This is a genomic window from Alcanivorax sp. S6407 (assembly GCF_023016115.1).
In the GTDB taxonomy this organism is placed as follows: Bacteria; Pseudomonadota; Gammaproteobacteria; order Pseudomonadales; family Alcanivoracaceae; genus Alcanivorax.
Map to the genome: position 1 here is coordinate 1 of NZ_JALKBH010000008.1, position 115,343 is coordinate 115,343.

Sequence of the window (115,343 nt, forward strand, 5' to 3'; positions counted from 1 at the left end):
AGGGAAATCAAGGATGGCCATCGTAGTGGCTGCCATGAGAAAGCTGGTGCAGATTGCCTACGGGGTGATCAAACACCAGAAGGAATATACCCCGCAAGTCGCCTAGAGAAGGCTTGCAGGGTATGGAGAGAGACGGTATCTACAGGTTTATTCCCGTGTACGAGGGTTTGTCTGCCCGGTGGGCAAAGCGTGAAGCAAAAAAAACCGCACCCAGGGTGCGGTTTGATATTGGCTGGCAGCGCGAGGCGAGGCGTCAGAATTCTGCACGGCCTGACCCGCGTTGCAGCTTGAAGCTTGTCGCTTGTAGCTACTTCACTCCACCGGCATCCATCCCTGCTCGCTATCCCGGAAGGTCAGCACCCGTTGCTCATCGAACGTGTCGCCCTTGGCGAAGTTGCCGTATTCCACCCGCAAGGCGCTGAGAGCCATGATCATGGCGAAGCGGTCCATGCCGCCCAGGGATTCATCCCCTTTGATCTGGGCCGCATAATCCGACAGGGATTCTGCCGCCTTAAGCTGGTAGCTGACCTCGATGGTGTAGCGCCCATCGTTATCCTGGTAACCATTGTGTTTCTCGACGCTGTTGATCTTCAGCAGCTCGGCCAGGTGGGCGCTTTCCAGCTCCGCCTGGAGCACCTTGCGGGCGTCGCTCTCGCCGGGAGTCTGGCTACAGGCTGCCATGAACAGGGTGACAGCAAGAAGGAAGGCAACACGAGCATACTGGGTCATGGCAGGTATCCACAGATGAAAGTGACTTCACTCTATCACTGCTTGCCTGGCCTCCCAATGTACAGTGTGTAAAAGCTGGACAGCCATGGGTAAATTTCCAACCATAGGGCTCTCAATGGAATGACTGAGGTCCAATGATGTCTGAATCCCTGTTTCGTCGTTTGCTGGTGCTGGTGGCACTGATCTTCTGTGTTGCCCTGGTGGTGCTGGCCGGCCCGCCCATGTTGGAGAATCCGGACATCATCGGGGCCTTCGCGGCCGGTTTCGTCAATCCCTATGCGGCCGGTTACTCCACGGATGTGATCCTGTGCTGGGTGATCCTGGCCATCTGGGTGCTGTTCGAGCGCCAGCATTATCAGATCCGTGGCGGTTGGCTGGCACTGCTGCTGGGCATTGTCCCTGGCGTGGCCGTGGGCTTTGCCCTCTACCTGCTGATGCGCCAGCGGCAGCTCAAGGGCTCCGGTCTGGTCTGACCGGAGTGGGGTCAAAGCCGTCGCCAACACTGCTATACTCGCGCCCTCGAAATTCCCAGTCAGAGAACCTGTTCCATGAGTCTGCAAGACCTGGTGGCCAAGCGCCGCACTTTTGCGATTATCTCGCACCCGGATGCCGGTAAGACCACCATTACCGAGAAACTGCTGCTGTACGGAAACCTGATTCAGAGCGCGGGTACCGTGAAGGGCAAGAAATCCGGCAAGCACGCCACCTCTGACTGGATGGAAATGGAGAAGGAACGGGGTATCTCCGTGACCACCTCGGTGATGCAGTTCCCCTACAAGGGCTCCACGGTCAACCTGCTGGACACCCCCGGTCACGCGGACTTCTCCGAGGATACCTATCGCACCCTGACGGCGGTGGATTCTGCCCTGATGGTGATTGATGCGGCCAAGGGTGTGGAAGAGCGGACCGTGAAGCTGATGGAGGTCTGTCGCCTGCGTGACACGCCCATTCTGACCTTCATCAACAAGCTCGACCGTGACGTGCGTGAAGGCATTGAGGTGCTCGACGAGATCGAGGATGTGCTCAACATCGAGTGTGCGCCGATCACCTGGCCCATCGGTATGGGCAAGAGCTTCAAGGGCGTCTACAACCTGCTGCGCGATACCACCGTGCTGTACCAGACCGGTCAGGGCCATACCGTGCAGGATGTGCGCGAAATCAAGGGCCTGAATAACCCGGAGCTGGATGAAGCGGTGGGTGCCGATTACGCCGAAGAGCTGCGTGACACCCTGGAACTGGTGCAGGGCGCCAGCCATGAGTTCGATCTGGAGCGGTTCCTGGCCGGTAAGCTGACCCCGGTATTCTTCGGTACTGCCCTGGGTAACTTCGGTGTCGACCACATGCTGGATGGTCTGGTGGAGTGGGCGCCGCCGCCCCAGTCCCGTGATGCGACAGTGCGTACGGTTGAGGCTGACGAGCCCAAGATGACCGGCTTCGTGTTCAAGATCCAGGCGAACATGGATCCCAAGCACCGTGACCGGGTGGCGTTCATGCGCATCTGTTCCGGCAAGTACCAGAAAGGCATCAAGCTCAAGCAGGTGCGTACCGGCAAGGATATTCGTATTGCCGATGCACTGACCTTCCTGGCCGGTGAACGTGACAATGTGGAAGAGGCCTATTCCGGTGACATCATCGGCCTGCACAACCACGGCACCATCCAGATCGGTGATACCTTCACCGAAGGCGAAGAGCTGAACTTTACCGGTATCCCGCACTTCGCCCCGGAGCTGTTCCAGCGTGTGGTGCTGAACGATCCGCTGAAGAGCAAGCAGCTGCACAAGGGGCTGACCCAGCTGGCAGAAGAGGGCGCCACCCAGGTGTTCTTCCCGTTGCGCAACAATGATGTGATTCTGGGTGCGGTGGGTACCCTGCAGTTTGACGTGGTAGCCGCACGACTGAAGGGCGAATACGGTGTGGATTGCCGCTACGAGCCGGTCAGCGTGGCGACTGCCCGGTGGGTGGAAGCAGAGAATGAGCGTGAGCTGGCGGCGTTTGAACGCAAGGCCCATGACAATCTGGCTCGTGACGGTGCCGGTCATCTGACCTATCTGGCGCCCACGCGGGTGAATCTGCAGTTGGCGGAAGAGCGTCATCCGGATATCCGGTTCCGGGAGACGCGGGAAATCTGACACTGCAGCTAATAGTTAATATTTAATAGTTAACAGCGAAAACCGGTGCTTCGCCGGTTGCCATCTGTGTATGGCGATGATGTCAGTTGCGAGTAGCGAGTTTCGAGGAGCGAAAGTCAAAACACCTTGTCCCGCTAATTGGGGTCGGTTTTGCTCTTCGAAACTCGAAACTCGAAACTCGTGACTGATTTTCTCAACGGAGCCCTTGTTCGTTTTGGAGGTAGACATGGACGTCGATACCGCCCGCCAGTATCTCCTCGGGAAACCCGAGGCTAGCGAAGATTTCCCCTTCGGCCCTGATGTGGCCGTCATGAAAGTGCGGGGCAAGATGTTTGCCACCTTGTCTGAATCAGACGGGCAGGGGCGCATGAACCTCAAGTGCGACCCGGACCAGGCTCTTGCTCTGCGCGATATCTTCCCCGCCGTCCTGCCCGGCTACCACATGAACAAGAAGCACTGGAACACGGTCTGCCTTGATGGCTCGATCCCGCTTGGTGAGTTGCAGCGGATGATGGATCACTCCTATGCGTTGGTGGTGAAAGGGCTGCCCAGAGCGGTCTGTGAAGGCATGCTTGTGCGTCATGGGCGTGAAATAATCAGTCACTGAAACGCCGGGTTTTGTCTGGCTATCACGAATAATTTTTCCTGCTTTCTTGACTTGTCGGTCACCGAGGTATAACCCATATACAAGAAAGCGCATCGTTTCCAGGGATTGGAACGCAGTGATGCCACTTGGTAGCCGGTCACTCTTTCCGGCTTCCTCTTTGATGCATTACCGCGCGCAAGCGTCAGGCCAGGATTGGCGGAGACACGAAGTGGCGGAAAAGAATATTAACAAGTTGCCCCTGCAGGGGTTGCTCCTGGTGGCAGGCTTGTTGCTGTTCGGGGGGCTTGCAGCACAACAGAACGGCAGCGACCCGATTCGCTTCGCCGGCGATGACAACTACCCACCGTTCCAGTGGCAACAGACCGAGACCGGGCAGGCCCTAGGGTTTGTCGTGGACCTGGAAAAGGCCATGGTGAGCCAGGGTGGGCGAAGCGCCAGGCATCGTCTGATGGACTGGCCTGATGCACTGTCCGGGCTACGCAATGGTGACGTGGATGTGGTGGCCATGTTCGCCTCTCCCGAGCGGGGCCAGGATTTCCTTTTCACCACCCCGTTTTATTTTGTCACCCACGGTATTTATGGCCTGGAGGAGCGCGAGGGGATCCCTGAGCTGGCAGCGCTCAGTGGCCAGCGGGTGGCACTGGAGGACGGCGGCTACGCGGCCGCTGCCTTGCTCAAACAGGGTATCGATGTGGTGCCGGTGATTCGCGAAGATTATCGTGCGGCCCTGCAGGCAGTGATCAATGGCGAGGCGGAGTATGCGCTGCTCCCCCAGCCGGTCAGCAATCGTTCCATATCCCGGGAATCGCTACCGTTACAGTTACTGGGGCCGCCGCTGTGGCCGCGCCCCTATGTGTTTGCGGTGTCGCGTCAACAGCCGCAACTGCATGCCTGGCTGCAACAACAGCTTGGGCTGGTGGTCTCCTCGGGTCACTACTATGACATCTATGCCAAGTGGCGCCAGGAACTGGAGTGGAACCGGCCCGGATACTGGGAGTATTACGCGGGCTGGATGATCCTGGGCGGCGCCTTGCTGGGCCTGCTGCTGTTGATGATCTATGCCTATTCCTGGCGTCTCCGATCCGTGGTGCGGCGGCTTTCCTGGCAGCTGGAAAACGCTCGCCTGCGCAAATCCCGGGCCGAGAAGGAAATGCTGCACTGGGAATATCACGATCGACTTACCGGCCTGCCGACCCGCCCGGAATTCGTTTCCCGTGTCCGCGCTCATCTGATGCGGGCTGAGCGCAAGGGCACGGCCCATGTGCTCATGGTCGCCAAGCTGTCGGAGATCGATGATTTCATTTGCTCGCTGGGCTTCAACACCGGTGAGAGCCTGGTCTCCGAGGTGGCGCGACGGCTCAAGCGCAAGGGGTTCGCTGCCCTGTGTTACATGGGGCGGGGGGTATTCGCCTTGCTCGCCCAGGACAAGAAGGCTCTGGCTGAAGGTCTGCTGGATGATCAGTCTATCGTTTTTGATGGCCTGGAGCTGGAACCGCGTTTCACCATCGGCTTGGCCCAGTGCCCTCTGCGGGGAGCGGATGTGGCGGAAATACTGCGCCAGGCGGAAACCGCCATGGCCTTCGCCAGCCGCTCCGGACGCAGCTGGATGGAATACAAGCAAAGCATGGATCCGGATCCGCAGAACCTGTTCATCATCCGGGATTTCCGTCGCAATGGCCGGGAAGGTCTGCGGGTCATGTTGCAACCGCAGGTAGATCTGGACTCCGGTAAAGTGGTGGGTGCAGAAGTGCTGGTACGCTGGCGACACCCTGAACTGGGCGAGTTGTCCCCGGCGCTGTTTGTGCCCTTGCTGGAGCAGGCCGGGCTGGTGGTCACGCTTACTGAATTCGTGCTGGAAGAAGCGGTTCGTCTGGCCGCCGAGTTCCGCCGTCAGGGGCTCCCTACCTGCCTTAGCGTGAATGTCTCGGCGGTGGATCTTCTGGAAACCGATCTCTGTGCCAAGGTGGCCTGGGCATTGGCTTCCCATGGTGGTTTGGCGGAAGACCTGCGCCTTGAAATGACCGAGACCAGCATGATCAGCGAGCCCGAGCGTGTCAGCATGGTAATCGACAGGCTGGTCGCCATGGGCGTTACCTGCAGCATCGATGATTTCGGCATGGGCTACTCCTCCATGTCTCATCTGCGCCAGTTCGCGGTCAGCGAGGTGAAGATCGACCGCAGCTTTGTCTATGACATGCTAAGCCAGGAAGCCCATCACGCTATTGTTAATGCGGTGATTGCGCTCTGCCATGAGCTCAAGCTGACGGTAGTGGCAGAGGGACCGGAAGATTGGCAGACGGTGCGGGCGCTGCAAGGGCTCAACTGTGACCGGGCGCAGGGGTACGTATTCTCCCGACCGGTCGAGGTGGCCGACTTTGTCTCCGTGCGAAACCAGTTATTCAGTTTCTCTGTCGATCAGGAACGAGCCTGAACGCTGGCGTTTGCGTGCAGAGCTGCCTACCATGCCGGTGACGTGAACGGAGTGGATGCAAAATGGCAGTTATCATTGGTGCTTTGATCGTAATCTGGCTTGGCCTGAGCATGTCGGCAGCCATGCTGCGCTGGTTGGGCGTCGAACTGCATCACCTGGCCCGGATCATTGCCCCTTTGCTGCTGGCGGTACTGGAAACGGTACTGTTTCTGCTTGCCATTCCGGGCACGGAACTTTTACCTGAGAGCTGGCATTGGCCCATCACCGGAAGCCTGATCGCGGCGGCCTGGTTGATTAATGGTGGTGTGAGCGGATGGTATTGGTACCAGCATCGTCCGCCAAAGGAAGCGCCGCAAGCAGAGCTGTAGCGAGTGACGAGTTGCGAGAAGCGTAAGTCAAAAGCACCTGGCCCTGCTGCTCGGTATCGGTTTTGCATTTCGAAACTCGAAACTCGAAACTCATAGCTCATAGCTCATGGCTCATGGCTCATGGCTAGAAACTACTCCAACCACTGAACTCCATCACCTGATACAGCCCCTTCTTCCAAACAGATTCATCCGCATAGGCGTCATAATCGAGGCTGTGCTTCTCCCCGTCACGGTTTTCCCAGCGACGCAGAAAGGTCTCTGTGGCTTGCAGCATCACAGGGTGCTCAGCCGGTGCCACAAGGCGGACGCTGGTTTCCAGATTCAGGTTGTCCAGATTACGGCGAGTAAAGTTGGCGGAGCCAAGAATCAACTCTGACTGCAAGCCATGAGTCAGCATCAGCATCTTGGTATGGCATTGCTCCCCCCGGGTGTTGCACCAGCGAACCTCGATACCGCTTTGGTGGAATTCACTGCCCACCTGCCGATTGGGGATACCGTTCTTTTCCCTGCCGAAGGCATCCTTGTTGGGGTCCAGTAAGGCGCGCACCGTAACGCCGCGCCGGTGTGCCTGTTTGATAGCGTCGATCAGCGGCCGGTGAGAGAGATAGAACACCGACACATCCAGCGTATCGCCTGCCTTGCTGCGGGCCACGGTATCAAGCAGGGCATCACGGATGGCCGCTTCTGTGAGGATCTCAAGGTGGCCGCCATTATCGTTTTTCGTGGTTGCCATGTCCGGGAGCGTTGGGCGTGGCATGGCTGCCATATCCAGCAGGACCAGTTCGGATTCCAGCAGGGCCCGTGCGGCGGGCCCACTGAAGCGCAGGCCGATATTACTGTGTGCACTACTGCCATCGTGGGGGTTGGCACTGGTCACCACCCCGGTCCACTGGCCGCCCTCGTCCACGATCAGGGTCTTGCGATGGTTGGCCTTGAAGTTGAGCAGGGACAGGTAGCTGCGCAGCGGTACCTTGCCTGGCCCCATGGGGTTGGGGAGCCAGCCCGCGCTGCTATCGTTGCCTGCCCACTGGCAGCACAGCCGCCAGAAACCGGACCAGCCCGGATTGGAATCGCGCAGTGGGCTCAGTGGTGTCTCGACCACGCTGATACCGGCATCGCGCAATCGTTCGAGATGGTCGCTTTTCAGGCCACCATAGAGGGTATTGATGGGGTCGGTGATCAGCACAATCTGCAAGTCCGGCTGCTGCCCATGCCGGTTGATCAGTGCTTCCGTCAGTTGCTCCGCCAGTGGCCGATATGCCTGGCTCCCGGCGCCGAGAAAATCATTGAACAGAAACATGTCCAGCAGGATCAGCTGGCGGGCCTGGCCGATCAGGCGAAAGACCTCATCGAAGATTTCCTGGCGAATTCCGCGTGTCCCCTCCGCGGTTTCCCAGGTGTCATCTACCAACAGTCTCAGATTAATGGCGGGATGTTTGGGCGAGTGGACGGCCAGCCCGGAGGGCAATGGCTTGTAGCGGTGCCACAGGGCGTTGCTGACAATGATCGTCAACAGGAGAAGCAGGGCGAGTTTGAACTGGGTCATGGGGCTAGCTTAGCAGGTTCGGGCTGAGCTACGAGCTACAAGCTACAAGCTACAAGCTACAAGCTACAAGCTACAAGCTACAAGCTACAAGCTACAAGCTACAAGCTACGCTTGATTGGATGGAGGAAGGCCGAAAAGTTCCCGGGTTTCTGCATTTCTACGAAGCCGCTGTAGGAGCGAGCCTGTTCGCGATCCGAGCCTAAGCGAGGTAAGGATTCCAGAGACGTATTTTGCCGGGCCTCACGGTGACGCCCGCAGGCAAGCGTCAGCCAGGAAGCCGGTTGAAGAAAGAAAGCGCTATCCTCAATCCTGCTTAAGCTGGAATTCCTTCAGGGTGGTGTCGTCATCGAAGGGCATTTCGATACCGCCGTTGAGACTCACAGACTGGCCACTGAGAGTGACGTGCTCATCACCCAGCACCCCTTCGTTAAAGCGGTACACCGGTTTGGGAGCCTCGCTGATGCAGTGCTCGCCATAGCGTGCCTTGCTGGCCAGGGTGGCCTCACGGGCATGCTGCCAGGCGGTCATGGCTTTCTCGCCGTGGCGCTGGCGCAACATGGCTTCGGCGATACTGCCAGACAGGGCAACAGCAGTAGCGTTGTTGCCGCCAAAGCCTTTGGAGTTGATCAGGCTGGCCTGCAGGTTGTCCTGCTGTTGATGCTGCAGGCAAATATTCAGGTGGCTGCGGTGCACGTCACCGGCAATGTGATCGATGGTGCGGATGCCCGGCAGGATGCCCTGGGTAAAGCTGCCGAGAGCGGCGGCCAGCTGGTCGCCACCGGCGCTGCCCAGAGAGTGCCCCACGTAGGACTTGATGCCGACTACCGGCCACTGCTGGATACCGAAGGCTTCTGCTGTGCGATTCAGGATCACCGATTCGGTGACCCGGTTCTGCGGGGTGCCGGTACCGTGGGCGTGAACAAAACTGTGCTGCTGTAGCCCCTTCTCGCCGATCAACTGGCGGGTGAGGGCTGCGGCCTTGCCCATGGTCAGGTAGTTACCGACGCCCGGAGCAGAGATGGATTTCTTGGCGCCATCGGCGTGAATAAATACGTCAGGTACGGCACCAAGGATATCGGCACCCAGTTCGAGGGCGAGGGCGTCGTCCATGAGAATGGTGAACTGGGCAGATTCGGCCATGGTGAAGCCGCAGTTATCGGAGAACGGGCGGCAGGCGCGGCGTACATCCGGATGCGGGCTGTCGTCCAGCGCTGCCAGCTCCTGGTCCTCTGCCAGGGCGCCCATGGCGCGGTAGCCTTCCATCACTTCCGGTATCAGCGGGGCCTCACTGGTGCCGACGATGGCCACTCGTACCTTGCCACTGCGAATGGCCTGTACACCTTTTTCCAGGTTGTACAGGAAGGTGGCACAGGCGCCCAGCATGCCGCCGGTGGTGCCCACAGAATGCAACACATAGGCGTTCAGGAAGTCGGCGGTCATTTCACCGAGACCCAGCGGTACCTGCTTGGAGGTGATGCGCTGACCATTGGGCGGGAAGCGCATTACGCCACCCAGGCCGTGGTCATCCAGCTGTGACATGGCATTACTGGCGTACACGGCGACCTGGTCAGGGCGTACCTTGCCTGCCACCTGGGCCCAGTCCAGTCCCAGATCCCCCAGCGCATCGCTGATGGCAAAGATCGCCATTTGCAGGGCGCGGGGGTGGTTGCGGGAGGCATAAAGATCACCGGGATCGAACCCGTCCGGCAGTTGGCCGGCGGCGCTGACCCGGCGTGCGGCGTCCAGCGGCACGTTCATGCCCAGCCCGGCGGGCAGGGTAACGCGGCTGCGACGCTTGTCGACGGGGGTGACCTGCCAGCCAGCGGGTAGCGGGTCAGGCAGATCCATGTTGCGCATTTCCAGGGTAACGGGAATGTCGCTAGTGCCACTGATGGCGGCATGCAGGCGGTACTCTGCAGGCAGAGCCCGAATCAGGGTGCCGTCCAGCAGGGAATCCTCAGGACGGCCAGTGAGCTGGGCCAGGGCGCGCAGGGTAGCCTGGCGCTGAATCTCCGGGAGAGAGTCAAAAATCAGACGCTGAAAACCGAAATGCAGGGCGCTACGGCCTGCCGCATTGATGCCGCCCATGGCGGTGATAACGGGTAATGCTGTCATGATGCTCCCGGGAGTGGTCCAGACCCAACGTGGTGACTAGCCGGTCAGGGTACAGGTGAATGTGGTTCTTGCGTATACACCACACGGCCAATTTGGCGTTTAAAGTGCAACAGAGTTTTAAGCGGGGGGTGTTTGGGGGGGCAGAAAGGCTTTCAGATCAATGGGTTGAGGGTGATTAGCCATGAGCCATGAGCCATGAGCTACAAGCTACAAGCTACAAGCTACAAGCTACAAGCTACGCTTGGATTGGGAAAACCCCGAAAGTTCCCGGGGTTCTGTGTTTCTGCGAAGCTGCTGTAGGAACGTAGCGTAGCGGAGTAACGCACGAAGTGCGGCCCGAAGGGTGAGCGAAGCGAATAGCGAGCCTGCAGGCGATCCGAGCCTCTGCGAGGTAAGGATTCCAGAGGCGAGTTTCGAGAAATGAGTTTCGAAGATCAAAATCCAAACCTGGTTTAAGGCGGAGAGTTTTGCCTTTCGAAACCCAATATTTTTTCAGCTTTTCTACGAAGCTGCTGTGGGAACGTAGCGCAGCGGAGTAACGCACGGAGTGCGGCCCGAAGGGTGAGCGAAGCGAATAACCTGCCTGCAAGCGATCCGAGGCTTGGTGAGGTAAAGATTCCAGAATCGCTGTTCGGAGGTGAGGAGGCACCGCGCAGCGGCATAAAAAACGGGGCCCGAAGGCCCCGTTCTCGTCTGGCATCAAGCGTCCAGCGTGTGGCGTCTTACACCAGCTCTACCGCCACCGCAGTCGCTTCACCGCCGCCGATACACAGGCTGGCTACACCGCGCTTGCCGCCGGTGCGCTTGAGCGCGTGGATCAGGGTGAGGATGATGCGTGAGCCAGTGGAACCCACCGGGTGACCCAGGGCACAGGCGCCACCGTGGATGTTCACTTTCTCGTGGGGGATGCCCAGATCGATCATCGGCATCATGGCAACCATGGCGAAGGCTTCGTTGATCTCGAACAGATCCACATCGTCCACGGTCCAGCCCACTTTCTGCATCACAGCTTCAGTAGCACCGATGGGGGCGATGGTGAACTCGCTGGGGTGCTTGCTGTTGGTGGCGTGGGCGAGGATGCGTGCCAGCGGCTGCAGACCACGTTCGCTGGCCACGGATTCACGGGCCAGTACCAGCGCAGAGGCGCCATCGGAGATGGAGCTGGCGTTGGCGGCAGTCACGGTGCCGTCTTTGGCGAAAGCCGGACGCAGGGTCGGGATCTTGTCGATGTTGGCGTTGCCGGGCTGCTCGTCGGTGTCGACGACCACTTCGCCCTTGCGGGTTTTCACGGTTACAGGAACGATTTCGTCCTTGAACCAGCCATTTTCGATAGCGGCCTGGGCGCGCTTCAGGGACTCGATGGCATAGTTATCCATGTCTTCGCGGGTAATGCTGCGCTTGTCAGCCACTTCCTGGGCGAAGGAGCCCATCAGACGGCCGGTTTCGGCATCTTCCAGGCCGTCCAGGAACATGTGGTCGTAGACCTGACCGTGGCCCATGCGCATGCCGCCACGGGCCTTGTCCAGCACGTAAGGGGCGTTGGTCATGGATTCCATGCCGCCGGATACCACGATGTCATTGGTGCCAGCCTTGATGGAATCGTAGGCAAACATGGTGGCTTTCATGCCGGAGCCACACAGCTTGTTGATGGTGGTGGCGCCTACGTTATCGGGCAGGCCAGCCTTGCGCATGGCCTGACGGGCCGGGCCCTGCTTGAGGCCAGCGGGCAGTACACAACCCATGATGACTTCCTGCACGTCTTCCGGCTTCAGGCCGGCGCGGGATACTGCTTCGCGGATGGAGGCCGCGCCCAGTTCGGTGGCGCTGGCGCCAGACAATGAACCCTGGAAGCCGCCCATGGCGGTACGGGCGCCGTTTACAATAACGATGGCATCATCAGACATGTTTTTCTCCTGCCGAGGTTGACTGGCTTCATGATCATGAAAGCGTGAATCATGAAAAATTGGGGCGCATTGTACTTGAAACAAGGGCACAGCGCCCCAAGTCTCATGGACCTGCCGGTCACGCCTGGTGATTTGCATATAGCGTCAGCCTATGACGCCGAAAGGCCCGGCCTCTGCAAGGTGGAGATTGTTGCCGGTAGCTTGTTATTATCGTTCACCCGCCGACCGTTGCCATGCGTCGTCGACGGAGAAATTCTCACCTGCTGCGTGGGCAGCAGGACACACAATGTCAGGGGAAATGACTATGGCTTTCGAACTTCCGCCGCTTCCGTATGAAAAGAATGCTCTGGAACCGCACATCTCTGCGGAGACTCTGGAGTTTCACCACGGCAAGCATCACAACGCCTATGTGACCAAGCTGAACGAACTGACAGCGGGCACCGAGAACGAGAGCAAGTCTCTGGAAGAGATCATTGCCAGCGCTGAAGGCGGTCTGTTCAACCAGGCAGCCCAGGTGTGGAACCACACTTTCTACTGGAACAGCCTGACCCCGAACGGTGCCGGTGCACCTTCCGGTGACCTGGCCGCTGCCATCGACAGCGCCTTTGGTTCCTTCGACGAGTTCAAGAGCCAGTTCAACGCCAAGGCGACCGGTAACTTCGGTTCCGGCTGGACCTGGCTGGTGAAGAACAGCGATGGCTCCCTGGAAATCGTCAACACTGACGACGCTGACACCCCGATTGCCCACGGCAAGGGTCAGACTCCGCTGTTCACTGTGGACGTGTGGGAGCACGCCTACTACGTGGACTACCGCAATGCCCGTCCCAAGTATCTGGAATCCATCTGGAACCTGATCAACTGGGACTTCGCTGCCGCCAACTTCGCAGCGTAATGAACTGGCTCCCCGCCCCGGGGAGCCGTTCAGACCATAAAAAAGGCCGCTTTGCGGCCTTTTTTATGGCGTTATGGCAGCATTCTGGTAACTCTGATAGCGTGCCGTTTCGGGATATAAATGCCCCCAAGGCTGTCCATACAAGGGTCAGCACATAACAAAAAAGGTGAAATATGCGTTTCCCGGCATGGGTTCTGGTGCTTCTGGCCTGTCTTTTTCAGCCGGTTCTGGCTGAATCCCCCAAGGCCCCGGCAGCAGAAGTCGATCAGGCAAAGACAACCGAACAGCAGGACATGGACACCCTGGCGCAGGCAGGTATTCGACAGGCCCTGCAGGCCATCGCCAAATCCGGTGGCATGTACCCGTTTGGTTTGATGAGTATTGACGGCGACGTAAAAGCGGTGGGTTACTCCGGTGATCCCGCGGATGCAGCGCCGGCGGAAGAGTGGGCTGGTGCCCTGTTCATGAAATTGCGCCAGATAGGGAAGGAGCAACCCGAAGTGGATATGCTTTCCCTGTTCAAGCTGCACACCATCACCAACGACGCAGGTGAAGAGATTGTGGGTGTTTGGGCACAGGTGGATCATCGCCAGGTTCGCCCCTGGGTCATCTTTGTGCCGTTGGTCAAGAATGCAGAAGGCAAACATGAGATCGGTGAGCCGATCTACTACGCCACCGAGCAACCGCTGTTCGAGTCTCATCAGGCTCAACAGGAGTAGGAGGTCACGGTTACTGAACCGTGAATTCCGGTAGTATTGGCGTTTGCACACAGGTAAGGCAGCAGTAATGACAAGAGATCGTGAAGTCAATCTGGGTGATCTGGATGACGTGTCGGTGGATGACCACCGCAAACCGGCCCCCAAAGCGGCCCAGCCCGCCCCGCGAAAACCGGCGCCGGCCAAACCAGGGGGCAAACCGCCGGGCAAGCCCTCCCGGCCCGCGGCAGCAAAGCCTTCCAGTGGTGGCGGAAACGGAGGCTGGATGGCTGCCTGCCTGGTACTTGTGGTGCTTATCGCCGTGCTGGGTGTGTGGTTTCACAAGCAGGTTGGAGGGTTGCAGGCCCAGCTGGATAACCGTTTGAGTGAATCTACCCAGAAGCTGGGTAACCTGGAATCACAGCTGTCGGCCACGGATGAAACCCTGAATCAGTCTTCTGGCAAGCTGCAGGATATCGTCGCGAGTCATGGCAAGGCACTGGACAAGAATGGTGATGAGATCCGCAAACTCTGGGATCTGGCCAACAAACGCAACCGGGCAGACATTGCCGAACAGGGCAAAAAGCTTACCGCACTGTCTTCTTCTGTGGCTGGAGTCAAAAAGGCCCAGGCCGGTGTCGATGGCAAGATTACGGATATCAACAAAGAGGCAGCGTCACTCAAGAAACAGGTGGAAAGTGCAGTCTCTGCGGTGAACAAGAGCAGTCAGCAATGGCAGACCCAGATCAGCCAGATGCAGACGCAGCTGGATGTGCTGGTAGAGAACTTGAACCAGGTAGAAAAACAGCAGAAAAGCCTGGATGCTGCGATGAACAAGATCAGCAAGGCGCAAGCATCACTGTCTTCACTGGAGGGGCGTGTTGACGATGCGGAAGCCGCCGTCGCGGCGTTTGATGCCTACCGTCTGCAGGTCAACAATCGCCTGGATCAGCTGGAAAGTCGCTGAGCCGATCGATCGGGGTCGGGGAGTCACAGGCTCCCCCTAAACAATAATGACAAAGAGCAATTTGTCATGGCCAAGTTGCCGGAAAATAAAGAACGACGTTTGCAGGGCCTGAACCAGGATGTGCTGGCAGTTCAGACCCCCGTAGAACCTGTTGCCAACGAGCCAGTACCGCTGCGCAAGGCAAGCCGCCGGCAGCAGCCGGTGAGTGTGTCCGAGAGCGGGCGCTCCGGCACCGTGTGGCTGGCATTGGGCATCGCCATCGTTGCCCTGCTGCTGGCGGTGTGGCAGTGGATGAGCAACATGCAGCTCAGTGGCGAGCTGAGTGATCTCAAGGCGCAGTATTACCGGCTGGCGTCTACCGTCGAGAATGCGGCAGAGCAGGCACCTCGTGCGGCTGCTCGAGAGCCTGCGCCCGGCGGATCTGTGGATGCCTCGGCACTGACCAACCTGCGTGATGACCTGCGTGAGCTCAGCTCCCGGGTGCGTGCTTTGAGCGTCTCTGTAGCCAAGGCCGGCCAGGACGATGGTGAAACCGCCAAACTGGAACAGCGCATTGCCGATCTGGAATCCAGCCTTAAATCTGTTTCGGGCCGGGTAACGACGCTGGCCAATCGTCCGGCACCCACTGCAGCTCCGGCGCCGGCACCGACCACCGTCAAGGCAGCACCGGATCCGAGAGTGGATGCCCTGCAAACCAAGGTCACCAAAATCGACAAGGATCTGCAAGCGCTGTACCGCATTCTCCAGGGCGGCTGATTCCCGCCCGCAAAGCGGTGGTAATTGCAGAATTCCCTGCTAGAATAGCCGCCCATTGCGCCAGTGGTGGAATTGGTAGACACGCCAGATTTAGGTTCTGGTGCCGAGAGGTGTGGGGGTTCAACTCCCTCCTGGCGCACCATCTCAAGAGAAAGGCCGTAGCAGCTCGCTGTTACGGCCTTTTTTTATGCCGCTCCGCGGCTGCAACACGCTTCATGCAACATGCAACCCGCATCGGGGTGGGGGGTGTTTTGTTGGGATGGCGCATGCTGCGGTGATGGTAGGTTCTGCCTGGATGGCATATTCGGTGCGGATACTCTATCTCACCAACATAGCTGTGTCCTCGCCGCAACGTACGAGGTTTCTGTAGGAGCACCTCTCGAGGTGCGAACCTGCGGTGGTGGTGGCTCCCTCCTGGCTGGGATGGCTCCTGCTGATATTTCATCTCACTATGATACGTGCTTGTCCTCGCCGGACGGGCCCAAAGGGGTGTAACGCGACACCCCTCTGGACTCCCCCGCGCCCCGACTCCGTTCGACCCGCTCCGCGGGCACACTCCGGTACTCAGGATCTGGCGGACGCAAAAAAGACTCGCTCCGCTCAGACAGGTTTTTTGCTCTACGCCGCCAGATCCTTCCGTTCCTCGACTCACTCTAACGGGGAAGATGCCGTGCTGATGGAATTGGTGCGTTTTCATAGCACAAACGCAGAAGATGGCTGTAGGAGCACCACTTGAGGTGCGAATCTGCGGTGAAAGTGGCACATGCCCGGCTGGCTAATGCTGGCCTGCAGTTTCATCGCACCGATAAAGGTGTGTGTCCTCGCCGGACGGGCTGAGGTACTGGCGCGATCGTGCCGAAAAAATTGGGCGTGAAGCGGTTGCTGGTTTTTGTAGGAGTCCATGCTTGCATGACGATCCGGCGTGGGGGAGGGCTGTGTGCCTGTGTGGTGACTCTGATGTGCTAGTCTTCGCTGTTCGCAAACCCTCCCGTTAATGGAAGCACCATGCCTCGTATCGCCGTCTTTGCAGACGTACAGAATATCTACTACACCACTCGCCAGGCGTTTGGGCGTCAGTTCAACTACCGGGCCTTGTGGGACCGGCTTTCGGCTCAGGGGGAGATTCAGGTTGCCATGGCCTATGCCACTCATCGTGGCGATGACGGGCAGACCCGATTTCAGGATGCCCTTCGGCACATGGGGTTTACCGTCAAACTCAAACCTTATATCCAGCGTAGCGACGGCTCTGCCAAGGGCGATTGGGATGTGGGGATTGCGGTGGATGTGATGACCCATGCGCCGCAGGTGGATAGGGTGGTGCTGCTGTCCGGGGATGGGGATTTCGATGTGTTGCTGTCGGCCATCAAGGTGAATCCCGGAGTGCGCACCGAGGTCTATGGGGTGGAACCGTTAACCGCCCGATCCTTGATTGAGAGTACCGATGTGTATCACCCGATAGATACAGATTTGTTGCTGCCTTGATACAGACGGCGGATTCCCTTCCGCTTTTCTGGAACTCAGTCATTTCAAAACCGCTGGCGTTTACCGAAATAACGGAGAAGCTCCTCTCGCAGGGCTGTTTTGCAGGCAGGAGCCCATGCTTGCATGACGATCCTGAGCCAACGAGCGATCACACCGGCTGCAGTTGCCATTCCTTCTCTGTCACCGTCAGGTGATGGCTCAATGCCAGATTGTTTAGAAATACCCTGTCGTGAGACACCACTATGAGTGTTCCGCGGTACTGCCGCAGCATGCTTTCCAGTGCTTTGATTGAGGCCAGGTCCAGATGGTTGCCCGGTTCGTCCAGCAGTAACAGGGAAGGGGGTGATGCAGCGTAGAGCAGGCAGGCGAGTGTACCTTTCAATTTTTCGCCGCCACTGAGTTCAGTGAAGCGGCAACGGATTTTTTCCTCACCAAGACCAAGCTGAGCAAGGAGCATCCGCAGTTGTCCCTCGGGCGCCACGGGGTTCGCTCCCTTGAGTTGATCGAGCAAAGTGTATTGTGGGTTGAGATACTCCAGATGCTGGTCCAGATAACGGCTGTGTTCCGGTATCAGGCATTCACCCGCCCGGGCAGCCTGCCTGCCGGCCATTACTTTGAGCAATGTGGATTTTCCACAGCCGTTTGGTCCTGTCACGGCGACGCGCTGTCCTTGCCGGACTGACAGGTCGATGGGCTGTCGGGATGTACAGTCGAAAGGCAGAAGTAGTTGATTCAACTGCACGGCAATGCCGCCTTTCATGCTGGGCAAAAGGTCGGAATGCAGATAGATCGAGGTATCACTTTTGAGGGCCGCTGCCGCCGTGCCCACGGCCTTCTGATGTTTGTCCCTGATAGTTGCCTGTTGTCGTTTCAGCGCGCCATGACTGGCTTCGCAGCGTTCTTTCTGCTTGTCCAGCAGCACCTTTGCCTGGTTTCCCTGTCTGGCTTGTTGTCTGCCTCGTGCCTGGCGATGGGCCTGTCTGTCCTGTTGCTGACGCAGGGTTCGCTCAGCCCGCTGGCGAGCCAGCCTGGTCTGATCGAGATGCTGTTGTGCATTTTGAGTTTCACGGGTCCTGGCTTCTGCATAGAACGCATAATTGCCACCATAACGTTTCAATCCGTGGCTGGTTAGCTCTACCGTATGTGTCATGGTCTCCAGCAGCTCCCGGTCATGGCTGATGACAATCAGACCGCGTTGCCATTGGCTAAGCAGACTCATCAGCGTCTCTCTTCCTTCCCTGTCCAGATGATTGCTGGGTTCATCCAGAATCAGGAAGTCGGCGTCGGACAGCTGGGCGCCAGCCAGCGCGGCCCGCATGCCTTGACCACCACTGAGTTGCTCGGCCGGTGCATGCAATGGGATATCGCCGAGCCCGAACTGATCAAGCTGAAAACGGAAGCGCTCTGGGAGATCCCAGCCGTCGCCCACCAGGTCAAAGTCTTCAGGCTCACAGCTGCCCGTTTCAATCCTTGATAGTGCCTGCAAGGCAGAGGCCAGACCGGCCAGACCCGCCACAGAGATACCCTGAGCGGAGGTGATCTGCTGTGCGAGGTAATGAACGTTGCCGGAGGCAAGGCATTGGCCCTCGGAAGGGGCAAGCTGTCCGGCCAGAATGCTGGCCAGCAGGGTCTTGCCCACACCGTTACGACCTACCAGTCCGGTGGGGGTGTGGTCGAAGGTATGGTTCAGGCCGGAGAACAGCGGATTGCCGTCCGGCAAGGTGAGAGATACGTCTCTCAGCGTGATAAAAGGATTTGTCATGCTTGATACCATGGATGCCATGTACTCCCCCTGCATTTGGGGGCTGGTGGAGACTGGCCGTTGTTATAACGGCGGCATCAATGGCGCATTGGACAAATACCTGTGTTGGCGGGCGGACGCCCGTGTTACCTAATAGAGTAGCCCATGCAGAATAAGTTCCTCAATCAACGCGGCGCTAATACCTGTTCCCGGTTATCGATTTAGCCCGTTCATCGCCTTGCAGCCTGTCTTTCAGCGGCGTAGAACAGGAAGTGTCTCTGGAGGTTTCCATGCCGGATAACAGGCCGCACAATCACAATGATCACCATGATGATGTCGATGAGAGCACCGCTGATGGCGGGCGAAAGATCGAAAGAGAAAAGTGGGCGCTACTGGGGCTGGCGCTGCTGGTGGCCGGTGCGGTGGTGCTCGGCATGCTCACTCACGCGGAAAGTCTCGAGGTTCGCAACGCCATGAAAGACATCAGGATCATGATTGATGACGGGCTGAGTGAATCCGGGGAGAGCTAGGTATCCGCGGCATTGCGCTTCGCGCTCGTATTATGACGGAACATATCCCTCGACCTGGCCCGCAATCGTTGTTGCGCGTTTTGAATGCAGGGCATGCATCGTCAAAACATGGCTGGAATGCGAGCCAGCCTGACCAGCCGCGCAGGGAGCAAGGGGATGGCGAGGTGCCGAGGCGCCTCGCCCTTTCTTGTTACTTGCAGGAGGCCAGTGCGGAATTGACGCTGGCTTCGGTCGTCTTCAGCGCGGTTTTGAGCACGTGCTGCCGTCTTCCCGGATCCATCATGTTGTAGCCAAAGGCTTTCAGGTCATCGGCCACAGGTTCGATACGAATCACTTTCTTGCCGGCGTTTTCCAGTGCGGCCACTTCCTTGTCCACGATACTTGTCATGTAACGCCGTACGCGCCGTTCAATGCGCTCGAACGGGTGCCAGGGCTTGTCCGGCTGACGAGAGGCCATGGGCGCTAGCACGATGACCTCGTCCACGGCGCTGTCCACCAGCATGTCGGCAGATACTGGTGAGGCCACGCCGCCGTCTATATAGGTGTGGTCGTTGACGGTCACAGGTGGGCACCAGAAGGGGACGCCATAGGAAGCGCATACGGCATCGGCAATGGTGGCTTTGGGCGCGCCGCCCTTGCCGAAGGGAACGCGCTTTCCGGTTTCCGTATCCACCGCCATGATCCAGGTGGCAGGATGCTTTACCCACTCCTTACCCTGGGCCGCATCGTTAACCAGTTTTCTGAAGGCGCTCATGTCGAACTGGCCGGCGGGCAGGGCGCCACAGATGGCGGTCAGTGCAGACACTTCGCCGCGCAGGCCTTTCATCACCAGTGACTTGCCGGTGAAGCGCGCGCCCGGCAGTGGGGGAAGGGCGCCGCCCGTGTCGGTGTCATGATTCCATTGGCAGCTGTCGCTGGTGCCTTGCTGGCAGGCCAGCAGTTGATCGACGCTGATACCGCTGCCGATAAGTGCAGCCAGTACGGCTCCGGCGGAGGTGCCGATGAGAACATCCGCATCACGGCAATCCCACCCCAGTTGTTGTTCCAGCTGGTGCAGAGCCGCAATCGTCCAGGCGCCGCCGGCGACGCCGCCACAGCCGAGGACCAGGGCGCGTTTGGGAGCTGAAGGTGTGTTGTCTTTTGGCATCTATGTTCTCTGAATAGGTTGTTGTGTGGTTGGGCGGCCGGACGTCTGAGGTTGGACGCCAAATTCAAAACCGTAAATCTGCATTTTTTGAGTTCATCGCGGATTTACGTGAATGTGCTGCTGCAGAGGCCTTCCCGCAGGAAAACCGGTGGCGGCGCGATTCCGGCCAGGATCAAAAGCAGTCTCACCACAGAGGGCACAGAGGTCACCGAGAATAAGAAATTTTTCACTCTGTGTGCTCTGTGATCTCTGTGGTAAATCCGCTTTTGCTCTTTGCGTGACGCATGTTGCCGCCGCGAAGCGGGTTAAAAGATCGGTTGGCTTGCCGGTGTCAGGGTGTAGTTGTCGCTGTCGAACTGTTTCAGCAAACGCTGCATCTCCAGGGTGCTCCACGGGAAGCCGACGCTGTTGAAGCCGTTCTTGTCCAGGTAGTAGCTGGAACAGCCGCCGGTATTCCAGACAGTGCCTTGCAGATCTTTCTGCACTTTGCGGTTGTAGTCCCGCTGTACTTCGGCTTTCACCTCGATACGTTGCAGTTGCTGGTCGCGCATGGTGGTGAGGGTGCTGACGATATAGTTGATCTGCGCCTCGATGACGATGAAGGCAGAGTTATGGCCGATACCAAGATTCGGGCCGAGCACCATGAAGGCATTGGGCAGACCGGCGATGGTGGTGCCACGGTAGGCCTGCATGCCGTCTTTCCACATCTCGCTCAGTGACTGGCCGGCATGATTGAATATGTGATTGGCAATGGGCGGCTCGGTAACGAAGAAGCCGGTGCCGAGGATGATGGTATCCACCTCGCATTCGCTGCCGTCCTGGCCTACCAGGGTGTTGCCTCGGACTGCTTTCAGTCCGGTGTGGAAGACATCCACGTTGGGCTGGTTCAGGGCCGGGTAGTAGTTGTTGCTCATCAATACCCGCTTGCAGCCCAGGGTGTAATCCGGGGTCAGTTTGGCGCGCAGTTCCGGGTCCTTGATGGCCACTTTCAGGTGGGCCAGCCCCAGCTTCTGAATCTGTCTGAGAATGGCCGGGCGGCGGAAGCCGATACCGAAGGTCTCGAACCCGCCATAGAGCATCTTGCGCCAGGTGTTCAGGGTGAAGGGCAGGCGGAAAAAGTTTTCTTCCACTTTGGGAATGCTGTGATCCGGTTTCGGTAGCACCCACTGAGGAGTGCGCTGGAACAGGGTCAGGTGCCGGGTCCTGGGCTGAATTTCCGGCACGAACTGGATAGCTGAGGCACCGGTGCCGATTACCGCTACACGCTCGCCAGTCAGATCATGATCATGATCCCAGCGGGAAGAATGGAACAGCTTGCCGCTGAAATCCTTCAGCCCGGGGATCGCCGGAATAATCGGTTCATGCAGATACCCCGAGCAGGCTACGACAGTGCGGGCCAGATAGAGTTGGTCAGCCGTCTGCACTTCCCAGAGGTTTTTTTCTTCCCGCCACTGGGCTCGCTCGACACCTTGATTGAAGTGGATGCTTTGCACAATCCGGTGCTGCTCTGCGACCTCCCGAACATAGTCGAGAATTTCTGCCTGGCCCGCAAAAGCGCGAGTCCAGTCGGGTTTCTGGGCGAAGGAATAGGAATAAAGTGCTGAGGGCACGTCACAGGCACAGCCCGGATAGGTGTTGTCCCGCCAGGTGCCGCCCAGGTCCGCGGCTTTTTCCAGAATCACGAAGTTGTGGATGCCGGCTTCTTTCAACTTGATACCAAGGCCGATACCGCTGATCCCTGCGCCCACGATCAGGACATCGTGAATGGGCTGGTTTTGCTGTTGAGTCATCACGGGTTCCATTACTTGTTGGGCTGGGGACTAAAGAAGTCCATGGCCTTGTTAGTGAGATTGAGGTTGGCGACCTGTTTGGCGAGGCTGTAGATGTCCGGATAGATCACCCGTGCTCCGCCCTTGTGGAAGGTGCGATAGATGCGCTCGGCAAGCACTTCAGGCTGGCCGGTGGGGATGTAACGGGAGACGGCACCACGCTTTATCTGGTTGCGTGCATGGCTCTCCAGCCCGGAGTAAACCGGACCGGGGTACACAGTAACCACGTTGACGCCGTCCTTCTTCAGGTCAAGCCGGGCAATTTCGGAAGCCATGCCGAGACCCGCCTTGGCGCCGCCGTAATAGCTGCAGCCACGAATGGGTACCCGTCCGGCCATGCTGGAAATATTGATCACGCAACCACGGCGCTGTTCGATCATGTCGGGCAGCGCCAGATCCATCAGTCGCATGGGGGCAATGTAATTAATGTCCATGCTGCGTTTGCCTCGCTCCCAGCCGGTGCCGGCCAGGGTCATGATGTCCATGATCCCGGCACAGTTGATCAATACATCCACCGGGCCATGGCGATTGACCAGCGCATCCCACCAGGCGGGCAGTGCATCGATATCGGTCAGGTCACAGACTTCAGCATTGGCGTTGTGCTCGTTTGCCACCGTTTCCAGGGCTTCCGGGTTGAGATCCACCAGGGTCAGGATGGCGTCCGGGTGATGGCTGCGAAACTGATCGGCAAGCGCGCTGCCGATGGCGCCGGCAGCACCGGTAATGAGAATGTGCCGGGGTTTCATGATGGCTGTGCGGGTGAGGGTCATTGGCTTGCTCCTTCGGTGCGGTTGGCCGCCACTGCGAGCCAGCAGGCGTCGCGGGCTCGTTTCAGGTCGTCATCGGTGAGAGTCAGGTAGTTGAGTCGCTCGGCCTTGAAGATGCCGACAAAGGCGCCCCAGAACAGCGCGATGGCCAGATCCGGCTTGATCCGGTCGCTGAGCAGGCCATTGCGCTGGCCAATGATCACCATCATTCCCAGGGGGATAAGCAGGGCCTGTTCCTGGCTGCGGCTTTCCGCGGTGAGGTAGCTGTGGTGATCCTGCATCTCCAGAAACTGGAAGGTCTCCGGTTCCTTGCGGGCAAAGGAGGTCAGCCTGGCCCAGAGGGTATCGAACAGGGCTCGGCTGGGATTGAGCAGATCCAGGTCGGCCAGCAGGTGATCCTGCAGGCGCTGTTTGGCGTCACAGAAGGCCGCATTAATAAGTGCTTCCTTACTGTCAAAGTACCGGTATAGCGTACCCACGCCTACGCCAGCCTTGTCGGCGATGGGCGGAACCGGAGTGCCATGCAGGCCGTGTTCGGCGAATACCTGCAAGGCAGCCTTGATGATCTGTTCCCGTTTTCCCCCTTCCTTGCCGGGTCGGAAAGCGGTGTTGGCGATGGATGTGGCTGTGGCCATGACTCACCTGCGAAATGAATAATGAATGTTCATTCCGTTAATGTGCCATTGGTTGATGTATCGGTGGAAGGGGGGTGTGGGTCAGATTGGGACAAATGAAAGGGGCAAGCTTCAAGCTACAAGCTGCAACGCGAGTTGGGCGTCAGCTAACCATTAATGCCTTGCCCGCGATTAGGGGCCGAGTTAGTTCAGCAAGCTGAATCACTCACAGGCATGGAGCTGGCCAGTGCGCGAGGAATTGAATTTCCAGGTTCTGCTCTCGGTAAAGCGCGGCGAATGAACGCGGGCAGGGCTTAGCAGTGTCGCTGAGCCTGGCCCGCGTTGCAGCTTGACGCTTGCCGCTTGCTCCTAGATCAGCCCTTTCTCCCGCGCCGCATACTCGGTGAGTTCCGCGACAAGGGTGACCGGGCGGGCGTAGGAGCGGTCATAGTGGGCCTGGGACAGGGCGTGGCATTCCGCGCTGATCTGTTCGTACAGTTCACGCGGGGTCAGGCCATGGCTGGGGGCCAGGGGGGTGAGACCGAAACGATCGTAGGGGATCGCCTGCTTGCCGGCGGCCTTTAACAGCTCCGGTACCCAGCCCTGTGGGGATAGCTGGGTCTGGTAGCGCAGGTTCTGAAAGGTTAGCTGCTCGGCAAACAGGGCGGCATCGGCCACAAGGAAGTAATTGTCCACCACCTGACAGAGCAGCAGGTCCAGACGCTTCCAGACGATGCTCTTCTGCTCATTGGTGTAGGCATTCCAGTTCACCACCTCATGGCTGAAACGGCGACAGCCGCGGCACACGGTGTCACCAAACACAGTGGAGCAGACGCCAATACAGGGGGTGCGGATACGATTTACGGACATGGCCGAAGATTACCAGAAATCCCGGTGCCACGGGGAGCCCAAATGGACTGATGAAGGGCGGTGGGGCGGAGTTGCTGCTATCTTGAGCAACGCGGTCAAATCGGCCATAGTTAGGGCCAAATAAAGGCACTATATTTCATAAAGTCCTGCCATTCCTCTGTCTGCCGGTTAGCCGGAGCTGGCCGGAAGTGCGCAATAATAACAGGCCCGGACCGCCCCTGTGTCACGGTGCCAATGGAGAATAACAATGCGATTGGTTGTGTGGCTGGCACTGTTCAGCCTGATGCTTTCCGGGTGTGCCAGGCTGGGGATTCCTGCTACGCCGGGCGCGTTTCTGGATGCCCCGGATGGCAAGACCTTCGATCCTATCGAAACGCTGGATCCGCGTAACTCCATGGTCTATATCTACCGGCCGATTACCCGTTGGGGATATGAAGAGGTTCAGGCGCCGGTGTTCTTCCTGGATGCTTCCCAGCTGTTCGGCCTGAAGGCCGGAGCTTACACCTGGCTGGAATTGCCTGCCGGAACCCATGATTTCTATGCCCGCCGCCCATTCAGTGTGCTGTACCTGAAAATGGTGTTCGAGATGGACCTGAAGATTGAGGGTGGTCAGGATTACTACTTCCGCTATTCAGAACTGAATCCGCTGGATCTGACAGAAATCGTCGCCAACCCGGAAGACTATCAACAGGCCGGCCCGCTGCAGCAGGTGCCCAAGGCCGTCGCCCTGCGGGAAATCGCCGACCTGCGTCTGGACGAACCCGGTGTCTACTATGCAGACCGCATGAAGAAAGAACCGCGCTGGGCGCCGTTTTATACGTATTCGGTTGATTAGACGCACCACGCTTCACGCAACAGGCAACACGCAAAAAGCCCCGGGATTCCGGGGCTTTTGGGTTAAGGGGGGCTGAGTAGCGAGTTGCGGGAAACGAGTTTCGAAAGGCTAAACCCTTGCCAGACATCCTGATTTCGGATTTTGATATTCGAAACTCGAAACTCGAAACTCGAAACTCGAAACTCGAAACTCGCTCTTAATCCGTTTCCGTCAGCCGTTTCTTCGACTTCAGCAAGCGCTTCCACTGCTCCACATACTCTGGCAGCGGCGGGGATTCCAGGTGCATGCCGGTGATGTCCTGGGCGGTTTGCGGGCTGATTGATTTGCCGCCGTACACGTTGACCACGCGAACCAGGGCATGGGTGTGCAGTTTACGCTGGGATTCGAAGCGCTGATCGTAATAGACGTACTTGTCGTCCCAGCCGAGGATGCGGGTGTGTACCTGGAACTGCTGATAGGGGCGCAGTTCGCGGATATAGGCGATCTCGGTGTTGGCCACCACCACGTTGCATCGGGCCTCGATCATGCGGTTGAGACTGCCAGTGACAACCGCATGTTCCAACCGGCTGCGGTCCATGAACTTCAGGTATTTGGCATTGTTCAGATGCATGTTCAAGTCAATATCCAGCAGGCCCACCCTGAATTCCAGAGTGACCACATCAAACAGCTGGTGTGTAGGCGGGCGTTTGCGTCTGCGCGCCGCGCTGATCAGTTCAAGCATCCGAACTCCCTTGGCCACGCCCCGTTCGCGGCACTGGTATCATTCTTGATATTGAGGGGAAAGAACCGGGTTCATTATAGCGTTACCGGTGACAGTTCACACTATCGGCTCTAACCAAAGAGCGCGATCAGACGATTGGATGAGTCATATGGGCTGAGCCGAGCGGACCGGGCCGTCAGGTTGGCACGCTGGAGATGCAGGGTGGCAGGGGCCGAAAAACGGCTCAATAGCTCGCCAGATGCAGGCTGAAGAGATTATCAGGGTCTGTCCAGCAGCTCCGGGGGGTAAAGCCGGCATTGATCAGCTCACGGGTAAAGCCTTCCACGGTGAACTTGTAGGAATTCTCGGTGTGAATTCGGGTGCCCGCGGGCAGTGTCAGCCGGTTCTCTCCCAGTTGCAGCTGTTGATCACACAGGCATTCGAGATGCATTTCAATGCGTCGGGCTTGCTCATTATAGAAGGCCAGGTGACGCATCTGCTCCACCTGGAAATGACAATCCAGCTCATGATTGATGTGGTGCAGGGCATTCAGGTTGAAGGCGGCGGTGAGCCCTTCGGCATCATTATAGGCCGCGTGAAGCGTGGCACAGTCCTTGTGCAGGTCGGCGCCGATCAGCAGGCTGCCTCCGGGGCCTGCCAGCTGATGCAGGCCACGCAGGAACTGCTGGCGCTCGGCCGGTTCGAAATTGCCAATGGTAGAACCGGGAAAGAACACTACCCGGCCGTTGGGGTCTTTATCCGCAGGTAGCGAGAGGGCCTGGCAGTAATCCGCACAGACGGCGCTGATCTGTACGCCGGGAAAGTCCCGGGACAACTCCCGGGTGGCCTGCAACAGGCAGTCGCGGGAAATCTCCAGGGGCATGTAGCACTCCGGCGACCAGCGCTCCAGCAACAAGCGCACCTTCTGGCAGCTGCCCGCTCCGGGCTCGGCAATGGTGGAGGCTCCCCCAAGCTGATCTTGTATCTCATCGCTGTACCGTGTCAGCAGGGCCGACTCGGTGCGGGTGGGGTAATACTCCGGTGTGGCGGTAATGGCATCGAACAGTCGGGAACCGGTTTCGTTGTAGAAATACTTGGGATGCAGGTGTGGGCGGGGCGCACTCAGGGAGCGGGTGACTTCCTCAAGCATGTCCGTGGCGGGCGGGTGCAGATCGTAAAAGGTCAGGTTGGGGCCCAGTTGCTGTTGGTTCACCGGCATTGCCTTTTTCATGATCCCCTCCGGGGGGTTGTTGTTATCGGGGTTAACCGTCCGCGGCCAGGCGGATGCCGCTGAACTGCCAGCGGTGATGGGGGTAGAAGAAGTTGCGGTAAGTGGTGCGGATATGGTCCTGGCGGGTCACACAGGAGCCGCCGCGCAGCACCATCTGGTTGCACATGAATTTGCCGTTGTACTCCCCCACCGCGCCGTCAGCGGTGCGGAAGCCCGGGTAAGGAAGATAGGCGCTGGCGGTCCATTCCCAGACATCGCCAAGTAACTGAGTCAGAGTGCCTTCCTGCACAGCCCCGGGCTGGAAACGGCCTGTATCGGCAAACTGCCCGGGTTGCCCGCTGTGGTGGGCGGCGTGCTCCCACTCCTGCTCTGTGGGCAGGCGATATCCTGCCCAGCGGGCATAGGCATCGGCTTCGTAGTAATTCACATGGGTAAGGGTGTGGCCGGGGAGCAATGGCTGAATACCGGCCAGGGTCCAGTGGTGGGTCAGGTCCTCATGCCAGTACAGCGGGCGCCGGATTTGCTGCTCCTGCACCCAGGCCCAGCCATCGGACAACCACAGCTCCGGTCGCTGGTATCCGCCGTCGTCGATGAAAGCACGGTATTCCCCCTGGCTGACCGGACGGTTAGCGATCCGGAACGGGGCCAGCCAGACCGGGTGGCGGGGTGTCTCATTATCGAATACAAAGCCGTCGCCCGGGTCGGCGCCATGCAGCACCTTGCCGCCGGTAAACGCCTGAAAGGTGAGGACCGGGGCGGGTTGCTGGCCGCCAGCCTCGGGTTCGGCCAGCGTCGGGGACAGCGGGTTGAAGGACAGGCTGTACTTGATGTCGGTGAGCAGCAGCTCCTGATGTTGCTGCTCATGATTCAGGCCCAGTGCCACCAGGTTGGTGAGCTGCGGAGCCGTCTCCAGCAGCTGCAGCATGGCCTGATCGACCTGCCGGCGCCACGCCAGCACCTCGTCCATCGTCGGGCGCGACAGCAAGTGCCGTTGGGGGCGGGGGTACTGTTCACCAATGCCGTTGTAGTAGCTGTTGAACAGGTATTCGAAAGCGGGATTAAAGGGCTGGTAACCGGGCAGATGGGGGAGCAGCAGAAAGGTTTCGAAGAACCAGGTGGTGTGCGCGAGATGCCAGCGTGGCGGGCTCACGTCCGGGCAGGCCTGCAGGCCCATGTCCTCGGGTTGCAGTGGCGCACACAGCTGCTCGCTGAACTGGCGAATGCGCACGTAGTCGCGGGCCAGCCCCGCGGGATCTTCCTGTCGGGCGATCTCAGGCAAGGTTCTCCCTCCCGTGCCGTTGCAATCTTCCATTGACGCAATCTCACCTTAATCCACTGGCGGATTGAGCGAAAGCAACAATGAGGGCCATGGAGCAGGTGGGTATACTCCGGGCATTGTTTCGGCGTCATTGGAATACGTGGCTCGTGTCTCAGTGACTCCTCATGGCCCCATACCCAAGGAGAGCATATGAACATTACCGATAAAGTTGCCGTTATCACCGGTGGTGCATCCGGTCTTGGTCACGCCACTGCCCAGGCTATCGTAGCCAAAGGCGGCAAAGTGATGATTCTGGACCTGAACGAAGAGCAGGGGCTGGCTGTCGCTGCTGAGCTGGGCGACAACGCCGCTTTCGTCAAGACTGACGTGACCGACGAAGCTTCTGTACAGGCTGCCATCGCGGCGACCCTGGACAAGTTCGGTGCTGTCCACGTGGCCGTGAACTGTGCCGGTGTCGGCTCTGCCATGAAGACCGTTGGCCGCGAGAACAAGCCCCATGATCTGGGTGTGTTCAGCAAGGTCGTACAGATCAACCTGATCGGTACCTTCAACGTGACCCGTCTTGCCGCTGCCGCCATGGCCGAGAACGAGCCGGGTGAAGACAACGAGCGTGGTCTGGTCGTGAACACCGCTTCCGTCGCCGCCTTTGACGGTCAGGTTGGCCAGGTTGCCTACTCCGCCACCAAGGGTGCGGTTGTTGGCATGACCCTGCCGATCGCCCGTGACCTGGCGCCGCTGGGCATCCGTTGCAACACCATCGCCCCGGGTATCTTCAACACCCCGCTGATGAACGCGGCCCCGGACAAGGTCAAGCAGCCTCTGATCGAAATGACCCAGTTCCCCAAGCGTCTGGGTAACCCGGAAGAATACGGTCAGCTGGTTTGCCACATGATCGAGAACAAGTTCCTCAACGGCGAAACCATCCGTATCGATGGCGGTATCCGTATGCAGCCGCGGTAAACGAGACGCACCACGCGTCACGCTACACGCAGCATGCAAAAAGCCCCGGTTTTCCGGGGCTTTTTTGTGGCCGCTCAGCGGCTGCGTCACGCTTCATGCATCACGCAACAGGCTAAGGTCACCGCAGAGAACACGGGGGAGAGTCTATCTTGCCCGGCAACGAGAGCTCATGTCCCTGCGGGCGGATCGCCTTGCGAGCAAGGCTCCTACAAGGGGGCGCTCCCTGTTTTGTAGGAGCGGTGGTTCCACCGCGATTTTCGGATTTGTGTCAATTCTCGGTCGCATCCAGAGGGTTTAGCAAACAAGGGCTCCCTCAGTGGGCGCGGTGAAGGGTTAACGGACCTCGCTGTGGGAGCGTGCCTGCACGCGAATAGCCAAAATCTTCGTCTGAAAGCAGACTCCCACAAAAAGCCAACCCCTCGCCTGCACCCCTGGTCTGGCTTTTGTCTTTCCTTTTCAACTTTAAACTTTCAACTCGCTCCTGCCTTTCCATCGCGTGCAGGCACGCTCCCACAGGTACAGCCAGGCTCAAGGTAGGTGATGAGTCGCGAGTCACGAGAAGCGAGTTTCGAAAGGCAAAAACCTCAAAAAACGCTTTCATTCAAGGTTTTCGCAACTCGAAACTCGTTACTCGCTATTGCCTAATCGCGCCGCCAGCGACGCTCCTGCAGGCTGGGTTTTCCTCGCAGCTCACAGCTCATAGCTAGAAGCTGCCTTTCACCCCACCAACTCATAACACGGCTTGTAAGTAGTGCCCGGCAACTTCATCCGGTGCTGGGTGACAAACGCCTTGAGCAGGCTGTCCAGCTGGGTCATCAGTTCGCCCGGGGCATGCAGCTGATAGGGACCATGCTGCTCGATGGCATGGATGCCCTGTTCTTTCACATTCCCGGCGACGATGCCGGAGAAGGCGCGGCGCAGGTTGGCGGCCAGCTGGTGCACCGGCTGCTCCAGGCTCAGGTCGAGCCCTCCCATGGCGTCATGGGTGGGGATGAACGGCTGCTGGAATTCCAGCGGCACGGTCAGGCGCCAGTTGAAGTAGAAGGCATCATCATTGTCGCGGCGGAACAGGGTCAGCCGGTCGATACCGTGGCACATGGCCATGGCCACTGCAGTCGGGTCGTCGATGATGATCTGGTAGCGATTGGCCGCCTGTGGGCCCAGGGTCGAGCGGATGAAAGCATCCACCTGCTCGAAGTAGGGGGCGCTGCTGGCCGGGCCGGTAAACACCACCGGCAATGGCATGTCGGCATTGTTGGGGTGCATCAGCACGCCCAGCAGGTAGAGAATTTCTTCCGTGGTACCGACGCCGCCGGGGAATACGATGATGCCGTGACCCACACGCAGAAAGGCTTCCAGCCGTTTCTCGATATCCGGCATGATCACCAGTTCGTTGACGATGGGGTTGGGGGCCTCGGCGGCGATGATGCCAGGCTCGGAAATCCCCAGATAGCGACCGCCCTCAAAGCGCTGCTTGGCGTGGGCCACGTGGGCGCCCTTCATGGGGCCCTTCATGGCGCCGGGGCCGCAGCCGGTGCAGATGTCCTTGTGACGCAGGCCCAGCTGGTAGCCCACACTCTTGCTGTAGTCATACTCTTCGCGGGAAATACTGTGCCCGCCCCAGCACACCACCATGTTCGGGGAATAACCGGATTTCAGCGCGCCGGCATTACGCAGGATATGAAATACCGCGTTGGTAATGCCCTGGCTGTTGTTCAGGTCAAAGCTGTCGTTGTTCTGGATTTCGTTGGAGACATAGACAATGTCCCGCAGCACCGCAGACAGGTGCTCACGAATCCCGCGAATCATGCGCCCATCCACAAAGGCGCCAGCCGGGGCGTTTTCCAGCTTGAGCCGCAGGCCGCGGTCTTCCTGGATCACCTCGATGTCGAAATCCTTGTAGGTCTCCAGCACCTCACGGCTGTCGTCGGTGGGGGTGCCGCTGTTCAGTACCGCCAGGGCGCAGCGCCGCAGCAGGTCATGCAGGCCGCTGCCGGAGGTGTCCCGCAGGCGCTCCACCTCGTGCTGGCTGAGCACTTCCAGGGTGCCTTCCGGGGCGACAATCGTCGTTACTGTCTTGGTCATAAAGGGCTTTTCCTCGCAATCAGCCTTTAGGGTAACTGAAAGGCTGGCGGGGTGCTTGTGAAGAAAAGCCGGGGGTGGCTACCGGCTTTTTTACAATCCGGCGGGAACGGTGCTACCCGGTTCGCGTCACAGAAATATCTGCATTGGCACACTGGCTGCATGACCTGTGTCATGAGGCTGACTTGAAAGTGTCTTATTGTGGATGGGTTGCCGATCACGGCATGTAGTCTTTAGTGAGGGAGCAAACCATGTTGCTCAAGTATCTCAATGAACTGGAAATGGCGGTGCAGGCCCTGGCCGACCACCCCGATAGCGACACCATGACCCGCTGCGCGGATTGTGTCGCCACCCTGGATTCTTATCTGGACAGCCAGATGGAGCCGGTGAAGCAGCGCGGACGCGAATTGATGGATGGCCTGATGCCGGCGGAATTGCTGGAGCGGGTGGGGCACTCGGTTCACTGAAAGCCTCAAGCTTCAAGCTGCAACACGAAGCGGAGGTTTGGAGTGGCGGAAACCCTGTGGCTCCGCGCTGCCCGTCAGGGTGGGCCCAGAGCAAAAGCGTTCATTCCTGACCTGGAAGCACCCTGTGTCTGACGGCTCCCGCCTATCAGCGCGTAGCGAGAACCTTTCAGCAACGATCGCCTTTCCCCGTGTTGTAGCTTGTAGCTTGAAGCTTGAAGCTTGCGCCCCTAGCTCTTCCCGCGCCGCTGTCGTAGCGCCTTGTCCCATTCCTCGGGAAACAGGTCTGGCTGCTGGGGCGCTTTCATGTCCCGAAGTCGGGCGCCGATGCCGAGTAACCTTGCCGGCCCCTGGCGGCGTTCCCAGAGCTGCTCGAATAACGCCTCGAAATGCTCCCGGTCCAGGTCTGTGCCGGCCTTGTCGCAGCTCAGGCTGACGAAATCCTGGTATTTCACCTTGGCGGTGAGGCCGCTGATCAGGTAATTCTGGTCCAGTTTGGCAAACCGCTCCTTGAGCTTGTCCAGCAGGGTATCCAGTTCCCGCAGCCACTCTTTCAGAGTGGGCTGATCCTTGTCATAGGTGCGCTCCACGGAGACGGATTTACGCCGTCGGCCGGTCTGCACCGGTCGGTTATCTTCCCCCCGCGAGAGGTGATACAGGCGCTCGCCAAAGCTGCCGAAGGTCTGGGCCAGTTCCAGCCGGCTCAAACCTTGCAGGTCTCCACAGGTGTGCAGTTTGAGGCTGGCCATCTTCTCGGCGGTAACCCTGCCCACCCCGGAGATCTTCTTGACCGGCAGAGTGGCGACAAAGTCCTCCACCTGGGCGGGGGTGATCACGAACAGGCCATCGGGCTTGCGCCAGTCGCTGGCCACCTTGGCGAGAAACTTGTTGGGAGCCACCCCGGCCGAGACGGTAATCCCCAGCTGCTGGCGCACTTCGTTGCGAATCGCCTCGGCAATGCGGGTTGCGCTATTCTCATACTGTTCACTTTGCGAGACATCCAGATACGCTTCGTCCAGTGACAGCGGTTCAATGAGCGCGGTATAACGTTTGAAGATATCGTGGATCTGGGCGGATACCTTGCGATACTTGTCGAAGTTGGGTGGCACGATGATCAGGTCCGGGCACAGTCTCAGGGCCTGGGATGAGGCCATGGCCGAGTGCACACCAAAGTGCCGGGCAGGGTAATTACAGGTGGCAATGACGCCACGTCGGTGGGGATCGCCGCCCACGGCAACCGGCCTGCCGCGCAGGCTCTTGTCATCACGGGTTTCTACGGCGGCATAGAAGCAGTCGCAGTCCACGTGGATGATTTTGCGGGTAGGCGGGGTCATGGTCACCGGGTGTTGGCCAGATTGCAGCAATAAGGAGATTGTACCATCGCCATTACGGAGAACAGCACGCCCCAGGCATTGATTGTCGGGGCCGGGCCCACCGGCCTGACGCTCGGCATCGGGCTGCGCCGGCAGGGCATTGCCTGCACCATTATTGATCGTCTGGAAGCGCCTTCACCCTGGTCCAAGGCGCTGGGGCTGCATTCACGTAGTCTTGAAGTGTTTGCCGCCATGGATGTGCTGGGGCCGGTTCGCAAGGCGTCCCGGGTGCTCAAGGCGGTATCCGTCTACGGTGACAACGGTTTCCTGTTCGAACTGGATCTGACGTCCCTTGATGCCCCTTATCCGTGGGTGCTCAGCTGCCCCCAGTCCCAGGTAGAAGAGATTCTGATCCAGCGCTTCAAGGCCCTGGGTGGCGAGTTGGTGCGCGAGGTAGAACTGCTGGATTTCACCCAGGATGGTTCCGGCGTTACCGCCAGGATCCGCCAGGGTACCGAGACGCAGACCCTGCAGAGTGACGTCATGATTGGCGCCGATGGCGTGGGCTCCACCGTGCGCCAGCAGCTGGGTATCGGCTTCCACGGCGTGGAATACAGCGAGCACTTTCTGCTGGCCGATGTGGACTGGGAAAGCCCCTGGCGCAGCGACAGCTCCCACGGCTTTCTTCAGGAAGAAGGGCTGCTGATTGCCTTGCCCCTGCCGTCGGGCTGGCGTCTGATCATGGCCACCGATACGCCACCGGAAGCACCGCTGGACGTGTCCATCTTTGAGGAGCGGCTGGCGCTGATTCTGGGCGAGAAACCGGATCTGGGCGAGCCGCGCTGGATCAGTGAATTTTCCGTGCAGCGCCGGCTGGCGCAGCATTACCGTCGCAACCGGGTCTATCTGGCCGGCGATGCCGCCCATGTGCAAAGCCCGCTGGGCGCCCAGGGCATGAACACGGGCCTGGCCGATGCCTTCAACCTGAGCTGGAAGCTGGGCTACTACCTGAACGGCTTTGGCAGTGGCGAACTGCTCGACAGCTACGAGCAGGAGCGGCGTCCGGTGGCGGAAAAGATGATCTACGGGGTGGATATGCTGTCCCGGGCGTCGCTGGTGAAGCTGCCGCTGCTGCGCCGCAGCCGTGATTCCCTGCTCAAGCTGGCAGGTGGGCGAAACCGGCTGTCCAGCCGCATCCTGCGCACCGCCAGCCAGCTGGACGTGCACTATCGGCATTCTCCCATCGTCACCAGTGGCCCGGAATCGGAACTGGGCTGGCGCCGGGAAGGGCCGTTGCCGGGGGACCGTCTGCCGGATGCGCCCCTCAAGTCGGTACGAACCGGCCATCTACACCAGCTGCATGACCTGCTGCGAAAGCCGGTGCATCACCTGATTCTGCAATTAAGCGATAACCCGGAACACAACGAGAAGCTGGTGCTCTATGCCTTCAGTGATCGTCTGGGTCAGGACTACCGGGACCGCGCTCACCTCACCGTCGTAGCAGCGCAAGCGACCCCCCATGCTGAAGTCCCCCGTGAAGGTACCACCCGCATCTGGCAGGACCACGAAGGCCACTTCGCCGCCGCCTTCGGCCACGGCCCGCGCCTGTGGCTAATGCGCCCGGACGGACACCTGGCGTATCGGGCGCCGGTGAGCAATGCGGATCACCTTTTGGAGTATCTGGATACGGTGTTGAAAAAAGTTAACAGTGAATAGTGAACAGTTAACAGCGATACCCCAAACCGCCCTGACGAAGCCGCTGTAGGAGCCTATGCTTGCATGGCGATCCGAGCGACAGCGAGGGGGAATAAAGTTTCGAGTTACGAGAAGCGAGTTTCGAAAGGCAGAGTAAAGAAACGCGTCATGTTAGTTGAAATCCATGAGACCGCGCCCGGATTTCGGGCGCGGTCTCATGCGTTTAAAATCAAAAAAAGATAAGAAAAATCTTGACAGAATATGCCGGTCGGGCAGCCTTCACTGTTCACTGTTCACTGTTCACTGTTCACTGTTCACTGTTCACTGTTCACTGTTCACTGTTCACTGTTCACTGTTCACTGTTCACTGTTCACTGTTCACTGTTTTCGATAACGCTGAACAATAAAGTGCGCCGGCATCACCTTGCCCGCCAACTTGCCGATGTCGGCCTTGGCAGACGGTTTGGCGCGCCAGTGGTGGGGGGTCATGGTGAGCAGGTTTTGCAGTTCCTGTTCATCTTCCGGGGTCCATTCGAACTGCACCTCTTCGCTATCGATGAGCGCAAAGCGATCATCAAGGAACTTGCCGGCATCGAAGCCCGACTGACGCACATCCTCGTAAAGCGCCTCTCGCAGCGGCATCAGGTGGTTTTCTCCGGTACCAACGACAATCAGTTCTCCGCCAGGTTTCAGTACCCGGGCAATATCATCCGTGAACAGGCGGGTGAACAGCACCAGCACCCGCGCCATGCTCTCATCAAACAGGGGCAGGCGGGCGCCGCTGGCCACCAGCCAGGTCAGTTGCTTGTTGCGCTTGGCGGCGGCATCGATGGCGAACTTGGAAATATCCACGCCGACCCCGCGCTCCGCACCAAGTTGGCTGGCGAACTGTTCGCTGTACCAACCCTCGCCACAGCCCAGATCCAGCCAGTCGCCGTCCGGTTTAGCGGGCAGCGCTTTCAGCAGCACATCCGCCAGCGGTTGATAGCGCCCGAGATCCAGAAAGGCGGTACGCGCCTGCACCATGGCCTTGTCGTCACCGGGAGAACGGGAACGGCGATGCTGGGCCAGCAACAGGTTGGTGTAGCCGCGCCGGGCGCGGTCGAAGCGATGACCGGCTTCACACTGCCAAGTGTTGTCAGTGAGGGAGAGAGGCAGGTCGCAGCTGGGGCACTTGAGGTTCGGCATGGTCGTGTCAGGTGGCATTGGCAGGCAGAGTGAAACACAGACGTGGGAGGAAGGGTAGGGAGGGGCAAATGACGGGCCTCAAATTCTTGTCAGGAAGGAGGGTTTGGTTTTGAAGTGGGTGAGGCTTATGCTCATCTCACCGTTTTCTTGCCGGAGTTGCATTATGAGTTTGGCCATCGCCCTGCATGTTCTGTCCGTCGTCATCTGGGTGGGCGGCATGTTTTTCGCCTATATGGCCATGCGGCCAGCGGTCGTTGAGGCCATTGATGCGTCGCAGCGAGGCGCGCTCTGGTGTCATACCCTGTCCCGGTTTTTCCGTTGGGTGTGGGTAGCCGTGGTGCTGTTGCTGGCAACCGGGTACTGGATGATCTTCAGCGTATTCGGCGGCATGGCGGGAGCCGGTTGGCATATTCATGCCATGCAAGGCCTGGGGCTGGTGATGATGTTGATCTATTTTCACGTTTATTTTGCCCCTTTCCGGCGTTTGAAGCAGGCCGTGGCCAATCAGGATCCCGAGGAAGCCGGGCGCAGGGTGGGGCAGATCCGCATGTTGGTGGGTACGAACCTCATTCTTGGGCTGATCGTTGTACTGATCGGAGCCGGTGGTCGGTATATGTAGGGAGCCTTCGTCGCAGTCATTTGCTTAGGCTATGCGCCATCAGCAAGTTGGTATCGCCACGCCGGGCGCGGTTGAAGCGATAGCCAGCTTCACACTGCCAGGTGTTGTCAGTGTGAGCCAGCGGTTGATTACAGCTTGGGCACTTGAGGGGAGAAATGAAAACCCGGGGGTAAGTTGAGATCTGAGCCTCTTTTGAAAAACCGCCCACTATATCAACCAAAAGCGTGGCTCGTATGTAGGAATACCGCTCTTTGATCTTTGCCTGACAAGATTGTGGGCAGCCGTTCCCAAAAAACCTTGCTACGCCTTTAACTTTATATCGTTGGTCGTATCTTGCTCCCTTTTACGTCTTGACCAAGGATCACTATGTATAAGAAGGGAATGCAATTATTACTGGGGATGCTGTTTGTATGCGGAGGAGGCGCGCATGCGGGCGATGCGCCGAAATCACCGGCAACGGCTGTAGGAGAGTTGTTAACTGCTCTGAACGCTAAGGTAAATGTTCCATCTCTCTATGGACGCTTGGAAGCTGAGGGTGATGGCTATCACTACGCAGAATATCGTTCCGCGTCTGTTCCAGAAGAACCCTGGGTCGATATTTTTAACAGTAAGCCTGCATGGGATTCCAAAGGCCGCCACTGTGTAAAGCGTTTGATAGGAAAGGATACTTGTCCTGAAAGTCGTCCAGACTTGTTTAGAAAATCCAGCCCGGATGTTTTGAATAGCATCACCGGGACCGTGCTGACTCTGGGGTTAAAGCCTCTATTTGGAAAGATGCCATGGGATGTGCAGGTTGCCTGGGATGAGCTCAATGATGCCCGGCGTGATGCTGAGTCCCGCCTGGATCATGATGCTTTCAAAGCACTGGTTGAGCGCTATCAGGCTGCATGGAAGGACATTATCCGGTTTGAGAATGATGTAAAGTCAGCGATTACCGGCAAGACCAGTGAGGTGTCTCTTGCAATGATGGGGTTTGATGGGGGCGAGGGTGTCCGCGATGACTTCTTTTATGATGTGATGCCGAGCTTCCCTTGGAGAGTAGAGCCTTTGCAGGCAGGGAGTCTTGAAGAACTGGTGCTTGGGCTGGAAATTCTGAGTCGTCGCCTTGCTGATAAAAGCCAGGTGAATGACATAGAGCTTGGTGTGATATGTCCGGGCAGCAGGCTTCAGCATCTTATCAAGGCATCGTCTTGCGATATTTCAGCTGAATGGGATGACGGGCAGGTAGTTAGCCGAGGTCATATGGAGGTCACCCAGTGGAAAATACCCGAGACCATTGTCCTCGAGTATTCCACCAAGGGCGAGGTTCTGGCGGCAGAATTTGAAAACGGACTGTTGTCCATCGTAAATGTTTCAGATAGCGAAGTGAGCGTTCGTCGTGTTGATTTCATGAATGCTGGTGGTGTTAGAAGGCAGCCCATGGCGCAGAATTCCATTAAGCCCGGCAAGCGCCTTTATTATTCGGACATGATTACCAATGGTACTTTTGCTCGGGCTCTGGAAGAAGGGCGAGTACTGAAAGAGCGGCACATGGATGATGAGGAGCAGTTTGGCGTCAGGGTGTTTTATACCCGAGCAGGTGGATCTGCCACTGTCTATTTGACTGAAAAGATGACCGTCAAAGACATCGTGTCAAAGAACATTCAATCGCTGCAGGAGCGAGGTTCGGTTCTAGAGGATGTGGAGCTGTATCAGATGGGTATATATCTCATGCGGTATATGGGAAATCGTTCCGCAAGAGACAAGTTGATTGAGTTGGTCATGAGTAAACAAGACCGGCAGATAGCTGAAGCTGATGAGTGACGTCTCCGGTGTCGACAGGTAGTTAAAAAAGGCCAGCAGTTTGCTGGCCTTTTTTTAGATTGGACTCGTTGTTTTCTTCAGTCTTTGCGGCGCAGCCCCAAGAGCGTCATCAGCCCGAGTAGTGCCATCGGCAGGCTTCCTCCACCACTACTGCTGCTCACCAACGACGTTGAAGGTGATGGAATTGTCGGGCAGGTGGGCAGGTCTTCGCGGCTGAAGTCCAGCGCTACTGTGGTAGACAGGGTGGAACCGACGGTAAAACCATTATCGTTCTCCACTGCAACCTGCAGACTTTCCTGAGTGTCCGATGCGGCGGTGACGGCGATGACGGCTGATAGCTCCGTGTCTGCCTCCAGCTGCCCCACGGTACAGGTGAACTGGTTAAGTTCGTCGACGCTGCAGTTGGGCGAGGCCTTGCCAAGCAGTGTCAGGCTTTCCGGCAGGGTGCCGGTGACCACGCTGCCTTCAGAGTGAATTGTCATACTGCTGTTGGACAGGGTGGCTTCCACGCGCATTTGCACGCTACTGTCACCTGGATTGAGACAGAAGGGCTCGGCGGCAATGCTGACAGTGGGATAGCCGAAGAACAGCGATACCTGGCCGCTATCGTTGAGGCGGTGGTAGTCACGGTACTCGTCCAGGGTAACCTCTACAGTCAAGGTTTCAGATCCCGTTTCCCGGCTCAAGTCATCCAGCGCGGAAAAGGCCAAGGCCTTGCTGCTGTTACCAGGAATGGCATCCCCTGAGTAGAAGCATGACAGCTTTGTGGAGCCCTCAGTGGCGCAGCTCAGGTCGTCTTCCAGCTCGGTGAGAGTCAGTGACTTGCTATGCTCAATGGTGATGGCAAAGCCGGTGGCTGCGCTGTTGCCATTGTTGGTGATGGTCACGGCAAAGGGGATGGTTGAGACTCCCTGATAGTGCAGGGTGTCTTCGGGGATGGTCAGATCCCGCAGCGGACGCTGAATGGAGCTGACTTGTTCGATCCAGCCCAGGAAGCTGGAAACCCGGGAATAGCCTCCAGGTACTTCGGCATCGCCACAGGTGCCGCCAAAACTGGTGATGCCCACTTGAGGGTGATCATTGGACGGTGTGGTGCCGAAGAACAGGGGGCCACCGCTATCACCTTGACAGGAATCCTCACCAAAGGGGTCTTGTTCTACAGGATCCGGATCAGGCTCATTGGCACAGATCATGGAGCTGAAGATGGTGCCGCCGCCGGCCAGGTTATACAGATTCTGGCAAATGGGATTGGGAACAAAATCCAGCGCTACTTCCTGTAATTCGGTGGGGTATTGTGGGGTGTCATCCTCGCTATATGTGATCACTCCCCAGCCCAGAGCGGCGAGAATGTCGTCGTAGTCTGGTGAGTCAGACACCAGAGCATCGGTGCTATCCAGAGCTAGCACCCCGGTGCCTACACTGGAAAGACCGGGGTCTGCGAATTCGCCCAGTCGAATCAGGGCAATGTCATTGCGGGTCGTGGGCGGGATGTAATCGGGGTGGATGTAAACCTGGGCGGCATCCTTGAGTTGCGAACTGTTCTCCGGGATGTCCAGAGTCTGGCTGCCCACCAGGATTTCCAGATCATGCACTGGCATGCCGTCGACGCAGTGAGCGGCAGTCAGCACCCAGTCTTTTGACAGTAGAGTGCCGCCACAGAATTGGGCCTGGAAGACGGGGTCTGCAGAGGCTTGCTGTTTTCGGCTTTTGCTGATCAAGGCAACCAGCGTTTTCCAGGCGGGGGCCGCTTTCTCGCCACCGACAATACGCGGTGTGGCCGTATTGGCTATCAATGGCTGGCAGACAAGCAGTGACGCCAGTGCGAAGCCTGTTTTTCGGATCATTGATTTCCCCCGTTACATCCTTGATAAGACGATTATTATGTTCTTGCGTAATGGTTTATACAGGAACGAGCCTACACTTTAACGCAGCCATTGAGCCGGGTTGTCATCGGCTTTTCTGCCCCCATTACCCTGTAGCGCCCATCTCCATATTATCTGCTGCTCTGATTGTCTCACGTACTGCTCCCGGGAGTCTTTTATGGCCACATCTATTCCCTTTTCCCTGCTGGAACTGGCGTCCGTCCGCGAGGGCGACACTATCGGGCAGACGCTGGAGAACAGTGTGGCTTATGCCCGGCATGCGGAGTCTCTGGGGTTCCGGCGTTTCTGGCTGGCTGAGCATCACAACATGCAGGGCATCAGCAGTGCTGCTACCTCGGTGTTGATCGGGCATATTGCTGGTCAGACCGAGTCTATCCGGGTGGGCTCCGGCGGGGTGATGCTGCCCAATCATCCACCACTGGTAATTGCCGAGCAGTACGGCACCCTGGAAATTCTTTACCCGGGCCGGATTGATCTGGGCCTGGGGCGGGCGCCGGGCACGGACCCGTTGACCAGCCGGGCGTTGCGACGGGATGGCATTGGTGCTGAGCAATTCCCGCAGGATGTGGCAGAGCTGCAGCGCTTGCTCGGCCCGTTGGATGCCTCCCAGGGGGTCAACGCCATTCCCGGGGCGGGCACCGAGGTGCCGATCTGGTTGCTGGGGTCCAGCCTGTACAGCGCCCAGCTGGCCGCGCAGCTGGGGCTGGCCTATGCCTTTGCCGGCCATTTTGCGCCGCGTCTGTACCGTGAGGCCTTGCGTATTTACCGGGAGCAGTTCCAGCCGTCGGCGAAGCTGAACAAGCCCCATGCCATGCTGGCGGTACCTGCGGTGCCGGCGGACTCTGTTGAGGAAGCCCGTTTCCTCAGTACCACCAGCTATCAGCGCATCCTTGCCCTGTTTCGCGGCCAGCCCCTGTGGATGCGTCCGCCGGTACAAAGCATGGCCGGGCTGTGGAGTCCCCAGGAGGAGGCCGGGGTGAAAGGCTTCCTGGGCCTACAGCTGCTCGGCGATGCCGCAGTCATCGAAGAGCAGTTGGCGCAGCTGCTGGAGACAGTGGAAGTGGATGAGTTGATGGTGACGGTGGATCTCTATGATCCGGTCAAGCGTCGCCATGCACTGGATATCCTGGCATCGTTGCCGCAGTTTGAGGGCGTTGGCGGGAGCGAGTAACGAGTTTCGAAAGGCAAGTTCAAAGGCGGTTTTTCCACAGAGGGCACAGAGTTCACTGAAGGACGCTCTTTGAAACCTGTGGTAAAGCCGCTTTTGGCGGCCGATTATCGCGGTGAAACCACCGCTCCCACGAATCGCTTGGCGATGTAGGAGCGGTCGTTCGACCGCGATGCTACTCAGCGTAAATCTGGCAGGGGATTCTCAAAGCGCTTCAGGTATTCCTTGCCGATCTCAATGGCGCCCACGTTGTTCAGGTGGCTTTCGTCCCGGTACAGGGGGATGCCGTTGAGTATGGTCTGGCAGCGCGCCTCATCACAAAGCACCTTGCGCGGATTGACCCAGATGACGTCCGGATGCTGTTGGCTGACGGTGCGTTTGAAGCGATAGAAGTTTTCCAGTTCGTTTTCCACTTCCACGGCACTCACGGTGCAGTCCTTCATGCTTTTCAGCAAGCATTCCGCATAGGAGGAAGACGGCAGTTCCGGCACGTCCTCCAGCACAATCACCTTGTGCCCCTTGTCTTCCAGCCAGCTGATGGTGTCCACAAAGGCATCTTCGAACACCGGGCTTCTCAGATAGGAATTCCACCAGGCTCCCAGGAACACGGTCATGGGGCGTTGGCTGAGGTATTCGCTCAGTGCGCGGTTACGCGCCACCTGGGTGGGATCCACCGCCTGAATCTGTTCTGCCAAAGCTGTGGGCAGGAAGGGGGTGGAGGCGCGGGTGACCATCAGCATGGAGTAGCCCTTGCCCTCGATCAGTTGCTCCACGAATCCGATCTGGGCGATGCCGTGGGAATCGCCGATCAGCATGCTGTTGGGTTGGCCATCGGCGGATGCTTCGCCAAACAGGCAGGCCTTGCTCTGGTTGAACGCCACCGGGTCGCCCTTGAAGCAGCGCTTGTAGAGATCAGCGGGGTTGTTGTTGGCGATGATTTTGTACAGCTCGCGGCGCTCTTCCGGAATCCGGAAGCTGAGATCGTCAGCGATACGGATGGTGGACTGAATGGCCCAGATGATCAGCAGCGGGGTGAAGACCAGAATCCAGAAAGACTTTTTCAGGCTCCAGGGGCGGTGGCGGAAACGATTCTCCACGAACCGGTAGCTGAGCCAGGACACCAGCACCACTGCCACCATTAAGGCAATGCGGTTCAGGGCGGTGAGTTCCAGCAGCTGGTAATGCATCAGCGCCACCGGTGGCCAGTGCCACAGGTACATGGAGTAGGAGATGCCACCGAAGAAAACCATTACCGGCAGGCTCAACAGGCGTGCGCTGAACGTGGCGGGCTGGTGCAGGCCGGCATAGATCACCATGGCGGTGCCGAGAGTGGGCCACAGGGCATTCCACCCCGGGAAAACATCATGTTTGCTGATCAGCAAGGCGGTGGCGATGACCATGGCCAGGCCAGCCACGGACAGCAGTTCTGCCACCGGGCGGTTCAGTCGCGGTAGCTGGGTAGCAAACAGGGCTACGCCAGTGCCGAGCATGAATTCGAACAAGCGCGCCGGCAGCAGGTAGTAGGCTGCGGCAGGCCATTGGTTGGCCATGTAGACGGAGAGGGCAAAGGTGGCGACAAGGGTGATCTTGAAAGGCCAGCGACCCGCGCCGCCCTTGCCAAAGCGGTAAGCGAGATAAAGCGTCAGCGGCCAGATCAGGTAGAGCTGCTCTTCCACCGCCAGTGACCAGGTGTGAAGCAGGGAGAGCGATCGGGTCTCGGGGGCAAAATACTGGGTCAACTCACTGAAATAGTAGAGGTTGCTGATGCCAATCAGGGAGGAGAGCCAGCTCTTGGCAAAGATGTAATAGGCTTCGCCAATGTAGAACGGCGAAATCATCAGGAAGGTAACGGTGGATACCAGCAGAAACAGAGGCACCAGACGGCGGATACGGCGGGCGTAGAAGTCCTTGAAGCTGAAGGTGCCCTTGGCAAAGGCCCTCTGCAGTAGCTGGGTGATCACAAACCCGGAGATGACGAAGAATACATCTACGCCGATAAAGCCGCCGGTAATACCGGGCACCTCGAAGTGATAGAGGATGACAAGAATCACCGCCAGCGCGCGCAAGCCCTCAATATCGGCGCGGTAGCCCGGTTTGTTATCGACCATGTTGTTCCCGACTGACAGGTAAAGCGGGGAGAATATAGGGCGTCAGGGCGGGGAACAAGGGCGGCGGCGCAGGGCCAGGGTGCCGAGCAAAGCCAGCATCCCCGGCCACCAGGGTCCGCCACTGCTGCCGCTGGACGGTGCAACGGTGGGGGCAGGGCTGTAGCTGATGGTCTGTGTCTGGGTGGTGTCGCCGGCCGGGACATCCTGCTCGTTGAGCGTGGCCTGAAACGTCAGGCTGCGACTCGTGCCATTGTTGCTGTCGATTTGCAGATTAAGGGTCTTGCTGCTTTCCATGGCCAGGTCTCCCAGCGGACAGCGAATCGGACTGGTTCCGGTGCAGCCCAGGGTTGCCGCGTTGTTCAGGCTCATGCCCGTGGGCAGGGTGAACAGCAGTGCGGTCCCGCTGGCCGGGTTGAGCGTGGACAGATTACTGAGGGTGACGGCCACGATGGCGCGGTTGGTGGTGCGGCTGGTCTGGCGAACAGAAAGCGCAAGATCCGGGTTGTTGGAGAACACCACGACCTGCTGCAGGGTATTGTTGCGGCGTCGGTAGTCTTCCTGATCGGCGGTTCCCTGCACGGTAACGGTAATCACCTGATTCTGGCCATTATTGCCATACAGAATCAGCGACTGGTTGCGGCTGCCGGAGAGGCTGGATACCGGTGAGCAGCGATTGCCGCTGAGCAGGCCGCCGCTGCAGTTGCTCCACTGGGCTGTGGCGATGACACCACCCGACAGTGAATAACTGAGTGTGGGATTGCTGATGGCACTGGCGCTGTTGTTTTTCAGCGTCATCGTCAGGTTACGACTGGAATCGGGTGCATTGTAGAAGCGTGCTGGTGGTGTGCTGCTCCAGAGCAGCTCGAGATCCAGCAGAGGGAATCCGGCAGAGGCTGTCAGCGTTTCCAGCTCACCGGTTTCGGCTGCCAGGTGGGTGTACCCCCCGGGGGCACCCGTCGCACAGTTGCGCTCGCCAAAACTGGTAATGCCGGCCACCCATGGGGAGCGATCCCTGCCCAGGAACAGGGGGCCGCCACTGTCACCGAAACAGGTGTCCTGGTTGTTGCCGCTGACCGGATTCTGTTCGGCCGCACAAATAACAAAGTCGGAAATCGTCAGTCCGGACAGTTCCCGGCACAGGCTGCGAGGAAGGTAATCCAGCTGGACTTCCTGCAGATCGTTACTGAGACCGTTGCCGGTTTCTCCCCATCCCAGCGCGGTAACGGCTTCATCCCGCTGCTCGAAGGGTGCGGCTTCCAGACGAAGATAATCCTCTAAAGGAATGATACTGGGCCACTGACTGTTGTTGCGTGCCGGAATACGTACCAGGGCGAGGTCGTGATTCAGGTTGCTGTATTGTCGATGGACGAGGACCTGCTGAGCCTGAATACCGGTGGCTGGAACGTTATTGCGATCGGTATCCCCAATAAAGGCATACACATTACTGGCCGGGACCGGGTCTCCGTTCGGGTATTCCATGCAATGGGCAGCGGTGAGCAGCCAGCGGGTGCTTAGCTGGCTGGCGCCACACAACAGGTACCCCCCCGTCAGGTTTGGGTCGGTAATGGCCAGTTGTGCCATCCATGGCCACCGATTCACCGGCGCATCCATCCCCCCGACAATCCTAGGGGTAGCCACGTTGTTGTCAGCGGCATTTGCCGGTGGGTAGATGGCCGCCAGTGCCAGAGTGACACTGACGGTTAATAGGCGCAGGCACTGCATCAGAATGTCTCTGTTGAGCTTTCATGCAGTGTACCGGGCGGGCTTCCGTGATTGTGTGAAGGTATGTATCGACTCGTCAGTGAATCGGTGCCGCGTGGGCCAGCCAGTGGCCTTCGTCTTCACTGGTGCGGGCCATGCTTTGCTCAAGATGGGCCAGAGCCTGCTCCAGGGCCACATCCCCGTCGGAAAGCGTCATCAGGGCGGCACGCATACCCGGGTGGCGGTCGCGAAGGTCATTGAGCAGCTGTTCGGCTGCAGCCGTAGCCGTGCAGGGTAGCAGTAGTGCCAGCTGGGTCTCGTCGTAACGGGCAGCCACGTCACTGCGACGAATGCGCTGGGCGACCTGGTCGGACAGCTGCGGCAGTTCGCCATGCTGGATCAACACCAGCGTCAGCGGGGAGGAAATGCGGTCATGCAGGGGAACAAGCCAGCCGGCGGTGCTGACCAGCGCTTCGCGACTGATGAAATCGGTATCCGGATCCCGCCAGGTGGCTTCCAGTGCCGCCCGTGCCAGCACCTGGTTGCGCCAGATCATCAGGCCGAAATACAGCATGCAGATGCTGAGCGCGGCCATCAGGAACAGACTGGCGGAGCTGTCCGGGGTAGAGGCATAACTCAACCGGATGGGCAGCACGATGGCGAGTACCACTTCGGCACCGGCCAGCATGATCAGGAAGCGCTTCAGCCCGTGCAGCAGCCCGTTGCTGAGCACGGCGACAAACAACAGCGCCATGGTGGGCGGGGGGCTGCCGGCATCCAGCAGCATAACGATGCCCAGGGTAATCAGGTCCAGTGCCGAGGCAAACGCGTCGCCATTGGCTGGACGCCAGACCAGTAGGCCCAGCTGCATTCCTACATAAGCAAAAAACAGCAACCACGGAGTGGCCTGGGGCAGGGAGAAGTAAAACTGGTCCGTATTGTGAAAGTAAATCACGGCCAGCAGGGCAAACAGCGTTCTGGCCAGGTACTGCATCAGCACGACACCCTGGTCAGACGTGATGCGGCTTGTTGTACTCATAATACTTCGTCCCTGTTTCTGAAGGCGCCTATGTTGCGATAGCCGGACAGAGGAATAAAGATGCCTGCAGGGGTAATCTTGTTAAAACTGTTATGTGAATCCGCAAAACTGTCATAACAGGTCAGATTTGATACGCATTTCAAGGAGGCAGTGTGGATCCCAACGTGAATGCACCATTACGGGACAATGTTCGTTTGCTGGGCGATCTTCTTGGTGAATGTCTGCGCCAGCAGGCAGGAGAAGATCTCTTCAATACCATTGAGCAGATCCGCAAGGCATCAGTGGCCACCCGCAGTGAGCAGGGCGCGCCGCTATCGACACTAAAGGATCTGCTATCGCCATTGGACGACGACACCCTGCTGGAAGTGGCGCGGGCTTTCAGTCAGTTCCTCAATCTGAGCAACATTGCCGAGCAGCACCACCGCGAGCGCCTGCATCGCCAACACCAGCGCTACCCGGGTGATCCCGGTGGGGATCAGGGCCTGCTGGATGTGCTCGACCGACTCAAGGAACAAGGCATCCCGGATGCGCAGCTCGGCGAAACCCTGCATGAGCTGTCTGTGGAACTGGTGCTGACCGCTCACCCCACCGAAGTGACCCGCCGTACCCTGATTCGCAAATATGACCAGATGGCGGATCTGCTCGGTGAGCTGGATCGTGTGGATCTCAATGATGAGGAGCGGCGTATCCTGCGTGGCCGGTTGCGTCGCGTCATTCTCGCCGCCTGGACCACTGATGAGATCCGCCGGGAAAAACCGACCCCGGTGGACGAAGCCAAGTGGGGTTTTGCCACCATCGAGCAATCCTTGTGGCAGGCAGTGCCAGACATGGCCCGGCAGTTGGAGATCCACCTGGCTGACCGCGGGCTGCCGCTGCCGCCCACTGACTGGGCGCCGGTGAAACTGGCTTCCTGGATGGGCGGCGACCGGGATGGCAATCCCAACGTGACCGCGGCCGTGACCCGGGATGTGCTGCTGTTGGCACGCTGGATGGCGGCGGATCTGTATCTGCGTGACATTGAAAACCTGCTGGCGGACCTGTCCATGGAAGCTGCCAGCGAGGAACTGCTGGCTGTCACCGGCCCCAGCCACGAACCCTATCGGGTATTGCTCCGTGAAGTGCGTGCACGGTTGCGGCTGACCCGTCGGCAACTGGAAGCCCGGGTGGACGGATTGCCCGAGCCTGACGGCGAAGGTTATGTGTACCGCGACCAGCTGATGGCGCCACTGAAGCTGATCGATCAGTCGCTCCGTGAAGTGGGCCTGGCGGATATCGCCAACGGCGATCTGAAAAATACCCTGCGTCGCCTCAACTGTTTCGGCATTACCTTGCTGCGGCTGGATATTCGCCAGGAATCTACCCGTCATAGCGACGCCCTGGATGCCATTACCCGCTATCTGAAACTGGGCAGTTACCACCAGTGGGATGAAGAGCAGCGCCAGGCTTTCCTCATTGATGAGTTGCAAGCCCGCCGTCCGCTGATTGATGCCAGTTTCCACACTAGCGAGGAGTGCAGTCAGGACGTCGGCGAAGTGCTGAAGACCTGCGCCGTGATCGCCGAGCAGGGCAGTGAAGGATTGGGGGCCTATGTGATTTCCATGGCGACCACTCCCTCGGATGTACTGGCAGTGATGTTGCTGCAGAAAATCGCCGGGGTCGCCGAGCCCATGCGGGTGGTGCCGCTGTTCGAAACCCTGTCCGATCTGGATGGCGCCGAACACACCATGCGTGCCCTGATGGACATTCCCTTTTACAAGGCGCGGGTAGAGAAGGGACAGGAGGTGATGATCGGCTATTCCGATTCCGCCAAGGATGCCGGTTTTCTCGGCGCGGCCTGGGCCCAGTACCGTGCCCAGGAAAAACTCACCGCCCTGTTTGCCGAACATGGCATTCCGCTCACCCTGTTTCATGGTCGCGGTGGTTCCATTTCTCGCGGCGGGGCGCCCTCGCGAATGGCGCTGCTGTCGCAGCCGCCGGGATCGGTGGCCGGGCGTATCCGGGTCACCGAGCAGGGTGAGGTGATTCGCTTCAAATACGGCCGTCCGTCTGTGGCGGTTTTCAATCTGACCCAGTATGTGGCGGCCACCCTGGAAGCCACCCTGTTGCCACCCTGCGTGCCGCAGCCGGCCTGGCGGGAACAGATGCAAACGCTCACCGATGTGTCGGTGGCTGGCTATCGCGGCGTGGTGCGTGACGAGCCGGAACTGGTCCGTTACCTGCGCACGGTAACTCCGGAAACCGAGCTCTCACGGCTGGCACTGGGCAGCCGCCCGGCAAGGCGCAAGGCCGATGCGGGTATCAGCTCGCTGAGGGCGATCCCGTGGGTGTTCGCCTGGACCCAGATTCGTCTCATGCTGCCGGCTTGGCTGGGCACCGGTGGCGCGCTGGAAGAGGCGCTGGCAGACAGCGGCCAGGCGGCCACCGTGCGAGACATGGCCGACCACTGGCCGTTCTTCCAGGGCGTGGTGGACATGCTGGAAATGGTACTGGCCAAGGCGGATCTGAACGTGGCGAGCTGGTACGAACAGCGGCTGGCCGGCAATGACGAAGGGCTGCAGGCGCTGGGCGAAGTACTGCGGGAAAAACTGTCCTCGTGCGTGGAGGCTCTCAGTGGACTGACGGGTCGTGAAGACCTGCTGGAAAACAACCCGGTGATGCGCTGGTCCATCCGCGTGCGGGACCCGTACACCGATCCGCTGCATCTGCTGCAAGCCGAGCTGATGGCGCGCCTGCGCGGTCACGATGGCGACGAAACCCTGGAAAGCGCCTTGATGGTAACTATTGCCGGGATCGCGGCGGGGCTGCGCAACACGGGCTGAAAAGGCAGTGAACAGTTAACAGTGAATAGTGAACAGTTGCGCGGGAGGGCGCGGCGGGAGCGGAAAGGCCGTGCCCGCGCATCACTGTGGGGGGCGCCGTAGGAGCCTGCCTGCAGGCGATCCTTTAGAGCGACGAACCGGCGTAGCGAGTACCGAGTTTCGAGTTACGAAAATCAAAACCCATGGAAGCGGAAAGGTTTGGGTTTTCGAAACTCGTGACTCGCCACTCGCTTCTATACCCTATCCCTCGCTGTCGCTCGGATCGCTTGCAGGCAAGCTCCCACAGCGGAGCCTCCCTCGTAGGGCGGAAATGCCTCAGGGCATCTCCGCCGTCCAGCCTTACCGCAGCTCCCAAAGCCAATTCATGAAACAGGATCTCCAATGAACAAACCCGTAGCCACCCGGTGGCCCTACCCCTTACCGGTAAAAAAAGGCGAAACCGTTCATTGGTGTTCCTGCGGAAAAAGCACCAATCAACCCTTCTGCGATGGCAGTCATCAGGGCACCGATTTCAAACCCCAACCTTTCACTGCCCAAAAGGATTGCATCGTGTTTTTCTGTGGTTGCAAACAAAGCAGGAAAGGAATGGTGTGCGACGGTAGCCACAGCAAGATCAGTGAATAGTTAATAGTGAACAGTTAACAGCGCGCGAGCCTGGGGTATTGTTGCTTCGAAGAGTGTGCGCCGCGGGCATGGCGTTTGCGGGCGACCGAACGGCGGAGATGCCCTGAGGCATTTCCGCCCTACGAGGGAGGCTCCGCTGTAGGAGCTTGCCTGCAAGCGATCTGGGCGACAGCGAGGGAAGAGAAGCGAGTTGCGAGTCACGAGTTTCGAAAAGCCAAACCCTCAAGACTCGCAGACGTCATGTTTTGATTTTGCCTTTCGCAACTCGAAACTCGCAACTCGCTTCTCATGACTTGCTACGCTCGGTTCGTCCCACCAGTGGAACTCCTACAAAAACCGTTGCAGCCGGCAGCCACCGTAGTGCGCGGACACGGCCCTTTCTGCCCCCACCACCGCTACACGCGCAACTGTTCACTATTCACTATTAACTATTAACTGAACTGTCACCCAACCGTCACCGCCTTGCCACGGCACGATACGACACTGCGACAAAATACCAGTGGAGTACGCCATGCTTGCGCAAGCCGCAGGAAAGATCAAAGCTCTGAGCCCGCAACTCAAGGATGCCCTGGCCAAGCCGTTTGTGGCCACGGCGGACATTCTGCGTTTTCCCCGTGAGTTGCGTGACCTGAACGAGGCGGAAAAGCAGGGTCGGTTTACGGCCTATTTCACCCGGTCACGGCGGGAGATCATCAAGGTGCAGCGCATGCGCTACCGGATTTTCTCCGCGGAGTACGGTGCCAGTTTCAGCGCACCGTTCGGTCTGGATCGGGACCGCTATGATCGTCACTGCCTGCATCTGGTGGTGAAGGATAACCAGAGTGGCGAGATTGTCGGTTATACCCGCGTGTTGCCCGGTGATCGTCTGCATCGCACCGGCGGTTTCTACTCCAGTGGTGAATTCGATCTGCGCATGCTCAAGGGGCTGGAAGGTCGCCTGGCAGAGATCGGCCGGACCTGTATTCACCCGGCCCATCGCAATGGAGCCGTGATCACGGTGCTGTGGGCGCGACTGGCCCAGTACATGATCGAGAATGACATCCGCTACCTGCTGGGCTGTGCCAGCATTGCCCTGGGTGAAGGCTACAACGTGGCGGGTATCTGGCAGCGCATCAGCGACAAGCACATGAGTGCTGAGGACCATCGGGTCATTCCGCACCTCAAGCTGGAAAAGCTTCCGGGTGACAGCGAAGCGACCATGAAGATGCCGCCGCTGCTCAAGGCCTATGTGCGCATGGGGGCCCAGATCTGTGGCGAGCCGTGCTGGGATCCGGATTTCAATTGTCTCGATTTCTTTGTGCTGATGGACGTGAACGATCTGCCTGCCCGCTATGTTCAGCACTTCATGCAGCCGGCGGACACCCTGGCGGTGGCGCAACCGGCCCATGCGGTTCCCGTCAGTTGACCGTGGATAGTGGACCGTTGACAGCTAATGGGGCAGGCCATGAGTGACGTGGACGGTAGCGTCAGTATTGGTGCCGATGTGGATAATGGCCACTGGCCGCAGCTGCGGCGGTTGTGGCGGGTGTTGCGCATCGTGGTTCATTTGCTATGGGGCTTTGTGCTGGCGCTCCTGCTCGGCGCCTTCTGGTGGCCGCAGCAGCCCCGGGTGCTGGCGGCCAAGCAGCGCTGGTGTCAGCGATTCCTGCGTATTCTGGGGGCCGAGCTCACGGTGACCGGGCAACCGCAAAATGGCAGTGTCTTTCTGGTCAGCAATCATGTCTCCTGGCTGGATATCCCGGTGATCGCCAGCCAGCGCCATCTGTATTTTCTCTCCAAGGAGGAAGTGGGGCAGTGGCCGCTGATCGGCCAGCTGGCCCGGGCGGTGGATACCCTGTTCATCAAGCGGGGCAGTGGCGAATCCGGTAGCAAGGCAAGGGAGATTGCCAGTCGACTGCAGCAGGGGCATACCGTACTGGTATTCCCGGAAGGCACTACCACCGATGGCACCGGTCTGCGGCGCTTCTTCCCGCAATTGTTCGATGCGCCGCTCCTCTCGAAAACTCCGGTACAGCCCCTGGCCATCCGCTATCTGGACAACATGGGGTCGCCGGATGAGGCCATGGCCTTTATCGGCGATGACGAGTTCCATCATCATCTCTGGGCCATGTTGCTGCGCCGGGAACTGCGTATTCGTCTGCATTTCTGCCAGGTGCTGGATGCGGATGGCGATCGCAAGGCGCTCTGTGAGCAGGCCCGGGAGCGCATCGCTCAGCAGCTGAAGGGCTGATCCCGTTTGGGGGCAAGCTTGAGACCAAGAAGAGCCAGTTTCGAGTTGCGAGTTACGAGTTTCGAAAACCTGACTCCTTCTGCTACGGGTTTTGCCTTTCGCAACTCGAAACTCGTCACTCGCTATCGCTTCCGTTCGTTCCCGGGGCTCTGCGCCATGGAAACGCCCTGAGCTGCAGCCTGCCGCCCCGGTTTGTTGTAGCATTGGCGCATCTCAATCTCAGGAACGCTTTTCCATGACTCGCGCCAGTGAACTGAAGAAATCCGACGTTATTGAAGTCAACGGTACCCTCTACGCCATCCGTCAGATCGAAGTACAGTCTCCCTCTGCCCGGGGCGCGGCTACCCTGTATCGGGTCAAGGCCAGTGCCGTCGGTGGCGGGCCCAAGTTCGAAGAGCGTTTCAAGGGCGACGAGGATGTGACCACCGTGGATCTGATGCGCCGGCCGGTGCAGTTTTCCTACGTGGATGGTGACGACTATATCTTCATGGACAACGAGGATTTCTCCCAGTACCTGCTCAAGCAGGAAGACATCAGCGACGAGCTGGCTTTCATCACGGAAGAGACTGAAGGGGTGCTGGCCCTGAAGGTGGAAGACGCGGTGATCGGTCTGGAATTGCCGGCGTCGGTGGTGCTGGAAGTGACCGAAACCGCCCCCGCCATGAAGGCTGCCTCGGCCTCTGCCCGCACCAAGCCTGCCACCCTCAATACCGGCCTGGTGGTTCAGGTGCCGGAATACATCGTGGAAGGCGAAAAGGTGCGGGTGAACACCGCCGAACGCAAGTTCATGTCCCGGGCCTGATATGCGGCGTCTGGCCGTTGTCTTTCTGCTGGCCCTGGCGGTACTGCTGGCCGGCTGCCAGCTTGGCTACTACGGCCAGGCGGTCAGTGGGCATTTCGCGCTGATGGGCAAGCGGGAGCCAGTGGATGCGGTGCTGGCGGACCCGCAGACACCGGCGCCAGTGGCGGCCCAGCTGGCTTTCAGCCAGCAGGTGATTGCCTGGGCGGGCCCGAATCTCGATCTTCCCGCGGAGGACGTCTACCACCAGTATGTGGCGCTGGATCAGGATGCGGTGGTCTGGAACGTGCTGGCCGCGCCGAAGTGGTCCCTGAGCCCGAAAACCTGGTGCTACCCCATGCTCGGCTGCGTCAGCTATCGGGGCTACTTCGATCAACAGCGTGCGGAACAGGAGGCCGCCAGCCTGGCCAGCGACGGTATGGACACCTGGGTGGGCGGCGCCATTGCCTACTCCACGCTTGGCTGGTTTGCCGATCCACTCACCACCCCGATGCTGAAACGCTCCCAACCCGCGCTGGCGGAGCTGCTGATCCATGAGCTGACCCATCGCCGTATCTATATCGCCAATGACACCCGGTTCAATGAATCCCTGGCTACCCTGGTGGGGCGGGAAGGGGCATTGGCGTTTCTGGCCGACAGTGGCATTGCCGTGGATCCGGAGGCACTGGCCCGGCGGGATCGGGCCGAGCAGGCCTTTCTGGCAATCATTGAGGACACCCGCAGTGACCTGAAGGCGCTGTATGAGCGTGGCGGAGCGGAGGATGCGCTGGCCGCCGGCAAGGCGCAGATCCAGCAGCAGGCACGCGAGCGTTTTGTCAGTGAACAGACGAGCAATCCGGCTCTGGCGGGCTATCAGGGCTTTTTCGATGGTCCATTGAACAATGCCCAGCTCAATGGGGTCAGTGACTATAATGGCTATGTCCCGGCGTTTGCCCGTTTGCTCGATCAGTGCCAGCGTGACTGGGGCTGCTTCTGGCAGCAGGTGGGTAACCTGGCTGATCTGACCGATGAACAACGCAGGGACGCCCTGACGGGGCTTTCCGGGAAATGACATGGAACTGATTCGTACCCCCCAGCCGGAACTGGCTGACCTGATTCAACACACTCTCACCCGCAATGGCTTCACCGTGGAACGCAGTGAGCAGGGCGATCAGCAGGTGCTGTCGATCCCTGACCAGCAACAATACCCCCATGCCCGTCAGCTGGTGGAAGAGCTGATTGGTGATCTCAAGCGCCAGCAGGGCCAGGTGGCAGTGGAGCCCCTCACCGGCAGGCCGCAACCCTTGCTGTCCGGTGGTTGGCTGGCCAGCATGGGCTGGGTCACCAAGGCCGGTCTGGTGCTTTGCGGGCTGATTTATCTGACCCCCTTCCTGTTCGGCGAAACCGTCTACCGGGCGCTGATGTTCCCGCCGACCCTGGACGTACTGGCTGCCCAGCCCTGGCGGTTGTTCACGCCCATGCTGCTGCATTTCTCGCTGATGCATATCCTGTTCAACTTGCTGTGGTGGGCGGACCTGGGCCGGTTGATCGAGCGTTTCCAGTCCTCGGGGCAGCTGCTGATGGTCACCCTGATCACCGCGGGAGTGTCCAATTTCGCCCAGTTTCTGGATTCCGGACATCTGTTCGGCGGGTTGTCCGGGGTGGTTTACGGGCTGCTGGGCTATCTGTGGATCTACGGCAAGATTAACCCGGGGGCTGGCTACGCCCTGCGCCGCGAGATCGTGATCTTCATGCTGGCATGGATGGTGATCTGTTTTGTGGGGCTGTCAGGAATCGTTGCCAATACTGCCCATTTGTCCGGTCTGGTCAGCGGCTGCGTTCTGGGTGGCATTTTCGGCCTTATTCGCCGCAGTTCGGCCAATAGCGCGGTTTGAGTTACCCCTGTGGGACTGCTATAAAGACAGCCAATTCCATTGTCATAATAAAGAAAGGGAAACAGCGACCTATGCAGTGGCGCTTCCTCAAGGGGCTGGTCCCCACCGTTTTGCTGGCATCGGCGTTTACCCTTCAAGGCTGCTCCCTGGCCCGGGTCGATGACAACCTGCCCTACGGCGTATTGAACAATAACGATCTTCAGCTGGTCGAAGATGGACTGCCCACCTATCTGCTGATGGTGGATGGCCTGATCGAAAACTGGCCGGAGAGTGAGTCATTGCTGGCCAGTGGTGCGGATCTGTACGGCGCCTACGCGGGCCTGTTTGTGCAGGAACCGGAGCGGGCCCGCAAGCTCAGCAACAAGGCCCTGGACTATGCGTTCCGTTCGGCCTGTGCCCGCGATGGCGATTACTGTGACTTGCGCGGCATCAGTGTGCCGGAGTTCGAAGAACTGCTCGCGGATGCCAGCAAGAACGATGTTCCCATGCTGTTCACTCTGGGCGGTGCCTGGGCCGGTTACATCCAGCAGAACACCAGTGACTGGAATGCGGTCGCTGAACTGGGCCGTGTGGAAGCCATCATGGACCGCGTGGTGGAACTGGATGAAGGTTACCAGTACGGCCAGGCGCACATGTACCTGGGGGTGCTGAACAGCATCCTGCCGGCGTCCCTGGGCGGCAAGCCGGATGTGGCCAAGGATCATTTCGAAAAGGCAGTGGCGCTGTCCGAGGGCAAGAACCTGTTGGCCCCGGTGCTGTATGCCGAAAAATACGCACGGCTGGTCTTTGACCGGGAACTGCATGATCGCCTGCTCAACGAGGTGCTGGCGGCAGACCCGGACGTTCATGGCCTGACCTTGCAAAACACCTATGCGCAGCAAGAGGCGGAAGCCTTGCTTGCCGACGCGGATGAATATTTCTAGGAGCTGATATGTTGCGTCTTGCGACGGTACTGGTAGCCCTGCTGCCGCTGGTGGCTACCGCCGCCACTACCCTGAAGATTTCCACCCTGTATCCCGATGGCACCACCATCGTCACCGGGCTCAAGGATGCCGGCAAGGAGATTGCCGAGAAGACCGAAGGCCGGGTGAAACTGAAGATCTATCCCGGTGGGGTGATGGGTGATGACCGGGCGGTGGAGCGCAAGATCCGCATTGGCCAGCTGCATGGCCAGATCGCGCAGGGCGGTGCCTTTGCTTCCGCCTACAAGGACAGCCAGATCCTCAACGTGCCGCTGGCCTTCAATAATTATGAGGAAGTGGACGCGGTGCGCGCCGAGCTGGACCCGGAAATTCAGAAGGGTCTGGAAGCCGGTGGCTGGGTCAGCTTCGGTCTGATCGACGGTGGCTTTGCCTACGTCATGTCCGAAAACCCGGTGCGCAGTCTGGATGACCTGCGTGACCAGAAGCTGTGGCTGCCGGCCAACGACGAAGCCTCCGCCAAGGCGGCCAAGGCGTTCGAGCTGTCGCCGATCATGCTCAACATTGGCGCGGTACTGACCTCCCTGCAGACCGGTGCCATCAATGCCTTTGCTGCACCGCCGGTGGCCGCCCTGACCCTGCAATGGTATTCCCGCGTGAACAACGTGACTGATATGCCGTTGCTGTACACCTTTGGTTTGCTGGGCATCCACAAGAAATACTTTGGCCGCCTGAGCGCAGAAGATCAGAAAACCGTACACGAAGTGCTGGAAGCCACCTTTGCCAAACTGGATGCAGAAAGCCGCAAGGAAAATCTGAGTGCCTTCCAGGCCGTGCAGCAGCAGGGCCTGACGGTGGTGAAGCCCACTGACGAGCAGTTCAAGGAATGGAAAACCTACGCCGATCGCGCCACGGCTGAACTGGTGGAAGAAGGCGAAATCAGCCAGGCCATGCTGGACCGGCTCAATGCCATCCTGGCCAAGCAGCGTGAAGGGCAGTAAATGACAGCCCTGCTTCGCTGGTTACACCGCATCGAGGACGGCCTTATCGTGGCCGTCCTTTTGTTTATGATCCTGCTGGCGGTGGCGCAGATTGTGCTGCGCAACTTCTTTGGCACCAGCCTGGTGTGGATCGAACCGCTGCTGCAGAACGCGGTGCTATGGATTGGTCTGCTGGGGGCGATGATTGCCTCCCGCAAGGATGAGCACATCCGCATTGATGTGGCGTCCACCCTGCTGCCGGAAAAGTACCATCCCTTCCTGACCATCGGCGTGGATCTGTTCACCGCCTTTATCTGTGGACTGGTGGCCTGGTACAGCGTGGGATTCGTGATCGAAGAATATGAATACGCCACCCCGGCCTTTGCCGAGGTGCCCAGCTGGTTGCTGCAGGCCATCATCCCGGTGGGCTTTACCGTAATGGCGGTGCGCTATGTGCTGCTGTTCCTGATGGCGCTGGTCGGCAAGCGGCCGCGGATGCAGGAGCCGGTGGCATGATCACGATCGCCATTTTACTGCTGATCCTGCTGGCTCTGATGGGAGCCCCCCTCTACGCGATTATTCTTGGTGCCGCTGCGCTGGGGTTCTATACCCTGGATATCGAGCTGGCGGTGCTGCACATCGATATCTACCAGCTGAGCAACTCGGTGGTGCTGATGGCGCTGCCGCTGTTCACCTTTGCCGGTTTCCTGCTCAGCGAATCGAAAACCGCAGACCGGATGCTGCGTCTCAGCCAGGCCGCCTTTGGCTGGATGCCCGGTGGCATGGCATTCGTGTCCCTGATTGCCTGTGCTTTCTTTACTGCGCTCACGGGCGGATCCGGTGTCACCATTGTGGCGCTGGGTGCCTTGTTGTTGCCGGCGCTGGTGAAGGGCAATTACCCGGAGCGTTTCAGCCTGGGTCTGGTGACCTCATCGGGCAGCCTGGGCCTGTTGCTGGTGCCCTCTGTGCCGCTGCTGATCTACGGCATCATTGCCCAGCAGATGTCCCAGCAGCTGGACATGCCCCCGGTGGAGATCGTGGATCTCTATCTGGCTGGCCTGGTGCCGGCTTTGCTGATGATCGTGCTGCTGTACGGCTATTGTGTCTGGGCCACCCGTGGCGCGGCCAAGGCAGGTCATCCGATTCCCCGTCAGCCGTTCGATTTCCGCGAACTGGTGGATGCCCTGTGGGAAGCCCGCTGGGAGCTGCCACTGCCCATCGTGGTACTGGGCGGGATCTTCTCCGGCTTCCTGGTAGTCAGCGAAGCGGCCGCGGTGACGGCGCTTTATGTGCTGGTGGCGGAAGTGTTCCTGTACAAGGAAATCACCCTGCGCAAGCTGCCCGCCATCATGCGCGATTCCATGATCATGGTCGGTGGTATTCTGCTGATCCTGGCGGTGGCGTTGGCCTTTACCGACTACCTGGTGTACGCCGGCGTACCGGAGAAACTGTTCACCCTGATCCAGACCCACGTGGAGAGCAAGATTGCTTTCCTGATCCTGCTCAATATCCTGCTGCTGCTGTTGGGGGCGCTGCTGGATATCTTCGCGGCACTGGTCATCATGGTGCCGCTGATCCTGCCGGTGGCCTTGCGTTATGGCATTGATCCTGTGCACCTGGGCGTGATCTTCGTGGCCAACATGCAGATCGGCTACATCACCCCGCCGGTGGGCATGAACCTGTTCATCGCCAGCTACCGCTTCAAGAAACGGGTCACCGAACTGTTCGCTTCCACCATCCCGTTCATGCTGGTACTGATCGTGGCGCTGCTGATGATCACCTATATTCCGCAGTTGAGTTTGTGGCTGGTTAGATAAGGCAGTGAATAGTTAATAGTTAATAGTTAATAGTTGCGCGTGGAACGCGTGGCAGTGACTGAAAAGATAGAGGCCGCGCCCAGCTATTGGGCGCGGCCTCTTTGGTTTGTGGAGCAAGGTTTTCTGTGGGAGCGTGCTTGCACGCGAAGGGTTTATAGTAAAGCCTCGCTGTCGCTCGAATCGCGTGCAGGCACGCTCCCACAGTGCTAGTGAGGTGCGAACAAACCAGTTTCGAGTTGCGAGAAGCGAGTTTCGAAAACCAAAAACCCGGTTCTCGTAGGTATGATTTTTGATCTTGCCTTCCGCAACTCGTAACTCGCTATCGCTCGATTCGCACCTCGAGAGGTGCTCCTACAGAAAGATGGAGTGAGATTATTTGCGGAGGGCTTTGACGAGAACGCCGGAGCCGGCGCCTTTTTTTAGCTCGAACCATTTTGGGTAGGCCCGTAACAGGTCGCTGAGTTTCTTGTGACCGTACAGACGGGTGTCAAAGTCCGGTTTGCGTTTACTCAGTAGCTGTCCAACGGGGCTCAGGTTGGCCCAGTCATCCTCGTCGCCGATGGAGTCGATGACATTGGCGATCAACTGTAATGGCGGCGGCTCTTTTTGTATCGGCTTGGGAGTGGCTTCTGTTGGCGCCTCTTTGCTCTCATCCTGTTCCGGACTGTGATCCGAGCGTAGCACCTCGGTTCGGATAAACTTGTCGCAGGCTGATACAAAGGGCTCGGGCGTCTTTTCCTCGCCGAACCCGTAGACCATCAAGCCTTCTTCTCTGAGACGTGCTGCCAGCCGGGTAAAATCGCTGTCACTGGAGACAATGCAGAAACCATCCAGCTGCTTGGTATAGAGCAGATCCATGGCATCGATGATCATGCTGCTATCGGTGGCGTTCTTGCCCTTGGTATAGGCGAATTGCTGGACGGGCTGTACGGAATGTTTGAGCAGCACATCCTTCCAACCGCCCAGGTTGGGCTTGGTCCAATCGCCGTAGATACGCTTGACGCTGGCGGTACCGTATTTTGCGATTTCCTCAAACAGACCATCGATGATCTTCGCTGGCGCGTTGTCCGCATCGATTAGCACCGCGAGGGACGCATGATCGGGGTCCGAACTATTCCCATTCCGTTTGCTCATTAGCCTTCCTTGTGGGTGGTTACGCCAAGCTTATCGTGGTGAGGGGGTAATCGTTAACAGTAAATCGATGAGTGTAGGGATAGCCTCCCTGCCACTTTAGGAGCGTGCCTGCACGCGATTCGAGCGACAGCGAGGCTTTACTATAAACCCTTCGCGTGCAAGCACGCTCCCACAGAAAACCTTGCTCCACAAACGATAGAGGCCGCGCCCAATGCCTGGGCGCGGCCTCTATCTTTTACATCACCGCCACGCTTCGCTCGCGCAGCTGTTAACTATTCACTATTAACTGTTAACTGCTTTTTCACTGCTCTTTAACGGATTTCTTGAACACAAAATTTGCCATATAACGCAACGGCATGGTGCGGATCCAGATGCTTTGCAGGGTGATCGGCAGGCTGGGCAGGGCGAAGATTTTCTTTTCGTTGAGTGCCTTGTAGCCGGCGATGGCCACCTCTTCCGGGGTGTCGATCTGGGTCGAGACGAACTTGGTGATGCCGCTGGAAGACTGATGCTTGCTCTGGGCGGTATCCAGGAAGGCGGTCTTGGTGGTGCTGGGGCAGAAGCAGGTGACCTGTACGCCGTAGGGCTTCAGCTCTTCGTGCAGGGAGGCGCTGAAGTTGATCACGAATGCCTTGCTGGCACTGTAGGCGGCAAAGAACGGCATGGGGCAGAAGCCGGCGAGGGAGCCGATGTTCATGATCTGGCCGGTGCCGCGGGCTTTCATTTTGGCGCCTACCAGCATGCACAGCTTGCTGAGCAGGATGTTGTTCAGGGTGAGCATGCGCTCCAGCTTCTTGCTGTCCTGTTCAACATGCTCGCCCATCATGCCGAAGCCCACATTGTTGACCAGCACGTCCAGCTCGATCTTTTCCTGGTCCAGCCATTCGACGATGCGTTCGGCGGCATCCGGTTCGGACAGGTCCATCTGTACACCGTGGTAGTCCACGTTGGCGCGCTGGGCTTTCAGGTCCTTGCCCAGCTGATCGAGCTCTTCCTGCAGCAGGCTGAACACCACGATGCGGTAACCGTCGTTGTTGAACAGCTTGCAGAATTCACGGCCAATACCACCGGCGCCACCGGTGATCAGTACGGTTCTTGTCATTGTTATGCTCCTGTCAGGCGGCGTCGCCGGGTTGTTCTTTGGGGCCCAGATCGAAGGGGCCAATGATCATGCTGCCGGAGTGTTTGCGATGGTAGGCCTCGCGGGCTTTCCAGACTTTACCGTAACGATAGAACGGCACGGTGGGGTAGAGGTGATGGACCAGGTGATAGTTCTGGTACATCAGAATCGGGGTCAGCAACCATTCCCAGCCCATGCGCATCAGCGAGGTGGTGTTCGGGTCCACGTCCTGGCGGCCGGTATGCGGGTAGTGCGGCAGCACCATGAACACCAGACACATCAGGAAGAACGAGAAGTAGGACGGAATCAGCCACAGCATCAGGGTCACATAGGGTTGCCAGATGAACAGGGCGGTCAGGGCGATACCGGCTACGATCAGCTCACGGCGCATTTCGGCCATTTCCACGTTGGGCAGTTTTTCCGGATGACGCATGTAGTTGATCAGGTAGATGAAGGGCCAGAAGCCCCACAGCGGCATGGTCCACAGGCTACTGGCCATCCAGTGATCGGGATCTTTTTCCGGGTCGTTGGCAAAGCGGTGGTGATGCATGTGCATGATGCGGAACAGCTTACCCTTGCCGAACGGCACGGCCACAAAGGTAGCGATGGAAAGAATCAGGTCGTTATGCTCAGACTTCTGGGCGGCGGCACGGTGAATGGATTCGTGGGCCGGGGTGAACATGACATAGCCTGAGATGCTGTTGATCACCAGCCCGACCCAGGCCGGCCAGTAGCCACCAATCACCATCACCCAGCTGGCAATGTTGGCGGCATGGGACAGCACCATCAGGGTGATGGTGGGCCAGGCAAACTTCGGTGAGACCTTCAGTTTGGCCAGTGTCTTGAGTTCTTCTGCTTCAGTTGTTGTGGTCATTGGGGCGGTCTCCCTGCAGGTTGTGCATACACAGTGTTTACCTTTTCGCAGGGCTTGTTAAGCACCAAAGCTGCCAAAAAAGGGGATAAATAGTGTCAGGTGAGACGCCTGATAGGACGCCTGAGGCCTGACGCTAAACGGCCAGACGCCTTCCGCTTTTGGCGTCAGGCGTCTGGCGTCCGGCTTTCCAATCAGGTGGCGTTGCCAGTGGACTCGTTACGGTTTTCCGGGCCAAGGCCAAAGGGGCCGATGATCATGTCGCCGGAATGCTCCAGGTGGTAGGCCTCGCGGGCTTTCCAGATCTTGCCGTAGCGATAGAACGGTGCGGTGGGGTACAGGTGATGCACCAGATGATAGTTCTGGAACATCAGCACCGGGGTCAGCCACCATTCCTGGCCCATGCGCATCAGCGCGGTGGTGTTCGGGTCCTCGTCCTGACGGCCGGTGTGCGGGTAGTGCGGCAGCACCATGAACACCAGGCACATCAGGAAGAAGGCGAAGTAGGTGGGGATCAGCCACAGCATCAGCATGTAGTACGGCATCAGCACAATCAGGACACCGAAGATGGCGCCGGCCACCACGATCTCACGGACAATTTCCGATACCTTCACGTTCGGCAGCAGTTCCGGGTTGCGCAGGAACTTGTACAGGTAGAAGTACGGCCACAGGCCCCACAGCGGCATGGTCCACAGGCTGCTGGCCATCCAGTGATCCGGATCGTTTTCCGGGTCGTTGGCGAAGCGGTGGTGGCGCATGTGTAGCAGGCGGAACAGCTTGCCCTTGCCGAACGGCACGGCCACAAAGGTGGCGGCGGCCAGAATGAAGTCGTTGTGCTCGGACTTCTGGGCGGCAGCGCGGTGAATGCCCTCATGGGCCGGGGTGAACAGGGCGTAGCCCGCGATGCTGTTGACTACCATGCCCACCCACAGGGGCCAGATGCCCATGGGGACCATGATCCAGGTCAGTGCCACGGCCGCAAGCGAGCCAACCAGAATTGCCAGGGTGGGCCACGCAAATTTCGGTGACACCTTCAGTTTTGCCAGTTCGTTATTCTTCTCTGCGTTACTCATTGCGCCAGTCTCCAATGGTGCTTTTATTCAGTGTTGCCCGAAACGGGTTCACGGATAAGCGCGGATGCTGACAAGGGGGGGATGATAAATGACAGGGGATGATTGAGTTACGAGTTACGAGTTACGAGAAGCGAGAAGCGAGAAGCGAGAAGCGAGAAGCGAGAAGCGAGAAGCGAGAAGCGAGAAGCGAGAAGACAAGGTTCCGCTCCTCCAGGTTTTGACTTTCGAAACTCGTTACTCGCAACTCGTAACTGACTCATTCCTGCCGAAACTTCCCCGGGCTGGTGCCGAACCACCTCTGGAAGGCGCGGCGGAAGCTGGCTACGTCGGTGTAGCCGAGATCCTCTGCCACCGCGGCCACGGTGTAGTGGGGCAGGCTGAGTAGCTGGGTGGCGCGGCGGCTGAGGGTCTGGTCGCGCAGTTGCTGGAAGCGGGTGTCTTCCTGCTTGAGCTTGCGGATCAGGGTGCGCGGGCTCATGTGCAGTCGGTCGGCGATAGTGTCCAGGTCCGCCTTGCCTTCGGCCTGATGCAACAGGGCCAGCACCTGGTCGGTGACGGTGCCCATCTTGCGCAGGGACTCCTGGCGAGCTTCGCACTGGCCGATGGCCATCCACAGCAGTTCCCGGTCATGGCTGGCCAGGGGTTCGTCGCCGTAATGGGCCGGCAGGGTGAGGCCGGTTTGCGGAGCATCGAACACCACTTCGGTGCCGCGGAAGATCTTCTTGTAGGCATCCGCCCACGGTGGGGCCGGGTAATTGAAGTAGGCCACCCCGTCGTTGATGGGTTTGCCGCGCAGTACTACGTGGCAGGCGTAGGCGGACGCCATGGCGGATTCGGTGAGGAAGCGGATGTAGTCATCCATGGGGTAATTGAACTGCAGATGCAGGGTGATGGTGTCGGCATCTTCTTCCATCTCGGTATGGAATACCCGGGTGCGGGTGTTGGTGAAGGCGGCAAACACGCGCATGGCATCACGCAGGGTAGGGCTGGCCATGGCTGCCATGCCCATGGGGCCGTGCATGGCGGGCAGGGCTCGCAGGCCGGCCTGCAAGGCAAGATCCGGCAGGGGATTGATGGCCTGGGCATTGGCGATCAGCTGGCAGGTGCCGGCCCAATCGATAAAGCCATCACCGTGCTGCAGGGTCTCCACATTGATGCCGGTGTTGCAGACCAGGTTTTCCAGGCCGTCCTGATCCAGACCCATGGCCTGGGCAATCATGCGGCAGTAAGCCAGTGCCAGATCCGGGCTCATGCTTGCACCTCCGATGAGGACGGGGGCAGGGTCATGTAGTTGGCTACCATGCTGGTCAGTTCCGTGGCGAGGGCGTTTTCGCGAATCAGTCCGTTGTGCTGGCTGATGTGACGCACCATGGTGAACAGTACGCTGTTGGTGACGATGAACACCCGCACTTCCAGATTATCGATGGGGTAATCCCGATAGTGGCGCAGGAAATAAACCCGAGCCAGTTCCATGAAGTGTTGTTGCAGTACATCCACCACCCGGTCGGTGGGCAGCCGGTGCCAGTTGCGCACCAGCTCCAGATAAAGGCCATCACGGGAATGCAGCACGGCAAAGCCAAAGCGGATGGCATTGCCGATCAGGGCATGCATGTCGTCGTTATCCAGCAGCGGGAGCCGGCGCAGGCCTGTGCCGATACCTTCCGCCAGGCTTTCCATCAGGGCCTCGATCAGCGATTCCTTGTCACCAAAGTACTGATACAGCGAGCCCACGCTGACCCCGGCGGCCTCGGCAATCCGGGCGGTGGTCGTGTTATCCAGCCCTTGCTGCTGGATGACCCTGGCGGTGGCATCGATCAGGGCTTGGACCAGTTCCCGTGAGCGCTGCTGCTGTGGACGTTTACGCATAACGACTCTTCTCTGTAGCCCTTCTTGTGATGGCTCATGTTGAGCCAGTTTTAAAATGCGAATTGAATGCGAATACATATTCGCATTAGGGTGCCTGTCATTGCAACAACTGTCGTACTGACACGTGGAGGCGAGCATGAACGCTCAAGCCAAGGCTCAGCAAGCATTGCCGGCGGTACCCGGACGGGTACGGCCTTTCGAGAAGACCCAGCAGCCGACACCGCTGCTGCTGAAGACCCTGTTGGGCCGCGATCTGGCGCCCAGCCGGGAAGAATTTGACGGGGTTGTGGGCGCGCTCTGGGTGGGGGATCCGGAGATGGATGCGCTGGTGGACTGGATGATGGAATACGGTGCCCGGGATGCCCGTGCCATGTTCGAAACCGCCATCAATAAAGGGCTCGCGGCAGTGAAAGAGTGCCCTGAGCCGCTGCGGGCCTTTATTCGCAAGGTGGAGAAACGCCCGTCATGGGTGGATTTCGACCTGATCAATGAAGGTGCCCGCTTTATTCATTCCACCGGCATGACCGCACCCTATGTGCTGCGCGATCTGGCCTTGATGGGCGGCTACCTGCTGTCCGGTTTCAATCAGTCACTGGTGCTGACCGGTGCTCTCAACAAGGGGGCCTCCCAGCGGGTGGCTGAAACCGGTAAGTGGTGGGTGGACTGCACCGAGGTAGACGGACTGCAGCGCTTCGGAGCGGGTTTCCGCTCCACCCTGCATGTGCGCATGGTGCATTCCCTGGTACGCCGCAACCTCAATCGTCGCGACGACTGGGATGCCAGCGAGTGGGGCATGCCCCTGAGCCAGGTGGACATGGTGGCCACCTATCTGGGCTTCTGTGTAGTGATGCTCGGTGGCCTGCGCAAACTGGGTGTGCCGGTGACACCGCGGGAATCCAAAGCGGTGATGCACCTGTGGAAGTACGCCAGCTGGCTGATGGGCGTGGAAGAGCGTTGGCTGGTGGATACCGAGCGTCAGGGCATTGTGCTGCTGCAGCATACCCTGATGACCCAGAGCCGTCCGGACGAGACCACCCGGGAGCTTGGCAAGGCGCTGGCAGACGAGCCGCTGGAGCGACACTTCAGTCATCTGGAAGGTATCCAGCGCCGTCTGGCCTATGAGAAGCACCTGAGCATGAGCAGTTATTTCCTGGACAAGGAAAAGATGGCGCAGTTGGGGCTGCCCGAGTCCACCTTGCCCTGGTATCCGGTGGCCACTCTGGTGCCGCGTTTTGTGGGTCACGTTTCGCAACGCTACAACCCGGTACTGCGCCGCCGTCAGGAGCGCCGTGGCCGCCGGGATCAGCTGGAAGTGTTGAACCAGATGTTCGGTGATTCCGAGCAGGGAATTATTCGTCCGGATGCGAAGCATCCTGGCCACGTTTGAATACGCAGCAGGTGACTATTGTGACTGACAAGCAAAAGACGGTACTGATTACTGGTGCTTCATCCGGCATCGGTTATGCCACCGCCCAGCTCTTTCAAAAGAAGGGCTGGAATGTGGTGGCGACTATGCGCAACCCCAGTGACGCCAGTGGCCTGGCGTCACTGCCGGGTGTGCTGGTGTTGCGGCTGGATGTGAATGACCGCGACAGCATTTACAGCGCGATCGAGGGTGCCATTGAAAAATTCGGTGCTATCGATGTGCTGGTTAACAACGCCGGTTATGGGCTGATGGGGGCCTTTGAAACCCTCAGTGAAGAGCAGATCATTCGCCAGTTTGATACTAATGTTTTCGGGCTGATGGAAACCTGCCGTGCGGTGCTGCCGCACTTCCGTGAGCGCAAGAGTGGAGCGCTGGTCAATGTGGCCAGCATGGTCGGCCGTGTGCCGTTGCCACTGTACAGCGTGTACAACTCCAGCAAGTGGGCGGTGGAAGGCTTTACTGAGGGGCTGGTCTATGAGCTGGCGCCGCTGGGTATCAATGTGAAGATCATCGAGCCGGGCGCAGTGAATACCGCCTTCTTTGGCCGTTCTTCCGACCGGGATAACCAGACCGGTGTGTCCACTTACGACAACTACGCCAAAGAGCAGTTCGGCGTCATGGACAAGACCGGGCCGGGCGGCTCGACCCCGGAACAGGCGGCGGAAGTGATCTATCGCGCCTCTACCGACGGCAGTTCCCGCCTGCGTTATAGCGTAGGGGTGGATGCCCGCATGCTGCTGACGGCACGACGCCTGCTGCCGGAAACCCTGTTCCGTTCCATGATTCGCATGAGTCTCTCGGACAAGGCGTTCAACAGCGTGGGCAAGTTGCTATACAAGCCCTGAAACAAGCCCTGATCAACGATGGCACCACCCGCCTGCGGGTGGTGCGACCGTTTGCAAAGCGGATTTTTCCCGGGCGAACTGGCGGGGGTTGGCAAGCTTGCCGCTACCCGGTCGGGTCAGATTCGCTTTGCAAGCGGAAGAAGCCGCTGTAGGAGCTTGCCTGCAAGCGATCCGAGCCCAAGCGAGAAAATCGGTTTCGGGTTACGAGAAGCGAGTTTCGAAAATCGATAAAATCATCGCCTGCAGGCAGGCTCCCACAGCGGGATATCTGTGCCGTATGGGAGGTTTACCACCAAAAAAAATGGCCGTCGAGGGGACGGCCAGAAGGGGGTTCATGGAGCCTGCCGGGGGGAGGTCTATGACTCCAGGGAGTCATCCTTGACTCCGGGGGTTTCAGAATGAGCGCAATCTCATTGGGTGGCCGCGAAGTTCGCTGACCGTGAGAAGATAATACGAGGGAAGGCTGGGGCAACCCAGCGCACTTGTTTGAGACGTTTGATCAAAAAATCTGATCAATAAATGGCCTGTATACCTAATTTGTCACTAATGATTTGCGCATAAGGTGGCGGGTCAGGCTGACGCCACCACGGTCGGCCTGTTCTTCCCCTTCACTATTGAAGCCCATGAACTGGAAGAAATCGTGGGCGGTCAGGCTCACATAAGCGGTGAGCCTGCTAACACCATCCACTCGGGCACCGTCCTCCAGATGCTGGTAGAGCAGCGTCGCGATGCCCACCCGGGCCGAATCCGGGTGCACGTAGATCATATTGATGCAGTCCTGCACACGCTGGGCAAAGCCCACTAGTTCCTGGTCCCATTCCGCCACCACGGTTTCGCCTTCGCTGAGTAGCGAGATCAGGCTGTCGTGGCTCTGCGCCTGACTCCAGGCATCTCTTTGTGCCTGATTATACTGGTCAGCAGTACCCACCTGGATGGCATCGCGGAAGACACTGATCAACTTGCTCACATCCGCGGATTCCAGCGGCCGGATCTGAAAAGGCAGAAAGGCGGCGAAGGGATCGGGTTCGTTGGCGGGAGGGTTGCCGGCGGCAGGGAGCTCGGGTTCAACCAGTGGCTTTGGTGGCGCGTCGGGCGCAGCCTGTGGTTTGGCAAAAAAGCGACGGATCCAGCCCATCATTACGGTGTCCCCCCGGCAGAATCTGCCTGTTCGCCATCGCCCTGTGCCGCTTCGGCCTCTTTCAGGGCGTCAATCTGTTCGCGAAGTGCCTTGAGGTAGGCATCTTGCTGATCCAGCAACTGACGGGTGGTCTGGTGCTGGGCTTCCAGTTCCTGTGTGCGCGCTTCCAGTTCTTGTTGTTCGCGCAGGCGGGCGTCGCGTTGCTCGGCATTGAGCAGCTCGCTATCACTGGCGTGCAGTGCATTGCACAGGGCCAGAAAGGGCAATGTGATTGGTATCAGACGACGCACGGAGCTTCCCCAAACTCAACGTGAAGGAGAGTCAGCATAGCAAAAACCGGGCGCTTTGGGGGAGGGGTATACCTTGCGCCAGGTTGTGTGAACAAGGTAAACGCCCTGTAGGGTCTTTGCTGGGGTTTGGTTAGGGCCAGTCCCGCAGGGAATAAGTTTGCATTAACGTGCCAATAAGCGTTTCTCCTCGCCTTTAAAAACAACAACGGCCTGTCGTCTTTGTGACGCCTGCGGCCACCCGGGAGGTCTTATGTTCACCCTGAATTTCAGCAAGCCCCAGCCCCTGATACGCCACCTTTGCATGACGGTTCTGGCCAGCTCCCTGCTGGCAGCTTGCGGTGGTGGCGGTTCGTCCTCGACCGTCGCGGCCAATACGTCCAGCTCTTCTGCCAACGAAGCCGCAGCGCAGGCCGGAACAAATGACACCCCGGATATTCCGGTGGTGGCTCGACGTGTTCCTGGCTACCAGACTCCCGGACTGGTCCTGGCGGAGGTCGATCCCGACAATACAACGGCCTCCTGCCGGGCCGGGCGGGCGTTGGTCGGCAGTGCCAATTATCAGGTGCTGCTGACTTCTTCCAGCGGTGAGACGATCAGTTTTCAGGTGATGGAGCCGGCCAATGTGGACTGTGTGACAGGTCACCCGTTGATGCTGCATGGCCACGGTTTTGGTGGTCAGCGGGTAACGGATCCGGCAGGTACGCAACTGCAGCGCTTGCTGGATAACGGTTACACGGTCATCAGTATTGATCAGCGCGGTTTCAATGAGAGTAGTGGCACCGTAAGAGTGATGGATCCCAATTTCGAGGGGCGTGACCTGCTGCAGATTCTCGACTGGGCGGAAACCCACCTTGATTATCTGGCTCACGATCGTCAGCCCGCGGGTGATTTCAACCTGGCAGCCGGTGCCACCGGTGGCAGCTATGGAGGCATGTATCAACTGCTGATTCACAACATCGACCCGCAACATCGTCTGGATGTGCTTACCCCGGATATCACGCCCCACGATCTGCGTGACAGCCTTAACCCCAATGGCACCATCAAGTCAGCATGGGATTTGCTGCTGGTGGCGGGGGGAGAGAGTGGCGCCAATCAGCCACTGTTGGGCGGCCTGGACCCGGCCATCAAGGAAACGCTGGTACGGGGCGCGGCGTTTAATGTGATGCACCAGGGGGCCTTGCCGTTCTTCTATTACCACAGCGCGGCCTACTTCCTGGAGGCATTGCCGGCGGATCAGCAGCAGCCTATGGACTTCCTGACGGCGCCGATAGCCGGCGGCCTTGAATACGAGTTCCCGGCGGTGCAGCCGGCGCCAGTGGATATTCTCTTTTCCCAGGGCATCCGCGACACCCTGTTCAACTTCAACGCAGGCTGGGAAAACTTTCAGGGATACCGGGCGCTGGGCGGCGATGTGCGCCTGATGGGGCACGAGACGGGCCATATTCTTCCCGAGATTGCCGGGCTGCTGGAACAACTCGGGCCGTTGGCAGAGGGCGTTGCTCCACTGCAGGATCTGCTCAACAGCCTGGGGGCGGATCTGCCTGAGTTGCAACAGGCGGGTGGAGCCGCAGCCTGTGGCGATCTGAGCCGCAACGATGCGGTGTTGGCGTTCCTCAATGAAAAGCTGGAGCCGCCACGGGCAGAGACACTCGCTGCAGAGGTGAGTGCCGCTGTGGACAGGCTGCAAAATGAAGTGTGCCTGCCCCTCAAGGATGGTGAAGCGGTATGGCGAACGCTGGCGCAAATCGATGATGAAAACCGGTTTGAAACGGCTGTGCCGGAAACGGCAGTGCCCATTCCCAACAGTCTTCCAGGGCTGACCAGCCTGCTGACACCGGTGTTTATCCCGCTGCAGAACCTGCCGGAGGAGCTGGCGGGAGTGGCAGGGATTGGTGCCCTGGATGTGACACTTGGTCTGCCTTTGCTTGGGGTACCGGAATACTGCAACGTGGATGCGGATCTGCCGGAAGAGCTGCCGGCCACCGGCTGTGATGCCATCGTTCATGTGGGCTGGGGTGCGCGTGTCGGAACCGAAGCTCCCCGACTGATCGATGATCAACTCACCCCGTTACGGGGCCTGGGTCAGCATCAGGTAGAGATGGTCGGTGTGGCAGAAGCGCTGGAAGAGGGCGAACAGCTGGGGCTGTTGGTCTACGGCTACCACCTGCAATACCTGTCCAGCCTGAGCCGGGATGTACTGGTGCCGGCAGTGACCCTGGAAGGGACGGTGCTGGTGCCGGTGCTTTGAGGAGCGAGTTGAAAGTTTAAAGTTGAAAGGCGCGGGGTGGATCTGGTGCTACACGACCACGCCACAGCCGCGCAGTTGCACTTGTAGGAGCGGTCGTTCGACCGCGATTAGAGCGACAGCGAGGGATGAGTTTCGAGTTACGAGAAGCGAGTTTTGAAAATCAAAACCCGTCAGGTGCATCGCAGGTTTTGCCTTTCGCAACTCGAAACTCGTCACTCGCTTCTGATTTATTCCTCGCCAAGGCTCGGATCGCTTGCAGGCAAGCTCCCACAGTAGGGGCGGCAAGCCCTTCGCGTGCTGCATGTTGCGTGCAGCGTCTCCTACCCCATCATTTGTCGCAGCACATAGTGGAGGATGCCACCGTTCTTGTAGTACTCCACTTCGGCGGCGGTATCCAGGCGGGAGATGGCCTCCACGGTCTGTTCCTTGCCGTCGCGGCGGAATACCACCTTCACGGTATCGCCGGCCTTGAGGCCGTTGGTCAGATCCGGGATATCCACCTCTTCCGTGCCATCCAGATTCAGGGTCTTGCGGTCGGTGCCTTCCGGGAATTGCAGCGGCAGTACGCCCATGCCGATCAGGTTGGAGCGGTGGATTCGTTCGAAGCTTTCCGCGATTACCGCTTTCACGCCCAGCAGGTTGGTGCCTTTGGCCGCCCAGTCGCGGCTGGAGCCGGTGCCGTATTCCTTGCCGGCCACCACCACGGTAGGCACGCCTTCGTTCTGGTAACGCATGGCTGCGCCGTAGATGGGGATCTCTTCGCCGCCGGGCAGGTGCCGGGTGAAGCCACCCTCGATGTCCGGGGTCATCTCGTTACGGATGCGGATGTTGGCGAAGGTGCCGCGCATCATCACTTCATGGTTGCCCCGGCGCGAGCCGTAGGAGTTGAAGTCGATGGGTTCCACATCATGGCCCTGCAGGTAATGGCCGGCGGGGGAGTCCGCCTTGATGGCCCCGGCGGGGGAGATGTGGTCGGTGGTGATGGAGTCGCCCAGCAGCGCCAGAATGCGGGCATTCTTCACTGGCACCACGTCGTCCACCTCGGCGGTGAGCCCGTCGAAGAAGGGCGGGTTCTGGATGTAGGTGGAGCTGCTGTCCCAGTCATAGGTCTGGGAATCCGGGATCGGCAGGCTCTGCCAGGTTTCATCCCCTTCGAACACGCTGGCGTACTGGTTGCGGAACATGTCGTTGTTGATCTTCACCAGCTCGGCCTGAATTTCATCGGAGCTGGGCCACACGTCCTTCAGGTAGACCAGGTTGCCCTCCTTGTCCTTGCCGATGGGATCCTTGTCCAGATCAATCTTCACCGTGCCCGCTAGCGCATAGGCCACCACCAGGGGCGGTGATGCCAGCCAGTTAGTACGCACACTCTGATGCACCCGGCCTTCAAAGTTGCGGTTACCGGAAAGCACGGAAGCGACCACCAGATCGCCGTCGCTGATGGCCTTGTCGATTTCCGGGGGCAGCGGGCCGGAGTTGCCGATGCAGGTGGTACAGCCATAACCCACCAGATCGAAGCCGATGTCATTAAGCGGTTTTTGCAGGCCGGTGACCTCAAGGTAATCGGTGACTACCTTGGAGCCGGGGGCCAGCGAGGTCTTCACCCAGGGCTTGCGGTTCATGCCTTTTTCGGCGGCCTTCTTCGCCACCAGACCGGCAGCCAGCATGACGCTGGGATTGGAGGTGTTGGTACAGGAGGTAATGGCAGCAATCACCACGTCACCGTGACTCATGTAGTGCTTCTGACCATCGATGACCACCGGCACCTGGCCGCCACTGGGTTCGTGATTGCCCACGGCGGTCTGGCCACCTTCCCCTTCCAGCTTGCTGATCTCGTCATCATTGAGCTTGAGGGTTTCGGTGACCACATCGATAAAGGTGCGCTTCACGGCGGTCAGTGGCACCCGGTCCTGGGGCCGTTTGGGGCCGGCCAGGCTGGGCACCACATCGCCCAGATCCAGTTCCAGTACATCGGTGAATACCGGATCCGGATCCGCGCTGGAGCGCCACAGGCCCTGGGCCTTGCAGTAGGCTTCCACCAGGGCAATGGTGTCTGCGTCGCGGCCGGACAGTTCCATGTATTCGGTGGTGCGTTCATCAATGGGGAAGAAGCCACAGGTGGCGCCGTATTCTGGGGCCATGTTGGCGATGGTGGCGCGGTCAGCCAGGGTCAGGTCGGCGAGGCCGTCGCCAAAGAATTCCACGAACTTGCCCACCACTCCGCGGCGACGGAGCATTTCGGTGACTGTCAGCACCAGGTCGGTGGCGGTGATCCCCTCGCGCAACTTGCCGCTGATCTTGAAACCGATCACCTCGGGAATCAGCATGGCAATGGGCTGGCCGAGCATGGCCGCCTCTGCCTCGATACCGCCCACACCCCAGCCCAGTACGCCCAGGCCGTTGATCATGGTGGTATGGGAATCGGTGCCCACCAGGGTGTCCGGGTAGGCGTAGGTGTTGCCGTCATCACTTTCGGAGGACCACACCCCCTTGGCCAGATATTCCAGGTTCACCTGGTGACAGATGCCGGTGCCCGGCGGTACCACACGGAAATTATTGAAGGCTTTCTGGCCCCAGCGCAGGAACTGGTAACGTTCGCGGTTACGCTGATATTCGATGTCCACGTTTTCGGAAAACGCCTGGGGATTGCCGAACTTGTCCACCATCACCGAGTGGTCGATGACCAGGTCCACCGGGGAGAGAGGGTTGATCCGTGACGGGTCGCCACCGGCCTTGCTGATGGCATCGCGCATGGCGGCCAGATCCACCACCCCGGGTACCCCGGTGAAATCCTGCATCAGTACCCGGGCCGGGCGGTAATTGATTTCATGGTCGGAGCGCTTGTGGTCCAGCCAGCGCACCACGGCTTCGATATCCTCGCCGGTGACACTTTCGCCATCTTCGAAACGGAGCAGATTTTCGAGCAGGACTTTCAGGGAGAAAGGCAGCTTGCTGAGGTCGCCCCAGCCCTTGTCGGCGACGGCGTTGAGATCGAAATAATGGTAGGTCTTGCCGTTGGCTTGCAGCGTTTTCTTGCTGTTCAGGGTGTCCTGGCCAATCCGTGTCACTGTACACCTCCTGGTGGATATGAGGGGGTCGTCCGCTGCCATTCTGGCCGCGGTAGAGTGGGACAACAGGGTCCTGCACGGTGCTGCCGGGACCCTGAATGCTTGGTTCCCTTGAGAGGATTCATACTACGCCCATATGGCGGCGACATGAAATATCGTCGCCGCCGGCGATACTGCCACGTGCCACCGGGCGGAAAGGTCGGCACGGTCAATGCGGTGTTTACTGGCAGGCCTTACTATGGCGCCCCCTGATTCGGATCACCTGGATTTTCCATGACCACAGCTTCCTATCCCCGCCGCGGCAACGGCTTTTCCCGCGCCCTGGCTCGCGGCTTTCTCAAGACCATTGGCTGGAAAGTGGTGAGTCCGCTCCCTGAGGTACCCAAGGCGGTGATCATTGGTGGTCCGCATACCTCCAACTGGGATGGCGTGGTGACCCTGGCGGCCATGATGGAGCTGGGGCTGGATGCCCACGTGATGATCAAGGACAGCGCCTTCAAGGGGCCTCTAGGTTCCCTGTTGCGCTGGATGGGCGCGCTGCCCATTGATCGCAGCAAGGCCGGGGGCGTGGTTGAGCAGACCGTGGCCCAGTTCAACGAGCATGACAAGCTGTTCATGATCGTGGCACCGGAAGGCACCCGCAGTGGCGCCAGCCAGTGGAAAACCGGCTTCTACCGGATTGCCAACCAGGCGGGCGTGCCGATCATCGTGGCCTCGGCAGATTACAGGAAGAAGGAAATCGACTTCCCGCTGGTGGTGCCTGCCTCAGGCGATCTGGAGGCGGATCTCGCCACCATTCTCAATTGCTACGCCCACGTACACCCTCGCCACCCGGAAAAACTCTCGGCACCGATCAAGGCATTGCGGGAAAAAGCGGGAAAAGCAGAATAGCTACAAGCTACAAGCTACAAGCTACAAGCTACAAGCTACAAGCTACAAGCTACAAGCTACAAGCTACGCTTGATTGGATAGAACAACCCGGAAAAGTTCCCGGGTTTTCAGCCTTTCTACGAAGCCGCTGTAGGAACGTAGCGCAGCGGAGTAACGCACGGAGTGCGGCCCCGAAGGGGTGAGCGCAGCGAATAACGAGCCTGCAAGCGATCCGAGCCTCGGCGAGGTCATGAGTTTCGAGTGACGAGAAGCGAGTTTCAAAGGCAGAACTTCAAAGCACTTCCAGGCTGCCACCTTTTGGTTTTCGAAACTCGTGACTCCAAACTCGCTTCTGGAATCCTTACCTCGCCGAGGCTCGGATCGCTTGCAGGCAAGCTCCTACAGAGAGATGTTGCACCGGTCAGGTTTCAGGCAGTCGAAGCCCCCCAAAAAAACCTCCCCGCAAGCGGGGAGGGATGCCTCCCGCGAACGGGAGGTGCAGGGTGATTCCTGATCAGTTGCCGCAGGCGCCAGCGTTGGTGTAGCTGCTGTCCACCACGGTGTTGATCCACTGGTCCAGCAGGGCGCTGGCTTCGGTGTGGGCCACGCTGCGGGCGATGGGGGGCATCATCCGCTGCGGATCGTTTTCCGCGGCTACCCGGCAGGACACGATGGAGCTGTCTGCGCTGCCCGGCACCAGTACATGCTGACGGCCACAGGAGCCGCCGCCGGTGGCGGTGGGTTTCTTGCACACGCCGTAGCTGGCATCCACATCCCGGAAGTGATCCAGGTAGTAGCCGGTGTTGGAAGCGGCGCCCTTGTCGTTGTGACAGTGCTGGCAGTTCACTTCCAGATAGGCGCGCACGCGGCTTTCAACATCGGCGTCAGAGCCTGCCGTGGCACCGCTATCACCGGGCACGTTCCAGTGCGGGATGCGCTCGATGTTGGTGGCGATACCGTTGCTGACAGTGAGCTCCGGGGTGCCACTGAGAATGCCCACATCGCTCCAGTACTGCAGCTGGTTCACCGCCGGGAATCCGGCCTGACCGGTGTTGCCCATGAAGGCAGATTCGGCCTTGTAGGGGCGGTTCAGGTTGCGCGGCTTGGGGCCGATCGGCGCGCTGCCAGCAGGCTGGTCGTCATTGCCGTGGCAAGTAATGCACTGGTTGGCGTTAGGCACGGAATAGCCGCTGGTGCTGCCTGTGAGCAGGGTGCCGGAGTCCGCATCGCGGTAATGCCATTCTGCCGAGACAGTGCCGCCACCCATGGACAGACGCGCAACCATTTCGCCATTTTCCTCAGCCCAGATGTAGGGCAGGCCTTCCCAGAAGGGTTTGCCGCTGCTGCTGGTACGTTTGATCAGCAGGCGGGTTTCCACCAGCGTTTCGGTGCCCTCACTTTCATTGGTAAAGGCAAAGGTTTTGGCGATCACGGTACCGGTGGGGAAGTGGATGCCGCCATTCAGATTGTTGCCCTCCTGGCCGTCGCGGTACACCGCCTTGGTGCCGGGGGGTACAAAGACCACGCGGTACTTGGTGGCGTAATCCGAGAACAGTTTGCTGTTCAGCACATAGGGGACGCCGCCTTCGTTGGGCAGGCTGCGTGGGTCATCCGCGGTGGCGAACAGGTTGTACTGGTCCAGGCGCGGACAGTTTACTGCCAGGGCCGCACGGTTGATCTCGCTGCCAGCGACTTCGCTGTTGCACAGTTGCTCTACCACTTCAGGGTCCGGTGCCGGATCGAAATCACCGCTACGCTCGAAGGGCGGGATCACTACTCGCGGCAGGGAATCCAGCACGCTGCCAAAGCGGGTTTGGCAATCGTGATCTGAAATATTGGTATCGGATGGCATGTTCATCAGGCCTTCCAGGGCATCCAGCAGCCCATCCGGGGAGAGGATGGAAAAGTCTTGTTCTGCCAGCGCCAGCACCAGTTCCAGGCCATCGGTGCCATGGAAGTTCAGGTAGGTTTCACTGTCATCGGCGTATTCGTTGTCGTGGAAACAGGAACCCCATTTGGGCTGAAGCCGGGCGCCTTCGTCATCAAACTTGTAGGCGTTGTAATGACAGCTTGGGTTGGGGTGTTCATTTGTGTGGATCGGCTTGCCATTGCTGTCCATGGGCACCGGGTTGCCACTGCTGTCTTTCGGGTAGGGGCAGTCAGCGTCCAGCTCATCTCGTAGTCCATCCCAGACGATGTGGGCGCCTTTGCCAAGATTCAGAATGTTGTCGAGGCTGCCCAGCAACTGGGTGGGATCGTTAATGGTCGGCAAATTCTTCAGGCCGATCAGGGTAGGCAGGACACTTTCCACTTCGCCGTTGGCCACTTTTTCCAGGTTTGGCGGTGGCAGATCGTAGCCGGATTTTTTCATCACGTTGTTGTGAATGTGCAGCCCCTCGGTATAGGGGTCGAGCTTTCGGTCCGCCGTTTTTCCCTTGCCATCAATCAGTTCATAGCTGGTATAGATTACCGCGGCAGTACTATGGTCTTCGAAGGTGTTGTTGAGCACTTCGATGTTGTCGTAACCGAGGGTGATGAAACCGGTACCACGAGGCACCGCGGACACCAGACCACTGTGGGCAAAGTTGTAGGTGTTGTTGTTGCGGGCCAGGTTGTTGATCATCACCGAGGTATCGCCGTATTGGGTGATGTTTTCCAGATCGTAGATCAGGAAGCCACCGGTATTACACTCGGCCACATTGTTATCGTACTCACCGCCCTGAACGTTTTCGATTTCAAAACCCATTACGTTGTAGACGGCACGGCTGTCACGAATGATCGCGGTGTTGGTCTGCCCCACATAGATACCGGCATCGGAAGCGCCAACGGATTCGCTACCTTCCACCAGAATATTCTCTGATTCCACCGGATAAATACCGTAGCGGCCACTGGCCGAGCTGGGCACGTAATCCGGTGTGGGGTCTCCTTCATTGAAAGGCGGCTTGGTACAGGCCACGTTGAGCCGGTCAGCATAGTTGTCTTCGGTAATCTGGCCGCCACCACCGGACCAGATGGCACGCACGTTGCGCAGGGTGCCCCACTTGACGCCTTTCAGTTTGAAGGCATCACCGGGAGAATCGAGGATGGTCAGGTCCTCCACGGTGATGCCGCGGATGTTGAGCGCTTCCAGACCGGTTACATTGACGCTGTCCTTGAACGACAGGACGGTCTCGTCCTTGCCGCAGCCCTTGATCAGGACATCTTCGGTAGCCTGAATCAACAGGCCCTGATCCAGATTGAAGTAGCCACATTCGAACTGCAGGGTGTCTCCCGGGCGCAGCTGTATCATGGCGTCGACCATGTCCTGGGTGGAGCTGTCACCGGGGCTGACCACAAAGGTGCGGCCGTCGCCAGCGAGGGGCGGGCTGCCCGTGTCACCGTCGTCACCTCCATTGCCATTCCCTCCATTATTGGGGGCGGGCGTATTAGCGGGAGCGACGGCACTGCTGCTGCCGCCACCACCGCAGCCGGTGAGGCTGATCGCGCTGGCCAACAAGGCCAGCGCCAAAGGTCGGGTGAGTTTTATGCTCATGATGTTCCCCTGAATGTGCTTTTTGTTTTGGGCCATTACTGCGTGGCCTGTTCCAGTCGTTCCCACATCCGTATGTAGGCTTCCGCCGAGGTGAATAGCTGGTTAACAGCATCGTCCACCTGTTCCTCCGAGCGGTCGCTGTTGGCGATCATGTCGGCAATCTGGTCCGGGTAGAGACCGTAGTGGGCAACCCCGCGGCCTTCGTAAAGGCTGAAGGCGTGATCACCGGTCAGTTGCTTGTCGAAGACCACGCGACCATCCACAGAGGTGAAGGGATACAGCGAGGCTTCCTGATCGGGGGTGCCGGGGTTGCCGACCAGGTTGGCAATGCCATTGACGTCAGAGGCGAAGGGGGCGCCGCCGAATGGACCCACCTTGAATTCGTCAGCACGGGGCCGGTTGCCGTCGCGGGTAAGCTGGTCCACCCAATCCCCACGGACACTGCCGAAGGAGGCGGCAATACCGCCCTGAGCCGCCACCTGGTCCCGCAGGTCTTCGGTGCCACCCCAGCCGCCGTGACTGTTGATCACCGGGTAGCCGCGGGCGCCGGTCACTTCCAGAATCTGGTTGGCGGCCTTGCGGCTGATGTGGTCGGTTTCGATCATCATGCCGCGTTTGGTGAGTTCCTCGATCAGGAAGAAACCCAGATCGGTGAGGCCACGGGTGTTGCACAGGTGATCGGTTCCGCGGCGCGGATCGTATTCCGCCAGCTCTTCCGGAGTGGCGGGGAAACGCTCACCTGCGTAATCGATCTGGAACAGCAACTGATCGAAGATGCCAAAGGGTTGCAGGGTGTCGGCGAGCGGGGTGCTGGTGTCGCCGTGTTCGTGTTCCGGACATTCTTCAAATTCAATGGTGTGACCGGTTTCCAGCAGGTTGCCGCCATACAGCACCGCGCCGATGCCGATGCCATCGGAAAGATCCGGCAAGTGTCCCCCAAAGGCGTTATCAAACTTGTGTACCGGGAACAGGCTGCGCACATCCATGGCGTAGAGCCGGTCGAGGCGCTCGACGATTTCGTCCCGGTTGCACTCCGCCACATCCAGGAACTCGCCGCAGTTGAGTGCCTTGGACGCTTCCACGCCAAGGATCACCGCCATCTTGCCATCGGCAATCACCTCTCGGGCCTGGGCCGGGGCGGTGACGATGCGGAACCAGCCCTCGCCGGGGCCGCCGCTTTGGGCATCAATATAGTCCTGCATGCGATGCATCTGCTCCGCCTGCATTTCAATGGCGGCCATGGTGTCGCAGTCATTCTGTTTCTGAGGATTGATCTGGCAGAGGATTTCGTTGTGCACCAGATGGTTTACAAGAATCTTCAGGCCGGAAAGGTGGGCCCGCTCTATCCACTTGTAGTAGCTCTGGTGATGCTGCAGGGAGTTACTGCGTGGCCAGTACGGAAAGTCCGGCCAGCCACGGGTGGCATGGGGCCCCGGGGTACTGGTGACCTGTTCCACCACCCCGGTGAGACCTTCCGGGCCGTGGTTTTCCGCGCAGTCATGCAGTGCATGGTCAACCCCGAACTTGTGGAAGGGGTCGCCGTAGTTAATACGCCCGCCAATGAATTCGTAGGCGGAGATATGGCTGTGGGCATCCACGTAGCCAAAGATGTCGTCGTTATCCAGGCCCGGTACATTGCGGAAGCGTTCCACATCACGGAGATAGATGGCGGGGCCCGGCGCTTCCACTTCGGCGCTAACCATGGCCTCGGGGTAACTGGCGCACTGTTCTGCCGGTGCCAGGGTGAAGCGGGCATTGTCATCTTCCAGGCTGGGGGAGCTTAGGGTCAGCCCGTCATCACTGGCAGTCAGCAGCAGACCGGTGACTTGGGAGGCCAGCGTAAAGCGCTCCCCTTCGCTGGGGTTAAGGTTCCAGACCGCCAGATCGCTGGCCCTGTCCACCTTGCCAAGGGCCGGCTGAACATCGATATCACCAATATTGTCGCCCAGTCCGTCCAGGCTTTCGCCCAGCTCTCTCAGCAGGCCGCCCAGTGGGGCCACCGGGTCGAGGACCAGATTGAGGGTGTCGCCGAGACCAGAGACCAGATAGCTGACTTCGCCGATGAAGTTGCCACCTTGATCCAGAAACTCCCCGGCGGGATCACTGATGCCCAGCAGTTCGATGCTGCCGTAGGCTCCCGGAGCGCGCTGGTAATCGGATACCAGCAGATAGCGGCCGAGGGCTGTGGGTTTGAGGTAAAAGGCAGTGGCGTCAGTGGCGTTCGTGGTCAGCTGGTAGCTGTCTGCGTCAGCCTGCAGAAAGCGGCCTTCACTGGCGAGGGTGTAGCAGCTATTGGCAACGCTGTAGCGGGTCAGCGGTTGCGGTTCTTCCGGTGGCTTGTTGGGAGAGGGCGGGGGTGTCACAGGTTGCTGTTGATCCGTGGGCGATGTGTTCGCGCCCTGGGGCGCAGTGGCGCTGCTGCCTCCCCCTCCGCAGGCTGACAGGAAAGTGGCAACAGCAGTAACTGCCACCAGTGGCAGTGTCTTGTTGATCGACATGGCGTACCCCTCGGAGATCCATTCTGTTTGTCTGCGCACGAAGCTGTGATTGGAGTTATGAACGACGGCGCAATGTTATTGGTACGTTTGTACCTTTTTTGTGGGAGGAGGTGCTGTTGCAGATTTGTGAGGGTTCTTGACGCTTTCTTTACGGGTTGTAGTCGGGGGGAGAAAACAGTTTCGAGGGGCGAGGAGCGAGTTTCGAAAGGCAAACCCCGAATCCAGAATCAGCCCACCGGTTTGAGATTTTCGCAACTCGTTACTCGACACTCGCGTCGGTAATCCTTGCCTCGCTTGGGCTCGGATCGCTTGCAGGCAGGTTCTTTGTGCCGGGCAGTCTTCGGTTGTTACCTCCGTTGCACTCCGGCTCCCACTGCGAGGTATAGCGAGGGTTTTACTGATGCCAAAAGGCATGGAGGGAGGGGGCGGAATTTGATGTTGAGCCAATAAGAGGAGATTGTTTCCCTGATTCAAAAAAGAACAGGTGTTCTCATTTAATGTTGGTTAGGGTCTCGGAGGGGGTTAACGCTTAAGTGCCTTTATATACAGGTATTTTATTATATCTTGCTAAATTTCCGCTTGAATGTGATTCGATAATTGAACGTTTGTACACAAAAGTCATGATTCTTGTTGGTGGAGAGATGAAAGGTTTGGGATGGGGGATAAGTGGGGCTGCGTCGGTACACATATTTACGCAAAGTGTTTGTTCTTGTGGAGCGGGACGCCCTCGTCATGGGCGCAGGGCTCCTCCAGGCCGGATCAGGCGGGTACGTCTGAAAGCCGCTGAAAATAGTGATGATAAAAGGAGGGATTAGGTTGCTGTAAATGAGGGTCTTGCCTTTGGGGGGCTCCGCCACGATGAGCAGATGTTTGCCTTCACCGCGCCTTGGGAGCGTGGCAGGCAATCAGGTAATGAGGCTTGTCGCTACGGCAGGGGGCCGGGCAAAAAATAATAATGAAACGTAATGGAGTACCTATGGAGTTTTTAGGCAGGGCTGCGGTTGCCATGGTGTTGTCTACCATATCGGCAACTGCTTTCGCAGAAATGACGCTGGAAGAACGTCTCGCAGAGGCAGAAAAGCGTCTCCAGGTTCTTGAGCAGCAACCTCAGGTCAGTACCAGTCTGGATGAGAAAATCAAGATTGATGGCTTCATGACCTTCGCCATGGAGCGTTCCTCGGGTACACGCTCATCTTCAGGAGAGCGTCTTGTGTTTTCCGAAGACGTGGCCAGTGATGAGTGGAACATGAACAGCCTGACCCGTGCGGGGATCCAGTTTTCCGGGGAGATCAATGAAAAAACGGAAGCGGTTGTTCAAGTACTCGGCCGAGCGGATGAGAACTACGATGCGGGAGTGCAGTGGGCGTATGTGTCCTATGAGCTTGCGCCATCATTGAAGGCACGAGCGGGGCGCCTTGTACTGCCTTTTTACCTGCACTCTCAATATACCCAGGTGGGTTATGCCTATAACTGGGTTACCTTGCCGGAGGAAATGTATTCAGTCATTCCTCTGGATACCCATGAGGGGATTGATCTGACCTGGAAGCTGTTAACCGGGCCGGTAGCCAGCAGTATCAACGTGTTTTGGGGCGGCATGGATGTTCCTGCCAACGGTCTGCAATTCAAGGTGCGAGATCAGCATGGGGCCAATATTCGTTCAGACGCAGGGAACTGGTCACTCTGGTACAGCTATACGAATAGCCGGGTAAGCGTGGATCTTTCGCCGCTGGCACCGGATCCGTTGCTTGTGCCTGCCTTCACTGCCCTGAACATGGATGAGCACTATGCCTACTTTACCGGTGTGGGCCTGCAGTACGACAACGGTTCATTCTTCACTCTTGGTGAGGTCGGACGGCTGGATCTCTCAACCCCCAGTCACTGGTTTCCCCGGCTTGAGTCTGCCTACGTCACCATGGGATATCGCATTGGCAAGCTGACTCCCCAGGTCACCTGGGCGAGGATTGACCATAGTGATTTTGGTCATGTGGATACTTCCAATCCGGTGGCGCCACTGATATTTGATAATTTTGCAGACCGTCAGAAAAGCTGGACCTTTACAGCGCGATACGACCTGACGCCGGGCCTGGCACTCAAAGCTGAAGTGACGCGCAACTATGATATTGGCGACAGTGAATACCCTTCCAAAGGGTTGTATGACAGCAGCTGCGATGTTGCGACAGCGGGGGTGGGCTGTGGGCAGCCTGATGATGATGATCCGATGATCTACCGCCTGGCGGTGGAAACGGTTTTTTAAGGGAGGATTGTCATGAAAAATAAAATGATTGTAATGCTGCTCTCCCTGATATGTCCGGTTCTGGTGGATGCGCAGATGCTGGTGGTGGCTGCATCCAATTCGGAACTTGCGTCACTGAGTGAAAGCAGTGTTAGGCAACTTTATATGGGGAATACACGCAGTGCAGGTGGTTCCGCGGTTCTGTTACTGGACATGCCTGAGGGTAGTACCTCGCGAAAGTCGTTCTATCGTCGCGTGGCTGACAAGAGTGAATCCCAGCTCAAATCCTACTGGGCACGGATGATCTTTACCGGCAGGGGAACTCCGCCCAGGCAGGTGGGGAGTGCGCAGGAAATGGTCAGCACGTTGAAGGCAAACCCGGGAATGTTGGGTTACCTGGAAGAGCGGGACTTGCAGCCAGGATTGAAAGTGCTTTTGCGATTACCTTGAGGTAATGAACAGAAATGGCCAGCCGACGCTGGCCATTTTTTTACCGCAACCTCAGATCAAATCTCAGGCCGCGACCTGTTGTGAGTGGCCATCGATGGGTTTGGTCAGGTAACCCAGCATCAGGTTGGCGATGTCGATGTCGGGCTGGTAATGCAGGAACAAGCCGCCCAGGGTGCCGAAGACTCGGGCCAGCATGATGAAGTCATCAGGCATGCTTTCCACCGGGTCCTGTTCCAGCTGGCCGAGCAGGTCGGCCAGTTGCTGCATCACCGCTTCAGAGGAAGGCCAGCCGTCTTGCTGATCCGGGTTGATAATAGCTTCGCGGACCTGGTCGAGAATGGCTGAAACGAACGCCAGCAAGGTGTCGGATCGGCCGCTGCGAGTGCGGAAACCCAGTTTTTCCAGTGTCTCGGCAATCACGGTGGGCTCATCAACCACACAGGCCTGCAGCACCCGGAAGTAACCGTGGCGGGCTTCACGGCTGATGGCCTGGCTGCAACCGAAATCCAGCAGCACCAGCTCACCCTGATCTGACACCATGATATTTCCCGGGTGTGGATCAGCATGGAAATGACCGCCGTGCAGCACCTGGCTGAACCAGGCATCCAGCAGGCGGTGCAGAACCAGATTTAGGGCGGCAGGGTTGTGCTGTGCCAGTTCATCGAGCACCACGGTCAGCTTGCGACCCTTGATGAAGGCGGTGGTCAACACCCGGCGGGTGCTCAGCGAAGACACCAGTGCCGGTGTCGTGACCCCTTCCACGTTGTTCAGTTGGTTGCCGATGCTGTCGAGAATGCGTGCTTCGCGCTCATAGTCCAGCTCTTCCCGGACGGTGCGCTGAATTTCGCGAACAATCGTATCGGTATCAATGGGCGGCAGGGCGCTTTTCACGGCATCCACAAAGACTTTGAGAATAGCCATGTCCAGTTCCACCAGTTCATCCAGTCCCGGCCGCTGAATCTTTACCGCCACCTCGGTGCCGTCTGCGAGCCGTGCCTGATGAACCTGGCCAATACTGGCTGCCGCCAGGGGGTGCGGATTGAATTCGGCAAATAATTCCTCCAGTGGTTTGCCGAAGTCTTCCTCGATCACGGTGCGAACCTCTTCAAAGGCAATCGGGCTGACCTGATCCTGAAGAATGGCGAGAGCATCGACCCAGGGTTGTGGCAACAAGTCGGGACGGCTGGAGAGCAACTGGCCGATTTTCAAAAAGGCGCCACCCTGCTTTTGAGAGGTTTCCAGGAAGCGCTGGGCATTGCGTTCATGCAGGGCCATCAGGGCCTTGTCGCGCATACTGGCGGGCAAAAACGCCGAGCGGGTGTTCCACAGGCGGTAGCTGGTGAGGATCTTGGTCAGCATCCAGCCGGTTACGCTCAGGCGCTTGAGGCGGGCGGGCCAGCGCCGTGCCTCGTCAGCCAGCTGTTGCATCTCCTCGTTCACGGCATTGGCGCCGCGACCGATGGCCTGGCAGGCGCGGAACGCCTGGTCGGCCAGGTCTCGGCCCTGCCAGGCGGCAGATTCAATGGCCTTGATACAGCCATTGATCACCGCCAGCCAGGCCTTGAGCCCGCTGTCCTGCTGACGCTGATCAGCAAAGTCGGTCAGTGGCTGCCAGGCAGCGCTGGAGTCCTGAATGTGTTTTGTGTCGTGGTCGCTCATGCTCACGCACCCTTGTTGGTGAATAAGTGTTCACAATGTAGCTGGCTTAAAGTCGGCACGCAAGACAAAATGCACAGGTGTTCACTTTTGGTTCGGTAGACGGTGGAGGGGCAGGAGACGCCAAAAATGGCTTTATGCAACTTTAGGAGGTCAATAAAGCTATGGGTGAGTGCACAGTGAAGCAGTAACAAAGTGTGCGGAAAATTCCCTCAAAATTGTACGAAAGGATCATTTCCGAGTGTTTTCTGACATTGACGATGTGACTGACTGGTCGCAGTCTGAAGCCTCTTTTGAATAGAGGCAGAACATGTCTGATTTGATCCTTCATCACTATGCGCTTTCTCCCTTTTCCGAAAAGGTGCGAGCCATGCTGGGCTATACCGGTCTGTCCTGGCAGTCGGTGACCACGGATGAAATGCCGCCGCGGCCCATGCTGGCTCCACTGGCAGGGGGGTATCGGAAGATTCCGGTGGCCCAGATCGGAGCGGATGTGTTCTGCGATACCCGCACGATCACCCGGGAAATAGCCCGCCTTGCCGGTAAGCCCGAGTTGGCGCTGGAAGGGGTGGATGACGAGGTTCGCGCTTTCGTGGCAGAAACCGACCTCACCCTGTTCATGGCCGTGATGATGTCCTCGGTGGGATTGCGCGTGAACATCAAGCTGTTCCGGGCTATGCCTTTCGGGCAGCTACTACGTTTCTTCAAGGACCGTATCCATATCGGTCGCACTTCCAATGTTCCGCGTATGAGCCTCAAGGAAGCCCGGGCGAAAACCCGTGAGCATCTGGCCGATATGGAAGCCCGCTTGCAAGGCAAGGATTGGCTTTTCGGCGACAAGCCCTGCATCGCGGATTTCAGTGCCTATCACGCGTTGTGGTTCCTGCGGGAAGTGGCAGAGTCAAAAACACTAAAGGATTTTCCGGCCGTGCTGGCCTGGATGGATCGCATCAAGGCGTTTGGTCATGGCGAAAGCGCGCCCCTGAGCCAGGAAGCCGCGCTGGACAAGGCCCGGCAAAGTGCCCCGCTGGCTTTGCCCGAGTCCACCTTGACCCCTGCTTTGTTGGGCAAGACGGTGCAGGTGGCGCCTACAGACTATGGCCAGGTTCCCTCCAAAGGCGAGTTGGTCTTTCAGGGTGACAACCGCATCGTACTGGCTCTGGCCAATGCGGGCGGTTCAACGGTACATGTGCATTTCCCGGAAGCGGGATTTGCGGTGCAGTCAGCATAGTAAACGGCCATTGGCTGACATCATTCTGTCACTCAGAAAAGAGCGTTTATCGGTTTTGTGGTTTGCCGCACAGTTGATAACTGGCTGCCAGCACAAAACAAGGGTTTAAATGAGGGCTCGGCATCAATAACAAAAAAAGATGTCGGGCATTGATAACAAAAAGACAGGGGAAATCATGGAATCACGATTGAAGTTGCTCGGAGCTCTGGCTCTGGCAGCGTCGGGGGCAGTGCATGCCGCCGATGCGGCCTCGCTGGAGGACCTGGAGCAGCGGTTATCCAGGCTGGAGGCACAGGGGCATGACTATAATGCATCCTCCGCCGACTGGACCGACCGCGTCACTGTGAACGGTTTTATTACCTACGGGCTGACTCGCCATGACGTGCACCAGAAGCAGGGCGGGGCACTCAATCCAGATGCAGGCAGCCGATTCAATTACCTCGAGCGCGTGACCGATGAGGTCTCCCACCGGGAATTGTCCCGTGCGGGTATCCAGTTCAATGCCGATGTCAACGACAAGACCAAGGTGGTTGTGCAGATGCTGGCCCGCGGCAGAGACAACTACGATGCCGAAATCCAGTGGGCCTATGTTGAATACAAGCTGCATCCTTCTGTGCGTTGGCGGGGTGGGCGACTGTTGCTGCCCAACTCCATGCACTCGCAGTATTACAACGTAGGTTATGCCTACCATTGGGCTGCGTTGCCCAGTGAGGTGTATGACATCGTGCCGTTCGACACCATGGACGGTATGGATGTGACCTGGAGCTTCAACACCGGCTCCCTGTCCCATGATCTCAGTGCTTTCTATGGCAGTCTGGATGTGCCGGATAATACCCTGCCTGCGACCATCACTTATCAGGGGCGCGACTATGGCGGTATCAATCTGCGTTCCCGCTGGGGTGATCTGAGTACCTATCTGAGCTACAGCCACGCCAAGCTGACCGCAGACCTGTCTCCTGTTGATGCTGCACTGGGTCTGCCTCCAACATTTGCTGCTGCATCTATTGATGTGCCAGCATCTCCGGTACCAGCGTTGGTTTCACCTACGACAACGGCAAGTTCATGCTGATGGGTGAACGTTCCGATCTGGATCCCAAGGCCTGGTTCCCCTATCGCTGGGGCGGCTATGTGAGCACCGGTTATCGGTTCGGCAAGTGGATGCCTCATGTGACCTGGGGCGCCACTAACTCCAGTGATATTTCCGCAGTGCTGGATAACAAGACGCCTGCCGACTTTGCTGATGACCAGCTGGCACAAAGCAATATGATTCGCGGCAAGAGCTGGACTTGGGGGGTGCGTTATGAACTGGCCTCCGGTATCGACCTGAAGGTCGAGGCTCAGCGTTTCTACGACATGAGTGATTCCAAGTACGAGCGCACTGGCAGCAACGTGAACGGCATGTTCAGTTCCAGCGTGACGGCGGGGGCTCTCGAGGACGAGAATCCCATGGTATATCGCATCGCTGTCGATGCCGTATTTTAAGAGGAGGCCATGATGAAATTATTCAAGCAATGTCTGGCCGCTCTTATCATTCTCCTGCCGTTGCAGGTGATGGCAGAGGTAGTGGTCGTCGTAGGAAAAGATTCTCCCATTTCCAGTCTCAGTGAAAGCCAGTTGCGCCAGCTGTATCTGGAAGGTTCTGGTCGTATCGGTGGTACCAGTGTGAAAGCTCTGGATTTGCCGGAAGACAATCGTGCCCGCAAGGAATTTTATCAGGAAGCCGTAGGCAAGACCCCGGCCCAGATGAAAAGTTACTGGGCGCGGATGATCTTCACCGGCCGTGGTGCTCCGCCGCGTATGGTGTCTGGTAATCGTGCCATGCAGGTAATGCTGGAAAACAATCCTGAGCTGATTGGCTACCTGCCAGGGGATCAGGTTTCCAGTGGTCTCAAGGTACTTTACCGCTTGCCCTGAGAGGGTTGATTGAGTGGTACTTTCAAGCCGCCGGACGGTTTCCGTCCGGCGGCTTTTTGATGCCTGCTTTTGTTACTCTTTGGCCATGTGGTGGCGGTTTGCCACCATGCACAACAATGTGAATATCGATTTTTTTGGTGGCTTGGTGGCCGCTATCACTTGCGAAGTACAAGAATATTACGAGGACAAAATGAGATTACCCCGTGGACTGCTTTGGGGAGCAGTATGGGTGGCTTCCGGTGGCGCCTTTGCCAGCGATGCCGCTTCCCTGAACGATCTGGAAGAGCGCCTGTACCGACTGGAGCAGGACGCCACCAGCACCTCTCCCTCAGATAACTGGACTGACCGGGTTTCCATCAATGGTTTTGTGACTTACGGTCTGACCCGGCACAACGTGCATGAGAAGCAGGGCGCGGGCATTTTTCCCAATCCTGAACAAGGAAAGCCTTTCTATTATCTGGATACCCTCAGTGATGAGGTGTCCCATCGTGAGTTGTCTCGCGTCGGGCTGCAGTTCGACGTCAAGGTAAACGACAGAACCAGTGCGGTGGTGCAGATTCTGGGCCAGGCCATCGATAACTACGATGCCGAGGTGCAGTGGGCGTTCGTGGACTATGAACTGCTGCCGGGATTGCACTGGCGTGGTGGTCGGCTGGTGTTGCCCACCTTCATGCACTCCCAGTATCTGAATGTGGGTTATGCCTACCATTGGGCCGCCTTGCCCTCTGAAGTGTATGGCACGGTGCCTTTCGATACCTTTGATGGCATGGACCTTACCTGGAGCGTCAACACCGGGCCGCTGTCCCATGAGCTCAGTGCCTTCTATGGCGGTGTGGATCTGGAGGATGGTGATCCGCCGGTGACCGTGGATTACGAGTTGCGCAACTATATGGGTGCCAACCTGCGTTCTTCCTGGGGTTCGCTGAACAGCTGGTTGAGTTATACCGAGTCCACCTTTACCGCCGACTTTGCTTCCCTGGGGTTGCCTTCTGCTTCGCTGGATAAAGAAGTGTTGGCTTCTGGCAGCATTGGTCTGGGCTATGACAATGGCAGCTTCATGCTGATGGCCGAGCGTTCCTACTATGATTCCGATAACTGGATTCCGGATCGTTGGGGTGGCTATGTGAGTACCGGTTACCGGTTCGGCAAGTGGATGCCCCACCTGACCTGGGGGGCGACCAACTCCACCGGGCTGGGAGAAGTGCTGGAGGAGGGTGATCCAGCCAAGGTTTTCCTGGCGCAGCAGAGCATGGTGCGCAGCAAGAGCTGGACTTACGGGCTGCGTTACGATCTGGCCCCGGGGGTGGATGTCAAACTGGAAGCGCAGACCTTCTACGATATGAGCACCAGCAGTTATCGGCAGGAGGGTGCCAACCTCAATGGCATGTTCACGTCCAGTGTCAGTGCCGGCGAAATCGATACTGATGACCCGACCGTGTATCGGCTGTCTGTGGACGCAGTGTTCTGAGGAGGTCTACATGAAAGCGTTGAAAACGTTAGTGGTCTCCATGCTGGTCCTGCTGCCCTTGCAGGTGCTGGCGGAGGTGGTAGTGGTGGTCAGCAACGATTCACCGATCAGCACCATCAGTGAAAGTCGTCTTCGCCAGGTGTACCTGGAAGGGGCGGGACAGGTGGATGGTCAGCGTGTCACTGCACTGGATTTGTCCGAGGAAAATCGAGTCCGTGAGCAGTTCTACAAGCAAGCACTTGGCAAGACACCGGCAGGTATGAAGAGCTACTGGGCACGGATGATCTTCACCGGCCGCGGTGCGCCGCCGCGTAGCGTATCGGGTGTCCATGAGATGCAGATTATGCTGGAGAATAATCCTGATTTTATCGGCTACTTGCCTGGAAATCAGGTCTCCAGTGGCTTGAAGGTGATCTACAGATTGCCCTGATTACATCGTAAGAATGGTAAAGAATTGAGGTCGTCAGTGGGTAAAAAATCGGCGGTTTCCCGTTTATGCAGCAGAAAAGATTGTATGTCGCTTTTACAGCAAGAAGACTTGTTGTTAGCACACCGGGAACCGTTTAATTGAAGTCTGAATCCGTGCTGCACCACGTCACTTGGTAGGCAGCATTTTAACCATACGCTGAATAAACCGAATAAAAAGGCGAAGACAGATGCAATTATATCGCTCGATGTTTTGGGGCGCCCTGCTGGCGGGCTCAAGTGCCCTCTATGCTGAAGATCCCCCGTCCCTGAATGAAATAGAAAAGCGAATTGCCCAACTTGAGCAGGGCAATCTCGAGCCTCAAACCAACTGGACCGATCAGATCTCGATCAATGGGTATCTCTCCTATGGGATAACCCGGCATGATGTTCACCAGGATCAGGGTGGTGCTCCGCCAGTAAACTTCCAGGCGGGCCAACCGTACACCTTCCGAAACCGGGTCACTGATGAGATATCTCACCGTGACATCTCTCGGGTGGGACTGCAGATCAACGCCGAAATCAATGACAAGACGTCTGCGGTGGTGCAACTGCTGGGGCGTGGACGAGATAATTATGATGCGGAAGTGCAGTGGGCCTTTATCGACTATGAACTTCTGGAAGGGCTGAACTGGAGGGGCGGGCGCTTGATGCTGCCCAACTCCATGCACTCCCAGTATCTCAACGTAGGATATGCCTACCACTGGGTGGAATTACCGGGGGAGGTTTACGATATCGTTCCGTTCGATACGATTGACGGGATGGATCTGACCTTGAAGTTCAATACAGGAAGCATTTCCCATGATCTGAGCGCGGTGTATGGCAGCCTGGATGTGCCGGATAATACCTTTGGTGTGCCCGTGATTTATGAGGGGCGCGATTACGGCGGGATCAACCTGCGTTCCCGCTGGGGCGACCTGATGACCTGGTTCAGTTACAACCATGCCCGTCTGAGCGCGGATTTGTCTTCGCTTGATCTTGCCTTCGCGATGCTTGGGCTTCCGCCACCCGGGTTTGCCTCAGCCTCAATTGATGAGGCGGTGGCGATTGGTCGGAGTGTCGGCTTTCAGTACGACAACGGCAGTTTTTTCATGATGGCAGAGCGTGCAGATCTGGATATTGATGCCTGGTATCCAAATCGCTGGGGTGGCTATGTCAGCACCGGTTATCGAATCGGCAAATGGACCCCCCATGTGACCTGGGGCGCAGCCAATACCCATGGGGCCGCTGATGCATTGAACGATGGTAATCCGCTCACAAGTGGACTGGCTCTGAGCAACATGGTGCGCGGCAAAAGCTGGACTCTCGGAGTGCGTCACGATCTGGCCTCTGGCATTGACGTCAAGCTGGAAGCAAAGCGTTTCTACGATATGAGCAACGAAAAGTTTGATAGCGTAGGGGCCAATACCAACGGCATGTTCAGTCCGAGTACCCTTGCTGGTGAAATTGAGGATGAGAACCCGGTTGTCTATCGCATTTCAGTTGATGCGGTCTTTTGAGGGGAGGCCATGATGAATAATTCAATGTTGAAATGGATGGCAGCCCTGATCTTTGCCCTGCCTATGCAGGTGTTTGCCGAGGTTGTTGTGGTAGTGAGTATGGATTCTCCCGTGACCGGTCTCAGTGAAAGTCAACTGCGGCAGCTTTATCTGGAGGGTTCTGGACGTGTTGATGGCATTAGTGTGAGAGCGCTGGATTTACCAGAAGGTGCCAAAGTGCGTGAGGATTTCTACCAGAAAGCGGTGGGCAAGACCCCGGCCCAGATGAAAGGTTACTGGGCGAGGATGATCTTTACCGGTCGCGGTGCTCCGCCGCGAATGGTATCTGGTAATCGTGCCATGCAGGTGATGTTGGACAATAACCCCGAAATGGTTGGTTATCTGCCTGCCAATCAGGTGGGCGACAAGCTGAAGGTGCTGCGAACACTTGACTGAAAGCTGCGAGCTACGCTTGATCCGACAGAAAACCCGGGAAAAGTTCCCGGGTTTTCTGCTTTTCTACGAAGCCGCTGCAGGAGCGTAGCGTAGCGAAGTAACGTACGCAGTGCGGTCCGCAGGGTGAGCGTAGCGAATAACTTCCGAACCGTGCGAAGCAAGGAATCGTCCGCAGGGCGATCAGGATTTTCCGAGCCCGGCAGGTCTCCAAATAATGATCTCCCTTCGATCGCCTCGATCGCTCGGTTCGCATCTCACCGAGCGAAGCGAAGGAACGTCTTTCAAGGCGGCCCCGAAAGAGTTGGCGCTGCGAATAACGTGCCTGCAGGCGATCCGAGCCTTGGAGAGGTAATAAGTCTCGAGTTACGAGAAGCGAGTTTCGAAAGGGAAGACCTTAAACTTGCTGCCTGGTTGTTGTCTTTTGATCTTCGAAACTCGGTACTCGATACTCGCCTCTGGAATCCTTACCTCGCCAAGGCTCGGATCGCTTGCAGGCAAGCTCCTACAGAGAGACGCCGCACGCTTCGCGCATCAGGCATCCTGTCAGCCTCCCAGCAACTTGCTCTCGGCGGATTCCACTGCCTCAAGTGGACCATACAAAATCAGGGTGTCGTCTTCTTGCAGCAGTGTGGCCGGTGAAGGGTTTTCCTCGCCCTGGCCGTCCCGTTTGATTTCGCGGATTTCCACATCCTTGAGGCTGCAATCGGCGATGCTCTGGCCAATGGCGCGGGCCTTGCCGGTGAGGGTGACGGCGTGCAGCAGGCGGTAGGGGTTACCGGCGCTGTCTGCGGTGGGGAAGCTGTCGCCATGATAGTAGCCGCGCAGCATGCGGTAACGTTCACGGCGGGTCTTGCGCAGGGTGGCGAGGACCCGTTCAAAGGGTACATCCAGCATCATCAGAGCATGGGCCACCAGCATCAGTGAGGCTTCCAGCACTTCCGGCACCACCTCGGCCGCGCCAGCTTCGGTGAGGGTTTCCAGATGGGTCTCGTCGCGGGTGCGCACCAGCACACGAATATCCGGATTGATATCACGCACCGTATGAATAATCCGCTCGGCCAGCCGGGAGTTGTCAAAGGTGACCACCAACAGGCGTGCCCGGTCGATGCCGGCCCGTTCGAGAATATCCTTGCGGCTGGCGTCACCGTAAATGATCTTCTCGCCAGCGGCGCTGGCTTCCTGCAAACGCACGATGTCCAGGTCCACGGCGATGGCCTGGTGGTGGAAGTTGGCAAGGTAGCGCATCAGGTTCTGGCCCACACGGCCATAGCCGCAGAGTATGACGTGGCCCTGAATATCACTGGACAGAGGCGGCTCTTCCGGGATGGAGATCCATGGCCGCAGCAGTATCCGGGTGAGCCTGCCGCTGTTTTGAATCAGCGCGGGTGTCACTGCCATGGTCAGCACGGTGATGGACACCAGCAGGCCCGCCTTGCCGGGCGTCATGGCCTGATGGGATACCGCCAGGGCCACCAGCACAAAGCCGAATTCGCCGCACTGGGACAAGATGACTCCACTGCGAAGGCTCACTTCCGCACGTTCGCCCAGTACCTTCAGCAGCAGCATAATCAGCAGTCCCTTGAACAGCATGATGGAAACCGCGGCAATAATGATCCAGTGCCATTTGGCGGCGAACAGATCCGGGTCCACCAGCATGCCCACACTGATAAAGAACAGGCCGAGCAACAGATCCCTGAAGGGGCGCAGGTCAGCCTCAATCTGGTGACGGAAGTGGCTCTCCCCCAGCATCATCCCGGCGAGGAAGGCGCCCAGTGCCATGGACAGGCCCAGCCAGTGGGTCACCCAGGCGGCCACCAGCGCCAGCAGCAGGGCTGTCATCACAAAGACTTCGTCAGAGCGAGTGCGACCGGTTTCTTCCAGCAAGCGAGGCAATATCCATTTGCCGGCCACAAAGATGCCGACAAACAACAGCAGGGATTTGCCCAGTGTCAGCGCCGTCATGCCAAGCAGGTTGTCATTGCCCTCCTGGCTGAACAGGGGAAGCAGTACCAGCATCAACACTGCGGCCAGATCCTGAAATAGCAGGATGCCTGTGGCCGAGCGTCCGTAACCGGTGTTCACCGCGCCTCGCCCGATCAGCTCGCGAATCACGATGGCAGTGGACGAGAGTGACAGGGCGCAGCCGGTAATGGCGGAGGTCAGCGATGAAAACCCCAGCAGCCGCATCACCCCAAATACGGCCAGCCCGGTGAGAATTACCTGCAGTGGGCCGGCACCAAATACCACCCGCCGCAGCGTCAGCAGACGGGGGATGGAGAACTCCAGACCAAGCGTAAACAGCAGAAAAACAATACCGAATTCGGCCAGGTGTTGAATGCCCTCCAGGTCGGTAATCCAGCCGAAGCCGAAGGGGCCGGCGGCCAGGCCACAGAGCAGATAGGCAAGGATGGGGGGCATGCCAAGGCGGCGAAACAGCACCACCGCAGCCACTGCGGAGCCAAGTAAGACAACAATGAGCGTTAAGGCGTCATGCATGGAGCGAATCGTCCCTGAGTCGATGGCTCCAGTGTATCAGTTCAGCCTCGCTGTGGGGGCTCTGGCTGCAGCTAGAGTGATGGATATCAGGGATTGCAGCTCAGGCGATAACTGTTGTCCAGGGCTACAGGCAAGGTCTGGGTGTTGAATGCCAGCCGGTTCATACGTTGGCAGAAGGGGGCGCGGGCCTGATGGTCATGGGCATAGAGGTAATCGATGTGGAAAACCGGTTTGCCCGCCTTGATAAAGCTTTTCAGCTGCTCACATTCATGCCATTGGTGACAGGATTCATTCACGGCGAAGTCCATGTCATCGACCAGTGCTCCGGCCAGTTCCGCATTGTTCTTGAGAGAGATGGCCAGGCCGTGTTGATGGGCAACCCGGGCCAGATAACGGTTGAACGCCAGTTGATCCTTTTGGGTAAGGACGAAACCTGAGTGATTGCTGTAGCCATCCACATTATCCGGATCTACCCCGTCACAGCCTTTGCGAGCTGCCAGCTGAATGCGCTCTGCCATGATCTCGCGAACGTTGGCCGAGCGGATATCCAGCCAACGCTCCCCGGGCCAGTTCGCCAATCCATGGCCTTTTTCAGCAGGATGAAAACGGTGATGATCCGCGCGCCAGTTTTCTGCGGTGCCGGCGGAAAAATAGCAGATCACGTGCCGCCCCCTGGCATGCAAATCCTCAATGACACTCACCGGAGTATCAAACAGATCGAGGATAAAAAGGTCGGCGGAAGAGGAAGTGTCAGGCGGGCCCTGCAACTGGATCTGCCAGCTGGTTTCCACTGACGGTTGGTACCAGTTAGCCGTGTACCCATGAGCGGGTAACAGTAGTGCGCAGAAAATGAGGGCAAGGGACTTCAGGATTTCCATGCCGGTACCTGTCCGTGAAAAATCTTGGATTCACGTCAGATACTAGGAGCCGCGCTATCGAAAAAATGTGTGCGAATCGCGATATTTTTGTAATTCGTGGTTACATCGATGCGATAAAAACCTCATTTTTTATAGCTTAATCGTACGGTTGAGAAAATTTCAGAATGAGACATCGACAGTGACGGTATCGGTATAGGTTCCCGGTGCAGCAAGGGGGTCTGCCGGTAGTCTGCCGAAAACGTTGAGCAGGATGGCGCTGCCTGTGCCAAGCCCCGTGCCGCTCTGACGGTTCCCTGTGTTGTCCCATAACTGATTGCGCGCAGGGTCCTGATAAAGCTCATAGCTCACCAGGTCTGTTCCATTGGTCATTTCACGGTTGCCGGTGAGGCCACCGTTTAACCCAACGGTAAAGGGCGTGTTGTTGGTGCAGCGAACGGTGATGGTGGACTGGCTATCAGTTTGGGCAAGCGGGGTCGCCTGAGTGCCAAAGTCCAGGTCGGTCGCGGTAAGTTGACATTGGTTGGGGACGTTCATCTGGGCGGTCAGGGTATAGATGTTGTCCGGAGCGGTTTTGGTACTGCTACAGGCATTGGCTGAACTGCCTGGCACGATATGTACCTGAGAGTTGATCATGGTTGTCTGGTGCAGACCGGTTTGAATATCCGGGGGTAGTGGGCCGGGCAGACTGCCATAAAGGGTGATGCTGCCACTGACCGTGTTCGGGCCCTTGTTTGGCATATTGACGATAACGGGAAAGCCATCGACCGTCGGCTGCATGACCGAAGTATAGGTTGGGTCACTGTAGACGTTGAAGGGCAGAGTTTGTGCTCCTCCGTTTAGCAGGTATCGAGGATCAATGTTGCCACTGGCGTCAGGGGAGACGTAAAAGCAAAGTGTAAACGATGGCTGCCCAGGGGAGTCCTTGGTACATGACCAGTTCAGTGTGGCGTTAGACGTGATGTTGCCCCCGGTGAAGGGATCCGGCGTTCCAAAGTCCAGCACCGGGCTACCCGTCAACCCGCAGGTCACAGCGGCATGCCCGTTGATAGAGAACACTAACAATGTGGCTGATAAACCCGTCGGCAATCTCATTGGTTAGCCCTCAACAAGAATAGTCTGACTTTGACCGTTGATGGTGGCTGAGAAAAACTTGATGGCCCCTATGGGCGGGGTCTTGTTTGCCGGGATATGAAATTCACTATCGGGCAAGGCGTAGCCCATCAGCCCCTTCTGGATTGGATGAGGGGTGTCTTTATCTGCCGAAAACCAGAACGCATCAGAAATCTTGGCGTGCCTGGATCCCGAGTTACGAATGCGAAGGGTGCCATCCTTGAAGTAGGCTGTGAGTTGAGGTTCTTTGTCCTCCCCACCAACAAAGACAGGTAAAGACATGCGCAGCAATACCCTTACATTGGCTCCTTGTGGTTTTTCCGTATCGGGTAGCTCACTGATGATCAGGCGGTAGCTCTTTTCCTTGTCTGATTCCGTTTCCTGTTGGCGAATGATGCGTATTGTTTGTTCGGTGTTTCCGGGTATCAGGGTAACCGGTGGAGTAACGACCAGATCATTCTGCCGACGTAGCTGCGTCTTCCCTTCGATCACTTCCCACGCAAACAGCTGGAGTTGATAGAAGGTCTCCATATCCGAGCCATTATCCAGTTTATAAATGGCATTCGGTTGGGTGGCCGTCATGTTCATGGTGAGGGGAGAGACGGTGAGCTGTCCGGCAAAAAGGCCAGAACTCCAGCCTGTAAATATTGCGCACAGGAGTAGTCTGTTGAGACGGTAGATCATGGGGCTCTCCTTTATTCCTGTTCCGATGGTGACAGGCAAGTGAATGGGCCAAGTTCCGAGAGGGTTCCGGGCTCTGGTGTAAAGGTAAACTTCACGGTACACAGGCCGGCTCTGCTGATGATGCCAATTTCATTTTGGCCAGAGGTTAGTCCTTGTAGCAACACTTCTCCCTCTGCGCCCATGGTTGCCGCTTCGGCCTTTGGGATCAGAACCCTGGCACCTTCGGGAATGGCATTACCTTCTTTGTCACGAACCTTAAGCAATACCCGACCATCTTCGACAATATCTGTCGTGATCGCTTCTTTAGTGGTTTCGATGGACGGGCTAGTCATGGTCTGATCCGGCACGCTCTCTGGCTCAGGAATCGGAACCGTGATCTTTTCCTGGGGAGTGTCCTGTCGCTCGGAGGGGGACAGGCAGCCAAATGGGCCAAGTTGTTGCAGCGATCCCGGCGTCGGCGTGTAGTCGAAGGTTACGGTACAAAGGCTGCCATTACTGATAATGCCAATTTCGTTCTCACCAGCAGACACATCTTCCAGGTACGCCTCGCCTCCAAAACCAACCACGGTGGCATTGGCGTTGGGCAGAAGCACTCTGGCGCCTGCTGCAATGGGATTGCCGGCGCTGTCCTGGACAAGGATGATGGCGTTGTTGATCTGCTGTACATCAAAGTGAGCGGTGACGCCTGTCAACTCAGAGGGTTTGATGGTGAGTTCATCTTCACTGAACCGGACATCGGCAGGAAGGTTGTTCACATCGATGGCCAGTTTATTGTCTTGCCAGGGAAGGATGTTGGGCAGCAGAAGTCGCCCTTTGCTGTTGGTGTGGCCAATCAGCCTGTTGGAGCGTCTCACAGGAATATCCGGGTAGCCTCCGGTATCAACAATGGCGAAGCTGTCATGCATCGTGTTTGCAGCGAACACTCCTTCATAGTTGGTCACCACCGAACCACTGACGTTGGCAAAACTGTTGGTTTCAGTATCCGTGCCATAGATGCCAGCCTGTAAGTCCGCATACGGGGTCCACCAGCGACCTCTGGCTTGGCGAATACCGTCGGTATCGGGGCTATAGGCGAGATCCCATCCTGTATCCCAGAATTCCTCGGCCTGCTGGCTCATTGTCATGATGGTGTTGGTGTCGCCATCCAGCTCCTTGTGCTCAAAGCGTATACCAGCCTGAATCGGTCGGCTGTTACTGGGCTGGAAGCGGTACAGAAAACCTGCCAGCCAGGTTCGGTCATCACTGTCGTTCAGGTTCTGGTTGACGCTGAGATTGACAGACAGCTGGCGCCAGAGTGTGCGGTTGTGACCCAACACCAGGAAGCGGCTGGAACTGCCACTGAAGTAGGTTGTGTCCAGGTAGCTGGCGCTGACACTCCCGTGCTCGCGCATGTTAAGGCTGCCATTCAACTGCACGGTGCGCTTGATGGGGAGAGCGTTATCGAGGGTGTTGCTCAGATCCCTGTAGCCCTTGCTGCTGCCGGTATACTGGCCGCTAACAGCGTATCGGCGAACACGAAACTCATGACCCGCGACCCACTGTGCGCCGTTATTTCCATCCTCCTGACCATAGGCAAGTGCCAGGTTGGAGACCCCCCAGAGTCCGGGCCGGGCGACAAGTCCAACCCCTGTGTTAAACAGTTCTTTGCTGGCGCTGCTGGTTGCTTCAACGGTGTACTGTTCATTAATGCCGTATCTGGCAACCCCGGTAGCTACCGGTTGCCCATCATAGTCATTGGATCTGCGAGCATAGTTTCGACGCGGCGTGCCAAGGCTCGCGGAATAGTCCCACAGCCCGGGTTTCAGCAACTTTGGGCTGACATAGAAGGGAATGGTCTGGGTGACCTGCCTCCCCAGGGTATCTGTCGTTACGATCTGGGCTTCCCCCAGCCCTGTTATCTGTGGCGCGGTCTCCAGCACAAAGGGACCCGGCTGAATCGCCTGATCAGTAAGTCGGAGATCGTTGACGAATACCTGTAGTGCTGATGGCAGGGTGGCGGAACCACTGATTTGGGGCAGCGGAAAGGTTATCAGGTCAGGCCTTGACGCAAAGTTGCGAGACAACTGAATACCGCCAAGGCGAACGGAGGGGGTCCAGTTCAGCGCGCCGGTAATGGCGTCACCTGCCACCCAGGTTTGCATGTTTTGGGGGTTGGTATGGCGCCAGTAACTGTCAAGACGTACATAGTCCCCATCATCTTCACTGTTGTCATTCCAGCGAACCAGTCCGCTGCTGCTGGCTACCCCCCAGTGGTCGAACAGGCGGAGTTCATGGCTGGCGGAGGTTTGCTGGTCGCCATTATCCAGCCAGGTGCTGTAAGCATCGTAATTCAGCAGTGCGCCTTTACCAGGATTTATAGGTGTTGTGCTGGGTGAAAGTCCGGCGGAAAGGCTTTGGTGGGGCAGCCATTTGGCCGGTACAAGCAAGGTCACTTGCTGGGCATTGTTGTCATAACGGCCTGCAATGCCGAGCTCGGTCAGTGTTTGCCATTTTGCTTTTTCCGCACCAGGGATCTTGATCCCCTGAGCCGCCAGGGCTTCGGTATCTACCGCTACTTCCTCACCGTAAACCTGTACGGGGAGCATTTGGGCAGTGGTGCGGCCATTAAGAATCAGTCGAGGGTAGGCAATAAAAGCATCACCAGCACCGCGCGCCTGGGCTCGCAGACGGGCAATATCTGTTTGCGAGAAGTGATCATCAAGTGAGACCACGGCTGATTCTGTTGAATTGGCCAGCCGTATCGATGCACTGTCTTCACTCCAGGCCGGAGTAGACAGTAGAGGAAACAGGGTAAAGAGGGTAGAGGCCAGACATTGTGGTAATGGGCGGGTCTTGCCCTCTCCCTGGATGCGCTTCGCCTTCACCAACAGACTTCCTTGTTCCTCTGTCCGGGCTGAGGATCAGCCCGGTAGAGGGGAATCTTAGCGTCTAATGGGATTAGTAGCTAAGTGTAAGTGTTACCGTATCCTGGAAACTCAAACCTGCTGAGTCGAAAGTATCACCAGAATCGATGTCCGGGGTTTGTGCGGGAATGCGGCCATAGACGGTAATGGTTTCCTGTGCGCCTGTGCCCTCGCGCGCTACGGGGGAACCTGAGTCCCAAGTAGTGGTGTAGCTGTCAGAATAAAGCTCATAGGAAACGTAGGAAGCGGCCCCACCCAGCATGGCACGATTAGTGCCCGTTGCGCTGGCAGAATTCAGGCCGTTATTCAGGTCAACGGTGTAGTCCGCACCGAAGGAGCAGGTCACATCAACGGTAGTGTTGGCGTCAATAGGGCCCGCTACCACAGCGGCACTGGTCTGGGTGCCAAAGGCCAGATCTGCCATGGCTGCAGTGTCAATGGTGCACGAGGGAGTCAGCGTCAGGGTGACGTTGAAATCCCGGGTAATGTCGACCGCCTGGCTAACCAGCGGAGCGCTCAGCATGGCGGCGGACAGGGCGGCAAGCGAAAGGGACTTTTTCATGTGAACTCTCCAAATCTGGAACAGTAGTCTAATTTTGTGTGACCCATGTCACATATTCTTTATTGGCTTCAGACAATAAGCTTAGGTGACGTCTCAGGTAAATGCTCTTCTGTTAATCCTGTGTAAAACCAAGATGAACGGTGTTCATATTGGTGTGAGCGGGTATATCCGGGGATAAACGGTTATCGGTAGTGATCCGGGTGTTGTGGCGGAGCCACCTTGATCGGTATCGGCACGGGCTGTTTGGCTTCCAGATAGTCGTTAAAGCGGGAGCCCCCCAGCAGGGTGGCCAGTGCGTGCATGAATTCCTTGATAGTGGTGGTCATTCCTTGTCCTCCGTTGTTCTTGTCATTTCCGACACTACCCCTCTGTGATTTCGGGCTGCCATGGCTTTGGGACAGGCGCATGGCGTTGACGGACAAGCTGCCTGCCCGGTGGGCAGGCGGTCATTACGGGGAGATGGCCGGTCAGTGCAACCGTGCAGGGCAGTCTGTGCAAGGTGCTTGCTGATCTGTCATTCCGGGCAGCGAAAAAGCATTGATTTACAGGCGGATAACGGGACACATTAAGGCTACACAGTCATGCAATGACTCGCGCAGGGTCAGTCACGTTATCAGGCATATCAAGGAAGCCCATGCACACGGAATACAGCAGTGATTTCACCGTGACCTCTCACGGTGCCGCGGGGGAGGTGACAGGGTCCTGTCACCGGGTGGAAGTTCATGGCAAGCAGTTGCTGCTGGATTGCGGCATGCACCAGGGGGGGGATGCCGTTAAACGGCTGCAGGACGAGCAGTTCGATTTTGTGCCACGGCAGATGGATGCCGTGGTGCTGTCCCATGCTCACCTGGATCACTGCGGGTTGTTGCCTCTGCTGGTCGCCGAGGGTTTTGGCGGGCCGATCTATTGCACCGGGCCGACCCTGAATCTGCTGGCCATCATGCTGGAGGATGCCGCCAACCTTTATCAGCGCGATCTGGACCACAGCAACCTGCGCCGCAAGCGGGCCGGGCGCGCCACCATCAAACCCCGGTACACCCTGGACCATGTTCGTCAGGTGCTGGAGCAGTGCCAGCCGATGGAGTATCACCAGAAGGAGACCATCCTTCCCGGTGTAACGCTGACCTTTCATGATGCTGGCCACATACTCGGTTCGGCAGTGGTGGAGCTGCTGATCAAGGGAGAGCCGGACCGTACCCTGGTATTTTCGGGCGACCTGGGGGCCAGCGAGCGTGTGCTGATGCGCACTCCGGAGGTGCCGCAGCGGGCAGATCTGGTGATCATGGAAAGTACCTACGGCGATCGCAATCACCGGAGTCAGGAAGACACCATGACCGAGCTGGAGGACATCATTGCCCAGGCTCGCAATGACGGCGTGATCATGATGCCCGCCTTTGCTGTGGGGCGAACCCAGGAACTGCTGTTCCATCTCGGTTGCCTCTATCACCGCGGTTTGCTGGAAGGTTGGCATGTGTTTCTGGACAGCCCTATGGCGCTGGAAGTCACCGGGCTCTATGACCAGTGGCTGGATGCCCTGGATGAGCAGGATCAGCGTGTCATGGCACACTTTGGAGCCCGTACCCTGCAGGATTTCCTGCCAGTACTGACACCGACGCCGTCGGTGGAAGAGTCCATGCAGATCAACCGTATCGAACGCGGCGCCATCATCATTGCCGGCAGCGGCATGTGTAATGGCGGGCGCATTCGTCATCACCTCAAGCATCGTCTCTGGCAATCACGCAATCATCTGGTTTTCACCGGTTATCAGGCCCGCGGCACCCTGGGCCGCAAGCTGGTGGACGGCGCCACGCATATACGCATGTTCGGTCAGCGATATGCGGTGAAGGCACAGCTGCATACGCTGGGTGGTTTTTCTGCCCATGCCGGTCGCCACGAGTTACTGGCCTGGGCAAAGAGTATTGAGGGTTCACCCCGGTTTCGCCTGGTGCACGGTGAACCGGAAGCCCTGGAAAGTCTTGCTGGTGCGCTGACAGAGATGGGCCGGCACGTCTCCGTAGCCGAGCAGGGTGTCATGTTCACTCCGGATTTCGCCTGAGGGAGAGCAATGAGTGCATCTCCACGGCAGGCCTGGCATCAACTGCCTGACACTGCCTTGTTGCATAAATTGGGCAGCCCGGACGGTGGACTGACGGACGCACAGGTTCGCGACCAGCGACTGCGTTTCGGGGAAAACCGCCTGCTCGAGCAGCGCCGCCGTGGCCCCTGGCGGCGTCTTGCCAGCCAGTTTCATGATGTTCTGCTTTATGTGTTGTTGGTGGCGGCGGTGTTGGCCCTGATCATGGGCCACACCAGTGATGCGGTGGTCATCGCCATGGTGGTGGTAATCAATGCCGTCGTCGGCTTTGTTCAGGAAGGCAAGGCAGAGGCTGCGCTACGGGCTATTCAGCAAATGCTGGTGGCAAGCTGCCGGGTATGGCGTGATGGCCAGCTTCAGACTCTGGATGCGGCGGAGCTGGTGCCCGGGGACAGAGTGGTATTGGCCGCGGGCGATCGTGTCCCTGCCGACCTGCGATTACTCAGTGTCAATGAACTGCATTGTGACGAAGCGATGCTCACCGGTGAGTCCGTGCCGGTGGGCAAGCAGGCTGCGGTGCTGCCGGAAGAGACCAGTCTGGCCGAGCGCAGCAACATGGCGTGGATGGGCTCGCTGGTGACAACGGGGGCCGCCGATGGGCTGGTAGTGGCCACGGGAACGGACACGGAGCTGGGCCGGATTGGCGAAATGGTGGCCACCGTGCGGGCCCCCGAAACCCCGCTGACACGCGCACTGGCCCGGCTGGGGCGTCAGCTGGCTATCCTGATTCTGTTGCTGTCGGCAGTGGGGTTGGCCTGGGCGGTGCTGGCCATGGGCATGGCCCCTTCCCAGCTGTTGCCTGTCGCCGTGGGCATTGTGGTGGCAGCCATTCCCGAAGGGTTACCTGCCATTGTCACCATCACCCTGGCGATCGGGGTGCAGCGGATGGCGAAAAATCATGCCGTGATTCGCAAGCTACCGGTGGTGGAAGTACTGGGCTCGGTGACGGTGATCTGCTCGGACAAGACCGGCACCCTTACCCGCAACGAAATGACCACCCGCACCTTTGTGACTGCGGCAGGGCGGGTGCAGATTTCTGGCGAAGGGTATGCCCCCGAGGGGAAGGTGGAGAGTGACACCCCGGCCGCCAGTCTGCTGTTTGATCAGGCGGCCAAAGTGGCCATGTTGTGCAATGACGCCTGGTTGAAGGAAAGCGAGGGGCAATGGCATCTGCATGGTGATCCCACTGAAGGTGCGCTTTACGTCATGGCTAACAAGGCGGGGCTGGACGAGCATTTTCGTGACGCCTGTCCGCGTCAGGCGGAGCTGCCCTTTGCCACGGAGCGGCTTTACATGGCCACGCTGAATCAGGTGGATGGCCAGCAGCAGATCATGGTGAAAGGTGCTCCGGAACGGTTACTGGGCCTGTGTGAGTATCAGCAGAATGAGGACGGCCGTGGGCCGCTGGCGCAGGCGTTCTGGCAGCAGGCGCTGAACAGTCTGGCAGGAGAGGGGTTGCGGGTGCTGGCGCTGGCGGCCAAACCGCTAACGGCCTCGCAGGCCTCACTGACAGAGCAGGATCTGGAAAGCGGGCTGGTCTTGCTGGGGCTGGCCGGCACCCTGGACCCGCCCCGCGAGGAGGCGGTGACGGCGGTGGCCGAGTGTCGTCGGGCGGGAATCCGCGTGAAGATGATTACCGGCGATAACCCGGAAACCGCGCGAGTGATTGCCACCCAGGTGGGCTTGGCCGGTGGCAAGGTGATGACCGGCAAGATGCTGGCAGAGACCTCCGATGCCGAACTGGATGTGCTGTTGGATGACGTGGACGTGTTTGCCCGTACTTCGCCCGCCGACAAGCTGAGGTTGGTGGAGCGCCTGCAGGCGGGGGGGCAGGTGGTGGCCATGACCGGGGATGGGGTGAATGATGCCCCGGCGTTGCAGCGGGCCGATATCGGCATTGCCATGGGCGGCAAGGGCACCGATGCCGCCCGGGATGCGGCGGGCATGGTACTGACTGATGACAACTTCGCCACCATTGCTGCAGCAGTGCGCGAAGGGCGCACGGTCTACGACAATATCGTCAAGGCGCTGTTGTTTATTCTGCCCACCAGCCTGATAGAGGCACTGGTATTGATGGTGGCGGTGGTGCTGGGTGTGCCATTGCCGATTACCCCGGTACAGATTCTCTGGGTCAACATGATCACCGCCATTTCGCTGGCGCTGGCGCTGGCCTTCGAGCAGGGCGAGGCGGACCTGATGGCGCGACCGCCCCGCTCACCCCGACAGGGACTGATTACGCCCCTGCTGCTGTTCCGGCTGTTGTGGCTGGGCATGCTGGGAACCGCGGCGGTGTTCTGGCAGTACCACCGGTTTGATGCCGAGGACCTGGAAAGGGCGCGTAGCATGGCGGTGCTGACCCTGGTGTGGATCGAGATTGTGTATCTGTTTGCCTGCCGGCGGGTGCTGGCACCGGCCTGGTCGCGACCGTCCCTTGAAGGGATTATGCCGGCGCTGCTGGCGTCGGCGGTGGTGGTGGTGTTGCAGTGGCTGTTTCTGGAGGTGCCGCCACTGCAGACGTTGTTTGGTTCCGTGTCCCTGTCGTTGCATCTGTGGCTGGAAGCCCTGCTGACCGCGCTGGTGATCTTGCTGGCGGTGGAAGGGGAAAAGGCGATGGTGCGGTGGCTGCGGGGGCGAGCCGTTGATGGGCAACCGCTGGCCCATCATGGCTGATGGGTTGGGTAAACCGGTGCGTGACTGGCAGACGTGACCGGGTGTGGCTGGGAGGCCAGGTGTAGATGGAGTATGTCATTGCGGTGCTTGGCGGGGTGGGGCTTTTCCTGCTGGGCATGTGGCTGATTACCGAAGGGCTGAAGGTGGCGGCAGGAGCGTCGCTTGAGCGCCTGTTGTCCAGCTGGACCCGAAGTCGTCTGCGCGGGCTGTTGTCGGGCACCCTGCTGACGGCGGTGGTGCAGTCATCCAGTGCAGTGACGGTGGCAGCGCTGGGCTTCGTGAACAGCGGCCTGTTGCGATTCGAGAGGGCAGTGTGGGTCATCTTCGGCAGCAATCTTGGTACAACGCTTACCGCCTGGGTAGTGGCGCTGATCGGGGTGAAGTTCAAGATTGATGTGCTGGCGTTACCGCTGGTGGGGGTGGGTGCCCTGTTGCGGGTGTTTGCCCCGGTGGATCGTTACCGCAATCTGGGCATGGCGCTGGCCGGTTTCGGCATCCTGTTCATGGGCATCGATGTGCTGTCCAGCGGCTTCCAGAATCTGGGTGAGCAATTTACCGTGCCGGATGGCGGCGCCGCCCTCATCTGGCTGGTGCTGGCGGGCATCGTACTGACCTCCCTGATGCAGTCATCCAGTGCCACGGTGGCGCTGGTGCTCACCGCCCTGGCCGGCGGCATGCTGGGTTTTCGCGAAGCGGCGGCCATGGTCATCGGGGCCAATGTGGGCACCACTTCCACGGCGCTCATTGCCACCCTGGGCGCCACCGCCAATGCCCGGCGGCTGGCCATCGCCCACGTGCTGTTCAATCTGCTCACCGGGGTCATGGCCATCGTGCTGCTCGGCGTGCTGCTTCAGGTGGTGGATCTGCTCGCCGGCGTGCTCTGGCTGGAAGAGGATCCCGCCGCCAGGCTGGCGCTGTTTCATACCTGCTTCAATCTGTTGGGCATTGTGCTGATGTGGCCCATCGAGCCGTTCATGAGTCGCTTCCTGCTGAGCCGTTTCAGGGAGCGGCAATCGAGCAAGGAAAAACTCCAGTTTCTGGACCGTAATCTGGTGTCGTTACCGGATGCGGCACGAGCGGCGCTGGCCCAGGAAATGGAACGTTTGCTGGTGCAGTACCCGGTGGCCATGGCCACCCTGCCGGACCCGGACAGCAAGCGCCTGGGCCACATCGTGATTCGTGACCGGCTGCTGGAACAGATCGGGGATTTCCTCGCCGATGTGGGCCGGCAACATCTCAGTGATGAGCAGATCAATGTGTTCCAGATGGGCTGGCGGCTGCAGGGGAATCTGCTGAACATGGATGACACCTTGCAGAGACTGGATGGCCTTTGTCAGGCCCTGCAGCGACATGATGACTGGTCGCGGGTGGAAGAATTGCTGTCGGACTGGTTCGCCAGCGCAGGCCGGCAGATGGAAGAAGAGTGGCGCGCCGGCGATGGCAGTGCCGGGGCTGAAGCGTTGCTGGGGAAATATGAACAGGCCAAACACGGCCTGCTGGCCAGCGCCATGTCCGGCAATCTGTCCCGCACCTCGCTGGATCTGGCCTTGCAGAGTCTGAGTCAGGGGCGCTGGATGCTGGAGCAATGGCAGCGGGCATTGGACTACTACAGCCTGATGGCCGCAACACCACCACCGGATGATCCGGAGGATAGTGATGAACGCCTGATGCCTGATGCCTGACGCCGAAAGCTACGAAGCCGCTGTAGGAGCGAGCCTGCTCGCGATCCGAGCCTAAGCGAGGTAAGGATTCCAGAAACGCATTTAGATTTGTCGGCGCCTCTACTCCCTTAAGAGGGGCCAGAAAGGAACATGCCGCAGGGCGATCAGGCCTTTCCGGGCTCGACAGGTTGATTAAAACACCTCCCTTCGGTCGCCTCGCTACGCGAGGTTCGTCCCCTGGAAGAGCGGGGTTTTGGTTGCGCGTGTCGCCTGTTGCGTGAAGCGTGTTGCAGCCGCAGAGCGGCGAATAAATTCGGGCCCGCTTCCTTGCGAAAGCGGGCCCGCACTCCCTGGTCCAGAGGGAGGTAACTGCCAACCGAACACTTACTGCGGAGTACGAATCACCAGCAGGCGTTCTTCGGTCATGTCATTGATGGCCCAGCGAATGCCTTCACGGCCCAGGCCGGAATCCTTCACGCCACCGTAGGGCATGTTGTCCACGCGCCAGCTCGGTACATCACCGATCACCACGCCGCCGACTTCCAGCTCGTCCCAGGCTTTCTGGGCCTTGTACAGGTCGCGGGTGAAGATGCCGGCCTGCAGGCCGAATTTGGATTCGTTGATGGCACGCAGGGCGTCATCGAAGTCGCTGAAGCGGCTGATCACGGCCACCGGGCCGAACGCTTCCTCTTCCACAATGTTGGTGCCGGCCGGTGCATCTTCCAGCAGGGTGGCTTCCAGCATGGCGCCGTCGCGCTTGCCGCCGGTGAGCAGTTTGGCGCCGGCGTCCACGGCTTCATTGATCCAGTTTTCCAGACGCGTCGCTTCGCCTTCGGAAATTACCGGGCCAATGAAGGTGTCCTCGTTTTTCGGGTCGCCCATTTTCAGGGAGGCGGTCTTTTCCACCAGTCTGGCTTTCAGCTCGTCATAGACCTTGTCGTGAATCATGATGCGCTGAACACCGATACAGCTCTGGCCGGACTGATAGAAAGCACCAAAGACGATGCGCTCCACTGCGTCGTTCAGGTCCGCATCTTCGTCTACCACTACTGCAGCGTTGCCGCCCAGTTCCAGAATCACCGGCTTCTTGCCGGCACGGGCTTTCAGGTCCCAGCCCACATCCGGGCTACCGGTGAAGCTGAGCAGCTTGAAGCGCTCATCCGTGGTGAACAGGTCCGCGCCGTCACGGTGACAGGGGAGGATAGAAAAGGCGCCTTTGGGGAGATCCGTTTCTGCCAGCACTTCACCGATGATGATGGCGCCGATGGGCGTGCGACTGGCCGGCTTGAGCACGAAGGGGCAGCCGGCGGCGATGGCCGGTGCTACCTTGTGGGCTGCCAGGTTCAACGGGAAGTTGAACGGGGAAATGAATGAGCACGGACCAATCGGCACACGCTTGACCATGCCCCGGTAGCCTTTGGCGCGGGCAGAAATTTCCAGGTTCAGGACTTCGCCTTCGATGCGTACCGACTCTTCGGCGGCCACGCGGAAGGTATCGATCAGACGGGTGACTTCGCCGCGGGCATCCTTGATCGGTTTGCCGGCTTCCACGCACAGTGCTTCGGCCAGTTCGTCAAAGCGCTCTTCAAAACGTTTTACGCAGTGATAAAGAATCGCCTGGCGCTCATAGGGTGCCAGTTTTGCCATGGCCGCACTGGCCTTGTCAGCAGCATCAATGGCCTTGTCGATGGTGGCGGCATCCGCCATGGCCACACGGGTCGCCACTTCACCGCTGTACTTGTCGGTAACGTCCAGATCCTGGTTGGCGAACACCGCCTCATTGGCCAGGTAGTAGGGGTAAGAATTCTTCAGCATTTTTTTCTCCGAAGGTTGAAGAACGCCGGAAGCTGGACGCCTGATGCATGACGCTTAAAGAAAACGGGCGTCGAGCGTCTTGCATCAGGCGTCGGGCGTTCTTACAGCTTTGAGCTGAGATCACGAATTTCCTGATTGAGGATGCGGTTGTTGTCGCGGTAGTCCACCGGGCAATCAATCACGTGCACGCCGCCGGCGGCATAGCACTCTTCGATCAGCGGGGCGAGGCCAGCGGTGGATTCTACACGATGGCCATTGGCGCCATAAGCGCGGGCATAATCCACGAAGTCCGGGTTGGTGAAGTCCAGACCGAAGTCCTGGAAATCCATGTCCGCCTGCTTCCACTTGATCATGCCGTAGCCGTCGTCGCGCAGGATCAGAATCACGATGTCCAGCTTCAGGCGAACCGCGGTTTCCAGTTCCTGGCTGTTCATCATGAAGCCGCCGTCACCGGCAATGGCCATTACGCGACGTTCCGGATAGACCATCTTGGCGGCCATGCCGGAGGGCAGGCCGGCGCCCATGGTGGCCAGCGCGTTATCCAGCAGCACGGTGTTGGGTTTGATCGCCGGGTAGTTACGGGCAAACCAGATTTTGTACATGCCGTTGTCGAGGGTAAGGATGCCGTCTTCGGGCATGACCTTGCGGATCTCGTCCACCAGACGCTGCGGGCGGATCGGGAAGCTGTCATCGGCGATGCCTTCACGGATGTGAGTCTGCAGCGCATCACGAATCCGGTGGAAGTCGGAGAAGCTCCAGTGCTCCTGGGGCTCCAGGCGTTCCTTGAGCTGCCAAAGGCTGTTGGCGATATCGCCGATCACTTCAATCTGCGGGAAGTAGACCGGGTCGACCTGGGCGGAGTTGAAGTTGATGTGTACCACTTCGGCGCCGCCCGGGCGCATGAAAAACGGTGGCTTCTCCACCACGTCGTGACCCACATTGATGATCAGGTCGGCCTGGTCGATGGCACGGTGCACGAAGTCACCGGCGGACAAGGCCGTATTGCCAAGGAAGTGCGCGCCGGTCTCATCCACCACCCCTTTGCCCATCTGGGTGGTGATCACCGGGATGCCCAGCTTCTCCACAAACTGGCGCAGCATCTTGCTGGTCAGCTTGCGGTTGGCGCCGGCGCCGGCCAGCAGCAGCGGCTTGCGCGCACCTTGGATGGCTTCGATGGCCTTGCAGATAGCCTTGTCTTCGGCTATCGGGCGACGGGTCATGCTCGGCTCGGTGACCGGCATGGTGGAATGTTCGCGGGCGATATCTTCCGGCAGCTCCAGGTGAGTCGCGCCGGGGCGTTCTTCTTGCGCAAGACGGAAGGCTTCGCGAATGCGGGTGGGGATGGAGTCGCCACTGACCACCTGCTTGGTGAACTTTGTCAGCGGGCGCATCATGTCGACCACATCAATGATCTGGAACTGGCCCTGCTTGCTGCTCTTGATGGGCTTCTGGCCGGTGATCATCACCATGGGCATGGCGCCGAGCTGGGCATAGGCGGCGGCGGTCACGAAGTTGGTGGCGCCGGGGCCAAGGGTGGACATGCACACACCGGCCTTGCCGGTCAGGCGACCATAGGTGGAAGCCATGAAACCGGCTGCCTGCTCATGACGGGTAATCACCAGTTTGATTTTGGAGCCGCGCAGGGACTCCAGCAGGTCCAGGTTTTCTTCGCCAGGAATGGCAAAGACGTGTTCAACGCCTTCGGCTTCCAGGGCTCGGACGAACAAATCTGATGCTTTCATGAGGTGGTCTCTCCGGTTGTGACCTGTCTGATATTCGGTTGCAGCAGGTGTCCACGAGTGTGTGGCAATGCAATTTCAACGCTGTTTAATGCAAACGCTGTGCCTGCTTTTCCCTGCTTTGGTGCGGGAAAAGTGCATCAAGTTGGTGCTAGGTAGACATTTCGAGGTTCACTATAGCGCGAGATGGTGCATCAAAGGGGTAGTTAAAGCCGATACTTTTTATTAACAAATGTGATCATGAACCATTGCCGATAAGGTGGTGGCGGTGCACAGTCTGCGCCTAGCAGGCTGTTGAAAAGCCCGTTGCGTACTCAGTCTTTCAGGCTGGTTCGCCCCCTCTATGGGCCAAAAGGTAAAGAGGGGCGCGCTTTTGAAGGTGTATGTCCATCCATCGAAAAAGCGCAACAACGAGTGCGGACCAGCCTGGAAGACCCGGGAGCACTCTAAAGAGTATAAAGGCGCGGCCTGAAGCGCACATCTGCTGCGCCTTGCCTCTCGGAAAGGGAACCACCCTGACCATCGAGACAAGACACAACAGCTGCACGCTTCAGGCCACGCTGAGTATGCAAGGGGCTTTTCAACAGCCTGCTAGGAGGGAGACTATGAAAATCTGGCTTGGAATCGTATCGGTGATAGCGTTGCTGGTGGTGGCGGCACTGGCCGGCCTGCATCGCTGGTTCAATCCTCCTTCCCCTGCAGCGCAGCTGTTTTATAACGGCACCATCATGACCATGGACCCGGCGCAGCCTGAGGCCCCGGCCATGCTGGTCAAGCGTGGTGAGATCGTCGCGTTCGGTGATGTGGACAGCCTCCGTGACCAGGTTAGCCGCGATGCCCTGCAGGTGGACCTGGAGGGCGGAACCCTGATGCCGGGCTTCATCGAAGCCCATGGCCATTTTCCCGGTGAAGGCCTGTCTGCCATTGCGGTGGATGCCAACAGTCCCCCCATCGGTGACCTCTACAGTATCGACACCTTGCTGGAGCGCTTGAAGTTGCTGGCCCAGCGGCGCCCGGAAGGCACGCTGCTGGCTTACGGGTTTGATGACACCACGGTCGGAGAGCAGCGTTACCCCACCCGGGAGGAGCTGGATTCTGTCAGCGACAAGCGCCCGATCATGGTGATGCATATTTCCGGTCATCTTGGCGTATTGAACAGCGCTGCATTGTCGCTCATGGGTATCGAAGAAACCGTGCAGGATCCGGCGGGCGGTTTTTACGGTCGAGACGCAGAGGGACGCCTGAATGGCCTTCTGGCGGAAACCGCCTTCAGTTCGGTAAGGGCCAGATTGCTGGATCTGTCTGCCATGGATGGCTGGCGCGTGATGCGCCGTGCCGCGCAGCAGTATCTCTCCCGTGGAATCACCTTTGCCCAGAATGGACTGGCGGATGCAGCCAATATCAGGGCGCTGGGCCCGGTGCTGCGTTATGGCATGCTGCCGCTGCGACTGAGTGTCTGGCCAGACGCCGACGCGCAGGAGCAAATCGGGTCTGGACGCCTGTCGTTAACACCGGGGCCCCGTGGTTATCTCGGTTCAGTGAAACTGGTCAGTGATGGCTCCCTGCAAGGCTTTACCGGCTTCCTCAGCGAGCCATATTTTACTGTGCCGGAGAGTTACCCGGAGGATTACCTGGGTTTCCCCTCTTTGTCGCTGGAGGCGTTGAGCGAGCAGGTGGCGCGCTTCCATTGCCGGGATCGTCAGGTGGCGATTCATGCTAATGGTGATGCGGCCATCACCATGAGCCTGGACGCGGTGGCTGCGGCCCGAGCCCAGTGCCCGAAGATCAGGCAACAGCCGGTTCTGATCCATGCGCAGATGGCAACGGCAGAACAGTTGCAGCGTATGGTGGCGCTGGACGTGATCCCCTCTTTTTTCAATGTGCATGTGTATTACTGGGGGGATCGGCACCGGGACATTTTCCTTGGCCCGGAGCGTGCTGCGCGGATATCGCCATTGGCAGAGGCACAGCAGTTGGGTCTGCCCTTTACCCTGCATGCGGATTCACCGGTAGTGCCGTTCCAGCCGTTGCAACTGGTATGGAATGCGGTGCACCGGGAAACCGCCAGCGGTGAAATGTTGGGGGCGGATCAGGCGATCGATGTGAAGCGCGCACTGCGGGCGGTGACGGTGGATGCGGCAAGGCAGCTGGGTGTGGCAGAGGAGGTCGGGCAATTGCGACCCGGCATGAAAGCGGATCTGGTCTGGCTCGACCGTGATCCCCGTGAATTCATTGCAGACTGGAAAGCTATCCAGGTGCGTGGGGTCTGGGTCGATGGGGTCCGTCGCTTTCCTGGCGGAATGTCAGAGTAGCGGCGAGGGCTAAGTGGGGCCAGCGATGCGGCCCCTGTATCGGTAGGGCGCCGTTACGGCGCCACCGCCTGAATTAGTGCCAGGTGCCTTCGAGGTTCTCGCACTGCTCCAGAAATTCTTCTGCACTCATTTCAATCGCGTCGTGATCCAGGTGTGAGGCCACCTGTTCTTTCAGTTGTCCAACGACCTTGGACATCACGGTCAGGGTTTCTTCCACCTGCTCGATGGTTTCCAGCAGATCCTCGGCTTCTTGCAGATACTCTTCACGCAGGTACTCGTCTTTCTCGTAGTCGCTCATGCGAAGCCTCCTGATGGTTTGTGAGTCCCCGACTTCAGAACTCCTCTCCATGTTGCCAACGATAGGGGCGTAAAACAAACGGCAATTGGGGGTATTTGATTAAAGTTTGATCGTTTGTGATGGATGGTCGCGAGTATTTTACGAACGGTTCAATTGCCGCTCCCCTGGGGGCTGTCTGCAGGGGGCAAAACCAGAGATCAAAAGAGGATTAACCACAGAGAACACAGAGTTCAGCGAGATAGAAGCGGAGATTTTCTCGACTCCTTTAGCCGGTTTGGTTGAATGTGCTTTGGATTTTTTCTGGCACCGTGTCGACAACGGTGGCAAGTGCAACAGCGACCTGCCTGTGACGCAGGGCAGCAATATCAGAAAGTGAGGGTGAGGGTGGTCCAGTCGCTGGATGCGGGTTGGGCGGAGTCTTGATTGTTGGCGTTGCTGTCCACTGTGTGCGTCATTACTGCCCCGGTACCGGTAGCACTCAAGAGGGATGCATTGTCCCAATCAAGTGAGTGAGCGCTGTCAGGAAAATACTGGAAGTCTTCAGTGGATCCGTCGGCTGATTTCACCGTGCGGGTTCCATGGCTGTGGCTGAGGCCGACGTCATAGCTGCTGCCACGGGAACAGGACACATCCGTTGCCAGAGAGCCGGATTGCTTGCGTCCGATCTTGTCGATGGAGCATGTCGCACCGAGGGTAAGCTGCACCTGAAAACGCGCAGTATTTGAAGCGGCCATCGCTGATGCCGACAAGGCGCAGGAGACAATCAGAATAAGGGACGTGCAACGTTTCATCATTCCTTCCCTGGAATGGCCTTTCCCTCTTTTATATCGGATGCCCGGTGGGTGTTACATATAACCCGTGTTGCCTAAACGTTATGACTAATTGCGGTGGGTAAATGTGTCGAAATTTCAGGATTATCTTCCGAGAACGTTTTCATGGGAAAGGGTGGGTAGTGAGATCTGCGGCGGATGAATTTATGAGCGCTGCGTCGTACCATCTGACCACAGGCGGAAGTCTTTTCTGTGGGAGCGTGCTTGCACGCGAAAAGCTTCCAGAGAATCGCCTGCAGGCAGGCTCCTACGGAAAGGGGGGCAGTATAGGGTGTCCCGGTTTCTCCAAGCGTGTAGCCTGTCGCGTGAAGCATGATGCGTAAAAACAAAAAAGGCGCCGAAGCGCCTTTTTCTTTTTCCGTCTTTCTTAATCCCAGCTCAGCGCACCGCCGACTTGGTATTCGGTCACTCGAGTTTCGAAGAAGTTCTTCTCTTTGCGCAGGTCCATGATTTCGCTCATCCACGGGAACGGGTTGTTCACGCCTTTGAACTGCTCCGGCAGACCCAGCTGGGCCAGGCGGCGGTTGGCGATGAACTGCAGGTACTCTTCCATCATGGAGGCGTTCATGCCGAGCACACCGCGGGGCATGGTGTCGCGGGCGTACTGGATTTCCAGCTCGGTGCCTTCCAGGATCATCTGGGTGGCCTTGTCGCGCATCTGCTGGTCCCACAGGTGCGGGTTTTCCAGTTTGATCTGGTTGATCACGTCCACACCGAAGTTCACGTGCATGGATTCGTCACGCAGGATGTACTGGAACTGCTCGGCGACGCCGGTCATCTTGTTGCGGCGGCCCATGGAGAGGATCTGGGTGAAGCCACAGTAGAAGAAGATGCCTTCCAGTACACAGTAGAACGCGATCAGGTTTTCCAGCAGCGCCTTGTCGGTTTCCACGGTGCCAGTCTTGAATTCCGGATCGGACAGGTCGCGGGTGTACTGGATGCCCCACTGTGCCTTCTTGGCCACGGCAGGAATCTCGCGGTACATGTTGAAGATCTCGCCTTCATCCATGCCCAGGGACTCGATGCAGTACTGGTAGGCGTGGGTGTGGATCGCTTCTTCAAAGGACTGACGCAGGATGTACTGGCGACACTCCGGGTTGGTGATCAGGCGGTAGATGGCCAGCACCAGGTTGTTGGCAACCAGGGAATCGGCGGTGGAGAAGAAACCCAGGTTACGCTTGACGATACGGCGCTCATCTTCGGTGAGGCCGTCGGGCTTTTTCCACAGCGCCAGGTCGGCGTTCATGTTCACTTCCTGGGGCATCCAGTGGTTGGCACAGCCATCCAGATATTTCTGCCATGCCCAGTCGTACTTGAACGGTACCAGCTGGTTGAGGTCAGCGCGGCAGTTGATCATGCGCTTGTCGTCAACTTCCACACGGCCGGCGGTGCCTTCCAGTTCGGCCACACCTTCGGCCACATCCATCTTGGCGACGGCGGCTTGGGCGCGTTCGACGGCGTCGGTCACGGCCCTCTCTATTGAGGTGTCTGGGGTTCGTCCTCGCAGCTCATCGCTTCCTGAATCTCCAGCATCCGCTGCACTTCCCGGTGCCGGTGCTTGAGGTGCAGATGCCGCTTGTTCAGAAACCGCCGCAGATTGCGACGGCGCTGCGGGCTTTGGTTGCGGCTTGGCGGCAGGCGTCTCTTGCGCATTGAATTCGTCCCAGCTCAGCATGTGTATCTCCCTTCATTCTGTCAGCGGTGGCGCCCT

Annotated in this window: 92 protein-coding genes and 1 tRNA gene; 49 read left to right on the plus strand and 44 right to left on the minus strand. The window is 58.5% G+C overall.

Annotated features, from left to right (window positions below; genetic code table 11):
* Window positions 1-312: 312 nt before the first annotated feature.
* Window positions 313-729, minus strand: a complete 417-nt coding sequence (locus MWU49_RS15310) for a hypothetical protein (protein ID WP_246973979.1) — start codon at window positions 727-729, stop codon at window positions 313-315.
* A 134-nt stretch (window positions 730-863) separates the two neighbouring features.
* On the opposite strand from MWU49_RS15310, the gene MWU49_RS15315 reads away from it, so the two are divergent.
* From MWU49_RS15315 to MWU49_RS15335, 5 genes are all read left to right on the plus strand, one after another.
* Window positions 864-1,202, plus strand: coding sequence for a DUF2834 domain-containing protein (locus MWU49_RS15315; protein WP_246973980.1), 339 nt, complete (start codon window positions 864-866; stop codon window positions 1,200-1,202).
* Between the two features lie 75 nt (window positions 1,203-1,277).
* Window positions 1,278-2,858 carry a peptide chain release factor 3 gene (gene prfC / locus MWU49_RS15320; protein ID WP_246973981.1) on the plus strand — a complete coding sequence of 527 codons (1,581 nt, stop codon included), beginning with the start codon at window positions 1,278-1,280 and terminating at the stop codon, window positions 2,856-2,858.
* 226 nt (window positions 2,859-3,084) lie between these two features.
* Entirely contained in the window at window positions 3,085-3,465 is a 381-nt protein-coding gene (locus MWU49_RS15325; protein WP_246973982.1) for an MmcQ/YjbR family DNA-binding protein, read from the plus strand.
* Window positions 3,466-3,673: 208 nt separating this feature from the next.
* Entirely contained in the window at window positions 3,674-5,896 is a 2,223-nt protein-coding gene (locus tag MWU49_RS15330) for an EAL domain-containing protein (protein WP_246973983.1), read from the plus strand.
* A gap of 62 nt (window positions 5,897-5,958) precedes the next feature.
* The gene (locus MWU49_RS15335; RefSeq protein ID WP_246973985.1) at window positions 5,959-6,264 is read left to right on the plus strand and encodes a hypothetical protein; all 306 of its coding nucleotides are present in this window, start codon (window positions 5,959-5,961) and stop codon (window positions 6,262-6,264) included.
* A 124-nt stretch (window positions 6,265-6,388) separates the two neighbouring features.
* On the opposite strand, the gene MWU49_RS15340 is transcribed toward MWU49_RS15335, so the two are convergent.
* The 3 genes from MWU49_RS15340 to MWU49_RS15350 form a co-directional block, all read right to left on the minus strand.
* Window positions 6,389-7,810 carry a phospholipase D family protein gene (locus MWU49_RS15340; protein WP_246973987.1) on the minus strand — a complete coding sequence of 474 codons (1,422 nt, stop codon included), beginning with the start codon at window positions 7,808-7,810 and terminating at the stop codon, window positions 6,389-6,391.
* A gap of 303 nt (window positions 7,811-8,113) precedes the next feature.
* On the minus strand, window positions 8,114-9,925 hold the full coding sequence (locus MWU49_RS15345; RefSeq protein WP_246973990.1) for a beta-ketoacyl synthase: 1,812 nt from the start codon (window positions 9,923-9,925) through the stop codon (window positions 8,114-8,116).
* A 722-nt stretch (window positions 9,926-10,647) separates the two neighbouring features.
* Window positions 10,648-11,829, minus strand: coding sequence for an acetyl-CoA C-acyltransferase (locus tag MWU49_RS15350; protein ID WP_246973992.1), 1,182 nt, complete (start codon window positions 11,827-11,829; stop codon window positions 10,648-10,650).
* Window positions 11,830-12,133: 304 nt separating this feature from the next.
* On the opposite strand from MWU49_RS15350, the gene MWU49_RS15355 reads away from it, so the two are divergent.
* The 6 genes from MWU49_RS15355 to MWU49_RS15380 all read left to right on the plus strand — a co-directional run bounded on the left by MWU49_RS15355 (window position 12,134) and on the right by MWU49_RS15380 (window position 16,621).
* On the plus strand, window positions 12,134-12,721 hold the full coding sequence (locus tag MWU49_RS15355; RefSeq protein WP_035231470.1) for a Fe-Mn family superoxide dismutase: 588 nt from the start codon (window positions 12,134-12,136) through the stop codon (window positions 12,719-12,721).
* A gap of 173 nt (window positions 12,722-12,894) precedes the next feature.
* Window positions 12,895-13,440: a hypothetical protein gene (locus MWU49_RS15360; protein ID WP_246973995.1), complete on the plus strand. Its 546-nt coding sequence runs from the start codon at window positions 12,895-12,897 to the stop codon at window positions 13,438-13,440.
* 67 nt (window positions 13,441-13,507) lie between these two features.
* Window positions 13,508-14,383, plus strand: coding sequence for a hypothetical protein (locus MWU49_RS15365; RefSeq protein WP_246973998.1), 876 nt, complete (start codon window positions 13,508-13,510; stop codon window positions 14,381-14,383).
* A 66-nt stretch (window positions 14,384-14,449) separates the two neighbouring features.
* The gene (locus tag MWU49_RS15370; protein ID WP_246974000.1) at window positions 14,450-15,139 is read left to right on the plus strand and encodes a hypothetical protein; all 690 of its coding nucleotides are present in this window, start codon (window positions 14,450-14,452) and stop codon (window positions 15,137-15,139) included.
* A gap of 57 nt (window positions 15,140-15,196) precedes the next feature.
* Window positions 15,197-15,281 (plus strand) — tRNA-Leu (locus MWU49_RS15375).
* Window positions 15,282-16,144: 863 nt separating this feature from the next.
* Window positions 16,145-16,621, plus strand: a complete 477-nt coding sequence (locus tag MWU49_RS15380; RefSeq protein WP_246974002.1) for an NYN domain-containing protein — start codon at window positions 16,145-16,147, stop codon at window positions 16,619-16,621.
* A 148-nt stretch (window positions 16,622-16,769) separates the two neighbouring features.
* Here MWU49_RS15380 and MWU49_RS15385 read toward each other — a convergent pair whose 3' ends face one another.
* Entirely contained in the window at window positions 16,770-18,419 is a 1,650-nt protein-coding gene (locus tag MWU49_RS15385; protein WP_348646708.1) for an ABC-F family ATP-binding cassette domain-containing protein, read from the minus strand.
* Between MWU49_RS15385 and MWU49_RS17805 the strand changes: the two genes are divergently transcribed.
* Both MWU49_RS17805 and MWU49_RS15390 read left to right on the plus strand, forming a co-directional pair.
* Entirely contained in the window at window positions 18,382-18,516 is a 135-nt protein-coding gene (locus MWU49_RS17805; protein ID WP_281502355.1) for a hypothetical protein, read from the plus strand. The two genes, MWU49_RS15385 and MWU49_RS17805, sit on opposite strands and share 38 nt — an antisense overlap.
* A 136-nt stretch (window positions 18,517-18,652) precedes the next feature.
* On the plus strand, window positions 18,653-18,892 hold the full coding sequence (locus MWU49_RS15390; protein ID WP_246974006.1) for a hypothetical protein: 240 nt from the start codon (window positions 18,653-18,655) through the stop codon (window positions 18,890-18,892).
* A 190-nt stretch (window positions 18,893-19,082) separates the two neighbouring features.
* Here MWU49_RS15390 and MWU49_RS15395 read toward each other — a convergent pair whose 3' ends face one another.
* The 5 genes from MWU49_RS15395 to MWU49_RS15415 form a co-directional block, all read right to left on the minus strand.
* Entirely contained in the window at window positions 19,083-20,039 is a 957-nt protein-coding gene (locus MWU49_RS15395; RefSeq protein WP_246974008.1) for a patatin-like phospholipase family protein, read from the minus strand.
* A gap of 305 nt (window positions 20,040-20,344) precedes the next feature.
* Window positions 20,345-21,829, minus strand: a complete 1,485-nt coding sequence (locus MWU49_RS15400) for an NAD(P)/FAD-dependent oxidoreductase (protein ID WP_246974010.1) — start codon at window positions 21,827-21,829, stop codon at window positions 20,345-20,347.
* A gap of 11 nt (window positions 21,830-21,840) precedes the next feature.
* The gene (locus tag MWU49_RS15405) at window positions 21,841-22,638 is read right to left on the minus strand and encodes an SDR family NAD(P)-dependent oxidoreductase (RefSeq protein WP_246974012.1); all 798 of its coding nucleotides are present in this window, start codon (window positions 22,636-22,638) and stop codon (window positions 21,841-21,843) included.
* Entirely contained in the window at window positions 22,635-23,270 is a 636-nt protein-coding gene (locus tag MWU49_RS15410) for a TetR/AcrR family transcriptional regulator (RefSeq protein ID WP_246974014.1), read from the minus strand. The genes MWU49_RS15405 and MWU49_RS15410 overlap by 4 nt, the downstream gene beginning before the upstream one ends.
* A gap of 348 nt (window positions 23,271-23,618) precedes the next feature.
* Window positions 23,619-24,119 carry a DUF1289 domain-containing protein gene (locus MWU49_RS15415; RefSeq protein ID WP_246974016.1) on the minus strand — a complete coding sequence of 167 codons (501 nt, stop codon included), beginning with the start codon at window positions 24,117-24,119 and terminating at the stop codon, window positions 23,619-23,621.
* A 247-nt stretch (window positions 24,120-24,366) separates the two neighbouring features.
* On the opposite strand from MWU49_RS15415, the gene MWU49_RS15420 reads away from it, so the two are divergent.
* Window positions 24,367-24,954 (plus strand): DUF2846 domain-containing protein, encoded by a 588-nt coding sequence (locus MWU49_RS15420; protein ID WP_246974019.1) that lies wholly within the window; start codon window positions 24,367-24,369, stop codon window positions 24,952-24,954.
* Between the two features lie 196 nt (window positions 24,955-25,150).
* Here the strand turns inward: MWU49_RS15420 and MWU49_RS15425 are convergent, their stop codons facing one another.
* The 3 genes from MWU49_RS15425 to egtB all read right to left on the minus strand — a co-directional run bounded on the left by MWU49_RS15425 (window position 25,151) and on the right by egtB (window position 28,164).
* Window positions 25,151-25,675, minus strand: coding sequence for an acyl-CoA thioesterase (locus MWU49_RS15425; protein WP_246974021.1), 525 nt, complete (start codon window positions 25,673-25,675; stop codon window positions 25,151-25,153).
* 223 nt (window positions 25,676-25,898) lie between these two features.
* The gene (gene egtD, locus MWU49_RS15430; protein ID WP_246974025.1) at window positions 25,899-26,885 is read right to left on the minus strand and encodes an L-histidine N(alpha)-methyltransferase; all 987 of its coding nucleotides are present in this window, start codon (window positions 26,883-26,885) and stop codon (window positions 25,899-25,901) included.
* A 31-nt stretch (window positions 26,886-26,916) separates the two neighbouring features.
* Entirely contained in the window at window positions 26,917-28,164 is a 1,248-nt protein-coding gene (egtB, locus tag MWU49_RS15435) for an ergothioneine biosynthesis protein EgtB (protein ID WP_246974030.1), read from the minus strand.
* A 189-nt stretch (window positions 28,165-28,353) separates the two neighbouring features.
* Between egtB and MWU49_RS15440 the strand changes: the two genes are divergently transcribed.
* Entirely contained in the window at window positions 28,354-29,124 is a 771-nt protein-coding gene (locus MWU49_RS15440) for a 3-hydroxyacyl-CoA dehydrogenase (RefSeq protein WP_102792140.1), read from the plus strand.
* Window positions 29,125-29,841: 717 nt separating this feature from the next.
* On the opposite strand, the gene ppnN is transcribed toward MWU49_RS15440, so the two are convergent.
* Window positions 29,842-31,209, minus strand: a complete 1,368-nt coding sequence (gene ppnN / locus MWU49_RS15445) for a nucleotide 5'-monophosphate nucleosidase PpnN (RefSeq protein ID WP_246974033.1) — start codon at window positions 31,207-31,209, stop codon at window positions 29,842-29,844.
* A 248-nt stretch (window positions 31,210-31,457) separates the two neighbouring features.
* Between ppnN and MWU49_RS15450 the strand changes: the two genes are divergently transcribed.
* Window positions 31,458-31,673, plus strand: a complete 216-nt coding sequence (locus MWU49_RS15450; protein ID WP_246974035.1) for a hypothetical protein — start codon at window positions 31,458-31,460, stop codon at window positions 31,671-31,673.
* Between the two features lie 227 nt (window positions 31,674-31,900).
* Here the strand turns inward: MWU49_RS15450 and dinB are convergent, their stop codons facing one another.
* Window positions 31,901-33,004, minus strand: coding sequence for a DNA polymerase IV (dinB, locus tag MWU49_RS15455; RefSeq protein ID WP_246974037.1), 1,104 nt, complete (start codon window positions 33,002-33,004; stop codon window positions 31,901-31,903).
* A gap of 78 nt (window positions 33,005-33,082) precedes the next feature.
* Here dinB and MWU49_RS15460 point away from each other — a divergent pair, with 78 nt between their 5' ends.
* Window positions 33,083-34,699, plus strand: a complete 1,617-nt coding sequence (locus tag MWU49_RS15460) for an FAD-dependent monooxygenase (protein ID WP_246974039.1) — start codon at window positions 33,083-33,085, stop codon at window positions 34,697-34,699.
* 356 nt (window positions 34,700-35,055) lie between these two features.
* On the opposite strand, the gene MWU49_RS15465 is transcribed toward MWU49_RS15460, so the two are convergent.
* A complete protein-coding gene (locus MWU49_RS15465) occupies window positions 35,056-35,865 on the minus strand; it encodes a putative RNA methyltransferase (protein WP_246974042.1) in 810 nt (269 codons plus the stop codon).
* A gap of 163 nt (window positions 35,866-36,028) precedes the next feature.
* On the opposite strand from MWU49_RS15465, the gene MWU49_RS15470 reads away from it, so the two are divergent.
* Entirely contained in the window at window positions 36,029-36,484 is a 456-nt protein-coding gene (locus MWU49_RS15470; protein ID WP_246974046.1) for a CopD family protein, read from the plus strand.
* A 366-nt stretch (window positions 36,485-36,850) separates the two neighbouring features.
* A complete protein-coding gene (locus MWU49_RS15475; RefSeq protein ID WP_246974049.1) occupies window positions 36,851-38,287 on the plus strand; it encodes a hypothetical protein in 1,437 nt (478 codons plus the stop codon).
* Between the two features lie 77 nt (window positions 38,288-38,364).
* Here MWU49_RS15475 and MWU49_RS15480 read toward each other — a convergent pair whose 3' ends face one another.
* Window positions 38,365-40,131, minus strand: coding sequence for a serine protease (locus MWU49_RS15480; RefSeq protein ID WP_246974052.1), 1,767 nt, complete (start codon window positions 40,129-40,131; stop codon window positions 38,365-38,367).
* 196 nt (window positions 40,132-40,327) lie between these two features.
* Here MWU49_RS15480 and MWU49_RS15485 point away from each other — a divergent pair, with 196 nt between their 5' ends.
* Entirely contained in the window at window positions 40,328-41,341 is a 1,014-nt protein-coding gene (locus MWU49_RS15485) for an LLM class flavin-dependent oxidoreductase (protein ID WP_246974054.1), read from the plus strand.
* A 176-nt stretch (window positions 41,342-41,517) separates the two neighbouring features.
* Here MWU49_RS15485 and MWU49_RS15490 read toward each other — a convergent pair whose 3' ends face one another.
* From MWU49_RS15490 to MWU49_RS15500, 3 genes are all read right to left on the minus strand, one after another.
* Complete coding sequence (locus MWU49_RS15490) at window positions 41,518-43,446, minus strand: acyltransferase family protein (RefSeq protein ID WP_246974056.1); 1,929 nt, start codon at window positions 43,444-43,446, stop codon at window positions 41,518-41,520.
* 42 nt (window positions 43,447-43,488) lie between these two features.
* Window positions 43,489-45,168, minus strand: a complete 1,680-nt coding sequence (locus tag MWU49_RS15495) for a serine protease (RefSeq protein WP_246974059.1) — start codon at window positions 45,166-45,168, stop codon at window positions 43,489-43,491.
* Between the two features lie 76 nt (window positions 45,169-45,244).
* The gene (locus MWU49_RS15500) at window positions 45,245-46,186 is read right to left on the minus strand and encodes a GGDEF domain-containing protein (RefSeq protein ID WP_246974061.1); all 942 of its coding nucleotides are present in this window, start codon (window positions 46,184-46,186) and stop codon (window positions 45,245-45,247) included.
* Window positions 46,187-46,338: 152 nt separating this feature from the next.
* On the opposite strand from MWU49_RS15500, the gene ppc reads away from it, so the two are divergent.
* The 11 genes from ppc to MWU49_RS15555 all read left to right on the plus strand — a co-directional run bounded on the left by ppc (window position 46,339) and on the right by MWU49_RS15555 (window position 58,249).
* Window positions 46,339-49,005 carry a phosphoenolpyruvate carboxylase gene (gene ppc / locus MWU49_RS15505; RefSeq protein WP_246974063.1) on the plus strand — a complete coding sequence of 889 codons (2,667 nt, stop codon included), beginning with the start codon at window positions 46,339-46,341 and terminating at the stop codon, window positions 49,003-49,005.
* A gap of 381 nt (window positions 49,006-49,386) precedes the next feature.
* Window positions 49,387-49,629 (plus strand): CDGSH iron-sulfur domain-containing protein, encoded by a 243-nt coding sequence (locus tag MWU49_RS15510; protein ID WP_246974064.1) that lies wholly within the window; start codon window positions 49,387-49,389, stop codon window positions 49,627-49,629.
* Between the two features lie 511 nt (window positions 49,630-50,140).
* On the plus strand, window positions 50,141-51,034 hold the full coding sequence (locus MWU49_RS15515; protein ID WP_246974065.1) for a GNAT family N-acetyltransferase: 894 nt from the start codon (window positions 50,141-50,143) through the stop codon (window positions 51,032-51,034).
* A 39-nt stretch (window positions 51,035-51,073) separates the two neighbouring features.
* Window positions 51,074-51,859, plus strand: coding sequence for a lysophospholipid acyltransferase family protein (locus MWU49_RS15520; protein ID WP_246974066.1), 786 nt, complete (start codon window positions 51,074-51,076; stop codon window positions 51,857-51,859).
* Between the two features lie 235 nt (window positions 51,860-52,094).
* Window positions 52,095-52,661, plus strand: a complete 567-nt coding sequence (gene yeiP, locus MWU49_RS15525; protein WP_246974067.1) for an elongation factor P-like protein YeiP — start codon at window positions 52,095-52,097, stop codon at window positions 52,659-52,661.
* A gap of 1 nt (window position 52,662) precedes the next feature.
* Entirely contained in the window at window positions 52,663-53,709 is a 1,047-nt protein-coding gene (locus MWU49_RS15530) for an aminopeptidase (RefSeq protein ID WP_246974068.1), read from the plus strand.
* A 1-nt stretch (window position 53,710) separates the two neighbouring features.
* A complete protein-coding gene (locus tag MWU49_RS15535; RefSeq protein ID WP_246974069.1) occupies window positions 53,711-54,532 on the plus strand; it encodes a rhomboid family intramembrane serine protease in 822 nt (273 codons plus the stop codon).
* 71 nt (window positions 54,533-54,603) lie between these two features.
* On the plus strand, window positions 54,604-55,455 hold the full coding sequence (locus tag MWU49_RS15540) for a TRAP transporter TatT component family protein (RefSeq protein WP_246974071.1): 852 nt from the start codon (window positions 54,604-54,606) through the stop codon (window positions 55,453-55,455).
* A gap of 8 nt (window positions 55,456-55,463) precedes the next feature.
* Window positions 55,464-56,453: a TRAP transporter substrate-binding protein DctP gene (dctP, locus tag MWU49_RS15545; protein ID WP_246974073.1), complete on the plus strand. Its 990-nt coding sequence runs from the start codon at window positions 55,464-55,466 to the stop codon at window positions 56,451-56,453.
* Complete coding sequence (locus MWU49_RS15550) at window positions 56,454-56,948, plus strand: TRAP transporter small permease (RefSeq protein ID WP_246974075.1); 495 nt, start codon at window positions 56,454-56,456, stop codon at window positions 56,946-56,948.
* Window positions 56,945-58,249 (plus strand): TRAP transporter large permease subunit, encoded by a 1,305-nt coding sequence (locus MWU49_RS15555; RefSeq protein WP_246974078.1) that lies wholly within the window; start codon window positions 56,945-56,947, stop codon window positions 58,247-58,249. The genes MWU49_RS15550 and MWU49_RS15555 overlap by 4 nt, the downstream gene beginning before the upstream one ends.
* A 372-nt stretch (window positions 58,250-58,621) precedes the next feature.
* Here MWU49_RS15555 and MWU49_RS15560 read toward each other — a convergent pair whose 3' ends face one another.
* The 6 genes from MWU49_RS15560 to MWU49_RS15585 form a co-directional block, all read right to left on the minus strand.
* Window positions 58,622-59,383 (minus strand): NYN domain-containing protein, encoded by a 762-nt coding sequence (locus tag MWU49_RS15560; RefSeq protein ID WP_246974080.1) that lies wholly within the window; start codon window positions 59,381-59,383, stop codon window positions 58,622-58,624.
* A gap of 301 nt (window positions 59,384-59,684) precedes the next feature.
* Window positions 59,685-60,485, minus strand: a complete 801-nt coding sequence (locus MWU49_RS15565) for an SDR family NAD(P)-dependent oxidoreductase (protein ID WP_246974082.1) — start codon at window positions 60,483-60,485, stop codon at window positions 59,685-59,687.
* Between the two features lie 13 nt (window positions 60,486-60,498).
* A complete protein-coding gene (locus MWU49_RS15570; RefSeq protein ID WP_246974085.1) occupies window positions 60,499-61,377 on the minus strand; it encodes a fatty acid desaturase in 879 nt (292 codons plus the stop codon).
* Window positions 61,378-61,568: 191 nt separating this feature from the next.
* Window positions 61,569-62,447 carry a fatty acid desaturase gene (locus tag MWU49_RS15575; protein WP_246974088.1) on the minus strand — a complete coding sequence of 293 codons (879 nt, stop codon included), beginning with the start codon at window positions 62,445-62,447 and terminating at the stop codon, window positions 61,569-61,571.
* 256 nt (window positions 62,448-62,703) lie between these two features.
* Window positions 62,704-63,699, minus strand: coding sequence for an AraC family transcriptional regulator (locus tag MWU49_RS15580; protein WP_246974091.1), 996 nt, complete (start codon window positions 63,697-63,699; stop codon window positions 62,704-62,706).
* Window positions 63,696-64,313, minus strand: a complete 618-nt coding sequence (locus MWU49_RS15585; protein WP_246974093.1) for a TetR/AcrR family transcriptional regulator — start codon at window positions 64,311-64,313, stop codon at window positions 63,696-63,698. Before MWU49_RS15585 ends, MWU49_RS15580 begins: the two co-directional genes overlap by 4 nt.
* Before the next feature lie 136 nt (window positions 64,314-64,449).
* Between MWU49_RS15585 and MWU49_RS15590 the strand changes: the two genes are divergently transcribed.
* Window positions 64,450-65,700: an oxygenase MpaB family protein gene (locus tag MWU49_RS15590; RefSeq protein WP_246974095.1), complete on the plus strand. Its 1,251-nt coding sequence runs from the start codon at window positions 64,450-64,452 to the stop codon at window positions 65,698-65,700.
* A gap of 20 nt (window positions 65,701-65,720) precedes the next feature.
* On the plus strand, window positions 65,721-66,584 hold the full coding sequence (locus MWU49_RS15595; RefSeq protein ID WP_246974097.1) for an SDR family oxidoreductase: 864 nt from the start codon (window positions 65,721-65,723) through the stop codon (window positions 66,582-66,584).
* A gap of 532 nt (window positions 66,585-67,116) precedes the next feature.
* On the opposite strand, the gene MWU49_RS15600 is transcribed toward MWU49_RS15595, so the two are convergent.
* Window positions 67,117-67,722: a GNAT family N-acetyltransferase gene (locus MWU49_RS15600; protein ID WP_246974099.1), complete on the minus strand. Its 606-nt coding sequence runs from the start codon at window positions 67,720-67,722 to the stop codon at window positions 67,117-67,119.
* Entirely contained in the window at window positions 67,722-68,012 is a 291-nt protein-coding gene (locus MWU49_RS15605) for a hypothetical protein (RefSeq protein WP_246974100.1), read from the minus strand. The genes MWU49_RS15600 and MWU49_RS15605 overlap by 1 nt, the downstream gene beginning before the upstream one ends.
* Before the next feature lie 250 nt (window positions 68,013-68,262).
* Between MWU49_RS15605 and MWU49_RS15610 the strand changes: the two genes are divergently transcribed.
* Window positions 68,263-70,260 carry a CocE/NonD family hydrolase gene (locus MWU49_RS15610; RefSeq protein ID WP_246974102.1) on the plus strand — a complete coding sequence of 666 codons (1,998 nt, stop codon included), beginning with the start codon at window positions 68,263-68,265 and terminating at the stop codon, window positions 70,258-70,260.
* Between the two features lie 320 nt (window positions 70,261-70,580).
* Here MWU49_RS15610 and acnA read toward each other — a convergent pair whose 3' ends face one another.
* Window positions 70,581-73,328 carry an aconitate hydratase AcnA gene (acnA, locus tag MWU49_RS15615; protein ID WP_348646709.1) on the minus strand — a complete coding sequence of 916 codons (2,748 nt, stop codon included), beginning with the start codon at window positions 73,326-73,328 and terminating at the stop codon, window positions 70,581-70,583.
* 273 nt (window positions 73,329-73,601) lie between these two features.
* Here acnA and MWU49_RS15620 point away from each other — a divergent pair, with 273 nt between their 5' ends.
* The gene (locus MWU49_RS15620) at window positions 73,602-74,219 is read left to right on the plus strand and encodes a lysophospholipid acyltransferase family protein (protein ID WP_246974104.1); all 618 of its coding nucleotides are present in this window, start codon (window positions 73,602-73,604) and stop codon (window positions 74,217-74,219) included.
* A 493-nt stretch (window positions 74,220-74,712) separates the two neighbouring features.
* Here MWU49_RS15620 and MWU49_RS15625 read toward each other — a convergent pair whose 3' ends face one another.
* Window positions 74,713-77,730, minus strand: a complete 3,018-nt coding sequence (locus tag MWU49_RS15625) for a parallel beta-helix domain-containing protein (RefSeq protein WP_281502357.1) — start codon at window positions 77,728-77,730, stop codon at window positions 74,713-74,715.
* A 35-nt stretch (window positions 77,731-77,765) separates the two neighbouring features.
* The gene (locus tag MWU49_RS15630) at window positions 77,766-80,228 is read right to left on the minus strand and encodes a membrane dipeptidase (protein ID WP_246974106.1); all 2,463 of its coding nucleotides are present in this window, start codon (window positions 80,226-80,228) and stop codon (window positions 77,766-77,768) included.
* Window positions 80,229-81,204: 976 nt separating this feature from the next.
* Here MWU49_RS15630 and MWU49_RS15635 point away from each other — a divergent pair.
* Together MWU49_RS15635 and MWU49_RS15640 are read left to right on the plus strand one after the other, a co-directional pair.
* On the plus strand, window positions 81,205-82,482 hold the full coding sequence (locus tag MWU49_RS15635; protein WP_246974109.1) for a porin: 1,278 nt from the start codon (window positions 81,205-81,207) through the stop codon (window positions 82,480-82,482).
* Between the two features lie 12 nt (window positions 82,483-82,494).
* The gene (locus tag MWU49_RS15640) at window positions 82,495-82,911 is read left to right on the plus strand and encodes a hypothetical protein (protein WP_246974112.1); all 417 of its coding nucleotides are present in this window, start codon (window positions 82,495-82,497) and stop codon (window positions 82,909-82,911) included.
* Between the two features lie 63 nt (window positions 82,912-82,974).
* On the opposite strand, the gene MWU49_RS15645 is transcribed toward MWU49_RS15640, so the two are convergent.
* Window positions 82,975-84,570: an AarF/UbiB family protein gene (locus MWU49_RS15645; RefSeq protein WP_246974114.1), complete on the minus strand. Its 1,596-nt coding sequence runs from the start codon at window positions 84,568-84,570 to the stop codon at window positions 82,975-82,977.
* Window positions 84,571-84,877: 307 nt separating this feature from the next.
* Between MWU49_RS15645 and MWU49_RS15650 the strand changes: the two genes are divergently transcribed.
* The 8 genes from MWU49_RS15650 (at window position 84,878) to MWU49_RS15685 (ending at window position 91,579) form a co-directional block, all read left to right on the plus strand.
* Complete coding sequence (locus tag MWU49_RS15650; protein ID WP_246974116.1) at window positions 84,878-85,798, plus strand: glutathione S-transferase family protein; 921 nt, start codon at window positions 84,878-84,880, stop codon at window positions 85,796-85,798.
* A 175-nt stretch (window positions 85,799-85,973) separates the two neighbouring features.
* Window positions 85,974-86,867, plus strand: a complete 894-nt coding sequence (locus MWU49_RS15655) for a hypothetical protein (protein WP_246974118.1) — start codon at window positions 85,974-85,976, stop codon at window positions 86,865-86,867.
* The gene (locus tag MWU49_RS15660; protein ID WP_246974122.1) at window positions 86,867-87,280 is read left to right on the plus strand and encodes a hypothetical protein; all 414 of its coding nucleotides are present in this window, start codon (window positions 86,867-86,869) and stop codon (window positions 87,278-87,280) included. Before MWU49_RS15655 ends, MWU49_RS15660 begins: the two co-directional genes overlap by 1 nt.
* Window positions 87,281-87,292: 12 nt before the next feature.
* Window positions 87,293-87,712, plus strand: a complete 420-nt coding sequence (locus MWU49_RS15665; RefSeq protein WP_246974125.1) for a hypothetical protein — start codon at window positions 87,293-87,295, stop codon at window positions 87,710-87,712.
* 190 nt (window positions 87,713-87,902) lie between these two features.
* On the plus strand, window positions 87,903-89,180 hold the full coding sequence (locus tag MWU49_RS15670; protein WP_246974129.1) for a porin: 1,278 nt from the start codon (window positions 87,903-87,905) through the stop codon (window positions 89,178-89,180).
* Between the two features lie 10 nt (window positions 89,181-89,190).
* Complete coding sequence (locus MWU49_RS15675; RefSeq protein WP_246974131.1) at window positions 89,191-89,610, plus strand: hypothetical protein; 420 nt, start codon at window positions 89,191-89,193, stop codon at window positions 89,608-89,610.
* Between the two features lie 226 nt (window positions 89,611-89,836).
* The gene (locus tag MWU49_RS15680) at window positions 89,837-91,144 is read left to right on the plus strand and encodes a hypothetical protein (RefSeq protein WP_246974133.1); all 1,308 of its coding nucleotides are present in this window, start codon (window positions 89,837-89,839) and stop codon (window positions 91,142-91,144) included.
* Between the two features lie 9 nt (window positions 91,145-91,153).
* Window positions 91,154-91,579, plus strand: coding sequence for a hypothetical protein (locus tag MWU49_RS15685; protein ID WP_246974135.1), 426 nt, complete (start codon window positions 91,154-91,156; stop codon window positions 91,577-91,579).
* Between the two features lie 543 nt (window positions 91,580-92,122).
* Here the strand turns inward: MWU49_RS15685 and MWU49_RS15690 are convergent.
* From MWU49_RS15690 to MWU49_RS15720, 7 genes are all read right to left on the minus strand, one after another.
* On the minus strand, window positions 92,123-94,075 hold the full coding sequence (locus MWU49_RS15690) for a monovalent cation:proton antiporter family protein (RefSeq protein ID WP_246974139.1): 1,953 nt from the start codon (window positions 94,073-94,075) through the stop codon (window positions 92,123-92,125).
* 86 nt (window positions 94,076-94,161) lie between these two features.
* Window positions 94,162-94,953, minus strand: coding sequence for an endo alpha-1,4 polygalactosaminidase (locus MWU49_RS15695; RefSeq protein WP_246974141.1), 792 nt, complete (start codon window positions 94,951-94,953; stop codon window positions 94,162-94,164).
* Between the two features lie 159 nt (window positions 94,954-95,112).
* Entirely contained in the window at window positions 95,113-96,045 is a 933-nt protein-coding gene (locus MWU49_RS15700) for a spore coat U domain-containing protein (protein ID WP_246974143.1), read from the minus strand.
* Window positions 96,046-96,048: 3 nt separating this feature from the next.
* A complete protein-coding gene (locus MWU49_RS15705; RefSeq protein ID WP_246974145.1) occupies window positions 96,049-96,747 on the minus strand; it encodes a fimbria/pilus periplasmic chaperone in 699 nt (232 codons plus the stop codon).
* An 11-nt stretch (window positions 96,748-96,758) separates the two neighbouring features.
* The gene (locus MWU49_RS15710) at window positions 96,759-99,611 is read right to left on the minus strand and encodes a fimbria/pilus outer membrane usher protein (protein ID WP_246974205.1); all 2,853 of its coding nucleotides are present in this window, start codon (window positions 99,609-99,611) and stop codon (window positions 96,759-96,761) included.
* A gap of 73 nt (window positions 99,612-99,684) precedes the next feature.
* Window positions 99,685-100,212: a spore coat U domain-containing protein gene (locus MWU49_RS15715; protein ID WP_246974147.1), complete on the minus strand. Its 528-nt coding sequence runs from the start codon at window positions 100,210-100,212 to the stop codon at window positions 99,685-99,687.
* Window positions 100,213-100,394: 182 nt separating this feature from the next.
* A complete protein-coding gene (locus tag MWU49_RS15720) occupies window positions 100,395-100,538 on the minus strand; it encodes a hypothetical protein (protein ID WP_246974150.1) in 144 nt (47 codons plus the stop codon).
* Window positions 100,539-100,846: 308 nt separating this feature from the next.
* Between MWU49_RS15720 and MWU49_RS15725 the strand changes: the two genes are divergently transcribed.
* The 3 genes from MWU49_RS15725 to MWU49_RS15735 all read left to right on the plus strand — a co-directional run bounded on the left by MWU49_RS15725 (window position 100,847) and on the right by MWU49_RS15735 (window position 106,659).
* Window positions 100,847-102,268 (plus strand): MBL fold metallo-hydrolase, encoded by a 1,422-nt coding sequence (locus MWU49_RS15725; RefSeq protein WP_246974153.1) that lies wholly within the window; start codon window positions 100,847-100,849, stop codon window positions 102,266-102,268.
* 9 nt (window positions 102,269-102,277) lie between these two features.
* Window positions 102,278-104,977, plus strand: coding sequence for an HAD-IC family P-type ATPase (locus MWU49_RS15730; RefSeq protein ID WP_246974156.1), 2,700 nt, complete (start codon window positions 102,278-102,280; stop codon window positions 104,975-104,977).
* Between the two features lie 65 nt (window positions 104,978-105,042).
* Window positions 105,043-106,659, plus strand: a complete 1,617-nt coding sequence (locus MWU49_RS15735) for a Na/Pi symporter (RefSeq protein ID WP_246974158.1) — start codon at window positions 105,043-105,045, stop codon at window positions 106,657-106,659.
* A 363-nt stretch (window positions 106,660-107,022) separates the two neighbouring features.
* Here the strand turns inward: MWU49_RS15735 and MWU49_RS15740 are convergent, their stop codons facing one another.
* Together MWU49_RS15740 and MWU49_RS15745 are read right to left on the minus strand one after the other, a co-directional pair.
* Window positions 107,023-108,453, minus strand: a complete 1,431-nt coding sequence (locus tag MWU49_RS15740) for an aldehyde dehydrogenase family protein (protein ID WP_246974160.1) — start codon at window positions 108,451-108,453, stop codon at window positions 107,023-107,025.
* Between the two features lie 101 nt (window positions 108,454-108,554).
* Window positions 108,555-110,195: an acetolactate synthase large subunit gene (locus MWU49_RS15745; protein WP_246974162.1), complete on the minus strand. Its 1,641-nt coding sequence runs from the start codon at window positions 110,193-110,195 to the stop codon at window positions 108,555-108,557.
* 602 nt (window positions 110,196-110,797) lie between these two features.
* Between MWU49_RS15745 and MWU49_RS15750 the strand changes: the two genes are divergently transcribed.
* Window positions 110,798-112,504: an amidohydrolase gene (locus MWU49_RS15750; protein ID WP_246974164.1), complete on the plus strand. Its 1,707-nt coding sequence runs from the start codon at window positions 110,798-110,800 to the stop codon at window positions 112,502-112,504.
* A 73-nt stretch (window positions 112,505-112,577) separates the two neighbouring features.
* On the opposite strand, the gene MWU49_RS15755 is transcribed toward MWU49_RS15750, so the two are convergent.
* The 3 genes from MWU49_RS15755 to MWU49_RS15765 form a co-directional block, all read right to left on the minus strand.
* Entirely contained in the window at window positions 112,578-112,802 is a 225-nt protein-coding gene (locus tag MWU49_RS15755) for a hypothetical protein (RefSeq protein ID WP_153502155.1), read from the minus strand.
* Between the two features lie 365 nt (window positions 112,803-113,167).
* A complete protein-coding gene (locus tag MWU49_RS15760; RefSeq protein ID WP_246974166.1) occupies window positions 113,168-113,593 on the minus strand; it encodes a spore coat U domain-containing protein in 426 nt (141 codons plus the stop codon).
* A gap of 406 nt (window positions 113,594-113,999) precedes the next feature.
* Window positions 114,000-115,307 (minus strand): ribonucleotide-diphosphate reductase subunit beta, encoded by a 1,308-nt coding sequence (locus MWU49_RS15765; RefSeq protein WP_246974167.1) that lies wholly within the window; start codon window positions 115,305-115,307, stop codon window positions 114,000-114,002.
* Between the last annotated feature and the right edge of the window lie 36 nt (window positions 115,308-115,343).

What these genes read in the sequence shown, in the direction of transcription:
- MWU49_RS15475 (WP_246974049.1), top strand. Translation starts at nt 36,851, where the DNA reads ATGTATAAGAAGGGAATGCAATTATTACTGGGGATGCTGTTTGTATGC.
- MWU49_RS15590 (WP_246974095.1), top strand. Translation starts at nt 64,450, where the DNA reads ATGAACGCTCAAGCCAAGGCTCAGCAAGCATTGCCGGCGGTACCCGGA.
- MWU49_RS15560 (WP_246974080.1), bottom strand. Translation starts at nt 59,383, where the DNA reads ATGAGCAAACGGAATGGGAATAGTTCGGACCCCGATCATGCGTCCCTC.
- MWU49_RS15765 (WP_246974167.1), bottom strand. Translation starts at nt 115,307, where the DNA reads ATGCTGAGCTGGGACGAATTCAATGCGCAAGAGACGCCTGCCGCCAAG.
- MWU49_RS15610 (WP_246974102.1), top strand. Translation starts at nt 68,263, where the DNA reads ATGTTCACCCTGAATTTCAGCAAGCCCCAGCCCCTGATACGCCACCTT.
- MWU49_RS15585 (WP_246974093.1), bottom strand. Translation starts at nt 64,313, where the DNA reads ATGCGTAAACGTCCACAGCAGCAGCGCTCACGGGAACTGGTCCAAGCC.
- MWU49_RS15745 (WP_246974162.1), bottom strand. Translation starts at nt 110,195, where the DNA reads ATGAAAGCATCAGATTTGTTCGTCCGAGCCCTGGAAGCCGAAGGCGTT.
- MWU49_RS15340 (WP_246973987.1), bottom strand. Translation starts at nt 7,810, where the DNA reads ATGACCCAGTTCAAACTCGCCCTGCTTCTCCTGTTGACGATCATTGTC.
- MWU49_RS15620 (WP_246974104.1), top strand. Translation starts at nt 73,602, where the DNA reads ATGACCACAGCTTCCTATCCCCGCCGCGGCAACGGCTTTTCCCGCGCC.
- MWU49_RS15515 (WP_246974065.1), top strand. Translation starts at nt 50,141, where the DNA reads ATGCTTGCGCAAGCCGCAGGAAAGATCAAAGCTCTGAGCCCGCAACTC.
- MWU49_RS15395 (WP_246974008.1), bottom strand. Translation starts at nt 20,039, where the DNA reads ATGCCAAAAGACAACACACCTTCAGCTCCCAAACGCGCCCTGGTCCTC.
- MWU49_RS15730 (WP_246974156.1), top strand. Translation starts at nt 102,278, where the DNA reads ATGAGTGCATCTCCACGGCAGGCCTGGCATCAACTGCCTGACACTGCC.
- MWU49_RS15405 (WP_246974012.1), bottom strand. Translation starts at nt 22,638, where the DNA reads ATGACCCTCACCCGCACAGCCATCATGAAACCCCGGCACATTCTCATT.
- MWU49_RS15625 (WP_281502357.1), bottom strand. Translation starts at nt 77,730, where the DNA reads ATGAGCATAAAACTCACCCGACCTTTGGCGCTGGCCTTGTTGGCCAGC.
- prfC (WP_246973981.1), top strand. Translation starts at nt 1,278, where the DNA reads ATGAGTCTGCAAGACCTGGTGGCCAAGCGCCGCACTTTTGCGATTATC.
- MWU49_RS15385 (WP_348646708.1), bottom strand. Translation starts at nt 18,419, where the DNA reads ATGCAGGGGGAGTACATGGCATCCATGGTATCAAGCATGACAAATCCT.
- MWU49_RS15345 (WP_246973990.1), bottom strand. Translation starts at nt 9,925, where the DNA reads ATGACAGCATTACCCGTTATCACCGCCATGGGCGGCATCAATGCGGCA.
- MWU49_RS15715 (WP_246974147.1), bottom strand. Translation starts at nt 100,212, where the DNA reads ATGAAAAAGTCCCTTTCGCTTGCCGCCCTGTCCGCCGCCATGCTGAGC.
- MWU49_RS15565 (WP_246974082.1), bottom strand. Translation starts at nt 60,485, where the DNA reads ATGACAAGAACCGTACTGATCACCGGTGGCGCCGGTGGTATTGGCCGT.
- MWU49_RS15750 (WP_246974164.1), top strand. Translation starts at nt 110,798, where the DNA reads ATGAAAATCTGGCTTGGAATCGTATCGGTGATAGCGTTGCTGGTGGTG.
- MWU49_RS15655 (WP_246974118.1), top strand. Translation starts at nt 85,974, where the DNA reads ATGGAATCACGATTGAAGTTGCTCGGAGCTCTGGCTCTGGCAGCGTCG.
- MWU49_RS15450 (WP_246974035.1), top strand. Translation starts at nt 31,458, where the DNA reads ATGTTGCTCAAGTATCTCAATGAACTGGAAATGGCGGTGCAGGCCCTG.
- MWU49_RS15630 (WP_246974106.1), bottom strand. Translation starts at nt 80,228, where the DNA reads ATGTCGATCAACAAGACACTGCCACTGGTGGCAGTTACTGCTGTTGCC.
- MWU49_RS15310 (WP_246973979.1), bottom strand. Translation starts at nt 729, where the DNA reads ATGACCCAGTATGCTCGTGTTGCCTTCCTTCTTGCTGTCACCCTGTTC.
- MWU49_RS15500 (WP_246974061.1), bottom strand. Translation starts at nt 46,186, where the DNA reads ATGAGTACAACAAGCCGCATCACGTCTGACCAGGGTGTCGTGCTGATG.
- MWU49_RS15470 (WP_246974046.1), top strand. Translation starts at nt 36,029, where the DNA reads ATGAGTTTGGCCATCGCCCTGCATGTTCTGTCCGTCGTCATCTGGGTG.
- MWU49_RS15415 (WP_246974016.1), bottom strand. Translation starts at nt 24,119, where the DNA reads ATGTCCGTAAATCGTATCCGCACCCCCTGTATTGGCGTCTGCTCCACT.
- MWU49_RS15700 (WP_246974143.1), bottom strand. Translation starts at nt 96,045, where the DNA reads ATGAGATTGCCGACGGGTTTATCAGCCACATTGTTAGTGTTCTCTATC.
- MWU49_RS15600 (WP_246974099.1), bottom strand. Translation starts at nt 67,722, where the DNA reads ATGATGGGCTGGATCCGTCGCTTTTTTGCCAAACCACAGGCTGCGCCC.
- MWU49_RS15550 (WP_246974075.1), top strand. Translation starts at nt 56,454, where the DNA reads ATGACAGCCCTGCTTCGCTGGTTACACCGCATCGAGGACGGCCTTATC.
- MWU49_RS15530 (WP_246974068.1), top strand. Translation starts at nt 52,663, where the DNA reads ATGCGGCGTCTGGCCGTTGTCTTTCTGCTGGCCCTGGCGGTACTGCTG.
- MWU49_RS15360 (WP_246973995.1), top strand. Translation starts at nt 12,895, where the DNA reads ATGCGTTTCCCGGCATGGGTTCTGGTGCTTCTGGCCTGTCTTTTTCAG.
- MWU49_RS15520 (WP_246974066.1), top strand. Translation starts at nt 51,074, where the DNA reads ATGAGTGACGTGGACGGTAGCGTCAGTATTGGTGCCGATGTGGATAAT.
- MWU49_RS15670 (WP_246974129.1), top strand. Translation starts at nt 87,903, where the DNA reads ATGAGATTACCCCGTGGACTGCTTTGGGGAGCAGTATGGGTGGCTTCC.
- MWU49_RS15490 (WP_246974056.1), bottom strand. Translation starts at nt 43,446, where the DNA reads ATGGTCGATAACAAACCGGGCTACCGCGCCGATATTGAGGGCTTGCGC.
- MWU49_RS15675 (WP_246974131.1), top strand. Translation starts at nt 89,191, where the DNA reads ATGAAAGCGTTGAAAACGTTAGTGGTCTCCATGCTGGTCCTGCTGCCC.
- MWU49_RS15410 (WP_246974014.1), bottom strand. Translation starts at nt 23,270, where the DNA reads ATGGCCACAGCCACATCCATCGCCAACACCGCTTTCCGACCCGGCAAG.
- MWU49_RS15325 (WP_246973982.1), top strand. Translation starts at nt 3,085, where the DNA reads ATGGACGTCGATACCGCCCGCCAGTATCTCCTCGGGAAACCCGAGGCT.
- MWU49_RS15335 (WP_246973985.1), top strand. Translation starts at nt 5,959, where the DNA reads ATGGCAGTTATCATTGGTGCTTTGATCGTAATCTGGCTTGGCCTGAGC.
- MWU49_RS15740 (WP_246974160.1), bottom strand. Translation starts at nt 108,453, where the DNA reads ATGCTGAAGAATTCTTACCCCTACTACCTGGCCAATGAGGCGGTGTTC.
- yeiP (WP_246974067.1), top strand. Translation starts at nt 52,095, where the DNA reads ATGACTCGCGCCAGTGAACTGAAGAAATCCGACGTTATTGAAGTCAAC.
- MWU49_RS15725 (WP_246974153.1), top strand. Translation starts at nt 100,847, where the DNA reads ATGCACACGGAATACAGCAGTGATTTCACCGTGACCTCTCACGGTGCC.
- MWU49_RS15380 (WP_246974002.1), top strand. Translation starts at nt 16,145, where the DNA reads ATGCCTCGTATCGCCGTCTTTGCAGACGTACAGAATATCTACTACACC.
- MWU49_RS15425 (WP_246974021.1), bottom strand. Translation starts at nt 25,675, where the DNA reads ATGCTTGAACTGATCAGCGCGGCGCGCAGACGCAAACGCCCGCCTACA.
- MWU49_RS15760 (WP_246974166.1), bottom strand. Translation starts at nt 113,593, where the DNA reads ATGAAACGTTGCACGTCCCTTATTCTGATTGTCTCCTGCGCCTTGTCG.
- MWU49_RS15705 (WP_246974145.1), bottom strand. Translation starts at nt 96,747, where the DNA reads ATGATCTACCGTCTCAACAGACTACTCCTGTGCGCAATATTTACAGGC.
- MWU49_RS15510 (WP_246974064.1), top strand. Translation starts at nt 49,387, where the DNA reads ATGAACAAACCCGTAGCCACCCGGTGGCCCTACCCCTTACCGGTAAAA.
- MWU49_RS15315 (WP_246973980.1), top strand. Translation starts at nt 864, where the DNA reads ATGATGTCTGAATCCCTGTTTCGTCGTTTGCTGGTGCTGGTGGCACTG.
- MWU49_RS15575 (WP_246974088.1), bottom strand. Translation starts at nt 62,447, where the DNA reads ATGAGTAACGCAGAGAAGAATAACGAACTGGCAAAACTGAAGGTGTCA.
- MWU49_RS15485 (WP_246974054.1), top strand. Translation starts at nt 40,328, where the DNA reads ATGGCCACATCTATTCCCTTTTCCCTGCTGGAACTGGCGTCCGTCCGC.
- MWU49_RS15570 (WP_246974085.1), bottom strand. Translation starts at nt 61,377, where the DNA reads ATGACCACAACAACTGAAGCAGAAGAACTCAAGACACTGGCCAAACTG.
- ppnN (WP_246974033.1), bottom strand. Translation starts at nt 31,209, where the DNA reads ATGACCAAGACAGTAACGACGATTGTCGCCCCGGAAGGCACCCTGGAA.
- dinB (WP_246974037.1), bottom strand. Translation starts at nt 33,004, where the DNA reads ATGACCCCGCCTACCCGCAAAATCATCCACGTGGACTGCGACTGCTTC.
- MWU49_RS15390 (WP_246974006.1), top strand. Translation starts at nt 18,653, where the DNA reads ATGCCGGATAACAGGCCGCACAATCACAATGATCACCATGATGATGTC.
- MWU49_RS15635 (WP_246974109.1), top strand. Translation starts at nt 81,205, where the DNA reads ATGGAGTTTTTAGGCAGGGCTGCGGTTGCCATGGTGTTGTCTACCATA.
- MWU49_RS15660 (WP_246974122.1), top strand. Translation starts at nt 86,867, where the DNA reads ATGGGTGAACGTTCCGATCTGGATCCCAAGGCCTGGTTCCCCTATCGC.
- MWU49_RS15355 (WP_035231470.1), top strand. Translation starts at nt 12,134, where the DNA reads ATGGCTTTCGAACTTCCGCCGCTTCCGTATGAAAAGAATGCTCTGGAA.
- MWU49_RS15370 (WP_246974000.1), top strand. Translation starts at nt 14,450, where the DNA reads ATGGCCAAGTTGCCGGAAAATAAAGAACGACGTTTGCAGGGCCTGAAC.
- dctP (WP_246974073.1), top strand. Translation starts at nt 55,464, where the DNA reads ATGTTGCGTCTTGCGACGGTACTGGTAGCCCTGCTGCCGCTGGTGGCT.
- MWU49_RS15495 (WP_246974059.1), bottom strand. Translation starts at nt 45,168, where the DNA reads ATGCAGTGCCTGCGCCTATTAACCGTCAGTGTCACTCTGGCACTGGCG.
- MWU49_RS15665 (WP_246974125.1), top strand. Translation starts at nt 87,293, where the DNA reads ATGAAATTATTCAAGCAATGTCTGGCCGCTCTTATCATTCTCCTGCCG.
- MWU49_RS15580 (WP_246974091.1), bottom strand. Translation starts at nt 63,699, where the DNA reads ATGAGCCCGGATCTGGCACTGGCTTACTGCCGCATGATTGCCCAGGCC.
- MWU49_RS15465 (WP_246974042.1), bottom strand. Translation starts at nt 35,865, where the DNA reads ATGCCGAACCTCAAGTGCCCCAGCTGCGACCTGCCTCTCTCCCTCACT.
- MWU49_RS15735 (WP_246974158.1), top strand. Translation starts at nt 105,043, where the DNA reads ATGGAGTATGTCATTGCGGTGCTTGGCGGGGTGGGGCTTTTCCTGCTG.
- MWU49_RS15350 (WP_246973992.1), bottom strand. Translation starts at nt 11,829, where the DNA reads ATGTCTGATGATGCCATCGTTATTGTAAACGGCGCCCGTACCGCCATG.
- MWU49_RS15365 (WP_246973998.1), top strand. Translation starts at nt 13,508, where the DNA reads ATGACAAGAGATCGTGAAGTCAATCTGGGTGATCTGGATGACGTGTCG.
- MWU49_RS15685 (WP_246974135.1), top strand. Translation starts at nt 91,154, where the DNA reads ATGATGAATAATTCAATGTTGAAATGGATGGCAGCCCTGATCTTTGCC.
- MWU49_RS15480 (WP_246974052.1), bottom strand. Translation starts at nt 40,131, where the DNA reads ATGATCCGAAAAACAGGCTTCGCACTGGCGTCACTGCTTGTCTGCCAG.
- MWU49_RS15720 (WP_246974150.1), bottom strand. Translation starts at nt 100,538, where the DNA reads ATGACCACCACTATCAAGGAATTCATGCACGCACTGGCCACCCTGCTG.
- MWU49_RS15535 (WP_246974069.1), top strand. Translation starts at nt 53,711, where the DNA reads ATGGAACTGATTCGTACCCCCCAGCCGGAACTGGCTGACCTGATTCAA.
- MWU49_RS15540 (WP_246974071.1), top strand. Translation starts at nt 54,604, where the DNA reads ATGCAGTGGCGCTTCCTCAAGGGGCTGGTCCCCACCGTTTTGCTGGCA.
- MWU49_RS15555 (WP_246974078.1), top strand. Translation starts at nt 56,945, where the DNA reads ATGATCACGATCGCCATTTTACTGCTGATCCTGCTGGCTCTGATGGGA.
- MWU49_RS15640 (WP_246974112.1), top strand. Translation starts at nt 82,495, where the DNA reads ATGAAAAATAAAATGATTGTAATGCTGCTCTCCCTGATATGTCCGGTT.
- egtD (WP_246974025.1), bottom strand. Translation starts at nt 26,885, where the DNA reads ATGAAAAAGGCAATGCCGGTGAACCAACAGCAACTGGGCCCCAACCTG.
- MWU49_RS15400 (WP_246974010.1), bottom strand. Translation starts at nt 21,829, where the DNA reads ATGACTCAACAGCAAAACCAGCCCATTCACGATGTCCTGATCGTGGGC.
- MWU49_RS15645 (WP_246974114.1), bottom strand. Translation starts at nt 84,570, where the DNA reads ATGAGCGACCACGACACAAAACACATTCAGGACTCCAGCGCTGCCTGG.
- MWU49_RS15420 (WP_246974019.1), top strand. Translation starts at nt 24,367, where the DNA reads ATGCGATTGGTTGTGTGGCTGGCACTGTTCAGCCTGATGCTTTCCGGG.
- MWU49_RS17805 (WP_281502355.1), top strand. Translation starts at nt 18,382, where the DNA reads ATGCTTGATACCATGGATGCCATGTACTCCCCCTGCATTTGGGGGCTG.
- MWU49_RS15695 (WP_246974141.1), bottom strand. Translation starts at nt 94,953, where the DNA reads ATGGAAATCCTGAAGTCCCTTGCCCTCATTTTCTGCGCACTACTGTTA.
- MWU49_RS15440 (WP_102792140.1), top strand. Translation starts at nt 28,354, where the DNA reads ATGAACATTACCGATAAAGTTGCCGTTATCACCGGTGGTGCATCCGGT.
- MWU49_RS15755 (WP_153502155.1), bottom strand. Translation starts at nt 112,802, where the DNA reads ATGAGCGACTACGAGAAAGACGAGTACCTGCGTGAAGAGTATCTGCAA.
- MWU49_RS15690 (WP_246974139.1), bottom strand. Translation starts at nt 94,075, where the DNA reads ATGCATGACGCCTTAACGCTCATTGTTGTCTTACTTGGCTCCGCAGTG.
- MWU49_RS15680 (WP_246974133.1), top strand. Translation starts at nt 89,837, where the DNA reads ATGCAATTATATCGCTCGATGTTTTGGGGCGCCCTGCTGGCGGGCTCA.
- MWU49_RS15650 (WP_246974116.1), top strand. Translation starts at nt 84,878, where the DNA reads ATGTCTGATTTGATCCTTCATCACTATGCGCTTTCTCCCTTTTCCGAA.